Annotated in this window: 103 protein-coding genes and 6 pseudogenes (1 of these 109 running past the window's edge); 53 read left to right on the forward strand and 56 right to left on the reverse strand. The window is 70.9% G+C overall.

Going from position 1 to position 113,003, the window contains the following annotated elements; genetic code table 11:
- A pseudogene (locus tag IEY96_RS32580) lies at positions 1-622 on the reverse strand (hypothetical protein); the annotation flags it as partial.
- A gap of 149 nt (positions 623-771) precedes the next feature.
- Here IEY96_RS32580 and IEY96_RS10630 point away from each other — a divergent pair.
- The 5 genes from IEY96_RS10630 to IEY96_RS10650 all read left to right on the forward strand — a co-directional run bounded on the left by IEY96_RS10630 (position 772) and on the right by IEY96_RS10650 (position 4,486).
- Positions 772-1,188: a DUF4253 domain-containing protein gene (locus IEY96_RS10630; RefSeq protein WP_189194630.1), complete on the forward strand. Its 417-nt coding sequence runs from the start codon at positions 772-774 to the stop codon at positions 1,186-1,188.
- A gap of 153 nt (positions 1,189-1,341) precedes the next feature.
- On the forward strand, positions 1,342-2,622 hold the full coding sequence (locus IEY96_RS10635) for a low temperature requirement protein A (protein WP_189194631.1): 1,281 nt from the start codon (positions 1,342-1,344) through the stop codon (positions 2,620-2,622).
- A 359-nt stretch (positions 2,623-2,981) separates the two neighbouring features.
- Positions 2,982-3,197, forward strand: a complete 216-nt coding sequence (locus IEY96_RS10640; protein WP_189194632.1) for a hypothetical protein — start codon at positions 2,982-2,984, stop codon at positions 3,195-3,197.
- A gap of 28 nt (positions 3,198-3,225) precedes the next feature.
- Positions 3,226-3,600 (forward strand): hypothetical protein, encoded by a 375-nt coding sequence (locus IEY96_RS10645; RefSeq protein ID WP_091308430.1) that lies wholly within the window; start codon positions 3,226-3,228, stop codon positions 3,598-3,600.
- 82 nt (positions 3,601-3,682) lie between these two features.
- Positions 3,683-4,486, forward strand: a complete 804-nt coding sequence (locus IEY96_RS10650) for an AfsR/SARP family transcriptional regulator (RefSeq protein ID WP_189194633.1) — start codon at positions 3,683-3,685, stop codon at positions 4,484-4,486.
- On the opposite strand, the gene IEY96_RS10655 is transcribed toward IEY96_RS10650, so the two are convergent.
- A complete protein-coding gene (locus IEY96_RS10655) occupies positions 4,417-5,166 on the reverse strand; it encodes an AfsR/SARP family transcriptional regulator (RefSeq protein ID WP_189194634.1) in 750 nt (249 codons plus the stop codon). The genes IEY96_RS10650 and IEY96_RS10655 overlap by 70 nt on opposite strands.
- A 495-nt stretch (positions 5,167-5,661) precedes the next feature.
- Here IEY96_RS10655 and IEY96_RS10660 point away from each other — a divergent pair, with 495 nt between their 5' ends.
- Positions 5,662-5,970 carry a TraR/DksA family transcriptional regulator gene (locus IEY96_RS10660; protein WP_189194635.1) on the forward strand — a complete coding sequence of 103 codons (309 nt, stop codon included), beginning with the start codon at positions 5,662-5,664 and terminating at the stop codon, positions 5,968-5,970.
- Positions 5,971-5,989: 19 nt separating this feature from the next.
- Here the strand turns inward: IEY96_RS10660 and IEY96_RS10665 are convergent, their stop codons facing one another.
- Complete coding sequence (locus tag IEY96_RS10665; protein ID WP_189194636.1) at positions 5,990-6,877, reverse strand: alpha/beta hydrolase family protein; 888 nt, start codon at positions 6,875-6,877, stop codon at positions 5,990-5,992.
- A 136-nt stretch (positions 6,878-7,013) separates the two neighbouring features.
- Here IEY96_RS10665 and IEY96_RS10670 point away from each other — a divergent pair, with 136 nt between their 5' ends.
- Positions 7,014-7,544 (forward strand): GNAT family N-acetyltransferase, encoded by a 531-nt coding sequence (locus tag IEY96_RS10670; RefSeq protein WP_189194637.1) that lies wholly within the window; start codon positions 7,014-7,016, stop codon positions 7,542-7,544.
- A 34-nt stretch (positions 7,545-7,578) separates the two neighbouring features.
- On the opposite strand, the gene IEY96_RS10675 is transcribed toward IEY96_RS10670, so the two are convergent.
- Genes IEY96_RS10675 through IEY96_RS10685 form a run of 3 tightly spaced genes read right to left on the reverse strand, consistent with a single transcriptional unit; the run spans position 7,579 to position 9,239 of the window.
- A complete protein-coding gene (locus IEY96_RS10675; RefSeq protein WP_189194638.1) occupies positions 7,579-7,827 on the reverse strand; it encodes a hypothetical protein in 249 nt (82 codons plus the stop codon).
- Positions 7,824-8,153 (reverse strand): DUF4326 domain-containing protein, encoded by a 330-nt coding sequence (locus IEY96_RS10680; protein WP_189194639.1) that lies wholly within the window; start codon positions 8,151-8,153, stop codon positions 7,824-7,826. Before IEY96_RS10680 ends, IEY96_RS10675 begins: the two co-directional genes overlap by 4 nt.
- Before the next feature lie 45 nt (positions 8,154-8,198).
- On the reverse strand, positions 8,199-9,239 hold the full coding sequence (locus IEY96_RS10685; RefSeq protein WP_189194640.1) for a LacI family DNA-binding transcriptional regulator: 1,041 nt from the start codon (positions 9,237-9,239) through the stop codon (positions 8,199-8,201).
- Positions 9,240-9,518: 279 nt separating this feature from the next.
- Between IEY96_RS10685 and IEY96_RS10690 the strand changes: the two genes are divergently transcribed.
- The 4 genes from IEY96_RS10690 (at position 9,519) to IEY96_RS10705 (ending at position 15,328) form a co-directional block, all read left to right on the forward strand.
- Positions 9,519-10,469, forward strand: a complete 951-nt coding sequence (locus tag IEY96_RS10690; RefSeq protein WP_189194641.1) for a LamG-like jellyroll fold domain-containing protein — start codon at positions 9,519-9,521, stop codon at positions 10,467-10,469.
- A 38-nt stretch (positions 10,470-10,507) separates the two neighbouring features.
- The gene (locus tag IEY96_RS10695) at positions 10,508-12,613 is read left to right on the forward strand and encodes a PQQ-dependent sugar dehydrogenase (protein ID WP_189194642.1); all 2,106 of its coding nucleotides are present in this window, start codon (positions 10,508-10,510) and stop codon (positions 12,611-12,613) included.
- A gap of 362 nt (positions 12,614-12,975) precedes the next feature.
- Complete coding sequence (locus tag IEY96_RS10700) at positions 12,976-14,997, forward strand: ThuA domain-containing protein (protein ID WP_189194643.1); 2,022 nt, start codon at positions 12,976-12,978, stop codon at positions 14,995-14,997.
- Positions 14,998-15,100: 103 nt separating this feature from the next.
- Complete coding sequence (locus IEY96_RS10705) at positions 15,101-15,328, forward strand: hypothetical protein (protein ID WP_189194644.1); 228 nt, start codon at positions 15,101-15,103, stop codon at positions 15,326-15,328.
- A gap of 69 nt (positions 15,329-15,397) precedes the next feature.
- Here IEY96_RS10705 and IEY96_RS10710 read toward each other — a convergent pair whose 3' ends face one another.
- The 3 genes from IEY96_RS10710 to IEY96_RS10720 are packed head-to-tail and all read right to left on the reverse strand — an operon-like array spanning position 15,398 to position 18,377.
- On the reverse strand, positions 15,398-17,794 hold the full coding sequence (locus IEY96_RS10710; protein WP_189194645.1) for a DUF4132 domain-containing protein: 2,397 nt from the start codon (positions 17,792-17,794) through the stop codon (positions 15,398-15,400).
- Positions 17,794-18,180, reverse strand: a complete 387-nt coding sequence (locus tag IEY96_RS10715) for a hypothetical protein (RefSeq protein WP_189194785.1) — start codon at positions 18,178-18,180, stop codon at positions 17,794-17,796. The genes IEY96_RS10710 and IEY96_RS10715 overlap by 1 nt, the downstream gene beginning before the upstream one ends.
- A gap of 11 nt (positions 18,181-18,191) precedes the next feature.
- The gene (locus IEY96_RS10720; protein ID WP_189194646.1) at positions 18,192-18,377 is read right to left on the reverse strand and encodes a hypothetical protein; all 186 of its coding nucleotides are present in this window, start codon (positions 18,375-18,377) and stop codon (positions 18,192-18,194) included.
- A gap of 308 nt (positions 18,378-18,685) precedes the next feature.
- On the opposite strand from IEY96_RS10720, the gene IEY96_RS10725 reads away from it, so the two are divergent.
- Positions 18,686-19,237, forward strand: a complete 552-nt coding sequence (locus IEY96_RS10725) for a YciI family protein (RefSeq protein WP_189194647.1) — start codon at positions 18,686-18,688, stop codon at positions 19,235-19,237.
- Positions 19,238-19,507: 270 nt separating this feature from the next.
- On the opposite strand, the pseudogene IEY96_RS10730 reads toward IEY96_RS10725, so the two are convergent.
- The 3 genes and pseudogenes from IEY96_RS10730 to IEY96_RS10740 all read right to left on the reverse strand — a co-directional run.
- Positions 19,508-20,061: pseudogene (locus tag IEY96_RS10730) on the reverse strand (glycerate kinase); the annotation flags it as partial.
- Between the two features lie 771 nt (positions 20,062-20,832).
- Positions 20,833-21,036 carry a cold-shock protein gene (locus IEY96_RS10735; protein ID WP_189194648.1) on the reverse strand — a complete coding sequence of 68 codons (204 nt, stop codon included), beginning with the start codon at positions 21,034-21,036 and terminating at the stop codon, positions 20,833-20,835.
- 212 nt (positions 21,037-21,248) lie between these two features.
- Positions 21,249-21,473: a hypothetical protein gene (locus IEY96_RS10740; RefSeq protein WP_189194649.1), complete on the reverse strand. Its 225-nt coding sequence runs from the start codon at positions 21,471-21,473 to the stop codon at positions 21,249-21,251.
- Positions 21,474-21,790: 317 nt separating this feature from the next.
- On the opposite strand from IEY96_RS10740, the gene IEY96_RS10745 reads away from it, so the two are divergent.
- The gene (locus IEY96_RS10745) at positions 21,791-22,150 is read left to right on the forward strand and encodes a hypothetical protein (RefSeq protein WP_189194650.1); all 360 of its coding nucleotides are present in this window, start codon (positions 21,791-21,793) and stop codon (positions 22,148-22,150) included.
- Between the two features lie 63 nt (positions 22,151-22,213).
- On the opposite strand, the gene IEY96_RS10750 is transcribed toward IEY96_RS10745, so the two are convergent.
- From IEY96_RS10750 to IEY96_RS10780, 7 genes are read right to left on the reverse strand one after another with little or no spacing between them, the layout of a single operon-like run.
- Positions 22,214-23,308 carry a glycerate kinase gene (locus IEY96_RS10750; RefSeq protein WP_189194651.1) on the reverse strand — a complete coding sequence of 365 codons (1,095 nt, stop codon included), beginning with the start codon at positions 23,306-23,308 and terminating at the stop codon, positions 22,214-22,216.
- Entirely contained in the window at positions 23,308-24,147 is an 840-nt protein-coding gene (locus tag IEY96_RS10755; protein WP_189194652.1) for a sugar phosphate isomerase/epimerase family protein, read from the reverse strand. Before IEY96_RS10755 ends, IEY96_RS10750 begins: the two co-directional genes overlap by 1 nt.
- Entirely contained in the window at positions 24,144-25,307 is a 1,164-nt protein-coding gene (locus tag IEY96_RS10760) for a dihydrodipicolinate synthase family protein (protein ID WP_189194653.1), read from the reverse strand. The genes IEY96_RS10755 and IEY96_RS10760 overlap by 4 nt, the downstream gene beginning before the upstream one ends.
- Positions 25,304-26,455 carry a Gfo/Idh/MocA family protein gene (locus IEY96_RS10765; protein ID WP_189194654.1) on the reverse strand — a complete coding sequence of 384 codons (1,152 nt, stop codon included), beginning with the start codon at positions 26,453-26,455 and terminating at the stop codon, positions 25,304-25,306. The genes IEY96_RS10760 and IEY96_RS10765 overlap by 4 nt, the downstream gene beginning before the upstream one ends.
- Before the next feature lie 19 nt (positions 26,456-26,474).
- The gene (locus IEY96_RS10770; protein WP_189194655.1) at positions 26,475-27,296 is read right to left on the reverse strand and encodes an ABC transporter ATP-binding protein; all 822 of its coding nucleotides are present in this window, start codon (positions 27,294-27,296) and stop codon (positions 26,475-26,477) included.
- A 5-nt stretch (positions 27,297-27,301) separates the two neighbouring features.
- Complete coding sequence (locus IEY96_RS10775) at positions 27,302-28,318, reverse strand: ABC transporter substrate-binding protein (protein ID WP_189194656.1); 1,017 nt, start codon at positions 28,316-28,318, stop codon at positions 27,302-27,304.
- Between the two features lie 16 nt (positions 28,319-28,334).
- On the reverse strand, positions 28,335-29,213 hold the full coding sequence (locus IEY96_RS10780) for an ABC transporter permease (RefSeq protein WP_189194657.1): 879 nt from the start codon (positions 29,211-29,213) through the stop codon (positions 28,335-28,337).
- Between the two features lie 229 nt (positions 29,214-29,442).
- On the opposite strand from IEY96_RS10780, the gene IEY96_RS10785 reads away from it, so the two are divergent.
- Both IEY96_RS10785 and IEY96_RS10790 read left to right on the forward strand, forming a co-directional pair.
- Positions 29,443-30,441: a LacI family DNA-binding transcriptional regulator gene (locus IEY96_RS10785; RefSeq protein ID WP_229791504.1), complete on the forward strand. Its 999-nt coding sequence runs from the start codon at positions 29,443-29,445 to the stop codon at positions 30,439-30,441.
- Positions 30,438-31,604, forward strand: a complete 1,167-nt coding sequence (locus tag IEY96_RS10790) for a mandelate racemase/muconate lactonizing enzyme family protein (RefSeq protein ID WP_189194659.1) — start codon at positions 30,438-30,440, stop codon at positions 31,602-31,604. Before IEY96_RS10785 ends, IEY96_RS10790 begins: the two co-directional genes overlap by 4 nt.
- A 16-nt stretch (positions 31,605-31,620) precedes the next feature.
- Here IEY96_RS10790 and IEY96_RS10795 read toward each other — a convergent pair whose 3' ends face one another.
- From IEY96_RS10795 to IEY96_RS10805, 3 genes are read right to left on the reverse strand one after another with little or no spacing between them, the layout of a single operon-like run.
- Positions 31,621-32,193, reverse strand: a complete 573-nt coding sequence (locus IEY96_RS10795; RefSeq protein WP_189194660.1) for a TIGR03086 family metal-binding protein — start codon at positions 32,191-32,193, stop codon at positions 31,621-31,623.
- On the reverse strand, positions 32,180-32,605 hold the full coding sequence (locus IEY96_RS10800; RefSeq protein ID WP_229791505.1) for an SRPBCC domain-containing protein: 426 nt from the start codon (positions 32,603-32,605) through the stop codon (positions 32,180-32,182). The genes IEY96_RS10795 and IEY96_RS10800 overlap by 14 nt, the downstream gene beginning before the upstream one ends.
- Positions 32,595-32,990, reverse strand: a complete 396-nt coding sequence (locus IEY96_RS10805; RefSeq protein WP_189194662.1) for an ArsR/SmtB family transcription factor — start codon at positions 32,988-32,990, stop codon at positions 32,595-32,597. The genes IEY96_RS10800 and IEY96_RS10805 overlap by 11 nt, the downstream gene beginning before the upstream one ends.
- Positions 32,991-33,251: 261 nt before the next feature.
- Here IEY96_RS10805 and ggt point away from each other — a divergent pair, with 261 nt between their 5' ends.
- From ggt to IEY96_RS10820, 3 genes are all read left to right on the forward strand, one after another.
- Positions 33,252-35,054 (forward strand): gamma-glutamyltransferase, encoded by a 1,803-nt coding sequence (gene ggt, locus IEY96_RS10810; RefSeq protein WP_189194663.1) that lies wholly within the window; start codon positions 33,252-33,254, stop codon positions 35,052-35,054.
- A 189-nt stretch (positions 35,055-35,243) separates the two neighbouring features.
- Positions 35,244-35,828 (forward strand): dihydrofolate reductase family protein, encoded by a 585-nt coding sequence (locus IEY96_RS10815; RefSeq protein WP_189194664.1) that lies wholly within the window; start codon positions 35,244-35,246, stop codon positions 35,826-35,828.
- 102 nt (positions 35,829-35,930) lie between these two features.
- Entirely contained in the window at positions 35,931-36,746 is an 816-nt protein-coding gene (locus IEY96_RS10820) for an SDR family NAD(P)-dependent oxidoreductase (RefSeq protein WP_189194665.1), read from the forward strand.
- A 40-nt stretch (positions 36,747-36,786) separates the two neighbouring features.
- Here the strand turns inward: IEY96_RS10820 and IEY96_RS10825 are convergent, their stop codons facing one another.
- The 7 genes from IEY96_RS10825 to IEY96_RS10855 form a co-directional block, all read right to left on the reverse strand.
- On the reverse strand, positions 36,787-37,977 hold the full coding sequence (locus IEY96_RS10825) for a sugar phosphate isomerase/epimerase family protein (protein ID WP_189194666.1): 1,191 nt from the start codon (positions 37,975-37,977) through the stop codon (positions 36,787-36,789).
- A gap of 137 nt (positions 37,978-38,114) precedes the next feature.
- Positions 38,115-41,567, reverse strand: coding sequence for a ThuA domain-containing protein (locus tag IEY96_RS10830; protein ID WP_189194667.1), 3,453 nt, complete (start codon positions 41,565-41,567; stop codon positions 38,115-38,117).
- A gap of 280 nt (positions 41,568-41,847) precedes the next feature.
- On the reverse strand, positions 41,848-42,792 hold the full coding sequence (locus IEY96_RS10835; RefSeq protein WP_189194668.1) for a sugar phosphate isomerase/epimerase family protein: 945 nt from the start codon (positions 42,790-42,792) through the stop codon (positions 41,848-41,850).
- Positions 42,793-42,811: 19 nt separating this feature from the next.
- The gene (locus IEY96_RS10840) at positions 42,812-44,923 is read right to left on the reverse strand and encodes a PQQ-dependent sugar dehydrogenase (protein WP_189194669.1); all 2,112 of its coding nucleotides are present in this window, start codon (positions 44,921-44,923) and stop codon (positions 42,812-42,814) included.
- 442 nt (positions 44,924-45,365) lie between these two features.
- A complete protein-coding gene (locus IEY96_RS10845) occupies positions 45,366-45,662 on the reverse strand; it encodes a YciI family protein (RefSeq protein ID WP_189194670.1) in 297 nt (98 codons plus the stop codon).
- Between the two features lie 69 nt (positions 45,663-45,731).
- Positions 45,732-46,250, reverse strand: coding sequence for a DinB family protein (locus IEY96_RS10850; RefSeq protein WP_189194671.1), 519 nt, complete (start codon positions 46,248-46,250; stop codon positions 45,732-45,734).
- A gap of 40 nt (positions 46,251-46,290) precedes the next feature.
- Positions 46,291-48,126: an AMP-dependent synthetase/ligase gene (locus IEY96_RS10855; RefSeq protein WP_189194672.1), complete on the reverse strand. Its 1,836-nt coding sequence runs from the start codon at positions 48,124-48,126 to the stop codon at positions 46,291-46,293.
- A 449-nt stretch (positions 48,127-48,575) separates the two neighbouring features.
- On the opposite strand from IEY96_RS10855, the gene IEY96_RS10860 reads away from it, so the two are divergent.
- Complete coding sequence (locus IEY96_RS10860) at positions 48,576-49,073, forward strand: YcxB family protein (RefSeq protein ID WP_189194673.1); 498 nt, start codon at positions 48,576-48,578, stop codon at positions 49,071-49,073.
- 162 nt (positions 49,074-49,235) lie between these two features.
- Positions 49,236-50,471, forward strand: coding sequence for a hypothetical protein (locus IEY96_RS10865; protein ID WP_189194674.1), 1,236 nt, complete (start codon positions 49,236-49,238; stop codon positions 50,469-50,471).
- 97 nt (positions 50,472-50,568) lie between these two features.
- Here the strand turns inward: IEY96_RS10865 and IEY96_RS10870 are convergent, their stop codons facing one another.
- Positions 50,569-50,997 carry a ribosomal maturation YjgA family protein gene (locus IEY96_RS10870; protein ID WP_189194675.1) on the reverse strand — a complete coding sequence of 143 codons (429 nt, stop codon included), beginning with the start codon at positions 50,995-50,997 and terminating at the stop codon, positions 50,569-50,571.
- A gap of 59 nt (positions 50,998-51,056) precedes the next feature.
- Positions 51,057-53,888 carry an MXAN_6230/SCO0854 family RING domain-containing protein gene (locus IEY96_RS10875; protein ID WP_189194676.1) on the reverse strand — a complete coding sequence of 944 codons (2,832 nt, stop codon included), beginning with the start codon at positions 53,886-53,888 and terminating at the stop codon, positions 51,057-51,059.
- Positions 53,889-54,659: 771 nt separating this feature from the next.
- Here IEY96_RS10875 and IEY96_RS10880 point away from each other — a divergent pair.
- The 8 genes from IEY96_RS10880 (at position 54,660) to IEY96_RS10915 (ending at position 66,929) form a co-directional block, all read left to right on the forward strand.
- Entirely contained in the window at positions 54,660-56,390 is a 1,731-nt protein-coding gene (locus IEY96_RS10880; RefSeq protein WP_189194786.1) for a GMC oxidoreductase, read from the forward strand.
- Positions 56,391-56,562: 172 nt separating this feature from the next.
- Positions 56,563-58,362, forward strand: a complete 1,800-nt coding sequence (locus IEY96_RS10885) for an alkyl/aryl-sulfatase (RefSeq protein WP_189194677.1) — start codon at positions 56,563-56,565, stop codon at positions 58,360-58,362.
- Between the two features lie 212 nt (positions 58,363-58,574).
- The gene (locus IEY96_RS10890; protein ID WP_189194678.1) at positions 58,575-59,177 is read left to right on the forward strand and encodes a TetR/AcrR family transcriptional regulator; all 603 of its coding nucleotides are present in this window, start codon (positions 58,575-58,577) and stop codon (positions 59,175-59,177) included.
- Between the two features lie 169 nt (positions 59,178-59,346).
- Entirely contained in the window at positions 59,347-60,663 is a 1,317-nt protein-coding gene (locus tag IEY96_RS10895; protein ID WP_229791506.1) for an MFS transporter, read from the forward strand.
- A 170-nt stretch (positions 60,664-60,833) separates the two neighbouring features.
- Positions 60,834-62,318: a long-chain-fatty-acid--CoA ligase gene (locus tag IEY96_RS10900; protein ID WP_189194679.1), complete on the forward strand. Its 1,485-nt coding sequence runs from the start codon at positions 60,834-60,836 to the stop codon at positions 62,316-62,318.
- A gap of 203 nt (positions 62,319-62,521) precedes the next feature.
- A complete protein-coding gene (locus tag IEY96_RS10905) occupies positions 62,522-64,237 on the forward strand; it encodes an aldehyde dehydrogenase family protein (protein ID WP_189194680.1) in 1,716 nt (571 codons plus the stop codon).
- 354 nt (positions 64,238-64,591) lie between these two features.
- Entirely contained in the window at positions 64,592-65,068 is a 477-nt protein-coding gene (locus tag IEY96_RS10910; protein ID WP_189194681.1) for a hypothetical protein, read from the forward strand.
- 34 nt (positions 65,069-65,102) lie between these two features.
- Positions 65,103-66,929 (forward strand): glycoside hydrolase family 15 protein, encoded by a 1,827-nt coding sequence (locus IEY96_RS10915; protein ID WP_189194682.1) that lies wholly within the window; start codon positions 65,103-65,105, stop codon positions 66,927-66,929.
- An 86-nt stretch (positions 66,930-67,015) separates the two neighbouring features.
- On the opposite strand, the gene IEY96_RS10920 is transcribed toward IEY96_RS10915, so the two are convergent.
- Both IEY96_RS10920 and IEY96_RS10925 read right to left on the reverse strand, forming a co-directional pair.
- Positions 67,016-68,389 (reverse strand): MFS transporter, encoded by a 1,374-nt coding sequence (locus IEY96_RS10920; RefSeq protein WP_189194683.1) that lies wholly within the window; start codon positions 68,387-68,389, stop codon positions 67,016-67,018.
- On the reverse strand, positions 68,386-68,733 hold the full coding sequence (locus IEY96_RS10925) for a nuclear transport factor 2 family protein (protein ID WP_189194684.1): 348 nt from the start codon (positions 68,731-68,733) through the stop codon (positions 68,386-68,388). The genes IEY96_RS10920 and IEY96_RS10925 overlap by 4 nt, the downstream gene beginning before the upstream one ends.
- A gap of 78 nt (positions 68,734-68,811) precedes the next feature.
- On the opposite strand from IEY96_RS10925, the gene IEY96_RS10930 reads away from it, so the two are divergent.
- Together IEY96_RS10930 and IEY96_RS10935 are read left to right on the forward strand one after the other, a co-directional pair.
- Positions 68,812-71,427, forward strand: a complete 2,616-nt coding sequence (locus IEY96_RS10930) for a helix-turn-helix transcriptional regulator (RefSeq protein ID WP_189194685.1) — start codon at positions 68,812-68,814, stop codon at positions 71,425-71,427.
- Positions 71,428-71,625: 198 nt separating this feature from the next.
- Positions 71,626-71,871: a hypothetical protein gene (locus tag IEY96_RS10935; RefSeq protein ID WP_189194686.1), complete on the forward strand. Its 246-nt coding sequence runs from the start codon at positions 71,626-71,628 to the stop codon at positions 71,869-71,871.
- A gap of 16 nt (positions 71,872-71,887) precedes the next feature.
- On the opposite strand, the gene IEY96_RS10940 is transcribed toward IEY96_RS10935, so the two are convergent.
- Positions 71,888-72,031 carry a hypothetical protein gene (locus IEY96_RS10940; RefSeq protein ID WP_189194687.1) on the reverse strand — a complete coding sequence of 48 codons (144 nt, stop codon included), beginning with the start codon at positions 72,029-72,031 and terminating at the stop codon, positions 71,888-71,890.
- Between the two features lie 32 nt (positions 72,032-72,063).
- On the opposite strand from IEY96_RS10940, the gene IEY96_RS33125 reads away from it, so the two are divergent.
- Positions 72,064-72,648, forward strand: a complete 585-nt coding sequence (locus IEY96_RS33125; protein ID WP_268247143.1) for a DUF885 family protein — start codon at positions 72,064-72,066, stop codon at positions 72,646-72,648.
- Entirely contained in the window at positions 72,597-73,727 is a 1,131-nt protein-coding gene (locus IEY96_RS10945) for a DUF885 domain-containing protein (protein WP_268247144.1), read from the forward strand. The genes IEY96_RS33125 and IEY96_RS10945 overlap by 52 nt, the downstream gene beginning before the upstream one ends.
- A 365-nt stretch (positions 73,728-74,092) precedes the next feature.
- Here IEY96_RS10945 and IEY96_RS10950 read toward each other — a convergent pair whose 3' ends face one another.
- Both IEY96_RS10950 and IEY96_RS10955 read right to left on the reverse strand, forming a co-directional pair.
- Positions 74,093-75,028, reverse strand: a complete 936-nt coding sequence (locus IEY96_RS10950) for an NAD-dependent epimerase/dehydratase family protein (protein WP_189194688.1) — start codon at positions 75,026-75,028, stop codon at positions 74,093-74,095.
- A gap of 84 nt (positions 75,029-75,112) precedes the next feature.
- Entirely contained in the window at positions 75,113-76,054 is a 942-nt protein-coding gene (locus IEY96_RS10955; RefSeq protein ID WP_189194689.1) for an RNA polymerase sigma-70 factor, read from the reverse strand.
- A gap of 254 nt (positions 76,055-76,308) precedes the next feature.
- On the opposite strand from IEY96_RS10955, the gene IEY96_RS10960 reads away from it, so the two are divergent.
- Positions 76,309-76,794 carry an NUDIX hydrolase gene (locus tag IEY96_RS10960; RefSeq protein WP_268247146.1) on the forward strand — a complete coding sequence of 162 codons (486 nt, stop codon included), beginning with the start codon at positions 76,309-76,311 and terminating at the stop codon, positions 76,792-76,794.
- A gap of 169 nt (positions 76,795-76,963) precedes the next feature.
- Here IEY96_RS10960 and IEY96_RS10965 read toward each other — a convergent pair whose 3' ends face one another.
- Positions 76,964-77,167 carry a hypothetical protein gene (locus IEY96_RS10965; protein WP_130322325.1) on the reverse strand — a complete coding sequence of 68 codons (204 nt, stop codon included), beginning with the start codon at positions 77,165-77,167 and terminating at the stop codon, positions 76,964-76,966.
- Positions 77,168-77,602: 435 nt separating this feature from the next.
- Here IEY96_RS10965 and IEY96_RS10970 point away from each other — a divergent pair, with 435 nt between their 5' ends.
- Positions 77,603-78,493: a tetratricopeptide repeat protein gene (locus IEY96_RS10970; RefSeq protein WP_189194691.1), complete on the forward strand. Its 891-nt coding sequence runs from the start codon at positions 77,603-77,605 to the stop codon at positions 78,491-78,493.
- Between the two features lie 192 nt (positions 78,494-78,685).
- The gene (locus IEY96_RS10975) at positions 78,686-79,486 is read left to right on the forward strand and encodes a hypothetical protein (RefSeq protein WP_189194692.1); all 801 of its coding nucleotides are present in this window, start codon (positions 78,686-78,688) and stop codon (positions 79,484-79,486) included.
- A 116-nt stretch (positions 79,487-79,602) separates the two neighbouring features.
- On the opposite strand, the gene IEY96_RS10980 is transcribed toward IEY96_RS10975, so the two are convergent.
- Positions 79,603-80,610 carry a hypothetical protein gene (locus IEY96_RS10980; RefSeq protein ID WP_189194693.1) on the reverse strand — a complete coding sequence of 336 codons (1,008 nt, stop codon included), beginning with the start codon at positions 80,608-80,610 and terminating at the stop codon, positions 79,603-79,605.
- A gap of 199 nt (positions 80,611-80,809) precedes the next feature.
- Here IEY96_RS10980 and IEY96_RS10985 point away from each other — a divergent pair, with 199 nt between their 5' ends.
- The 3 genes from IEY96_RS10985 (at position 80,810) to IEY96_RS10995 (ending at position 83,024) form a co-directional block, all read left to right on the forward strand.
- A complete protein-coding gene (locus IEY96_RS10985) occupies positions 80,810-81,856 on the forward strand; it encodes an outer membrane protein assembly factor BamB family protein (protein ID WP_189194694.1) in 1,047 nt (348 codons plus the stop codon).
- A gap of 84 nt (positions 81,857-81,940) precedes the next feature.
- Positions 81,941-82,483 carry a 2'-5' RNA ligase family protein gene (locus IEY96_RS10990; RefSeq protein WP_189194695.1) on the forward strand — a complete coding sequence of 181 codons (543 nt, stop codon included), beginning with the start codon at positions 81,941-81,943 and terminating at the stop codon, positions 82,481-82,483.
- Between the two features lie 130 nt (positions 82,484-82,613).
- Positions 82,614-83,024 carry a hypothetical protein gene (locus IEY96_RS10995; RefSeq protein WP_189194696.1) on the forward strand — a complete coding sequence of 137 codons (411 nt, stop codon included), beginning with the start codon at positions 82,614-82,616 and terminating at the stop codon, positions 83,022-83,024.
- Between the two features lie 221 nt (positions 83,025-83,245).
- On the opposite strand, the gene IEY96_RS11000 is transcribed toward IEY96_RS10995, so the two are convergent.
- Positions 83,246-84,232, reverse strand: coding sequence for a serine hydrolase domain-containing protein (locus tag IEY96_RS11000; protein ID WP_189194697.1), 987 nt, complete (start codon positions 84,230-84,232; stop codon positions 83,246-83,248).
- 470 nt (positions 84,233-84,702) lie between these two features.
- Between IEY96_RS11000 and IEY96_RS11005 the strand changes: the two genes are divergently transcribed.
- Complete coding sequence (locus IEY96_RS11005) at positions 84,703-85,122, forward strand: hypothetical protein (RefSeq protein ID WP_189194698.1); 420 nt, start codon at positions 84,703-84,705, stop codon at positions 85,120-85,122.
- A gap of 155 nt (positions 85,123-85,277) precedes the next feature.
- Positions 85,278-86,333: a hypothetical protein gene (locus IEY96_RS11010; RefSeq protein WP_189194699.1), complete on the forward strand. Its 1,056-nt coding sequence runs from the start codon at positions 85,278-85,280 to the stop codon at positions 86,331-86,333.
- 195 nt (positions 86,334-86,528) lie between these two features.
- On the opposite strand, the gene IEY96_RS11015 is transcribed toward IEY96_RS11010, so the two are convergent.
- Positions 86,529-87,329: a helix-turn-helix transcriptional regulator gene (locus IEY96_RS11015; RefSeq protein ID WP_229791508.1), complete on the reverse strand. Its 801-nt coding sequence runs from the start codon at positions 87,327-87,329 to the stop codon at positions 86,529-86,531.
- A 98-nt stretch (positions 87,330-87,427) separates the two neighbouring features.
- On the opposite strand from IEY96_RS11015, the gene IEY96_RS11020 reads away from it, so the two are divergent.
- Positions 87,428-87,850, forward strand: a complete 423-nt coding sequence (locus IEY96_RS11020; RefSeq protein ID WP_189194701.1) for a DUF2000 domain-containing protein — start codon at positions 87,428-87,430, stop codon at positions 87,848-87,850.
- Between the two features lie 98 nt (positions 87,851-87,948).
- Here the strand turns inward: IEY96_RS11020 and IEY96_RS11025 are convergent.
- A pseudogene (locus IEY96_RS11025) lies at positions 87,949-88,739 on the reverse strand (HARBI1 family protein).
- 100 nt (positions 88,740-88,839) lie between these two features.
- Here IEY96_RS11025 and IEY96_RS11030 point away from each other — a divergent pair.
- Together IEY96_RS11030 and IEY96_RS33130 are read left to right on the forward strand one after the other, a co-directional pair.
- Positions 88,840-89,235, forward strand: coding sequence for a VOC family protein (locus IEY96_RS11030; protein WP_189194702.1), 396 nt, complete (start codon positions 88,840-88,842; stop codon positions 89,233-89,235).
- Positions 89,141-89,563 carry a tyrosine-type recombinase/integrase gene (locus tag IEY96_RS33130; RefSeq protein ID WP_268247145.1) on the forward strand — a complete coding sequence of 141 codons (423 nt, stop codon included), beginning with the start codon at positions 89,141-89,143 and terminating at the stop codon, positions 89,561-89,563. Before IEY96_RS11030 ends, IEY96_RS33130 begins: the two co-directional genes overlap by 95 nt.
- A gap of 54 nt (positions 89,564-89,617) precedes the next feature.
- Here IEY96_RS33130 and IEY96_RS11040 read toward each other — a convergent pair whose 3' ends face one another.
- The 3 genes from IEY96_RS11040 to IEY96_RS11050 all read right to left on the reverse strand — a co-directional run bounded on the left by IEY96_RS11040 (position 89,618) and on the right by IEY96_RS11050 (position 93,406).
- Positions 89,618-90,901: an MFS transporter gene (locus IEY96_RS11040; RefSeq protein ID WP_189194703.1), complete on the reverse strand. Its 1,284-nt coding sequence runs from the start codon at positions 90,899-90,901 to the stop codon at positions 89,618-89,620.
- Between the two features lie 449 nt (positions 90,902-91,350).
- Entirely contained in the window at positions 91,351-91,791 is a 441-nt protein-coding gene (locus tag IEY96_RS11045; protein WP_229791536.1) for an SAM-dependent methyltransferase, read from the reverse strand.
- Positions 91,792-91,993: 202 nt separating this feature from the next.
- The gene (locus IEY96_RS11050; protein ID WP_189194705.1) at positions 91,994-93,406 is read right to left on the reverse strand and encodes an MFS transporter; all 1,413 of its coding nucleotides are present in this window, start codon (positions 93,404-93,406) and stop codon (positions 91,994-91,996) included.
- A gap of 118 nt (positions 93,407-93,524) precedes the next feature.
- On the opposite strand from IEY96_RS11050, the gene IEY96_RS11055 reads away from it, so the two are divergent.
- Positions 93,525-94,616, forward strand: coding sequence for a DUF5937 family protein (locus IEY96_RS11055; RefSeq protein ID WP_229791511.1), 1,092 nt, complete (start codon positions 93,525-93,527; stop codon positions 94,614-94,616).
- Between the two features lie 254 nt (positions 94,617-94,870).
- Here the strand turns inward: IEY96_RS11055 and IEY96_RS11060 are convergent, their stop codons facing one another.
- A complete protein-coding gene (locus IEY96_RS11060; protein ID WP_189194706.1) occupies positions 94,871-95,545 on the reverse strand; it encodes a cytidylate kinase family protein in 675 nt (224 codons plus the stop codon).
- Positions 95,546-95,859: 314 nt separating this feature from the next.
- Here IEY96_RS11060 and IEY96_RS11065 point away from each other — a divergent pair, with 314 nt between their 5' ends.
- The gene (locus IEY96_RS11065; RefSeq protein WP_229791512.1) at positions 95,860-96,837 is read left to right on the forward strand and encodes a tetratricopeptide repeat protein; all 978 of its coding nucleotides are present in this window, start codon (positions 95,860-95,862) and stop codon (positions 96,835-96,837) included.
- A gap of 124 nt (positions 96,838-96,961) precedes the next feature.
- Positions 96,962-97,333 carry a glyoxalase superfamily protein gene (locus tag IEY96_RS11070; RefSeq protein ID WP_189194707.1) on the forward strand — a complete coding sequence of 124 codons (372 nt, stop codon included), beginning with the start codon at positions 96,962-96,964 and terminating at the stop codon, positions 97,331-97,333.
- Between the two features lie 307 nt (positions 97,334-97,640).
- On the opposite strand, the pseudogene tnpA reads toward IEY96_RS11070, so the two are convergent.
- Positions 97,641-98,073 (reverse strand): annotated as a pseudogene (gene tnpA, locus IEY96_RS11075) (IS200/IS605 family transposase).
- Positions 98,074-98,096: 23 nt separating this feature from the next.
- Here tnpA and IEY96_RS11080 point away from each other — a divergent pair.
- Positions 98,097-99,248, forward strand: a complete 1,152-nt coding sequence (locus IEY96_RS11080; RefSeq protein WP_189194708.1) for an RNA-guided endonuclease InsQ/TnpB family protein — start codon at positions 98,097-98,099, stop codon at positions 99,246-99,248.
- 299 nt (positions 99,249-99,547) lie between these two features.
- Entirely contained in the window at positions 99,548-100,924 is a 1,377-nt protein-coding gene (locus IEY96_RS11085; RefSeq protein WP_229791513.1) for a serine hydrolase domain-containing protein, read from the forward strand.
- A 150-nt stretch (positions 100,925-101,074) separates the two neighbouring features.
- On the opposite strand, the gene IEY96_RS11090 is transcribed toward IEY96_RS11085, so the two are convergent.
- The 4 genes from IEY96_RS11090 to IEY96_RS11105 all read right to left on the reverse strand — a co-directional run bounded on the left by IEY96_RS11090 (position 101,075) and on the right by IEY96_RS11105 (position 104,480).
- Complete coding sequence (locus IEY96_RS11090; protein WP_189194709.1) at positions 101,075-101,791, reverse strand: hypothetical protein; 717 nt, start codon at positions 101,789-101,791, stop codon at positions 101,075-101,077.
- Between the two features lie 335 nt (positions 101,792-102,126).
- The gene (locus IEY96_RS11095; RefSeq protein ID WP_229791514.1) at positions 102,127-102,606 is read right to left on the reverse strand and encodes a heme-degrading domain-containing protein; all 480 of its coding nucleotides are present in this window, start codon (positions 102,604-102,606) and stop codon (positions 102,127-102,129) included.
- 236 nt (positions 102,607-102,842) lie between these two features.
- Positions 102,843-103,358, reverse strand: coding sequence for a DivIVA domain-containing protein (locus IEY96_RS33260; RefSeq protein WP_308429897.1), 516 nt, complete (start codon positions 103,356-103,358; stop codon positions 102,843-102,845).
- A gap of 177 nt (positions 103,359-103,535) precedes the next feature.
- On the reverse strand, positions 103,536-104,480 hold the full coding sequence (locus IEY96_RS11105; RefSeq protein WP_229791515.1) for a DMT family transporter: 945 nt from the start codon (positions 104,478-104,480) through the stop codon (positions 103,536-103,538).
- A gap of 91 nt (positions 104,481-104,571) precedes the next feature.
- On the opposite strand from IEY96_RS11105, the gene IEY96_RS11110 reads away from it, so the two are divergent.
- Positions 104,572-105,465: a LysR family transcriptional regulator gene (locus IEY96_RS11110; protein ID WP_189194712.1), complete on the forward strand. Its 894-nt coding sequence runs from the start codon at positions 104,572-104,574 to the stop codon at positions 105,463-105,465.
- An 11-nt stretch (positions 105,466-105,476) separates the two neighbouring features.
- Here the strand turns inward: IEY96_RS11110 and IEY96_RS33265 are convergent.
- A pseudogene (locus IEY96_RS33265) lies at positions 105,477-105,551 on the reverse strand (dihydrofolate reductase family protein); the annotation flags it as partial.
- A gap of 353 nt (positions 105,552-105,904) precedes the next feature.
- Between IEY96_RS33265 and IEY96_RS11115 the strand changes: the two are divergent.
- From IEY96_RS11115 to IEY96_RS11125, 3 genes are read left to right on the forward strand one after another with little or no spacing between them, the layout of a single operon-like run.
- Positions 105,905-106,633: a GntR family transcriptional regulator gene (locus IEY96_RS11115; protein WP_189194713.1), complete on the forward strand. Its 729-nt coding sequence runs from the start codon at positions 105,905-105,907 to the stop codon at positions 106,631-106,633.
- Complete coding sequence (deoC, locus tag IEY96_RS11120; protein WP_189194714.1) at positions 106,630-107,334, forward strand: deoxyribose-phosphate aldolase; 705 nt, start codon at positions 106,630-106,632, stop codon at positions 107,332-107,334. The genes IEY96_RS11115 and deoC overlap by 4 nt, the downstream gene beginning before the upstream one ends.
- A 30-nt stretch (positions 107,335-107,364) precedes the next feature.
- Positions 107,365-108,198 (forward strand): hypothetical protein, encoded by an 834-nt coding sequence (locus IEY96_RS11125; protein WP_189194715.1) that lies wholly within the window; start codon positions 107,365-107,367, stop codon positions 108,196-108,198.
- Between the two features lie 240 nt (positions 108,199-108,438).
- Here the strand turns inward: IEY96_RS11125 and IEY96_RS11130 are convergent, their stop codons facing one another.
- The 5 genes and pseudogenes from IEY96_RS11130 to IEY96_RS11150 form a co-directional block, all read right to left on the reverse strand.
- Complete coding sequence (locus IEY96_RS11130) at positions 108,439-109,203, reverse strand: SDR family oxidoreductase (RefSeq protein WP_189194716.1); 765 nt, start codon at positions 109,201-109,203, stop codon at positions 108,439-108,441.
- A 340-nt stretch (positions 109,204-109,543) separates the two neighbouring features.
- Positions 109,544-110,065 carry a DUF5317 family protein gene (locus IEY96_RS11135; RefSeq protein WP_189194717.1) on the reverse strand — a complete coding sequence of 174 codons (522 nt, stop codon included), beginning with the start codon at positions 110,063-110,065 and terminating at the stop codon, positions 109,544-109,546.
- Between the two features lie 461 nt (positions 110,066-110,526).
- Entirely contained in the window at positions 110,527-111,366 is an 840-nt protein-coding gene (locus tag IEY96_RS11140) for an alpha/beta fold hydrolase (RefSeq protein WP_189194718.1), read from the reverse strand.
- A gap of 331 nt (positions 111,367-111,697) precedes the next feature.
- Positions 111,698-112,308, reverse strand: a pseudogene (locus IEY96_RS11145) (dihydrofolate reductase family protein).
- 223 nt (positions 112,309-112,531) lie between these two features.
- Positions 112,532-112,768, reverse strand: a complete 237-nt coding sequence (locus IEY96_RS11150; RefSeq protein WP_189194719.1) for a hypothetical protein — start codon at positions 112,766-112,768, stop codon at positions 112,532-112,534.
- Between the two features lie 174 nt (positions 112,769-112,942).
- Here IEY96_RS11150 and IEY96_RS11155 point away from each other — a divergent pair, with 174 nt between their 5' ends.
- Positions 112,943-113,003, forward strand: partial view of a hypothetical protein gene (locus IEY96_RS11155; RefSeq protein WP_189194720.1) — the beginning only. It continues 647 nt past the right edge of the window; only the first 61 of its 708 coding nucleotides appear in the window; the start codon lies at positions 112,943-112,945; its stop codon lies beyond the right edge, outside the window.

Consider the following 113,003-nt stretch of genomic DNA (forward strand, 5'->3'; position numbering starts at 1 on the left):
GGTCGGCGGTGTCCACGTCGTAGCCGCCCGCGTCGGGGCGGCCGGTGCCGGGCAGTGCCGGCGCCGCGCCCACCCGGACCAGCCGGGACGCGGCCAGCACCGTGTCCACCCGGCGCGGCCCGTCCACCAGGGTCACGTTCGGGTACGTCTCGACCAGCACCGGGTCCTCCGCCGGGCCCTCCCGCACGGTCAGGTGGAACAGCTCGTCGGCGTCCACCCCCTGCTGGTCGGCGACCGTCGCGGCCTCCTCGCCGGACGCGTGCGTCACCTCGGCGTGCAGCCCGTTCCCCCAGCCGCCCGGCCCCACCGCTTCGAGGGTCAGCGCCCCGTTCAGGTCGAGCTGCGCGCTGGTGGCGTCCCGGGCCAGCCGGACGATGACGGCCTGGTTGCCGCCGTTGAGGTAGAAGTCGCGCACCGCGTAGCCGAGGCCGCTGTCCCGCCACAGGCCGCCGAAGGTGCGCTCGAACTCCGCGTACGAGGAGATGGCCACCGGCACGTCGACCGGCCCGCGCAGCGCCCGCCCGACGAACGCGGCCACGGCCGTGGCGACGCCGGTGATGGTGCGACTGCCGCCGGGTATCTCCTGGATGTACACCCCGGGATGGCTGAGCGTTGCCGCCATGACGACTCCTCGACTCCACGGGCGGCGGGTACGCCGCTGGCGCGACTGTGCCGCCCGCCCGTCACCGCGCCGTCACCCGGCCGTGTCGACCCGGGTGTCGGTGGCTGCCGGTACGGTCCGCGTCGTGACAGCGCCAGTGCGGGACCTCCGTGCGATCGAGGCCGCCTTTCCCGACCCTCGCCGACCTCGCCCGTCGCTGGTACGAGCCGCTGGTCGGCACCCGCACCTGGCATCCGATGCGGGCGGTGCAACTGGTGCTGCTGCCCACGACGTCCCCGTGGCTCGCACCGGCATGGATCGGCTACTTCGGCGCGGCCCGCCCCGGTGGACCGGAGGCGTGGGCCGCGGCGATGCGACTGTGGCACCGGCGCTGGGGAGCCGAACTGGTGGCCGCGTTCAGCACCACGCTGCAGTTCGTCGTGTCCCGCCAACCGCAGCCGGGCCCGTCGGCCTGGGAGCTGGCGGGGCAGCTCCTCGCCGTCGGCGGCAGCCTCCAGCACGAACAGTGGCAACTCGCCATGGCCGTCGCGCACAGCGACGCCTGGTTCCTGCACGACCGTCCCTAGTACGGCAGCCGCCGTCTGAGATGACGTTGGCCGGCGCGGGGTAGACGAGGCGCGGCCACCGCGTGATCGTCTGTAGGCCGTCCCTGGGCCCGTGCGTAGTTGCTCCAGGTGGCGGGGTGGCGCCGGGGTTTCTCGAAGTCGACGGTGCGTGGAGTGCAGATCCGCTGGGATAGGCGGGTGATGGCCGATCGGCGATGGCGACGTGGACACGCGGTAGGGCTGCTGCGCGGCAAGGAGAGCGTGCAGCAGGCGACCTACGTGGAGTTGTTCTTCGACCTGGTGATGGTTTTCGCGCTCAATCGGTTGGTGGCGTTCGCGGCGCCATCGGTGGGCGGCGGCGACCTGGCGGCGCAGTGGACGGCGATCGGACGCATCTTGTTGCTGTTCGTGCCGCTGATGTGGTTGTGGATCATCACGGCGTACATCACCGCCCGGTTCGACCCGCGGACCGCCCACACCCAGTGGATGATCGTGGTGACGGCGTTCGCGCTGCTGGTCATGGGAGCGACGGTGCCACACGCGTTCGGCGGCGCGGGAATGACCTTCGCGGTGGCGTACGTCCTCGCTCAGGTCAGCCGCGCGATGATCTTCGGTTACGCGCTGGGCCGGCACGCGCTAGCCCGACTGTACTTTCGGGCCTTGATCTGGTTCCTGGTCGCCGGGGTGTTCTGGATCGGCGGGGCGTTGACCTCGGGCGGGACGCAGGCCGCCTGGTGGCTTGCGGCGGTCGTAGTTGATCTCGGCTCCGCGTGGCGGGGATGGCCGGTACCAGGTCTGGGCAAGGGGCGAGCGACGGCATGGGCCATCGCGCCGCACAATCTGGCGGAACGGTACCAGCAACTGCTGCTGATCGCCCTGGGCGAAACGATCCTCGCTGTCGGCGTCACCTACGCCACCGGGCTCGGCCGTGTCGGCGGCTACCAAAGCATCGGCCTGCTGCTGGCGTTCCTCACGACCGTCCTGCTATGGCGCATCTACTTCCACAAGGCCGGCCAAATTCTCGGCGACGCCGTCGCCGACGCCGAGGACCCGGCCGGACTGGGTCGCTTCGCCGCGTCCGCCCACGTCGTGATGATCCTCGGCATCGTGGCAACCGCCATCGGCCACGAAATCGTCCAAACCCACCCCGTCGACCACAGCTACCCGACCTGGCTGATCATGATCCTCGGCGGGCCGGCCTGCTACCTCACCGGCCGGGGCGCTCTGGAACGGGCCGTCTTCTCCCGAGCGTCCCCACACCGCTGGATTGGGGCCTTGGCCCTCCTACTGGCAGCCGTACCACTGACCGCCGCGCCGCCACTAGCAGCCGCGATCACCGCCACCGTGATCCTGGCCGGCATCGCAGCCATCGACACCCGCCGCTCGGCCCACCGCCCACCGGAACGACCCCGACCCGGCGACCGAACGACCGGGTGGCTGCCACGACGCCTCTAGTACGACAGGCTGCCGGTCGTGATCAGTGCTGAAATTCGAGGTTGAGGTGGCGTGTGCAGTGGGATCGTCGGGCCTGGGCCTGATGACGTCGCCGGAACCGTGACCAGCGCAAACGGTGGATGACGTCGCTGATCGAGCGAATGATGCAGGTGTTGATCAATCCACACCCCGCCAGAGCAGCAAGATCTCAAACGGCGGCTGCCGTACTAGCGGAGGCCGGCCCGGAGACCGAGCAGCGAGACGGCGGCGGGCCCGGCGCGGTCGCCAGGTGGCCCGGTGACGCGGTGGGCACGGGCCGGTGACGGACGGGCGGCAGGCTGGGCCGGCCCGCGCACGACTCCTGCCCCGGAGGCGCTCCCGTGACAACGCCTGACCCCGACCGCGGTGGGGTGGTGGTCGTCCGGGTGTGGTTCGAGGACCGGCCGGACGAGCTCGGCTTCCGCGCCCTGGTGACGAGCTGTGTCGACCTGGCCGGCGGCCGGGCGGAGAGCCGGGCGGTGACCTCGCCGGAGGCGGTCGTCGAGGTGGTGCGCAGCCGACTGGTGGACATCCTCGCCGGTCACCAACCGCGGTGACGCCCACCGCCCGACCCAGGGAAGGCACATGACCGAGAAGATCAACTGGAGCCTCCAGGTCCGCGTTGCCCACGGGCCGCAGATCGCGGCCACCGGCGTCGTCGACGTCGAGGCGTACGACAAGGTCTCGGTCGAGATCGCGGCCGGGGAGAGCCAGCAGGTGGACCTGGTGCCCGCCGGCACCGAGCGGGTGGGGATGGTGCTGATCGTGCCGGCCACGCCCAGCGCCGACCTGTCGTACGAGATCGACGGCACGGCGATCGCGCTCGACGGCGCGCACGCCTTCCTCGGCGCCGGGGCGGCGCGGCTGCTCGGCGCGGACCCGGCGAGCCTGACCTTCACCAACGACACCGCCGAACCGGCCCGGCTGGACATCCTGGTCGGTCGGGACGTCACCCCGTGAGGGCCACCGCGATGTGACGCCGGGGTGACGGGGCGTGTTCTACCCTGCCGGGGCAGGCCCGCGCCGCAGGGGGAGGTCCCGGATGACCGCCGACTTCGTCGACGCCCTCGTCGCCGACCAGCCGGTCGGAGCCGGTCCGGTGCTGCGGCTGCTCGGTGACGTCCGGGTCAGCCACGGCGCCCGCTGGTACGACGTGCCCGAGGGCAGCAAGCGGCTGCTGGTCTACGTCGCCCTGCACCGCCGCCGCCTGGACCGGGGCCACGCCGCCGCCACCCTCTGGCCGGACGCCCCGGACTCCCGCGCGGCCGGCAACCTGCGCTCGGCGCTGTGGCGGCTCAACCAGGCGCACGTCGGGCTGATCGGGGTGGACCGGCACCATCTGGCCTTCCGGCCCGGCGTGCTTGTCGACATCGACCTGGTCACCGCCTGGGCCGGCCGGCTGATCGCGGGCCGCCCGGCCGGCGCCGACCTGATCGCGCTGCCCACCGGCGGCATCCTGTTCGACCTGCTCCCCGGCTGGTACGACGACTGGGTGCTCACCGAACGGGAGCGGGTCCGCCAGCGGGTGCTGCACGGGATGGAGGCGATGAGCCGGCACCTCGTCCGCACGGGCCGCTGCGCGGAGGCCGTCGAGGTGGCGCTGACCGCCGCCGGGGCGGAGCCGCTGCGGGAGAGCGCCCAGCGGGTGCTGCTGGAGGCGCACCTGGCCGAGGGGAACTGGGTGGAGGGCCGGCGCGGCCTGGACACCTACCGCCGGCTGCTGGCCCGGGAGTTGGGCATGGCGCCCGACCCGCGGCTGGCCGAGCTGCTCGACGCCTACCCGCGGGCCCGTCCGGCGGCCACCGCCGACCGGGAGCGTGCCTCCTCGATCAGCGCCATGAGCTGAGCCGAGGGCCGTACCCCCAACTGCTCGGCGAGCAGCCGGACCACCAGGTCGGCGTGGCGCAGGGCGTCGCTGACGTTCCCGTTCGCCAGCATTGCGGTGAGCACGAGCCGGTGGCCGCTCTCCCGCAGCGCGTCCGCGGCGACGGCCTCCAGCGCCCAGCCCAGTCCGGCGGCCGGGTCACCGGCCCGGATCGCCGTCCCGGCGGCCTCCTCCAGGGCCCGCAGGGCCCGGTGCCGCAGCAGCTCCCGGTGCATGAGCACCCAGTCGTCGTACCAGCCGGGCAGCAGGTCGGGGCAGCCGGCGGCGGCGTGCCGGCGCAGGAACGCCGGGTCGACCGGCTCCCGGCCGGCGAGGGAGCGGGTGTCCACCGCCACCCCGGCGGCCAGCGCGAGCGCGCCGGTGGAGTCGGCGAGCAGGCCCGGCGCGGCCTTGCGCAGCCGCCACAGCGCCGTCCGCAGGTCCGCCGACGCCCGCTCCTCCGGCTTGCCGGCCCACATCGACCAGGCGGTGCGCGCCCGATCCGAGGCGCCGCGCACCGCCAGGAAGGCCACCAGCCGCTGCGCCGTCGCGGGCAGGGCGACCGGATCGCCGTCCCGGTCGAGCGCGAAACCGCCGAGCAGCCGCAGCCGCCAGCCGACCCGTTGCGGGGGTACGGCTGCCGCTGCTGCTTCCGTTGTCATCCACACGTCGGCGCTCCGCTCTGCTCGGGGTGTGGGCGGAGGGTCACCTTTCGAATACCGCAGTCGGCGGGTCCTCGGAACGGGCCTGTCGGTGGCCGGACATCCCGTTCGTCCGCGCGGCCCGGCGACCGGTCCCGATCGACGGCGGAGACCGGCCGAACGGCTGCCCCGGCAGGCGTGCCGGCCGGCACGGAGGCGGATGGGCAAAGTCGTTGGCGAACCCCGTGGGGTCGCCTATGGTTGGCCGCATGTATCGGGCCCGGCTGCTGTCCGCGACCGCCGTCACCACGGCGGTGCCCGCTGCTGCCCGGCGCCGGCGTCCCGCGGCCGTGCCCGCCCGTCCGGCGGGCACCCGCTCCGTCGCGCCCATCCACGGCCTCCCGAGCCCGATCCCCACCGACCGTGGCCCACCCGGATCCCCGTTCATCCGCGTACGGCCACCCAGGGCGAAGCCACCGGCTTCGGCCTTTTTTCTTTTTCCTGGAGGGGATCCACATGGGCACCGACCTGCACGACGACCGGCTCACCCGGCTGCGCGCCACGCTGACCGAGGACTTCGCGGCGCAGACGGCCCGGCTGACCGAACTCACCGCGGACACCGGCGACCCCGGCGAGGCGCACACCCGCTCCGCCCTGATCGCGGCCACCCGGCAGAGTCTGGGGCAGATCGGCGACGCGCTGCGCCGGATGGCCGACGGCGGCTACGGCCGCTGCGAGCGGTGCGCCGGGCCGATCCCGGTGGAGCGGCTGGAGGCGGTGCCGCACGCCACCTTCTGCGTGCCCTGCCAGCAGAAGCACGGCTGACCCGGCGTGCGCCGGGCCGTCATCGCGCGGCCCGGCGCTCCGGCAGCCGGCGCCCGAGCCAGTCCAGCAGGACCCGCTCGTACTCCGGGCTGACGCCGGCCAGGTCGTCGCGCCCGTCCAGGGTGGGCTCGTGATCGCAGCCCGCCAGGCGGGCCAGGGTCAGCTCCGCGTCGCGTGCGGCGCGCCGCCACACCACCACGCTCTGGTCGATCGGCGTCCAGCGGTCGGTCTCGCCGTAGCAGACCAGCACCGGGCCGGACAGCTTCGCGAAGACCGGCTCCGGGTCGAAGTCCATGTCGACCCAGCTGCCCGGGGTGTCGGGCACCTCGCGGGGCAGGTGCGCCAGCGGGAACCAGGGCCGCCGCACGGCGCCGTCCAGCTCCGCCTGGGCGGTGGCCCGGGGCACGTCGCCGCGCAGGAATCCCTCCGCGACACCGCGCAGCCGGTCCAGCTCGGCGAGGTCGGCCTCGCCGTATCCGTGCCGGCGCAACTGCTCGGCGGTGCCGTAGCGCATCTGCGCGGCCGGGCTGACCCCGCTGCACCCGACCAGCACGAGGAGGTCGACCGGGTGCCGGGTGGCGGTGAGGGTCGCCGCCCACGCGCCCTGGCTGAATCCCCACAACCCGACCGGAACGTCCCCGACCTGCCCGCGCAGCAGATCCAGGGCCGCCGCCGCGTCGTCGGCCTGCGCGGTCAGCGGCACGTCGTGGCCGTCCACCCGGGGACGCCGGTCGTACCGCAGTACCGCGATCCCGGCCGGCGGCAGCAGTCGGGCCAGGTGCTCGTACAGGAAGTAGGACCGCTCGCCGGCGTGCGAGCCGTGCAGCACCACCAGGCCGCCGCGGGCCGGCCCGGCCGGCAGGTCCAGGGTGGCGGGCAGGTCCAGCTCACCGACGCGCAGGTCCATCCCGGCAGTCAACCACGCCGCGGGCGGTCCCGGCCGCCCCGCCGCCGTCGCCCGGCCCGCCGCCGGGCCGGCGTTCCCCGGGGCGCCGGGCTGCGTACGCTGGCCCGGTGGACCGTCGCGACCGTGGAGACCGCCGATGACCAGCCCGCGCACCATCCGGACCGCCCGTCCCGCCGACGTGGCCGCGCTCGTCGACCTGGTCGAGTCCGCGTACCGGGGGGAGCGGAGCCGGGCCGGCTGGACCACCGAGGCCGACCTGCTCGCCGGGCAGCGCACCGACCCGGACATGGTGGCCGAGGCGGTGACGAGCGCGGGCGGGACGGTGCTGGTCGTCGAGGACGGCACGGACCTCATCGCCTGCTGCCAGCTGGAGCGCCGCGACGACCACGTCTACTTCGGGATGTTCGCGGTCGCCCCGGGCCGGCAGAGCGGCGGGCTGGGCCGGGAACTGCTGGCCGAGGCCGAACGCTACGCGCGGGACGAGTGGCACACCGGCGAGATGCGGATGACCGTGATCACGCAGCGGGAGGACCTGATCGCCTGGTACGAGCGGCGCGGCTACGTCCGCACCGGTGAGCTGAGCCCGTTCCCGTACGGCGATGAGCGGTTCGGCCTGCCGCTGCGGCCGGATCTGGCGTTCGAGACCCTGCGGAAGAAGCTCGGTTGACCGAACGGGTGGCCGACCACCGCCGGCGGCCCGTTCACCGACCGCGGGCCGGGCCGTCCGTCGTCGGGCGCAGCCGCCGGACGATGCGGAGAACGCCCTGGTGAATCGCCACGCCGACGCCGGTGTTCAGCAGCGCCAGCCCGGACGCGGCGACCAGCCTCGGCCCGACGTCCATCGCCCCGGTGGCGACCAGCAGGGCGGGCCAACCGACGGCGGCGACCGGCAGCGGAAGCAACCACCAGCGCCCGAGCAGGAGGCCGAGGAGGATGAGGCTCGGGATCACGTCCCGGGCCTCGATCCCGGCGGCGCGTCGGCGAGTTCGGCGATCACCTCGGCGTGGCAGCGTTCCGGCACGCACCAGCACCCGAGCCGCCGCCCGCGCAGGCCCGGCAGCAGCGCGAGCAGGTCGGGCCGGCCGAGCAGGTACGCCCGGTACTTCTCGATCACCTCGTCCCGGGTGCCGTCCGGGCCGGGCCGGTACGGGCTGGACAGCGGGGACTGCGGCAGCCGCCAGCCGCCGCGCGACATGGCCCGCCCGACGTAGACCACGTCGGCGTACGCCGGGTCGTCCCGGTGGCCCTTGAGGTTGACGACGGTGGTCGCGCCCATGGCTCTCAGCTCCTCGCGTTCGTGCCCAGGGAGTCAGTCTGAAGGTCAGCCGCCGGGCGCGGGCGCGGGGCCGGTGGAGTCGCGGACGATGAGCGTGTGGCCGGTGGAGCGGCGTCGTGGCCGGGTCGATTTCGGCTTCAGCGCGAGGGTCAGCGCCATCCGCCCCATCTCGGTCATCGGCAACCGCACGGTGGTCAGGCTCGGCGCCAGGTCGGCGGCGACGGACACGTCGTCGAAGCCGACCACCGACACGCGCTCCGGCACCGGGATGCGCCGGGACCGCAGGACGGACAGCACGCCGATCGCCATCGCGTCGTTGAGCGCGATGATCGCCGTGGTCTGCGGGTGGTGGTGCAGGATCCGCTCGGTGGCCACCCGGCCGCCGTCGCGGGTGAAGTCGGAGTGGACGACGGCCAGGTCGTCGGGGGAGTGCCCGTGCGCGGCGAGCGCGGCGGTCACCCCGGCGAGCCGGTCGGCCACGGTGGTCAGGCCCGGTGTGCCGGCGGCGACGGCGATCCGCCGGTGGCCGAGGGTGAGCAGGTGGGCGCCGATGGCCCGGCCGCCGGCCTCGTTGTCCGGCACCACCGCGTCGACGCCCAGGGCATGCCGTCCGATGACGGCGACCCGCCCGCCGGCCCGCTGGAAGCCGGCGAGCTCCGCGCGCGCCTCGGCCTCCACCCGGGGGTCGTCGTAGCCGGACCCGGCGATGAGGATGATCCCGACCTGCTGGGCGATGAGGTGTTGAAGCTGGCGCAGCTCGTTCTGCGGGTCGCGTCCAGAGTGGGCGATCTGGACCAGCAGTCCCTCCTCGGCGGCGACCTGGAGCACGCCGCTGGCGATCTCGGAGAAGTACGGGTCGTCGATCTGGTGGACGATCAGGCCGACCGTGGAGCTGGCGCCGCCGGCGAGGGTGCGGGCGTACGGGTTGGCGACGTACCCGAGTTCCCGCGAGACCTGCCGGACGTGCCGGGCCACCTCCTCGCTGACGCCCTCCCGGCCGGCGAGGGCGCGGGAGGCGGTCGCCAGCGAGACGCCGGCGCGTTCCGCCACGTCGACGAGACGCAACCGTGGTCCGGGTCGGGGCATGCGTAACTCCTGGGAGGCATTGATCCGCGCCGCGCTCTTGCCTGTGGCGTAGGGCACAGCTTAGGGTACGAAAGCGCTTACGTAAGCGCTTTCGTACGAACGGCAACACCGCCGTCCGACCCGCCGCCCGGCGAGCCTCACCTCGGCCGTGCGGCGCTCGGACGGACCTCCGTCCTGTCCCGACGTGCCTCCGAACCCGCCTCCGGGCACCGCACCACGCCCGGTACGTAAGCGCTTTCGTCACCGCCACCCCCGCACCGACGAAGGGAGCACCTCCCCATGAGAAGACCTCGACGCGTCGCCGTCGCCGCCACCGCCCTGCTGGCGCTGGCGCTGACCGCGGCGGCGAGCCCGGCCCGGGCCGACCGGCCCGGACCGCACGACGTCCACCCCGCCCTCTGGTCGCACCTGGTCGCCTTCTACGACTTCGACCACCCCGTGGTCGGCGACCCCGCGCTCGAACGGGACCTGGGCCGCTCCGGCACCGAGATCGAGCTGGTCAACGGCGCCGAGGCCATGCGGGTGCCGGACCAGGCGTACAAGGGCAGCGGCGACGCGCTGCAGACCCGGCAGGTCAACCCGGAGGCCGCGGGCAACGACGACTGGAAGGCCGGCACCTGGTCGGCCAGCGGCGTACGGACGCTGCGCGCGTTCAGCGGCGCCGAGGGCACCACGGTGATGGGCTGGTTCAAGCGGGACATGGACGGCCCCGCGCTGAACTCCACCACCGCCAACCCGACCGACCGCTTCAACGCCATCGGACTGGCCGGCGTGCTGACCGGCGACTCCGACGGGCACGGCGTGCGCGCTCTGCTGGAGCTCATCGACGTCAAGGGCGAGCTGCGCCTGGTCGCCCTCGGCCGCCGCGTCGACGGCGGGGCCTCACAGACCTTCGCGGCGAACGAGGACTGGCGGACCCTGCTGCCGAAGGGGGAGTGGGTGCACCTGGCCGCCACCTACGACTTCACCAGCGGCACCATGGCGCTCTACCGCAACGGCGAGCCGGTCGACGGCTTCTACACCACCGCCGGCGACCCGTGGCAGCTCAACGGGCCTGGCCCGCACGTCACCAGCGCCACCGACCCCCGCGGCATCAAGATCGGCGGGAGCTTCCCGCAGAACACCCTGGAACGCAACCCGTGCGACTGCCGCATGGACGGCCTCATGTTCCTCGACAGCGTGATCCCGGCCGGCGACATCGCCAAGCAGTACCGCTACATGGCCCGCTGACCGTTCCTCGGACCGTCCCACCGAGAAGGAGAACCCGCGTGTCCACTCGCGCTGGCAGCACCGGCAGGCTCCGCAGAGCCGTGCTCACCGCCGGGATCACTGCCGCCACCCTCGTCCTGTCCACCCTGGTCGCCGCGCCCGCCCGGGCCGCCGGCGCCGTCTACGACCCGATCCCCGAGTCGCCGATCCAGTCGCAACTCGGGCTGGTGCTGGAGGAGTACGCCAGCTTCCCGCAGTCCACGCCGAACCCGGCCCCGGTCGACCAGCGGCTGGTCCGCAAGGCCCGGATCAACACCATCAGCGAGCTGCCCGACGGCTCCGGCCGCCGGGCCGTGCCGGACCTCAACGGCAACCTCTACCTCGTGGAGAACGGCACGCCGCACGTCTACCTGGACGTGGCGGCCACCTTCGCGCCGCAGTTCTTCTCCGGCCGCGGCCTCGGCCAGGGCTTCGGATACGTCGCCTTCCACCCGGACTTCGGGCGCAACGGCCGCTTCTACACCATCCACACCGAGCAGGCGTCGCTCGCCACCCGGACGCCGGACTACGCCCAGCCGAACACGATCTACCAGGCCGTGATCACCGAGTGGACGGCCACCGACCCGGCCGCGGACACCTTCGCCGGCAGCCACCGGGAGGTGCTGCGGATCGGCTTCGGCGGCCAGATCCACGGCGTCCAGGAGATCAACTTCAACCCCACCGCGAAGCCGAGTCAACCGGACTACGGGATGCTCTACCTCGCCGTCGGCGACGGCGGCCAGGGCTACCGCAACGGCGACCCGCAGAACATGGGCATGCCGCACGGCAAGCTGCTGCGCATCGACCCGCGCGGCACCAACGCGCCCAACGGCCGGTACGGGATCCCGGCCGACAACCCGTTCGTCGGGCGGGCCGGCGCGCTCGGTGAGATCTACGCGGTCGGCTTCCGCGACCCGCACCGGTTCAGCTGGGACCGGGCCACCGGCCGGATGTACCTGGGCCACATCGGCGAGCACGCCGTCGAGTCGATCTACGAGGTCCGGGCCGGGGACAACTTCGGCTGGAGCGAGCGCGAGGGCAACTGGGTCTTCGACAAGACCGCCACCAACCCGTGCGACAAGCTCTACCCGCTGCCGGCCGACGACGCGAAGTACGGCTACACCTACCCGGTGGCCGCGTACGACCACGACCCGGCGGCCGGCTGGAACTGCACCTCCGACGTCGGCGTCGCGGTGGCCGGCGGGTTCGTCTACCGCGGACACACCGTGCCCGCGCTGATCGGCAAGTACGTCTTCGGTGACCTGGTCGACGGCCGGGTCCTCTACACCGAGGCGAACGAGATGCGCCGCGGCGAGGGACTCGCCCCGATCCACCGGTTCGCCCTGTACACGACCGCCGGTGACCTGGTACGCATGCAGAACCTGTCCAGCCCGGGCGCGCCCGGCGACCCGAACCGCGTCGACCTGCGCTTCGGCACCGACGCCGCCGGTGAGCTCTACATCCTCGCCAAGGCCAACGGGAAGATCTGGAAGGTGGTCGGCACGAGGACGGTGGCGGAGGGCGACGTGGGCAACACCAAGGTCGTCCACACCGGGGGCGCGGAGAACTGGACGCCGGTCACCCCGTCGAAGTGGCAGTTCGACGGCGACGAGGTCATCCTCGCCGAGGCCGGCGTCAGCCGCCCCGGCCCGCGCCGGCCGTTCGAGTACGCCATCCTGAACAAGGGTCCGGCCTTCTCGTCGGTCCAGATCGACGCCCGGGTGCGCCTCGACACTCCGGTGGAGGTCACCAACCGGGACATCATCATCGTGTTCGGCTGGCAGTCGGACACGCAGTACTACTACGCGCACCTGTCCACCGACAACACGATCTACCCGCACAACGGCATCTTCAAGGTCAACAACGCCGACCGGGAACGGATCGACCACCAGTGGAACGGGCGCTCGCGCGGCGCCAACCCGGCGATCACCGACGCCGACTGGCACAAGGTGCGCGTCGTGCACCTGCCCGCCACCGGCGAGATCGCCGTCTACGTCGACGGGCACAAGGACCCGCTGCTGACCGCGAAGGACACCACCTTCACCTCCGGTCGGGTCGGCTTCGGCTCGTTCGACAACATCGGCCGTACCCGACTGTTCACAGTGACCGGTACGCCGGCGGCCTGACGTAGGGACAACGTGGAGGGCGGCGGCGAGCATGCCGCCGCCCTCGGCGCGTCCGGGCTGCTGTCCGAAGTGAACCATTTCCTCGTAAACTTTAGATCGTGCGGCTGTCACTTTTGACGAATTGGAGCGAAGTTTCGACACCAGTCGTCTAGCTTCCTGTGGTTCTCGGCGATAGCCTCTCGCCGGAAGGACCACACTCGCCTGGCTCGTCGAGATCCGCCTCCACTTCCGCGCTGGAACTGGAAAGGAACCACATGTCCAGCCAACCTCCGGTCGCACGAACCCTCAGATCACGCCCCCGCGCGGGCCAAGACATCCGACGGCGTCTGCTGCGCTGCCTCGTCGCAGCCGTCCTACCGGCGGTGTCCCTGTCCGCCGGCTCCCTCGCCGTCGGCACCCCGGCCTGGGCCGCGCCCACCAGCGCGCCGGCCGTCCTCAGCCCGACCGCCCCCACCGGCACCAACGGCTGGTACCGCGGCCCGGTCACCCTGAACCTCTCCGCCACCGACGCGGCCAACGGTGTCCAGCGCCTGGAGTACCGGCTCGGCAACTCGGCACCGTTTCAGACCGCAGCGTCCGCGGCCGCCCCGTACCCCGCCAGCCTGACCGGGTCGGTCCAGATCACCCAGCAGGGCACCACCGCCGTCGGATACCGGGCCATCGGCGGCGACGGCTCGGCCGAGGCTGTCCGCACCATTACGATCCGGATCGACACCGTCGCGCCCGTGGTCAGCTGGCCGGGCATCGTCAACGGGCGCGTCGGCCACACCGCGACGCTGATCCCGACCCGGACCGATCCCGCGCCCGGCTCGGGCGGCGTCTTCGTCCACCGCATGTGGATCGACGGGACCGAAGTCACCCCACTGCCCGTCGCCACCTCCACCCTGGCCACCGGCGGGCACACGATCAGCGTGGTGGCCAGCGACGCGGCAGGCAACGCGGCCCGCTTCGACCAGGCTTTCATGGTGACCACGTCCTTCGCCGATCTCGACGCCCTCATCGCCGGCTTCGTCGCCAGCGGCGCGATCAGCGCCGCCGCCGGGGACAGCCTGCGCGCCACGTTGGCGGAGGCGGCGAGCCTGGCCGATGCGGACGACGCCACCGGTGCGGTGCGCGCCCTCAACCAGTTCGTCGCCGCCGCACAGCGCGCGACGGAACCCGGCGCCAGCCGGGACACGCTGGTCGGTGACGCCCGCTACCTGAAGCTGCAGGTCACCGACGCGCTGCCGGAGGAACCGACCACCGGCATGACCGTCACGCCGACCGCCGGACCGAACCCGATCCCCGCGGCCACCCCGCTCGCGGCGTCGACGAACTTCCCCGGCGCCAGCTTCCGGGTGCTCTACTTCTCGGCCACCAAGGGCTTCCGCCACGACCACATCCCCGACACCGCCCTGCTCATCGAGCGGCTGGGCGAGCAGTACGGCTTCGACGTCGACATCTGGGACCCGAGGCTCGCCCCGGCGTCGCTGCCGAGCACGCCGTTCACCTCCGCCGCCGACCTGGCGAAATACAAGACCATCATCTTCTCCTCACCGGTGGACGGGACGAACCCCAACAGCGTGCCGGACGCGGACGCGCTCAACGCCAGCGAGCTGGCCGCCTTCCAGGGATACATCCGGGCCGGCGGCGGGTACCTCGGGCTGCACGGCGCGTCCGACGCGATCCACAACGTGCCCTGGTACCGCGACCTCGTCGGTGCGTGGTTCACCAACCACCCCGGCGGCCAGAACGGCGAAGGAACCTGCGGTAGCTGCATCAACGTGCGGGTCAACACCGAGGACCGCACGAACCCCGCCGTCGCGCACCTGCCGAAGACCTGGCTCACCATCGACGAGCTGTACAACTTCGACCACAACCCGCGCGCCGAGGTGCACACTCTGCTGAGCCTCGACGAGTCGTCGTACCAGCGGAGTCTCAACAGCGGCAACGCCGCGACCAACCCGCTGCGCCTGATGGACGGGGACCACCCGATTGCCTGGTGCCAGGAGTACGACGGTGGACGCGAGTTCTCACTCATCCTCGGCCACGATCGCGCGCAGTACTACCGCGACCCGTTCACCCGGATCCTGCTGGGCGGTATCCACTGGACGGCCGGGCAGACCGAGGCGAACTGCTCGACCTTCCGGCAGACCCGCACGCTGATCAGCGGTGACGCTGCCGCCGGCGCCCTGGACGCGAAGTCGGCAGCGGCGGCCGCCGCGCTGCTCGACAACGCCCAGGCCGCCTACCTCGCGCTGAACCACAACGCCGCGACCACGTCGCTCAACCAGGTCATCGCGATCGCCGGTAACCCCGCTGCCGGCAGCGAGGCGGCGCGTGCCGAACTCGACCGCCAGGCCCGCCAGCTGCGGGACTGGATGTTGTCGTTGAAATCGTCCTGACCCCTGCTTGCCGCCGGCCCCCTCCGGGCCGGCGGCAAGCAGGCGGGGACGTCCAAGCGTCCTGCAGCCGCTCGGCCGGCTCGTCGCGAGTAGCAGCGTGCCGGTGAAGGTCGTGGCCTGGACCATCGTCCGGTATCCGGGGCTGAGTTTCGCCGTTGATGCGGGCGATGTGGTGTCGGTGACGAGTTCCGGGCACGGTGCCGCCGCTGGGACCCTGGTCCGCTCCTCAGGCACCGGCGCGTCCTGGCAGGAGGCGGTCACCGTCGGCATCAGCGGAACCGTACGCGCCGTCGACGGGAAGCCGGTCCTGTCCCTCGCGCGTCGCGGGTGAGGAGCAGCCGAGTACCCGGCCGAGGTGCCACGCACGGGGACGGAGATCCGCGGGTCGAGCGGGCCGCTGTCAACGCCCTGCGCGTAGCTGGCCCACGATCGACGGGTCGGTGATCCGGTTGTCGTCGGCGAGCAGGAACGCCTTGCTGAGAATCAGCGCGAGCCGGTCGTCCTCGAAGGGCAGGAAGACCGGCTCGTGTGGCCCGCGCCGGGCCGGCACGATGCAGAGGTACCTGTTTCCCGGCTCCATCAGGACGTTCGCGCTGCCCAGGTGGATCTTGTAGGTGGACAGCTGTCCCCGCACGACGAGATAGCGCTCGGTCAGCTCGCATCGATCGGCGAGCTTCGTCCGCGGGATGATCCGCTGCAGCGCGCTCCGCCGGGTCTGTGCCGTCGCCGTCAGCTCGGCGAGGCTCGCCTCCCGCCAGTAGTCCACGTAGAGGTCGTCCCCGCGATCGATCCAATGGGGATCAGCGGCGATCGAGGTCACGGACACGAACAGGTCCACGTCGCGCATGGCCTCGCTGAGGACGATGGTCGGAACCTCGGACAGCTGCGCCGTCCGCCAGGCGCCGCCGACCCGGCGATCGAACCACACCCGGTCGGTGCTGGCGCACTCGACGCCGTCGGGTTGCTGGTCGCGGTAGTCGTGCCGGAGCCCGACCCGCCAGGCCCCGCCGGGCAGGACCCGATACGCGTCGTCGGTGTCCCCGCCGTCCCACGGACCGAGCCTCGAACACGCCCAGCCCCGACCCTTCATCAGCGCGTACAGCTGCCGGTAGTGCACGATGTGCGCGGCGAACCGGTTGGAGTAGGTCTCGGTCTCCAGCTCGGCCGGCGTCAGCAGGTAGACCTCCCGGAACGCCTGCTTGAACGGCTGCCGCAGCTCGCGACCGGTGAGCTCATCCCGCCAGGCCCGGATCTCCTCGGCCGACGTGTTCAGCGGATGCCACAGCCGGATCTCGGCGTCCGGCTCGGGCTCGGGCACCGGGGTCCCACTCAGGTCCGCGAAACCGTCGTCCGTGGGGAGCACCGCCCGCCATCGGCCGGCCGCGTCCGGCACCTCCCAGATCAGGCGCCGCGCCACGCTCCACCCGAGACCGTTCGCCCGCAACTCGTCATGCCAGCGTCGGACGGGCAGCGTGGTGCCGGCGGTGAAGCCGAGTTCCAGCGACCGCGCCACCGTCACGAGCTGACCCCGGGCCTGTTTCACCAGGTCGCGCAGCTCCTTGACGGTGTCGGCGTGGTCGCGCCGCACGGCTGTCGGGACGGTCGCCAGCGCCCTGCCGTCCGCTCGCCGCCACGTCAGGTCGACATCGGGGGACAGGGTGATCACCGCGTCGTACCCGCCGACGGTCACGATGCGGACACCATCGGGCCCGAATCCGAGGTCGGGCAGCCGGAACGCCACGTCGGGCCGATCCCCGAGGGCCCGTTCGATTCGCTGCAGCTCGCGGTCGAGCTGCTTCTGTACGCCCTTGTGACGGGCTGCGGCGCGCGCGGCACGCAGCGCGGCCAACGCCTCCGGCGTGGGGAAATCCTCGACGGCACGGGCCGCCTCGTGCAGCAGTGCCTGCGAGGGGGCTGTCCTGGCGGCGGTCGGCGCCACGGCGACGCCCAGCAGGAGCGGTTGCAGCAGGCCCATCAGCCACGGCTCGTCCCGCAGCAGGGCGACCCGCACCGCCCGGCCGAGCGTCCCCACCTCGTCCCTCTCGAACGCCGCGTCCGCCTTGTACGCGATCCGGCCGGACTGGATATCGGCGACCCGCCGGTGTGCCGCCTCGAGCGCCCGCTGCGCGAACGACGCGTACTCCGGCATGTCGGCCAGTCGTTGCCACATGTCCGGCAGCCGGGGCGGCGAGAGGTACGAGCGCTCACCACTCGCCTCGGCGAGCAGCGCCTGCGCGAGAGGGCCGAGGGTGGACACCACCGAGGCCTCGTCCCGGGCGATCGAGTGCAGCGACCGCGTGAACAGCTTGCTCTCGATAAGCGCCGTCAACCCGCCGCCGAGCCCGGCCAGGGCCATCATCGAGTACGGATGATCAAGCCGGTACCGGTCGCCGAGCGCCGTGACCAGTTTCTTGGCCGATCGCGCTGCCGCCTCCGGCAACGGCCCCTCGCAGCGGAGCAGCGCGTTGACGGCCAGCACCGGGTTCCCGTAGCCCCACGGCTGCGCCAGCTCGTCCACGAGCGCGGACAGCAGGGCGGCACACGACTGCGGGGTGAACACCGGTTGCCGTTGCTGGCACGCCGCCGTTATGCCCAGCTTCACCCAGTGGGCGGGATCGACGGGCAGCAGGCGGTGAGCGGCGGCCAGCAGCACGCCGAGTTCACGGTCGCTGAGCCGGGCCGCGTCCACCACCCGACCGGGATTCGAATCGTCCGCCGCCATTTCGGGGACGGTCACCACCCGCAGCAGGCCGGCGGCGTACGGCGACAAGGTCGCGTCGGGGAGCACCGTGGTCATCAACCACCGACCAGGGAAACGAGCCGGAGAAACGTGATCTCGGTGCCGGTCCGAAGTTCGACCTGCACGTCGAGATCCTCGACCTGCCGGTCGTCGACGAGCACGATGAAACCGTTTCGTCCGAACGCCTGCACCGCGCGATCGTACTGGCGGTGCGGGTCGACCTGGCGGTGCTCGGACCTGCGGGGCCCATTGAGCGCGTGCTCGGTCTCCGACGGCTGCACCAGCCCTCGGAACTCTCCCGAGCGCCGGGCGTTGTGCTCCGCGACCTCCTGGAACACGCGCCGGCGAATGACTTCGCGCAGCGGCAGCCGCTCCTCGAAGATCTCCAGATGCCACGCGTCGGGCGCACGACCCGCGGTCGTCTCATCGACGATGCTTACCATCACCACGGCCGTCAGCCTGCCAGACGGGGCCGACAGATCCCCGTCGCGCCCGGAGCCGGACGCGCGGCGAGGCGACGGTACGGCGTGGCGCTGCGGCGGATCAGGAGCCCGTCCTTGCCGGTCTTCATCGGCGGCAGTTGCTGCCCGCACGCCTCGTCCGCCGTGGTGCAGCCCGGATCGTCGTTGTGGGCCAGCACCTGGTCAGCAGGTCGAAGTTCCCTGCTCGTCGGGATCGGGGAAGTCCGGCAGCCCACGCTCGCGCATGCACCTGGCCAGCTTGAGCGCGGCGCCCGACCGGGGCTGGGGCGCTCGTCCCCGCTCAAACTCTGTCAGGCGGTTTCGGGGTCTCGTTGGCCGCGCGCGCGATCGCCGGCCTCTATCCGGCGTTGCGTGCCGCCGTTGTCCCGCCGACCGACGCGCTTCCAACGGTCTGATGCCGCGCCTCGGCCGGTCCCCGGGCAGCCCGGGACAGGGCGCGGACCTGAAGGCGGGCGAGGATGTGGGCATGGAGTTCTTCTGCTACCACCGCGACCGGCACGGCTCACTGGCGCTGCGCAAGGAACTGCTGGAGGCGCACTGGTCCTACATGGACCGGTACGCGGCCGAGATGATCGCCCGGGGCCCAACCTTCGCCGCCGGCGGTGACACGCCCACCGGCAGCGTGCACATCCTCGACCTGCCCGATCCCGCCGCTGCCCGGGCGTTCGCCTTCGACGAGCCCAACTACCAGGCCGGCGCGTACCGGGACGTGCTCCTGCGCCGGTGGCGCAACACGCTGGGGCGCACCATGTGGGACTTCCCCGGGGGCCGGACCGGCGGCAACCGCTACCTGGTGATCGGCCTCGGCGCGGGGCACTCCGCCGACCTCGACGTGCCGCCCGATCGGCCCGACCTGATCGCGTACGGGCCGCTGCTCTCCGACGACGGCACCACGTGGCTGGGCACGGCGGCGCTGGTCAGTGCCTCGGACCCGGATAGGGCGCGCGCCGTCCTGACTCCGGACCGGTACGCCGAGATCGAGGTGCACGACTGGGCGTTCGGCGGGCGGCCGTCCTGAGCCTTGGACGGCCACTGTCGGTGTGTCGAGACGGGGATGCGACCGGTCGGCCGCCGTCTGGGCAGAGGACGGCCGCCGACTACAGGCGGCGGGCCAGCACGGCGCCGGCCTCGGCCAGCCACCGCCCGGGGTCGCGGAGCGCCGCCTCCACCGACCCCGCGAGGTCCACCAGGGACACCGCCGCCGACACCGACCGGGGAACCGGTCCGGCGACCTGCCGGCGGCCACTCCGACGGGTACGCCGGCGAGGGTGGCCGAATCCAGCAGCGAACCGACCACCTTGCCGCTCAACGAGGTCTTGTCGAACCGCCCCTCGCCCGTGAGCACCACGTCCGCGCCGGCGAGCGCGTCCGCCAGCCCGACCAGTTCCGCGATCGTCGTCGCGCCCGGCACGATCCGGGCCCCCACACCGCGGCCAGACCGTATGCGGTGCCGCCGGCCGCGCCGGCGCCCGACTCGTCGGGGTCGCCGCCGGCCAGCTCGGCGAGCCGGCGTAGCGCCGCGTCCAGCAGCGTCACGTCCGCCGGATCCGCACCCTTCTGCGGGCCGTAGACGGCGGCGGCGCCGGCCGGTCCGGTCAGCGGCGCGGTCACGTCGACCAGCAACTGCACGCCGCCGGGCGGCGCGGGCAGCAGGTAGGTGGAGTCGAGGTGGGCCAGGTCGGCCAGCGCCGCCCCGCCGAGCGGCAGGTCTCGGCCGAGGTTGTCCTGCAGCCGCAGCCCGAGGGCGCGCAGCGCGCCGGCGCCGCCGTCGGTGGAGGCCGAGCCGCCGAGGCCGATCACGAGACGGGTGACCCCGGCGGCCAGGGCGGCGCGCGCCACCACGCCGAGCCCGTACGTGTGCGCGCCGAGCGGGTAAGGACACCACCTTCACCTCCGGTCGGGTCGGCTTCGGCTCGTTCGACAACATCGGCCGTACCCGTCTCTTCACCGTGACGGGCTCCCCGGCCTGATTCGAGGAGCGGAGGGGACGGCGGCCGGTTGCCGCCGTCCCCTCCGGCGCTTCGGTGGCGCGGCGGCGAGACGGCCGGCGTGATCGCGGTGTGACGACGAGGTGACCAGGTGCCATGCGATGTGAGGTGGAAGTCCCACTGGCCGAGCTCGGCAGAGGTCGTCGCACACACCTCCGGGTCGGTCAGAAGTGCTCACACCACCTGGGCGGCCATCTTTACTGTCGATCGTTGTGACGTCGTGCCGGCTGAGACGGTGAACGGGTGGCGCAATCGATGCATCGCCACCTCACCGCAGTCGGATGCACGAGGCGCGGGCTTCTCTTCTTCCGCGCTGGGCGGTGAAAGAAACTGTGCCATGGAACCGCAGGCCGGAGCAGGGGCCAGGCCGCGGGAACGCGGAGCGCCGGCAACGGGGTGCCGGTCGCGGCTGAACCCGCCGGGGGCCGTCGCCGGGTGGGCGTCCGGTGTGCGGGGTGACGTGGTGACCACGGTCATGCTTTGCCTTCCTCGAACGGCACGTCGCAGAGAAGGCACGGGCCGCAGGCCACGGGACATCGCAAAACGAACCTGAACAATGATGATGGATGAAATGCCGAACGGCGGCCCGCTGAACCAGTCGGGCCGCCGTTCGGCAGTGCGTGGATCAGAGCGGGCGGATATCCGCCGCCTGCGGGCCCTTCGGGCCCTGGGTGATGTCGAACTCCACCCGCTGGTTCTCCTCGAGGCTGCGGAAGCCGCTCGCGGAGATCGCCGAGAAATGGGCGAAGACGTCGGCGCCGCCGCCGTCCTGGCTGATGAAGCCGAAGCCCTTGTCGCCGTTGAACCACTTCACGGTACCTGTAGCCATGTCTGCTCCTTCGCAGGCTGTTGAAGACCGCATTGTGCGGACTCGCGCTGCCGCGTTGATCAGCCGCGCCGGAAACGACACGAAACGAAAAAAGCGCCTGGATGGGTTTTGGTTAACCCATCAGGCGCCGAAACGTCTACGGAAATCAAAACTGCAACCGGGCAACCATAACACAGAATTCGTCGATCGACGCCATCCATGCGCGCGGCCCGTCACAGCACGGCACCGCGAGGCGCAACTTCGATCGCCGCGACGCCTCGGCCGTAGAGCACGACGAGCCGATCACCGTGTTTGGTGCGCAGCACTCCCGAATCCTGCGCGAGTGTCAAGATCACGTGTTCCACGAGCTCGTCCTCGTCGGAGAAGCCCGGTTCGTCGTACGTGAGGTCCATGCGGTCGCCGCCGATGAGCCGGACGCGTAGCACCGTAGTCGCCATGTCGTAGAAGCTAGTCGCAACCGCCGCTCCTGAGCTGGCAGCGGCACCGCTGCGAGTGGTGCGCGTAGAGTGGGAAGTGGATCAGTTCGTCACCATGCGACGACCAGCGACGCCGCGAGGCAGATGATCAGGACCGGAGGCATGGCTGGCGTCCAGTGTGGGTCATCCCCTTCAGGCGGCTCTTCGGGAGACGTCTGCCCCAGTCACAACGGCGCGTTGGCATGCCGTCAGCGATCATGCCCGGGTCATCGGCCGCTACCCTGCGGCAACAATCAGCCCATGCCGCCCGGCGTGGTACGACGAGGCCGGTGCGGCAGGTGAGCGCCAATCTGGTCGGCCTGACCAACACGCCGACACCCCAGGAGAAGGACATGACTTTCGTGTTACCCCCGCCCACGGTCTCTCCCTCACCATTGCGCGAGCCCACCAAGACCCTCCGCGAGAAAGGGGCAGACAGTTTTCACGCCGCGCTCGCCGCGGTTCTGACCAGCGGGCTGGAGAAGGCTCTTGAAGCGGGTGACCACCCGAGAGCGATCAGCTTCATCAACCGCGGCTTCGCAGAAGGAAGTCCGCAGCTGGGCTGCGACCTCCTCTGCCGGGCGATTGCGGTCGTCGGGACAGCCCGGACCTGGACCGTGCAGCTCGCGCCCCTGCGTCACCCTAGCCCCCTGGATTGACGCAGCCCGCAGCGCTGCGAATCGCCGCTGCACGAGTACCACCCTCCCACCGGAACCGTCGTCCTAGCCGCAGGTCAGCCGCCGGGACAGCAGTTCGCCGGCCTCGGTGAGCCACCTCGCCGGGTCGCTCAGGGCCGCCTCGACCGCCCCGGCGAGCTCCACCAGGGACACCGCCGCGGACACCGAGCCCGGGACGGGCCCGCCGATCTGGCCGGCGACCACGCCGACCGATGTGCCGGCGGAGTCGGCCGCGTCGAGGAGCGAGCCGACCACCTTGCCGGTCAGCGAGGTCTCGTCGAACCGCCCCTCGCCGGTGAGCACCACGTCCGCGCCGGCCAGCGCGCCCGCCAGCCCGACCAGTGCAGAGATGGTCGACGCGCCCGGCGTGATCGTGGCGCCCCAGAGGGCAGCCAGACCGTACGCGGTGCCGCCGGCCGCACCGGCTCCCGGCTGGTCCGGGTCACCGCCGGCCAGGTCCGCGAACCGGCGCAGCGCCCCGTCCAGCAGCGCCATGTCGGCCGGTCCGGCGCCCTTCTGTGGACCGTAGACGGCGGCGGCCCCGGCCGGGCCGGTCAGCGGCGCAGTCACGTCGACCAATAGCTGCACGCCACCGGGCGGTGCCGGCGCCAGGTCGGTGGTGTCGAGGCGGGCCAGCGCGGCCAGCGCCGCACCGCCGAGCGGCAGCTCCCGGCCCTGGTCGTCGTGCAGCCGCAGCCCGAGGGCGCGCAGCGCGCCGGTGCCGCCGTCGGTGGAGGCCGAACCGCCGAGCCCGATCACGAGGCGCGTGGCCCCGGCATCGAGGGCGGCCCGCGCCGCGGCACCGAGCCCGCACGTGTGCGCACCGAGCGGGTCCGGAGCAGCCAGCAGCGGCAGCCCGCTGGACTGGGCCAGCTCCAGCACGGCGGTCCGGTCCGGCAGCAGCAGCCAGGCGGCGCCGACCGGCCGGCCGTCCGGCCCCGGCACGACCGTCGTCCGGCGTTCCGCGTCCGGCAGTGCGGCGGCGAAGGCGTCGACCGTGCCTTCGCCGCCGTCCGCGAGGGGAAGCAGCCGTACGTCGTCGCCGGGCCGGTGGGCCAGCCAGCCGCGGGCCAGGGCCCGGGCCGCGTCGTCGGCGGTGACCGAGCCCTTGAACGAGTCGGGCGCGACGACGACCCGCATCAGTCGGCGAGCACGAGCTGGAGGTAGCGGTCCTTCATGGTGGCGAGGACCTCGTCGGGGTCGGTCGCCCACACCTCGGCGTTGAAGATCTCCACCTCGGTGTCGCCGGTGTAGCCGGCCGCCTCGACCGCCCGCCGGAACGGCGGGAAGTCGATGTGCCCGTCGCCCATCATGCCCCGGCCGAGCAGCACGTCGGCCGGCAGCGGGGTGAGGAAGTCGCAGACCTGGAAGCTCGCGATGCGGTCACCGGCCCGGGCGATCTGCCGCCACACGTCCGGGTCCCACCAGATGTGGAAGGTGTCGACGACGACCCCCACCTGCGCGACCGGGAACGGTTCGGCCAGGTCGAGCGCCTGCCCCAGGGTGGACAGCACCGCCCGGTCCGCGCAGTACATCGGGTGCAGCGGCTCCAGGGCCAGCCGGACGCCCCGCTCACCCGCGTACGGGGCCAGCTCGGCGAGGGCGTCGGCCACCCGCTGCCGGGCGCCGAACAGGTCGCGGGAACCGGGCGGTAGGCCGCCCACGACCATGACGAGGCAGTCCGTGCCCAGGCCGGCGGCCTCGTCGATGGCGCGCCGGTTGTCCTCCAGCGCGGCCCGGCCGGCCTCACCGCCGGCGGTGAGGAACCCGCCCCGGCACAGCGACGACACCCGCAGCCCCGCGTCGGCGACGAGCTTCGCGGCGGCGGCCACCCCGATCTCGGCGACCGGCTCCCGCCACAGCCCGATCGCCGGGATGCCGGCGCGGACGCAGCCGTCGACGGCCTCCCGCACGGACCAGGACTCGGTGGTGCGCTGGTTCAACGACAACTTCGCCAGGCGGGGATCGGCGGCGCTCACGCCGTCACCCCGGCGACGGACAGGTAGCGCCGCATCCGGGCGACCGCCAGGTCCGGGTCGAGCAGCAGCCCGGCGGCGTCGGCGAGCCGGAACACCTGAACGAGGTGCGGCACGCTACGCCCGCTGTGCAGCCCGCCCACCATGGTGAAGCCGGGCTGGAAGCCGTTGAGCCAGGACAGGAACGCGATACCGGTCTTGTAGTACTGCGTCGGCGGGGCGAAGACGTGCCGGGACAGCGGCACGGTGGGATCCAGGATCTCCCGGAAGCCCGCCACGTCGCCGGCGTCGAGGCGTTGCAGCGCCGCCGACGCGGCCGGGGCGACGGCCGCGAACGCTCCGAGCAGCGCGTGGCTGAACCGCCGGCCGTCGCCGGCGATCAGCTCCGGGTAGTGGTAGTCGTCGCCGGTGTAGACCTTGACGGTGGGTGGCAGCAGCTCGCGCAGCCGCACCTCCCGCTCGGCGTCGAGCAGCGACACCTTCACTCCGTCGACCACGTCGGCGTGGGTCTGGATCAGCGAGACGAACGTCTTGGTGGCCTCGTCGAGGTCCGTCGACCCCCAGTAGCCCGCGAGGGCCGGGTCGAACATGTCGCCGAGCCAGTGCAGCACGACCGGCGTGGACGTCTCCCGCAGCACCTGCTCGTAGACGCGCAGGTAGTCGTCCGGGCCGGTGGCCAGCGCGGCGAGCTGCCGGCTGGCCATCACCACGGCGACCGCTCCGCACTCCTGCACGAACGCGACCTGCTCGACGTACGCGCCGACGACCTCGTCCAGGGTGTCCGGCACGCCGGTGAGCTGGTCGGTGGCCGCCCCGGCCACGATGCGCCCCCCGCAGGCGGCGGCCTCGGCGGCGCTGCGCCGGATCAGCTCCCGGGTGGCCGCCCAGTCCAGCCCCATCCCGCGCTGTGCGGTGTCCATCGCCTCGGCCACGCCGAGCCCCCAGGACCAGAGGTTGCGCCGCACGCTGAGGGTGGCGTCCCAGTCCAGCCGGGCGGGCCGGCCGGGCGCGTTGTCGGCGTGCGGATCGGCGACCACGTGCGCCGCCGCGTACGCGATCCGGCTGGCCGGCGGGGTGGCCGGCCGCTGCCAGCCGGCCGGCTCGCGCAGGGTGAGCTCCTCGGCGCCGCCGTCCGGTCGGGGCAGCGTGATCCGGGCGGTCACAGCCGGATCTCCTCGATCTCGATCCGCCGTCCCTCCCTGGCCGAGCGGAGCCCGGCCTCGGCGAGCTGGACGCCGCGGACGCCGGCCAGGAAGTCCCACGGGAACGGCTCGCCGTCGACGACGTGTCGCAGGAACGCCTCCCACTGCACCTTGAACCCGTTGTCGAAGTCCTCGTTGTCGGGGACGGTCTGCCACTGGGCGCGGAAGTTCTCGGTGACCGGCAGGTCCGGGTTCCACACCGGCATGGGGGTGGCGCCCCGGTGCTGGATGCGGCACTCGCGCAGCCCGGCCACGGCGCTGCCGTGCGTGCCGTCGACCTGGAACTCGACCAGCTCGTCGCGGTAGACGCGGACCGCCCAGGAGGAGTTGATCTGCGCGGTGATGCCGCCGGCCAGCTCGAAGATGCCGTACGCGGCGTCGTCCGCGGTGGCCCGGTAGGTCTGGCCGGTCTCGTCCACCCGCTCGGGGATGTGCGTGGCGATGTGCGCGGTCACCGCAGTCACCGGGGCGAAGATCTGCTCCAGCACGTAGTGCCAGTGCGGGAACATGTCCACGGTGATGCCGCCGCCGTCCTCGGCGCGGTAGTTCCAGCTCGGCCGCTGGGCGTCCTGCCAGTCACCCTCGAACACCCAGTAGCCGAACTCGCCGCGCACCGACAGGATCCGGCCGAAGAAGCCGCTGTCGACCAGCCGCTTGAGCTTGCGCAGGCCGGGCAGGAAGAGCTTGTCCTGCACCACGCCGTTCTTCACGCCCTTCGCGGCGGCGAGCCGGGCCAGCTCCAGCGAGCCGGTCAGGCCCTCGGCGAGCGGCTTCTCGGTGTAGATGTGCTTGCCGGCCTCGATCGCCGCCCGGATGGCCTTCTCCCGCTGCGCGGTCACCTGCGCGTCGAAGTAGATCTGGTGGGAGTCGTCGGCGAGCGCGGCGTCCAGGTCGGTCGTGTACGACGTCAGCCCGTGCCGGGCGGCGATCTCGGCGAGCTTGGCCTCGTTGCGGCCGACCAGGGTCAGCTCGGGCCAGATCCGGCTGCCGTCGCGGGCGGGCAGCCCGCCCTGCTCGCGGATGGCGAGCAGGGACCGGACCAGGTGCTGCCGGTACCCCATCCGTCCGGTCACCCCGTTGAGGATGATCCCGATAGACGTGCGCTCCACGTGTGTGTCCTTCCAGTGGTTATTCGGCGGTCGTCGTCGCACCCAGCAGGTCCCGGATGCGTCCCGTGGCACGGGCGAACTCCGGCGCCGACATGGTCTGGCCGTAGTCCCGCTCGACGGGAAGGTCGACATCGATGACCTCGGCGACGGTGCCGGGTCGAGGGGTCATGACGATCACCCGGTTGGCCAGGTAGACCGCCTCCGCGATGGAGTGGGTGACCAGCAGGACGGTGGTGCCGGTCTCCCGCCAGATCCGCCGCAGCTCGACGTTCATCTGCTCGCGGGTGAGGGCGTCGAGCGCCCCGAAAGGCTCGTCCATGAGCAGCACCGGAGGGCGGTGCAGCAGCGCGCGGCACAGGGCCACGCGCTGCTGCATGCCACCGGAGAGCTCGTTCGGGTACGCGTCCTCGAAGCCGGTCAGCCCGGTCATCGCGATCAGCTCGTCGACGCGCTGGCGTGCCTGCGCCCGGGGCATGCCCCGCATCTCGGCCTGGAGCAGGATGTTGCGCCGGGCCGTGCGCCAGTCCAGCAGGGCGGCGCGCTGGAAGACGTACCCGATGTCGCGCCGCGGCCCCCGCACGTCCTCGCCGTGCAGGCGGACCTGGCCCGACGACGGCCGCAGCAGGCCGGACACCAGCTTGAGCAGCGTGGACTTGCCGCAGCCGGAGGCGCCCACGATGGCGACGAACTCGCCCGGCTCGATCCGCACCGAGACGTCGCGCAGCGCGGTGACGTCCTTCTTCTTGGTGCGGAACCGGACCGCGACCTGGTCGATCTCGACCGCGGCACCGGTCGCCGTGGCGTCCGCGGAACGCTGCGTGGTGGTGTTGCCGACCGTCATCGGTCTCATCCCTTCGGCGCGAAGCTCGCGTCCCAGTACTTCGAGGGCGACTCCGCCTTGGTGATCACGCCGGCGTCGGCGAAGACGGTGATGGTCTTCTGCCAGTCGGCCTCGTCGTTGACGCCGGGGGCCTGACCCTTGGTGGCGTCGGTGTGCAGCAGCTGCAGCGTGGCCTTGAACTGGTCGGTCAGCACCTTCTCCGACGGCAGCTGCTGGGAGGCGCCGGACATGGCCGCGACCGCGCCGGCCGCGTCCTTCTCGGCGGCGGTCCAGGCCTCGCTGCTGGCCGCGACCATCCGCTTGACCAGGTCCTGCTTGTTCTTGATGGTGTCGCTGGAGGCGATCAGGCCGTTGCTGTAGAAGCTCAGGCCGTGCTCGGCGAACTTCAGGTAGGAGACCTGCTTGCCGGCCTTCTCCTGCATGGTCGGGCCCTGGTCGGTGGCGAAGCCGAGCAGCGCGTCGGTCTTGCCCGACATGACGGCGGCCATCTTGCCGGCCGGGTCGGTGTTCTGGAGGGTCACGTCGGTGGCGGCGAGACCGTTGGCCTTGAGGAACGCCGGGAAGGTCTTGCTCAGGGCGTCGCCGGCCGTGGAGGCGATGGTCTTGCCCTTGAGGTCGGCGGGGGAGGCGATGTTCTTGTCGCTGAAGAACTGCACCGAGGACGGGGTGGTCTGCAGGAAGACGCCCACGCTCTTGACGTCCATGCCCTGGCCCACGGCCGAGAGCAGCGCCGGGGTGTCGGCCCAGCCGAAGTCGGTCTGCCCGGCGGCGGTGGCCTGCACGGTCTTCTGCGAGCCCTGCCCGGCCTGGATGGTCAGGTCGATGCCGTGCTTGGCGAAGATGCCCTGCTTCTTGCCCAGGTAGAACGGCGCGTGCTCGCCGTACGGGTACCAGTTGAGGGTGAGGGTGACCTTGTCCAGGCCCTGGGCGTTCTTCTCCTGCTTGTCCGAGGACGAGCCGCAGGCGGTGGTGGCCAGAAGGAGTGCCGGCACGAGCGCGGCGGCGAGAGTACGCAACTTCATCCGAGGGTTCTCCTGTTCACAGCGTTGTGGTGGTGGCGTCGGTGCGGCGGCTGGCCTGCCAGGGCAGGACCAGGTACTCCAGCAGTTCGACGACGACGAAGAGGAGCACGCCGAGCAGCGACATGATGATCAGCCCGGCGAACAGGGTCGGGGTGTCGAGGTTGCCGTTGGCCTGCAGGATCACGTAGCCGAGGCCCTCGTTGGCGCCGACGAACTCACCGACGACGGCGCCGGTGACGGCCATGGTGGCGGCCACCTTGAGGCCGGCGAACAGGTGCGGCAGGGCGGCGGGGAACCGGATCTTGCGGAAGGTCTGGGCCGGGCCCGCGCCCATGGTCGCCGACAGTTGCAGCATCTCCGGGTCGATCGACTTCATGCCGGTGACCGTGGAGATGACGATCGGGAAGAAGGCCATGAGGACCGCGACGACGACCTTGGGCGAGAGCCCGAAGCCGAGCCACACGATGAACAGCGGTGCGATCGCAATCTTCGGGATGACCTGGGCGAACAGCAGCAGCGGGTAGAGGCTCTTCTCGACGGTGGGGGAGTAGACCATCACCACGGCGGAGAGCACGCCGACCACGATGGCGATGGCGAAGCCCAGCACCGTCTCGTACGTGGTGATCCAGGTGTGGTGGGCGAAGTAGCCCGGCTGGGCGAGGACGACGTCCAGCGTCGTGCCGGGTGAGGGGACGAGATAGGGCTTGACCAGGTCGGCGGCGGTGACCAGCCACCAGACGACGAGGATGGCCGCCAGGACCGCGGCGGGACGCCAGGTGTTCCGGGCGAACCGGAGCAGGCCGGCGCCCGCCCCGCCCGGGCGGCGGGTTGCCGACGCGGTGGCGCCGGCGGGAGCGGTGCGCTCCGGTTGCTCGATGGTGCTCTGCGCGGCCATGACCCTCCGTTCTCCCTGGCTGGCCGGTGGTTTCCGGGTACTCAGCCGCTGGGTAGGCGCGTGCCGTCGGCAGGGCCGGACGACCCCGGTGAGGACGGGGAACCGGCCCTGAATGCGCTTTCAGTAAGCGCTTTCAGGGTGCTACGGTAACCACGCCGAAATAATCCGGTCAAGAACTTCCGCAGGGGGAAAGTCGATGCAGCCACGGGCGCACGTGACCTTGGAAGACGTGGCCAGAGCCGCCGACGTCTCGCTGGCCACGGCCTCCCGGGCGCTCAACGGCATGCGCGTCACCCCGCAACTACGGGACCGGGTCCTCGCCGCCGCCGAGAAGCTGGCCTACACCCCCAACGCGCACGCCCGGGCCCTGGCCGGCGCCTCGCACCGCACCGTCGGCGTCATCTGCCACGACGTCACCGACCCCTACTTCGCCGCCATCGCCGGTGGCGTCATGCGGGTGGCGGGGGACAACGACCTGCTGGTCATGCTGGCCAGCACCTTCCGCGACCCCGAACGGGAGATCGCGTACGTGTCGATGCTGCGCGCCGAGCGGGCCCCGGCCATCCTGCTGATCGGCTCCGGCTTCGAGGACGCCCGCTGGGAGCGGGCCCTGGAGGCCGAGCTGAAGCCCTACCTGGACGGTGGCGGCCGGGTCGCGGTGGTCAGCCGGCACCGCAGCCTGAAGGTCGACAGCGTGCTGCCGGAGAACCGGGCCGGCGCCGCGGCCATGGCCCGCGCCCTGCTCGACCTCGGCCACCGCCGGTTTGCCGTGCTCTCCGGGCCGCGGGCGCTCACCACCGTCGCCGACCGGCTCGGCGGCTTCCGCGAGGAGCTGGCCAAGGCCGGTGTGGCGCTCGACCCGGCCGACATCGTGGAGGGTCCGTTCACCCGCGACGGCGGCTACGGCGCGATGTCCGAGCTGCTGGACCGGGGATCGACCGCCACCTGCGTGTTCGCCCTGACCGACGTGATGGCGATCGGCGCCTGCGCGGCGCTGCGCGACCGGGGCCTGTCCGTCCCGAACGACATCTCCGTCGCCGGCTTCGACGACATCCCCATCGTCCGCGACCTCACCCCGGCGCTGACCACGGTGGCGCTGCCCCTGCAACGACTAGGCGAGAAGGCGATGGAGCTGGCGCTGACCGAGAACAACGGTCGACGGCGCCGGCTCCTGCGGATGGGCGGCGAAGTGGTCCTGCGCGGCAGCACCGCCAAGGTGGGCTCGTGACCCCGCTCGCCGCCGACCTCGGCGGCCTGACCATCGACGCGGTCGAGACGTACGCCGTCGCGCTGCCGACCATCCGCTCGTTCGGCGTCTCCGGCGGCTCGGTCGCCGTCGCCGGCACGCCCAGCATCCGGGTGCTCGTCAAGGTCACCGCGGGCGGTGTCACCGGCTGGGGCGAGGCCACCCCGATCCCGGCCTGGACGTACGAGACCGCCGAATCCATCGTCACTACGATCGACCGCTACCTCGCCCCGGGGATCCTCGGCCGCCCGGCCTGGGACCTCGACGGGGTGACCACCGCGTTCGACCGCGCGATCAACCGGGGCTTCACCATCGGGGCGCCCCTCGCGAAGTGCGCCGTCGACGTCGCCCTGCACGACCTGCTCGGCCGCGCGCTCGGCGTGTCCGTGGGTGTCCTCTGGGGGCAGCGCCGCCGGGAGACCATCCAGCTCGGCTGGATCGTCTCCGGGCAGACGGCCGCGGAGGTGGCCGACGCGGTGGCCGAGGGCAGTGGTCTGGGCTACGAGGCGTTCAAGGTGAAGGTCGGCCTGCACAGCGAGGCCGAGGACGCCGCCGTGGTGCGGGCGGTCCGCGAGGCCGCGCCCGACGCCGCGCTGTGGGTGGACGCCAACCAGGCGTACACCGTCGACGGCGCGCTGCGGATGGCCCGCCGGCTCGCCGACCTCGACGTCACCGCGTTCGAACAGCCGCTGCCCGCCAACGACGTCGCCGGGCAGCGCCGGCTGCGGGAGACCTCACCGATTCCGGTGGCGCTCGACGAGAGCCTGCGCCACCCGAGCGACCTGGCGACGTTCGTGAAGCTGAACGCGGTGGACGTGGCGATCGCCAAGGTGCAGCGCAGCGGCGGCCTGACCCTGTCGCGGCGGCTCTGCGCCCTGGCCGAGGACGCCGGCGTGCGGCTCATGGGGTCCGGGCTCACCGACTCGGACCTGGGGCTGGCCGCCTCGCTGCACCTGTTCGCGGCGTACGGCATCGACACGCCGGTCGACCTCAACGGGCGGCAGTTCCTCACCTCCTCCTACGCCACCGGGGCGACGGTCGAGATCAAGGAAGGTGTCGCGCGGGTGCCGACCGGGCCGGGGCTCGGCGTCGAGGTGGACGAGTCGGTGGTGCGGGAACTCGCCGTGGACGTGCTCACCCGGTAGTCCGGCCGGGTTCGGCTCACGGCTTCGACCAGAACGGATCCCGGCCGATGAAGCCCAGCAGTCTGGTCTGGGCATCCGCGTCCTCGGGCACCGCCACTCGCGGGCCGTACTGGCCGGAGGAGCGGATGACCTCCTCCATCTGCTCCATCCCCTCGACGAGTTCGGCGCACAGCTCCGGGTCCAGCGCGTCGTCCTGGCCGGTGGCCCTGGAGAGATCCCAGGTGTGCATGAACACGTCGGTCGTGTAGAACCGGTCGATCGCGGCCGCCAGCGGCAGGCTGCCGAGGTGAGGGTTGGTGAGGTGGCGGTGCGCCGTCTCCGGGTCGTCGAACACCGCCTGCACGGCGTCGCAGTGGATCTGCCAGGCGGCGACCGGGTCTTCGTCCACGGACGGTCCCTGGGGCAGTTCGATGCCGGCGCCGGAGGCGAGGAACCCGGGGAACCATTCGGTCAGGTGACGCACCACGTCGCGGGCGGTCCAGCCGGCGACCGGGGCCGGCGCGTCCCACGATCGGGTGCCGCGGACCCGGTCGGTGAACAGCCCGGCGACCTGCCGGTGCCGCTCGGCCGGGCGATCAGACAGCGCCATCGATGATCATCCTCTCCAGCTTCGCGTAACCCTCGTTGACGCCGACCTCCATGCCGCTGCGCAGCCACGAGTCGCGGCCTTCGAAGCTGTCGACCAGGGACTGTGTCCGCAGCCGGGCACGGCCGTCGCCCAGGTCCTCGAACCACAAGGTCTCCAGCGCGACTCCGTCGGGCTCGCCCTCGAACGTGAAGGTCTGCACGATGCGGCCCGGCCGTACCTCGTGGAAGCAGCCGCGGAACCGGTACTCCGTGCCGTCGTGCGCCGAGGCGTACCGCCAGCTGCCGCCGGTGGACGCGTCCCAGTGCTCGATGCGGGTGGTCATGGCGTCGGGACCCACCCACCGGGCGAACACCTCGGGATCGGTGTGGGCGCGGAACAGCTGCTCGGGTGTCGCCGCGAAGTCACGACTCATCCGGATGACCGGCAGCCTCGGATCGGCCTCGATCGCCGTCTCCGTGATCCTCTCCATGCTCGTCTCCTCTCATCTCCGCCAGAACGGCGTCGAGGCGGCGATAGCGCTGCTCGACGCGGCTCCGGTGGCGCTCAATCCAGGTGTCCATCAGGTCGAAGGCCTGAGCCTCGAGGCGCACCGGCCGGGGCTGCGGCCCTTTCGGCCGGCTGACCAGCCCGGCGTCCTCGAGCACCCGCAGGTGCTTGTAGACCGCCTGCAGTGTCATCCGGTACGGCTCGGCCAACTGGCTCACGGTCGCGTCGCCCTCCGAGAGCCGGGCCACCATGTCCCGCCGGGTCGGATCCGCGAGGGCGGCGAAGGCCCGGGACAGCGCATCCGTGGTCATCCGACCCGCCCTTTCAACTCGATGGTTTAAAAGAACTGTAGGCGGCAGGCGAACACCGGTCAACCCCGTGGTTGAAAGCGCTGCTTGTGCCAGCAGGAATGATCCGTTGGCGCCCCGTCCGGCGGGACCTGGTCCGCCGGGCGAGCGACTCGGCGCGCGCCACCCGTGCCCCGGGGCCGGCACCCGCCCTGGTCCCCGGGTTGCCCGCCCTCGACCGGTGGAGTAGGCAGGAGGTTCACTCATGTCGATCTGGGAGGCCGGATGAGACCTCGAGCCCTCGTCACCGCGACCATCGCCCTGGCCACGCTCCTGGCCGCGAACACCGTTCCCGCCCAGGCGAAGCCGGCCGCTCCGCCGAAGGAGCCGGTGGCCGTCGGGTACGGGGGAGCGGTCTCCACCGTGGACGCCACCGCCACGGCCGTCGGCCTGGACGTGCTGCGGCGCGGCGGCAACGCGGTCGACGCGGCGGTCGCCGCCGCGGCGACGCTCGGCGTCACCGAACCCTTCTCGGCCGGCATCGGCGGCGGGGGCTTCTTCGTCTACTACGACGCGAAGAGCCGGCGGGTGCACACCATCGACGGCCGCGAGGCCGGACCAGCCTCGATGAGCGAGACCACCTTCATCGACCCGGCCACCGGAGCGCCGTACCGGTTCGACGAGGCCCGGATCAGCGGGCTGTCGGTCGGCGTCCCGGGCACCCTGCTCACCTGGCAGGACGCGCTGGACCGCTGGGGCACCCGGTCGCTCGCGCAGCTGCTCACGCCCGCCGCGCGGGTCGCCGAGGACGGCTTCCCCGTCGACGAGACCTTCGCCGGTCAGGTCGCCGGGAACCAGGCGGCGTTCGGCCAGTTCAGCTCGACCAGCGCGCTGTACCTGCCCGGCGGGCAGCCGCCCGCGGTCGGCAGCACCTTCCGAAACCCGGACCTCGCCGAGACCTACCGGCTGATCGCCAAGCGGGGCACCGACGTCCTCTACCGCGGCGAGGTCGGTCGCGACCTGGTCGCGACCGTGCAGCACCCGCCGGTGGCGGCGCAGCCGGTCGGCTCGTGGCCGTACCCGATCCGCCCGGCCGGCATGACCACCGCCGACCTCGCCGTGTACCGCACCCGCTTCCCCGAGCCGACCCGGTCGGACTACCGCGGCCTCGAGGTGTACGGCATGCCCACCCCGTCCAGCGGCGGCACCGCCGTGGGGGAGGCGCTCAACATCCTCGAGCAGTTCGACCTGCGCTCCATGACCGCCACCCAGGCGATGCACCACTACCTGGAGGCCAGCGCGCTGTCGTTCGCCGACCGCAACCGGTACGTCGGCGACCACACCCAGCGCGGCGTGCTGCGCGAGCTGCTCAGCGACGCGTACGCCAAGGAGCGGGCCTGCCTGATCGACCCGTCGGCGGCGCTGCCCAAGCCGGTCGCGCCCGGCGTCCCCGACGGCGCCTACGGCGGCTGCTCGGCGGCGTCGGTCGCCGACGTCCGCGACGACCGCACCGGCACCACCAACCTGACCGTGGCCGATCGGTGGGGCAACGTCGTGGAGTACACGCTGACCATCGAGGCGACCGGCGGCAACGGCATGGTCGTGCCCGGCCGGGGATTCCTGCTCAACAACGAGCTGACCGACTTCAACTTCGCACCGACCCAGGGCACCGCGACCGACCCGAACCTCCCGGGGCCGGGCAAGCGCCCGCGCAGCTCCATGTCACCCACCATCGTGCTGGCCGACGGCCGGCCGTTCCTGGCCGTCGGCTCGCCCGGCGGCGCGACGATCATCACCACCGTCCTGCAGATGCTGGTGAACCGGATCGACCGGGGCATGACGCTGCCGCAGGCCCTCGCCGCGCCGCGGGCATCGCAGCGCAACGGCGCCAGCACCCAGGCGGAGCCGGCCTTCATCACCGGGTACGCCACCGGCCTCCCGCCGGGCCACGCCTTCTCGCCGACCGCGGAGATCGGCGCGGCGACCGGTATCGAGTTCCTCGCGGACGGCCGGCTGCTCGCTGCGGCCGAGCCCGTACGCCGGGGCGGCGGCGCGGCGGCCGTCGTGGGCCGCTGGGCGCGCGACTGACGACGGAGGACCACGGTGACGGCTCGGGCGCAGCCTGAGCCGTCGCCGTGCTCCTCGCCCCGGAAGGGCCCCGGCTGCGAAACGAACGCCGCGCTCAGTTCTAGAGCCCATGTCGGGACTGCCGGGTCGGCTCCGACCATCTCCTGACGGCGCCGGACGGCGGTGCCGGGAGTGTGGCGGAGGTCAGCGATGGGCAAGGTCGTGCTGGACGTGTCGATGTCCCTGGACGGGTTCACGGCTGGGCCGAACGTCCGCGAGGCGGAGCCGATGGGGGATGGCGGCGAACGCCTGCACGCATGGATGGCGGAGAACGGGCCCGAGGGCGAGATCGACGCCGCGGTGCGCCGAGAAGTGGACGCGGCCGTCGGAGCAACGGTCATCGGGCGGCGCACCTTCGATCTCGGCCTCGGCCCGTGGGGCGGTACCCCGTGGCCCGGCGTCCCCAGCTTCGTGGTGACCCACCGGGTGAGGCAGGACCTGCTCGGCGACAACGGTGGAACGTTCGCCTTCGACGGGATGCGGGCCGCGGTGCGGCGCGCCAAGCAGGCCGCTGGACACAAGGACGTCCTGGTGCTCGGTGCCGATGCCGCCCGCCAACTGCTCAGGGCGAGCCTGCTCGACGAGGTCCGCATCCACCTGATACCGCTCCTGCTGGGTGCGGGAACTCCACTGTTCGCCGGCGAGCAGGCCGAGCTGATCGCCGAAGGAAAGCCGGTCACCGGTACCGTGAGCCACCTCCGCTTCCGGGTCGCACCAGGCCCCGGTGGTGCGTGAACTGGCCGTGGACGTGCTCGCTGTTATTCGCCTGGCAGCCAGCGCCTGGCGACACCACGTCGCCTTGACTTCGAGCCTGCTCCAACGCCTAACGTCCCCGCCATGAGTGCTTCCCTCGCTGCGCAGACCGGGGCCGGCGACGGTCCGCTCACCGGCCCGGGCGGCCCGGTGCGGGTGCTGGTGACCGGCGGGACGAGCGGACTGGGACGTGCCATGGCCACCGCGCTGGCCGGGGCGGGAGCCGCGGTGGCGCTGACCGGTCGGTCCGGCCCCCGCGCACAGGCCGTCGCGGCCGACCTGCCAGGGGCCATCGGCGTCGAGTTGGACGTACGGGATGAGTCGTCGGTGACCAGGGCGGTCGACGAGGCGTGGTCACGGCTGGGCGGCATCGACATGCTGGTGAACAACGCCGGGATCGGCATGCGCACCGTCAACCCCCGCTTCATGACCGACCCGCGGGGCTTCTGGGAGGTGCCGGTCGATGGTTTCCGCGCCGTGGTGGAGACCAACCTGACGGGCTACTTCCTGGTGGCACGGGAGGTCACGCCGCGGATGCTGGCCGCCGGCGGCGGACGCATCGTCAACATCGCCGTGAGCTCGTCGACCATGCACCGAGCCGGGTTCGTGCCCTACGGGCCGTCGCGCGCCGCCAGCGAGGCGCTGTCCCGGATCATGGCCGCCGACCTGCGCGACACGGGCGTCACCGTCAACCTCCTGCTGCCCGGGGGCGCGACCGTCACCGGGATGCTGCCGCTGGACGCCGTGCCCGAGGGCCATGCGTTCCTGGATCCCGCCGTGATGGGCCCGCCCGTGGTCTGGCTGGCGTCCGACGACGCGTCCGGCGTGCATGACGAGCGCATCGTCGCCGCCGACTTCGCGCACTGGTTGCGGGACCGGACGACGGTGCGGCGGTCCTGACGACCGCCGGCCCGCGGGTGTCGCGGGCCGGCGGGACGCGTCAGTAGCGCAGGGCGCTGAGGTTGGCGTAGCTGTCGCAGGCCGACGAGACGCCGTTCGGGCGCGGGTTGTCGTTCTCGGTCAGGTAGTAGCCCACGCCGGCCATCTCGCTGTAGGCGAAGATGCGGGCGAAGTCGATGGTGCCCTCGCCCACGTCGGCGAAGGAGCCGTCGGCGGCCATGTCCTTGACGTGGAACAGCGAGAACCGGCCCGGGTACTGCTTGATCAGCTCCACCGGATCGGCGCCCACGCTGGCCGCCCAGTAGAGGTCGAGCTCCATCGCCACCAGGTTCGGGTCGGTCTCGCGGACCAGCACGTCGTAGCCGCGTACGCCGTTCTGGGCGGTGAACTCGAAGCCGTGGTTGTGGTAGGCGACGGTGATGCCGGCCTGCTTGAGCGTGGCGCCGACGGTGTTGAGGGTCGCGGCCACTCTGGAGTAGTCGGCGAGGGTCCAGGAGCCCGATCCGGAGATGCGGACGTACTTCGCGCCGAACGCCCTGGCGTTGGCGATGACGCCGTCGAGGTTGTTCTGGAGGTCACCGAGGCCGATCCCGATGGAGGGAACGGTCAGTCCGGCGTCGGCCACCAGGGGCGCGAGCGCGGTGGCCGTCCTGCCGTAGAAGTTGTTGACCGCGCCCGAGGGTTCGGCGTTGCGGTAGCCGCAGGCGGCGAGCGCGCCGAGGGTGGCTTCGGGTGCGCTCGGCATGGTGGCCCGGACCGTGTAGAGGACGAGGCCGATGCGGTCGTCGGGTAGCGCGCGGGTCCCCGATGCCGGCTGCGGTGTGCCGATCTCGGAGTCGGCCGCCGCTCGTACGATGCTCGCGCTCTCCTCCGGTGTGATGACGTCGTCTCGCCGGAGGGTGTTGGTCAGGCCGCTGACGGTGCTCACGAAGCTGCCGTGGTCGGCGAACGGGGCCTGTGCCCAGACGGTGTCCAGGATGGTGCACCCGTCGCCGAGGTCGCGGTTGGGTACGCCCGAGTCGGCGCCGGCGCGGCCGAAGAAGACCGTGGACGAGGTGGTGTAGCCCCACGGGCAGAGGTCGGCGGCGACCTGTTCCGCGGCGGGCGTCTCGGGTTCGGCGGCCGACGCCGGAGCCGCGGTGAGCGGCAGGAGTGTCGCGGCGAGCGACACGGCGAGCAGGTGACGGGCTCGCGGTCGATGGTGGGACGGGCTGGCGAAGCTGGAGTTCATCGTTGTCTCCCGGGAGTCGGAGGGGCAGGTGGTCAGGCCGCGGAGGGCAGCGCCGCGGATGGCGGCTGTTGGAGGCTCTGAGGACCGCGCCGGGTCGGTGGTGGCGGGGCGGCGTTGCGCCCCGCCACCGGTGACGCTCAGCTCACGGTCACGACCACGGTCGAGGACAGGGTCGCCCCGAGGCTGTCGGTGACGGTCAGTCGTGCCGTGTACGTGCCCTTGCGGGCGTACGTGTGACTCACCGACGCCCCGTGCGCGACGGCCGAGTTGTCGCCGAAGTCCCATGCGTGATCGGTGATGGTGCGCCCGGCCGCCGGCGTTGCGGTCCCGGCGAAGGCGACCGCCAGCGGCGCGGTGCCGGTGCTGGGCGTGGCCGAGGCCGAAACGGTGGCCCCGGTCTGTTCGCGTACCCCCGCGCCGTTGAAGCGCAGCCAGTCCAGCGCCATCAGGTCGGGGGTCCCACCCGCCTGGTTCGGGTTGACGAAGACCAGGTGGAGGGTGGTCGTGCGGCCCGGATCGGTCAGTTCGACGGTGGGCGAGACGAGGTTGTCCCAGCCGCCGGTGCCGCCGATGGTGGCCCGGCCGAGGAGCTGGCCGGTGGGGGAATCGGCCCTGATCTCGATGTCGCCGCCGCTGCTGCCCGAGGCGACGCCGAAGGTGACCGAGTCGATGTTGCGGAGGTTCACCGGGCCGAAGTTGATCCACTCGCCGTTGTCGATGTCGCCGATGCGCTTGCCGGCGCTCGCGGTCGCGCGGTCGAGGACCTGGATGCCGCTCTGGCCGTCGAAGTGCTCGGCCTCCTTGCTCTTGGTCTGCAGCTCGGCCCGGGTAGAGCCGACCAGTTCCGGTGCGCCGTTCGCCCCGCCGTCGGTGTACTGCGCCGACAGCAGCGTGTAGAGGTTCTGTCCCGGGCCGTGCCCGTCGCCGCCGTTGCTCTCGGTCACCGCCACCCCGGTGCACCCGACGTAGTTGTCGAGCGGGTGGGCGTGTGAATCGTGGCCGAGCTGGGTCTGCACGACCACCTTGGAGCAGTCGATGGTGCTCTCCTCCGGGTCGGTGACCGTCACCGTGTACGGGATGCGGTCACCGAAGTCGAAGAAGGCCCCGTCGGGGACGCTGAGGGTCACCGTCGGGCGCGTGTTGCCGGCCGTGATCTCCTGTACGGCGACGGCGGTCTGCCCGTTGGTGGCGGTGACGGTGAGCCGGGCGGTGAAGCGTCCCGGCGTGCCGTAGGTGTGGCTGGGGTTGGCGGCGGTGGAGTCGACGCTGCCGTTGCCGTCGAAGTCCCAGGCGTACTGGATCGCGGTGCCGTCCGGGCCGCTGGACCCGGCGCTGGAGAAGGCGACGGTCAGTGGCGCCGGACCGCTGTCCTTGTCGACCGCCAGCTTGGCCACGGGCGGCCGGCTGTTGGCGACGTAGTCGATGCGGTAGATGCCGGCGCCCTCGTTGCTGCCGCCCCGACCGCTGCCGCTGCCCTCGCCGAAGTCGATGACGTAGAGGGAGCCGTCCGGCCCGAACTCCGCCTCGAACGGCTGGATCCAGGACATGTTGCCGAGGATCCCGTTGATGGACTGCAGGTCACCGGCGTTGGTGGGGCCGAAGCGGGGATCGCTGAACGTCTGGGCGCTGTCGTGGATCGACAGCGTCTTGAACCACCTGCGGGTCAGCTCGTAGACGATCCACTTGCCCTCGTAGTACTGGGGGAACTTGGTCAGCCGCTTGTTGGCCGGGTCGTAGTCGTAGACGGGCCCGCTCATGGGGCCGCCGCCGCCCGTGCCCAGCTCGGGGAACTGCGGGGAGGCCGAGTAGGCGTACCAGACCAGGGCCGGCTTCGTCGCCGGGAGGTTGGTCAGTCCGGTGTTGTTGGGGGAGTCGTTGACCGGCGCGGCGCAGTCGAACTTCGGTCCGGAGGTGGCGGTGGCGAAGTCGTAGTCGTTGAACGGGATGTTGTTGCCGATGCAGTAGGGCCAGCCGTAGTTGCCGGCGCTGGTGATCCGGTTGAACTCGACGGTGCCCTCCGGGCCGCGGGCCGGATTGGCGGACCGGGCGTCGGGGCCGTAGTCGGCGACGAGCAGCGCGTTCGTCTTGGAGTCGACGGTGATGCGGAACGGGTTCCGCATACCCATCGCATAGATCTCGGGCTTGGTGCGGGCCGTGCCCGGGGCGAACAGGTTGCCGTCGGGAATGGCGTACTTGCCGTTGGGCAGGGGCTTGATCCGCAGGATCTTGCCGCGCAGGTCGTTGGTGTTGCCGGCGGTGCCCTGAGCGTCGTACGCGCGACGGCCGGCCCGCTCGTCGATCGGGGTGAAGCCGCTGGACTCGAACGGGTCGGTGTTGTCGCCGATCGCGGCGTACAGGTTGCCCTGCTGGTCCATCGTCACCGAGCCGCCCATGTGCGAGTTGGCGCGAGCCTCACCGCGCCAGGTCGGGATGGTGAGCAGCCGCTTCTCCGAGGCGAGGCTGACGCTGTCGCCGTCGACGGTGAAGCGGGACAGGTTCAGCTGCTTCTCCACCCGGTCGGACCAGAGCAGGTAGAGCCAGTTGTTGTCGGCGAAGTGCCGGTCCAGCGTCATGCCCAGCAGGCCGTCGGACTGGCTGGTCTGCGCCGGCGTGTAAGCGAAGTCCAGCAGCGTGGTGACCGCGAGGGTGTCCTGGTTGACGACCTTCAGCGCCCCGGTGCGCTCGATGTAGAAGACCCGGCGGTCCGGGGCCACCGCCAGTTCGAACGGGTCGGAGAGGTCCTGGTTGACCAGGGGGATCCGCTCGAAGTTGGTGGTCCGGGTGGCGCCGCAGTCACCGGGGGCGGCGCCGGCGGCCCACTTGATGCCGCCCAGCAGGTGCGCGAGGAAGGCCGGCTCCTGGAACGACGAGGAGCTGTGCCCGCCGGCGGTGAACCAGGAGCGCCCGCCGTCGTAGTTCTGGCACCACGAGTAGGCGTGGTCGGTGCCCTCGTCGAGCCCGGGAATGCCGTCGCGCACCTTGATCTGGGCGAGCGTGTGGACCTTGCCGGTGGGGTTGGTCCGCCAGTTGTACCACTCCTCGCTGCGCTCCCAGAGCTCCGGCAGGTCCTTCGTGGACGGGTGGGCGTGGTCGAGGACCTTGATCCGGCCCGGGAAGGTGCCGCCCGTGGCGGAGAAGTCCGGGTGCTGGTCGAAGATGGTCCCGACCAGTCCCTCGTACCAGGTCCAGTTCCGCTCGCTCGCCGACGCGGCATGCAGGCCGACCCAGCCACCGCCGTTGCGGATGAACCTCTGCAGCGCGGCCCGCTGATCGGCGTCGAGGAGATCGCCGGACGCCGGGGTGGAGTTGGTGTTGTTGAACACGAGGGCGTCGAAGCGGGCGAGGTTGGCGTCGGTGAACGCGCCCGCGTCGGTGGTCGCCTCGACGGCGAATCCCTGTTGGTCGCCGAGTTGCCGGATGGCGGCGACGCCGGCCGGAATGGAGTCGTGGTAGAAGTTCGTGACCTTGGAGAAGACCAGCACCCGGAAATTGGCGGCGGTCGTGGATTCGGCGGCGGTCGCCGCGGTGCTGGGCAGTAGGAGTGTGACGGCCGCGAGCAGGGCGAACAGTAGCGTGCGTTGGCGTCTCATACACGCGCTCCTTGACGGGGGACGGTGGTAAGAAAGCGCTTTCCACGTGACCTGAACCCTACGAGATCAATTTTGGTGGGTCAATATTGCGACAGCACCCTCATTCGACGCCTCAGCATTTATTGCCCCCGTTTCATGGCGTGCCGATAACCACTCTCCTCGCCAGGAGGGAGTGGTTATCGCGGTCGGTTGATGTCGACGACAAATGGCGGTCGGGCACCAGGGCCGGCATTTCGGCCGCCCGGCCCTGGTGCCCGTCAGCACTCCTTCCGGCGGTTGCTCAGAACCGCAGCTTGCGCAGGTAGCGGTAGCCGATCTCGGCCGTCTGCTGCGGCGTCACGTCGGGGGTGTCGTTCTCGACGATGTACTCCAGGACCGAGTGCTCGCGGAAGATCCGGGCGAAGTCGATCGTCCCGGTGCCCAGGTCGGCCATGTCGCCGGTGGTCTCGTCCCGGTCCTTGACGTGGTACTGCAGGACGCGCTGCGGCGCGGAGCGGATGACGTCCAGGGTGAAGCCCTCGGGATCCGCGACGCCGTCACCGGAGTTGATGCCGCCGGTGACCGCCCAGTAGAGGTCGACCTCCAGGTGCACGAGTTCCGGGTCGAGTTCGGCGGTGAGCACGTCCCAGGGCCGCCTGCCGCCACCGAGGTCGATGGTGAACTCGTGGGCGTGGTTGTGGTAGCCGTAGCGCAGGCCGGCTGCCCGTGCCGCGGCGGCTTCAACGTTCATCTGCTCCGCCCAGCGCTTCCAGTCGTCCGCGCTCTCGGAGTACAGGTACGGCACCACCATGAACTGCTGGCCCAGGGTGACCGCGTTCTGGATCTTCTGCTCCAGTTCCGCGGGGGTGCCGCTGATCCCGTCGTGGCTGGAGCTGGCCCGGATGCCGATGCCGTCCAGGAACTGGCGCAGCTGGGCGGCGGTCCGACCGAAGTAGCCGAGCGCCAGCTCCACGCGCGGATATCCGATCCGGGCCAGGTGGGTGAGGGTGGCGTCGTAGCCGGGCGCACCCCACAGGGCGTCGCGTACGGTCCACAGCTGGATGCTGATCAGGCCCGGGGGTACGTGGTGGCGTCCGGTCCGGTGGGCGGTGGCCGTCGCGGCCGTCGCGCCGAGGCCGGACGACGCGAGCCCGATGCCGGCGGCGGCGGCCAGTGTGCCGCGAAGCAGGCTGCGTCGGTCAACGGAGCGCCGCAGCGCGGCCATCCCGTCGTGTCCGTAACACATGGTCTCTCCTTCTCGAACGTTATGCGCTGGGGACGAGGACGACCTCGTCGGTGCCGGTCAGGGACGGCAGGCCGTCACCGCCGGGGTCGGTGTAGGACGCGACGAACACCCCGGTCAGGTGGTCGGTCGCCGGGTCGTGACCGGACGGCACCGTCGTCTGGATCGAGCCGGTGCAGCCGTTCGCGGTGGTCTGCGGGTGCCCGTGGGTGTCGTGGCCGAGGATGTACGTGACGCTGACCCGGGAGCAGTCCACCGCCTGGTCGTCGGTCACCCGTACCTCGAACTGCACGGTGTCGCCGAAGGCGAAGGGCTGGCCCGCGACCGGCTTGACCAGCTCCACCACCGGCGGGGCGTTGCCGACCACCACCCGCACCGACGCCGCGGCCGAGAGCCCACCGGGGTCGCTCACCCGCAGGGTGGCGTTGTAGAGCCCGTTGTCCCGGTACGTGAACGTCGGGTTGGCCGCGCGCGAGTCGACCTGGCCGTCGTTGTCGAAGTCCCACGCGTACTTCAGCCGGTCGCCGTCGTAGTCCGTGGTGCCGTCGCTGGAGAACGTGACGGTCAGCGGTGCGAGCCCGGCGGTGGGCGTGGCCGAGACCTGGGGCGCGGGGGTGTGGTTGCCCGTCCAGCCGGTGTAGTCGATCCGGGCCAGCTGCGCGTCCGGGTTCTCACTGAAGTAGCCGTCGCCGTACTCCAGCACGTAGAGCGCCCCGTCCGGACCGAACTCCAGGTCCATCGGGTTGTCGAACGTGATCGACGGCAGCACCGGCTCGATTCCGGTCAGATCACCGTCGGCGTCCAGCCGCAAGCCCTTCACATAGTCGCGGGTCCACTCGGCGAGAAGCGGGACACCGTCGTAGTAGGCCGGCCACGCCACCGGCGCGCGCCCCTGCGTCGCCGGCGGGCTGAACTGGTACGCCGGCCCGGCCATCGGGCCGATGCCGCCGGTGCCCAGCTCGGGGAACTGCGCCGACTGGCCGTAGGTGTACCACACCTGCGGCTGCGCCACCGGCGGCAGTTCCCGCAGGCCCGTGTTGTGCGGCGACTCGTTGACCGGCGCGGAGCAGTTGAACGGCGCCCCGGAAACGCCCGTCGCGAAGTCGTAGTCGGTGTACGGCAGCTGCGCGGTGGCGCAGTAGGGCCACCCGTAGTTGCCGGCCTCGCGGGCGGCGAGCCACTTGCCGTGCCCGGCCGGCCCGCGCAGCGGATCCGCCTGGCGCGCGTCCGGCGAGTAGTCGGCGACATACAGGTCGCCGGTCTCGCGGTTCAGCTCGATCCGGAACGGGTTGCGCAGGCCCATCAGGTAGATCTCCGGACGGGTGCCGGCCGTGCCCTGCGGGAACAGGTTCCCGTCCGGGATGCTGTAGCCGCCGTTGGCGCCGACCTTGATGCGCAGGATCTTGCCGCGCAGGTCGTTGGTGTTGGCCGAGGTGCGCTGCGCGTCGTACGCCGGGTTTCGGCCCGGCCGCTCGTCCAGCGGCGCGTAGCCGCCGGACTCGAAGGGGTTGGTGTCGTCGCCGGTGGACAGGTACAGGTTGCCCTGGGCGTCGAAGCCGATGTCGCCGCCGACATGGCAGCAGATGCCCCGGTCGACCGGTACCTCGAGGATCTGCTGCTCGGTGGTGAGGTCCAGCTTGTCCTTGACCAGCCGGAAGCGGGACAGCCGGAGGGCGCCCTTGAACTTCGCGAAGTCCGCGGCGGTGCCCCAGGCCGGTGCGTCGCCCTCGTTGACGTTCGGCGTCGACGGGTCGTCGACCGGGGTGTTCATGGGTGGGGAGTAGTACAGGTAGACCCAGTTGTTGCCGGCCTTGCCGAAGTTCGGGTCGATCGCGACGTTCTGCAGGCCCTCCTCGTCGTGCCGGTAGACGTCCAGGGTCGCGGCGATCGTGTTGCGGCCGGTGTCCGGGTCGTGCAGCCGGACCTCACCCGCGCGGGTCACGTGCAGCACCCGGCGGTCGGGCAGCACCGCGAGGTCCATCGGCTCGCCCGGGTTGTCGTTGAGAGTCACCTTCTGGAAGTCGCTGTCCGGCGGCGCGGCGGTCGGGCCGGGTGCGGCCATCGCGACGGTGGGGGTGGCGACGAGTGCCGTGGTCGTCAGACCTGCTACGGCGAGCGCGAGTCGTCTCTTCATCTGCCTCTCCTTGTGCTGGGGACTGGTCGGGGCAGGTCGAGGGGAGCGGGCAACGGCTCCTTCGTGGACGGGACGGATATGTGGACATGGCGGAGTCGCCCGTCGCGCGCACACCGCTACCGCGGCGCCGGGCGGGTTGCCGATGGCGTCGCAGTCGAAGTCAGGTACGGAACGGGCGAGGACTGGGTAGGGGACGGACGGCGTTCGGGTGCTAGCCGGCTGCCAACAGCCGCTTCGTGTCAGCGCCGAGGCGCGGCCGACGTGGCGGTTAACCAGGGCGTAACACCATCATGTTGGCCGACGCTACAAAAGACATGTCCACATGTCTATAGCTTTCGAATGCACCGACCAAACTTTCCTCCGACTCGGACGAAAGTGGCCCCTCGGGTTGCGGGATTCCCTCCGCGTTGTCCCGGCTGGCCGCGGTGAAGCAGGAACCGTGCTACCCACGCCGTCCATCGAGCCGGATCGTCCACGGCTCCACACTGTCGACCCGTAGATGCGTCTCGCTCCACGGATCGCGGGCGAGGGCAGCGCGGACAAGATCTTCAGACTCGGCGTCGACGACGAGCACCACCCTGTGCTCGTCTGCCAGCGGCCCGCCGAGGACGACGAAGCCCGCATTCACCAGCTCGTCCATGAACGCCGCGTGCGCGGGCCAGTCGGACTGCTCTTGCATGGGCCGTGACGGGTCCCACCGAGGGCCGGATCGGCGAAGCAGGACGAGGAACGTGGCCACGCCACGGACACTACTGCCACGGGCAACTTCGCCAGGGCCCGCGACATCAGCCGCCACCGCCCGGGGCTCTCAGACGCCCTTCGCTCCGTCGATGGCTTGCCGCAGCAGGTCGGCGTGCCCGTTGTGGCGGGCGTACTCAGCGATCACCTGCAGGTACACGTAGCGCAGCGACGCCACGTCCTCGTCGGGAAAGGCGAAGGTGTCGTCCATCGAAGCAGTTGCCACGGCCTTGCGGGCGAGTTCTGTCTCGTCGATCAGAAGGGCATAGTCGGACTGCGCACTCGCCGGGTCGATGCCCTCGAAGTCGGCATCGCGCCACTCCGCCGTGGAGTAGAGCGTCTCCAACGGTTCGCCGCGGAAGAGCGTCCGAAACCACGTCCGCTCCACTTTGGCCATGTGCCGGAGCAGACCGAGGAGCGAAAGGTTCGTGAAGGCCAATGGCGTCCGCGCCAGCTGTTCGGCGTCAAGGCCAGCGCACTTGTGAAGCAGCGTCGCGCGATGCCAGTCGAGAAGATTCCGAAGGTGAACGGCCTCCGGTGCGAGGAGGATGTCACTGGGACGGCTCACATCAGGGGCAGTCCACGTCATCCGACGATGGTGCCATGTGCCAGCAGGATGTGGTGCGCCCCTAGTGGCCGGCGTAGAGGGCTTCGATATCGGCGGCGCGGTGCCGCTCCACCACCTCTCGCTTGATCTTCAAGGTGGGGGTGAGCTCCCCGTTGGCCTCGGTGAAGTCGTCCGGCAGGATGCGGAAGGTCTTGATCGCCTCCGCCTTGGAGACCGAGCTGTTCACCCGGTCGACCACGGCCTGGATGTCGCCGCGCAGGGCGGGGTCGTCGCGCAGCTCCGCCACCGAGGCGCCCGGGTGACCGTGAGCGGTCCGCCACCGCTGCCATGCCTGCGGCTCGATGGTGATCAGCGCGGCGGCGTACGGCTTGGCGTCGCCGACGAGCATGCAGTTGCTGACCAGCGGGTCCGCGCGTACCCGATCCTCCATCGGTGCGGGCACGACGTGCTTGCCGGCCGCGGTCACGAGGATCTCCTTGGTGCGTCCCGTGATGCGCAGATAACCGTCCTCGTCGAGGCTGCCGAGGTCGCCGGTGCGGAACCAGCCGTCGGCGGTGAACGCCGCGCGGGTGGCGGACGGGTTGTTCCAGTAACCCTGGAACACGACGTCGCCGCGGGCGAGGATCTCGCCGTCATCGGCGATCGCCAACTCCACGCCGGGCAGCGGCCGGCCGACGGTGCCGATCCGCATCGCCGACGGCCGGTTCGCCGCCAGTGCCGGGGAGGTCTCGGTCAGCCCGTACCCCTCCAGCGGCGTCAGGCCGGCCCCACGGAAGAAATGTCCGAGCCGCTCACCGAGCGGGGCGCCGCCGACGATCGCGACGCGGCATCGCCCGCCGAGCGCCGCCCGCAGCTTCCGGTAGACCAGCAGGTCGAAGATTTGCCGCGCCAGCCGGAGCATCCGGCCGGGGCCGGACGGGCGGTCGAGTGCCCGGCTGTACCGCACGGCCACCCGGTCGGCCAGGGCGAAGAGGCGACCCTGGTGCTTCTCGATGGCCTTCTGCTGCGCCCGGTTGTACATCCTCTCGAACACTCGCGGCACCGCGAGGACGAACGTGGGCCGGTAGCGGCGTAGCTGATCCATGACGCCGCTCATGCTGGCGCTGTGCACCATCGTCGCCCGGGTCTGCACCATCCCCACCTGGATCATCCGGGCGAACGCGTGCGCCAACGGCAGGAAGAGCACCGTCGACGCCCTCTCGTGGAACAGTTCCGGCAGGGCCGCGACCGCGTTGCCGACGTCGAGGCCGATGTTGCGGTGCGTCAGGACGCAGCCCTTCGGCCGGCCCGTGGTCCCGCTGGTGTAGACGATCGTCGCCACGTCCGCGCCCGACACCGCGCCTCGGCGGGCCTCCACCTGCTCGTCGTCGACGGCCCGGCCCCGGCCCGCCACCTGTACCAGGTCGCCGGCGTCGATCTGCCACACCTGCCCCAGCTCGGGCAGTCCGTCGCGCACGCCGGTCAGCATCGCGGCGTGCTCGGGTGTCTCCACCACGCACGCCACCGCGCCGGAGTCGGCCAGGATCCAGGCCAGCTGTTCGGCGCTCGAGGTGTCGTACACCGGAACGGTCACCGCGCCGATCGTCCACACCGCATAGTCGACCAGGGTCCACTCGTAGCGGGTGCGGCTCATCAACGCCACCCGGGCGCCTGGCGCGACCCCTGCCGCGATGAGCCCTCGCGCCAACGCGACCACGTCGTCGCGGAACTGTCGGCAGGTCACCGCCCCCGCGTCGCCGACGGAGGACTGCTGGGCGGGCCACGAACGGATGTCCGGGTCCGGGCGCAGAAACTGCACGGTATCCGGTTTCCGCCGCGCGTTCTCCCAGACCACGTCGGCCAGCCCCGCCGACTCGCCGCCGGTCACCTTCGGCTCCACCGCGACGCTGCCCCGCATGCCCCGTACGCCCCTTGTTGTAGACCGATGCGTCCCCGCCGCCCTGACGGCTGCTCTTCAGGTTCCTGCCGACCTGGTCGGGCTCAGTCGGGAAATCCATCCCTGATCAGTGGCCGTCGTTCTTCCCGTCCCGTTTGCCCATCAGGCGCTCGATGTCGGTGCCGTCGTCGTCCTTCCGGATCGCCTGACCGGCCGGGCTGTGGAGCGTCACGACCCGCTTCCCGCTGACCGCCGTGCTCCGCAGCGCGAATGCCCGAGGCGTACCCAGGCAAACGCTCCGCCCCGTCCCGGGGCCCCCGCTCACGGCCGCAACGACGGCGGGGGCTGATCCACGCCCGACCTGCGTTCGGGCAGGCCGCACTGCGTGCGTGCAGATCGCGGCGCCGGCGGTCAGGGACGTTGGCTGCTGTGCAGTTCGTCGCGGAACATCCCAGCACTATCGTTGTGGCGTGCACATCCGCTTCGACGTCCCCGCCGATCCCACCTACCCGGGCCGCGTGGCCGCTGCGCTCAGCAGTGTTCGGCTGCGCAGGTACGGATACATCGGCGCGGTGCTGGCGGCGGTCGGGGCGATCGGTTTCGCCCTCTCGCGGGGGTTCGGATGGGGCGACAAGCTCTCGCCGCTGTACCTCGCGATGGTCGTGGGTGGCCTGCTGTCGATGCTGTACTCGCCGTGGGTGCGGATGCGCGCCCGGCGCCGCTCCAGTCGTTACGCTGTCGAGGGCGCCTACGACATCACCGACGACAACATCATGATGCGCAGCGGGTCGGAGTCCGGCGGCATCGCCTGGGACGGGGTCGCCCAGGTGAGGGACACCGCGGGGTTCTGGATCGTGTACGTCGGCCGGATGCCGGCGACCGTGATCCCACGCAGCTTGATGTCCGCCGAGGACGCCGAGACGTTGCGAGTCTTCATGGCCGAACGTGGCCTGCTCCGACCTCGGTGAAGTCATGTGCCGCGAACCGCTGGTCGCGGACGGTGACTGGGATGCGCGTACCCGCACCCGGACGTGCGGTTCGCACCTGAAGCCTTCGCCATGATCCAGGTCCGTATGGCGCGTTGATCAACGGGACCGCTGGCATGGCGGCGCTCTGCGATCATCGGCGCCATGCGCAAGATTGCCGTGACGTTGGCCGCTGTCCTGCTGGCGTCGGGGTGCACCGGCGAACGCGCCGGCACGAGCACCTCGGCGCCACCCTCGGGACCCTCCGCGACCGTCGCCAGCGGGTCGCCGGAAGCCGTCGTCACCAACGCGCCGGCACCGGCCTGGCGCCCGGCCACCCTGCCGGAGCTGGCCGGGCCGACCAGCGTGCTCTGGGACGTCGTGTCGGTGGACGCCACCCACGCGTGGGCCGTCGGCAGCGAGGCCTACTCGCCCGAACGGCCGAACGACACCGGCACCCCGTTGATCCTCGAGTGGGACGGCACGCGCTGGGCGCGCGCGGCGCTGCCGGCGATCACATGGCACGGTCGGTTCGACCTCGTCGCGGCCGACTCGCCCTCGAACGTCTGGGCGGTCGGCAGCACGGCCGCCGCCGGCCCGGAGGACCAGGTGACGCACGTCCTGCACTACGACGGGACCGCCTGGCGCGAGGTGCCCTTCGCGCGGCGCAACAGCAAGAGCTACGCGCTGATCACCGGACTCACCGTCGTGGATGGACAGGCCTGGGTGGTGGGCAATCAGCTGAGCGAGGTGATCATCGAGCAGTGGGACGGCCGGTCCTGGCGGTCGCACCGGTCGCCCGCCGAATGCCGCGCCGGTGGCACGTCCTTCGGTGGCATGCCGAACTTCTGCACCTTCACCGCGATCAAGGCCTTTCGCTCGGATGACGTCTGGGCCGCCGGCAACGGCGCGTGGCAGGGATTCAAGGGCCCGCTGCTCTTCCACTGGAACGGCTCAGGCTGGCGTACCGTCCAGGTGGGCATCAACGAACAGGAGTCCTCGTTCAAAGCGCTCGCGGGTCGCTCATCCGACGAGCTGTGGGCGGTCGGCGACGGTGGGTTGGCCGTGCGCGGCGGCGGTGGAGCCTTCGAAATTCTCCGGGACGCGCCGGGAGGCGCGCTGCCCGACGTGGCGACTGACCCGGCCGGTCTGCCGTGGCTGATCGAGAACTCGCTGGCGCCGAGCGCGGCGCTCGCCGCGTACAGCACGGGCGCCTGGGTCCGTACGCCCGCGCCGCATCCGACGGACGCGGTCGGCATGAGCCTGCACGGGATCACCGGGACCCCGGGCAGCCCGCTGATGTTCGCGGTGGGAGCGGCCGATCTGCCCACCAGCCCGCGCTACCTGAGGGCCGTCGTGCTCGAGTACGTGCCGGGCCCGCCGACCGAACCGCGCGCCTGACCCGAGCCAGTGCGGCCGGCCAGCCGCCACCCACTCGGGAAGATGGCGCTGTCCGTGCCGGCGCGCCTGCGCCGGGGGTGGAGCTCGCCGAGGCGCTCTACACCGACGCGACGGGACTGAGACTTCTCTGGCTCGACGCCCGAGGGGCCCGAGCGCGCACCAGGTGGTGCAGCACCACCAGGGGAGCCACGCCGGCCGGGTACCAGGCCAGGTCGACCGGGTCGAACTGCACACCCAGCGCCAGCCTCGCCACCAGGCTCCGCGCCGACAGTTCGGCCGGCACCCCGGTCAGCTGGGCGCACTCCACCAACCAGCAGAACACGGTGGCGAGCGTCCCGGCCGGCACCGGCGCCATCCGGGGCCGCAGGAACAGCACCCCGGCCCAGACCATCGACGCGTACAGCGCGGTGCCGGAGTACTGCCGCAGCGCCCCGTCGTCGACGACGCGGATCAGCAGTGCGAGGCCAAGGAACAGCAGCGCGGCCACCGGCATGAGCAGCCGCACCGTACGGGCCGTGACCGGCATTCTCGCGAAGGTAGCCACGGCACCCAAGGTACGGGTCCCGACCGACGCCGGTGCCGCGGCTACCGCGGCTCGAGTCCGGCGGCCAGGTCCGCGGCGGACACCGGCGTCCACGGCGCCCCGGCCGGCCCGTCGAGCAGAAGGGCGGCCGACCCGTCGGCCACCTCGCCGTCGAGGAGCACCGTGAGCCGGTCCTGGTCCACCGTCGCGACGAACGCCTTTGCGGCCTGTCGCCGCGGCGACGTGCCGTCCCCGGTGTCGCGGGTCGCTGCCGCACGGACCGCGGCCACGGTCTCGGCGCCGCGGCCGACCGGCACCGGCGTGGTGGTGCCGTCCGCGTGCGCGACGACGATCCGGTCGGCCCGCGCCGAGGCGTGCCAGGCGGCGAGGTCCAGCAGGGTCGGGCGGGTGCCGGCGCAGAAGTGTTCCCACAGGTCGGCAGCGAGCCGGCCGAGCCGCGCGCGGTACCCGCCGACGTTGTGACCGTACCCGGCGGTCGACAGGCCCGCGTCGATCCACATCACCTCGCCGGTGCGCACGTTGAGCACCAGCGGCGCGAGCGACCGGGAGTCGCCGCGCAGGTTGAATCGCTGCACGACCCGGGCCGGGTCGAACTGCCGGCGACCCCGCTCCGGCAGGGAGAAGCCGGCGAACGCGGCGTCCAGCGCCTCGAACGGCACGTCGTTGTAGCTGAACACCACGGGCACGGCCCACTCCACCCCAGCCGACAGCAGCGCGGCCCGGTCGAGATCGAGGAACTCGGTGGCGCCCAGCGGCGGCGGTGCGGACGTCAGGTCACCGGAGTGGACCGCGGCGCGTCCCTTGAACCGCAGCCGGGTGTAGTCACAGTGGCCGCGCGGCGTCCACTCCCGGTCGTAGAAAGCGCAGGACAGGTCCAGGTCGACCCGGAACTTCTCGCCGTCGGTCCAGTGCAGGAAGAGCCGAAGCACGTCCAGGTCGGGCAGGTGGCGGATGCTGCCCCGCGGCCAACCGGTCAGCTGCGCGGAGCCCGCGCGTTCGCGTCGCGGAGCGGGCACCCGGCCCAGCACGGCGTCCAACACGGCCACGTCGAACCGGTCCAACCCGCCGGCCCGGTCGACCAGTTCGGCGTCGACGCCCGCCCGGATTTCGGCGATCGGGTCGGCGGGCAGCGGGCGGCGCCGCTCCGGCGCGCTCCACGCCCGCACCACGTCACCCTTGGGGAAGAACGTGCGCCGCGGCGTGCCCGGCTCCGCGCCCCGAACCGGCGCGGGCCTGGCCGGCCGCCGTGTCCGCAGCCCCAGCGCGCGCCCCAGCGCGGCACCGACCGTGCCGACGTGCCGGGCGCCGACCGCCTGCGCGGCCTCGGCCATCGACGCGTCGGCGGCCACCTCCACCGCCTCCACGACCGCGACCGTGGCGTCGCGGCCGGTCAGCGCGGCGGCCGCGTCGGCCAGGACGGTCGGCGACACCCGGGGCGCGACCTGCCGCGCGGCGTCCAGCACGACGCGCTGCGCGTCCGGGTCGTCGCCGGCCAGGCGCAGCAGGTGGTCGAGCCGCCGCCACAGGTCGCCGGGCCGCTGGACCAGCAGGGCGGCGGCGTCGGCCGCGTCCCCGTCGGCCATCGCCCGCTCTACCAGTGCGGCGAAGGTGCGAACCCGTACCGACACCGTGCCGTCGGTGTGCCAGGACAGGATCAGCCGCTCGGGCGCGCGCTCACCGGCGGCGACCATCGCGGTGCCCAGCGCGCCGCCGGCCGGGGCACGGGTGCCGCGCAGCGCGGCGAACGCGACGGCCGCGTCCGGGTACGCGGTGACCCGCTCGTAGGGGTGCAGCCGCTCGGCGAGCCGCTTCCAGACGGTGGGATGACGTGCCATGTCCTCGGCCGCCGTGACCGGGTCGAGGGACCCGACGAAGGCGAGCACCGTGCGGCGCAGCGGCCGGGGCAGCGCCCGTACCCGCGGCGCGCCGACGGTCACGGCCGGCTCGTCGACCGGCCGGTACGCTTCCGACGGCGGGTTGTCGCGGCGCCGCCGCGGCAGGACGAGGCCGGGATCCCCGCCCGAGTACACCCACAGGGCGCGGGCGACGTCGGTGGCCGTGCCCCAGCGGGCGGCGGCCTCGGCGAGGACCCGCTCATGGGCGGCGGTGAGTGCCGTGTGGTGCAGCGCCTGCGCGATCACCACGGCCAGGGTCTCCCGGGCGGGCACCACCGCCGGCAGCCAGTCGAGGCGGTCCGGTGCGGTCGCGGCGACGAGCGCCCGCAGGTCGGCCAGGTCGGCCTCGCCGAGCGCTGCGGGCCGCCCCACCAGGTCGTCCCGCAGGCGGACGGCGGTGCTGGTGGGAGAGTGGTCCAGGGTGAGCCGGCGCAGCCGCACCGGCGCTGCCGTGGACGACGCCGGCGGCGCCGCCCCGGCCACGAGCGGCAGGTAGGAGTTCCCGGCGGTCAGCCGTCGCCCGCAGATCGGGCAGGCGGTGTACGCGTCGGCGTCGAAGCAGTCCGCGCAGACCAGGTGCCCACAGGGGTCCAGCGGGTGGACCCGGCCCTCGGCCCCGCAGAGGATGCACGGTGCCGCCTCGGTCTGCAGCAGATGCACGATGAGCCGCTCGACGTAGAGCCGGTCCGGGTCGGCCGGGGTGTCCGGGAAGCGGCGGAACAGCGGCACGTGTTCCCGGTCGGCGCCGACCAGTTCGGCGGTGACCGCGCAGACGAAGTCGGCCCAGCGCATCCGGGTCACCGGGTCCAGCAGGGCGAACCGCCGCCGGATCGCCGCGTCGAGCAGCCAGCCCGTGGCGGCCAGGTCGGCCTCGAGGCTGGCCACCCAGACGTCGCCGTCGGCGGGCGGCGCGGCGGCCGGCGCCGGCAGCGCCACCGCGCCGGCCCGGCGCAGCAGGATCGTCGCGAGCGCGTCCATCAGCGGCGTCCTCCTCGGGCCTGGTGCGCCGGCGGTCGGCGCCGCTGCGGCAGACAGATGCCGGGGCGGAGAGTCGGCACGCTGCATTCAGTCGAAGAAAGGAGAAGGAAGCGCACCTGGGAGCCGCCCCGGCCCGCCGATGTTACGGCCGACGTCCGTGTTCTCGCGACCCGTTTGCGGCCGGGCCAGCGGCTCGACCGGTTGGCGTTGGAGGACTCGGGTCAACCCGCCCGGGTGGCTCATCGCCCGGGTCCGGCAGTCCCCACCGCGCCTGCCGCAGGGGATGACGATCGCGCTGGCTGGATCTGTGCCGCGGTACCGGCCGCTCCACCGTGCAGGCCGCAGACGCACTCGCCCGTGACGAACTCGATGATCTCGTCACGGTCGTGGGCGTGGATCTCGTCGTGGCCCAGGGCCGGTACGGCAGTTCCAGCTATGCCCACCGGGCCGCACAGTGAGTCGCGTGCTCGCGCCGCAGGCGGAAGGATCCGCCGCGCAAGATCGCGTACGGGTGATCCCGGCAGGATCCCGGTGACCGCTCCGCCAGAACCTGGGCGGTACGCCCCCTGGGCTGTGGCTGGTGGGCGGCCCGGGCCGGTCCTGGCGCACCACAGCAAATTCTCCTGCCGTCAGCCTCTTGCTTTGCGCACCTGCAATAACAATACTGCGAGTAACGTATTGGCTCGTCTCGGAGATGGACTCACCGGCGTCACCGAACCGGGCCTGGGCGCTGACCACGGTTCTGACCCTCCTGCGGAAGGCACGCCTCTCATGACCACCCACGACTACGACGTGCTCGTCATCGGCTCCGGCTTCGGCGGATCCGTCTGCGCCCTGCGTTTGACCGAGAAGAACTACCGGGTCGGGGTGCTCGAAGCCGGCCGGCGCTACACCAGCGAGGAGCTGCCCAAGACCTCCTGGGACGCGCGAAAGTTCGTGTGGGCCCCGGCCCTGGGCCTGTACGGCATCCAGCGGATCCACCTGCTGCGCGACGTCGTGATCCTCGGTGGTGCGGGCGTCGGCGGTGGATCGCTCAACTACGCCAACACTCTGTACGAGCCGCTCGCGCCGTTCTTCACCGACCCGCAGTGGGCTCACATCACCGACTGGCGCGACGAGCTCGGGCCGCACTACGACCAGGCCCGGCGCATGCTCGGGGTCACCATGAACCCGACCGTCACCGAAGCCGACAGGGTCATCAAGTCGGTGGCCGACGACCTGGGGGTCGGGGGCACGTTCACACCGACGCCGGTGGGAGTGATCTTCCGCGAGGACGGCCAGCGGCCCGGCGCCGAGGTCGACGACCCGTTCTTCGGTGGGGCCGGGCCGAAGCGCAACACCTGCATCGAGTGCGGCTCCTGCATGACCGGTTGCCGCTACAACGCTAAGAACACCCTGGACAAGAACTACCTGTACCTGGCGGAGCAGAACGGCTGCGACATTCACCCGATGACCACGGTGTTCGACGTCGAGCCGCTCGCGGACGGCGGGTATGCCGTGCACACGGTGTCGACGGGCAAGTCCGTCCGCCGTAAGCGGCACAGGCGCACCTTCACCGCCGCGCACGTGGTCTTCTCGGCCGGCACCTACAACACCCAGAAGCTGCTGCACCGCCTGCGCGACACCGGGTCGCTGCCGCACATCTCCGCCAGACTGGGTCAGCTGAGCCGGACCAACTCCGAGTCCATCCTGAGCGCCAAGGCTCGTGCGAAGAACCCCGCCTACACCCGCGGCGTCGCGATCACCTCGTCGATCCACCTCGACGAGCACACGCACATCGAGCCGGTGCGCTACGGCAAGGGCAGCAACGCGATGGCCCTGTTGCAGGCCGCGCTCACCGACGGCGACCAGGGCCGGCCCCGCTGGGTAACGTGGCTGCAGACGCTGCTCACCCAGCCCCGGCAGTGGACCTGGTTCTCGCCGAGGAGCTGGTCCGAGAAGACGATCATCCTGCTGGTGATGCAGGCGCTGGACAACTCCATCACCGTCCGCGGGCGCAAGAGCCTGCTGGGTCGCTACAAGCTCACCTCCGGCCCGGGCCACGGCGAGCCGAACCCGAGCTGGATCCCCGCCGCCAACGACGTCGCTCACCGGGTCGCCGCCAAGATTGACGGCATTGCGGGAGGCACGATCGGGGAGATCGCGAACATCCCGATGACGGCCCACTTCATCGGCGGCTGCCCGATCGGCGACTCTCCCGAGACCGGCGTCGTCGACGCGTACCATCGGCTGTACGGGCACCCGGGGATCCACGTCGCCGACGGCTCGACCGTGTCGGCGAACCTCGGCGTGAACCCGTCGTTGACCATCACCGCTCAGGCCGAGCGTGCCATGTCGTTGTGGCCCAACCGCGGCGAGCCTGACCTCCGGCCCGCGTTGGGCTCGGCGTATCAGCGCTTGGCCCCGGTCGCGCCGGTCAGGCCCGCTGTCTCGGCGGGTGCCCCGGCGGCGCTGCGCACGGCCGGCTGCGCGCCGTCATCAGCCGACCACCCGGCTCCGTGATCGTCAGGCGGGGCGCGGCCGCGACGGATACCCGGACGGGTTGCGGGCACGGCGTGCCCGCCCGCTTCAGGGCATTCGAGAAGGCCGGCAGCCGATTCCGGGCAGACGTGCCCCTCCCGACCCGACCCGGGTCTGAAAGACATACCCAGACATATCCGTGCGGAGGTAGGCGATGAACAACGGACTCGACTTCGGTGATCGGACCGATTTCGACAACGCCGACCGGGGCTTCGTCTCGGCGCTCACGCCTGGTGTCGTCACGGCTTCGGACGGGCGGGTCGTGTGGGACGCCGACTCATGGTCCTTCCTCGCAGCCGACTGTCCGGACACGGTGAATCCGAGCTTGTGGCGGCAGAGCCGGCTGTGCGCCCGTCAGGGCCTGTACGAGGTCGCCGAGGGCATCTACCAGGTACGTGGCCTGGACATCTCAAACATGACGATCATCGAAGGCGACAGCGGGGTGATCATCATCGATCCGCTGTTGAGCGTGGAGACCGCTGCGGCGGCGTTCGGCCTGTACCGAGCCCAGCGCGGCGACCGTCCCGTCACCGCGGTGATCTACAGCCACTCCCACGCCGATCACTTCGGTGGTGTTGCCGGCGTCACCGACGGCAACGTCCCGATCCTCGCGCCGGTGGGTTTCATGGAGCACGCCGTGGCGGAGAACGTGTACGCCGGCACGGCGATGACCCGCCGGGCGGGGTTCATGTACGGAGCGACGCTGCCGACCGGGCCGGCCGGGCAGGTCGGGTTCGGACTGGGGCTGGCCTCCTCCACGGGAACCGTGTCGCTGTTTCCGCCCACTGTCCACATCACACGCACCGGGCAGGAGGAGACCATCGACGGCGTGCGCATGGTGTTCCAGCTGACGCCGGGTACCGAGGCGCCGGCGGAGATGAACTTCCTGTTCCCCGACCGCCGCGCCCTGTGCATGGCCGAGAACGCCACGCACACCATGCACAACGTGCTGACCCTGCGCGGTGCGCTGGTACGCGACGCCCGGATCTGGTCGCGGTACCTGACCGAGGCGATCACCATGTTCGACGGCCAGGCGGACGTGCTGTTCGCCTCGCACCACTGGCCCACCTGGGGCCACGACAACATGATGCGGTTCCTGTCCGAACAGCGTGACCTGTACGCCTATCTGCACGACCAGACGCTGCGGCTGGCCAACCAGGGCCACACCGGGAGCGAGATCGCCGAGATGATCCAGCTGCCGCCGGCCCTGGGCACGGCGTGGCACGCGCGCGGCTACTACGGGTCGGTGTCGCACAACGTCAAGGCCATCTACCAGCGGTATCTCGGCTGGTTCGACGGCAACCCGGCCAACCTGTGGCAGCACCCGCCGGTCGAGACCGCCAAGCGGTACGTCGACTGCCTCGGCGGTGTCGAGGCGGTCCTGACGAAGGCGGGCGACTACCTGGCTGGCGGGGACCCGCGGTTCGCCGCGCAACTGCTGCAGCACGCCGTCTTCGCCGACCCTCATCACGGCGACGCGAAGGAACTGTTGGCGCAGGTGTACGAGAGGCTCGCGTACACGTCGGAGAACGGCGTCTGGCGCAACTTCTACCTCACCGGCGCGCAGGAGCTGCGGTACGGGCCCAAGATCACGCCGGTCGACCTCGGCGCCGGAATGGCCGCGGTGCTGTCGGTCGAGCAGATCTTCGACACTCTGGCGATCCGGGTCGATGCGCCGAAGGCCTGGCACGACACGATCGTCATCGACTGGACGTTCACCGACCTGGGTGAGTCGTATCGGACGACGTTGCGCAACGGGGTGCTCCTCCAGCAGCAGAACGTGCCGGCTGGGCAACCCGACCTGAGCCTCTCCCTGACCAAGCGGGACCTGCTGGGCATGCTGGCCGGCCATGGCCTCGGCGGCATCGCGTACGACGGCGAGATCGACGCCCTCAAGCGCCTGCTCGGCCACCTCGACGCGCCTGACCCGAATTTCGGGATCGTGACGCCGTGATGGCCGGGGCCGGCTCGGCTGCTGCGGCGACCCCGAGTCAGAAGGCGGCGAACAGCTGATCAGCCTCCCGCCCGCGCTGAGCAGATCGACGCGCGATGGCTCATCGGCGCGGGTTGACGCGGGCGCCACGTGACGAGGTGTCCTGAGCCACTTCAGCCAGGATGGGTCGGCTCCCCGCGAGCATGGGACGGCCTCGCCCGTAGGCTTTTGGGATGGCCGGTGTGCGGGTGAGTCGGGTGGAGCGAGGGCCGGGGCGTCCCCGGGAGGAGCGCGTCACCGGCGCGGTCCTGTCGGCGGTGCTGGACCTGGTGGCTGAGAAGGGCCTGGACGCCGTAACCATGGACGCAGTGGCCGCTCGCGCCGGAGTGAGCAAGCCCGCCATCTACCGGCGCTGGCCGGGCAAGCACGATCTGCTCATCGCGGCGGCCGAGACTCGCATCGGGACGCTCGCCGTGCCGGATCTGGGAGACTTCCGCGCCGAACTGCGGGCGGTGCTGGACGCGCGTCTGGAGGCCTACCGGATCCCGGGGACGGCCCGGTTGCTGGCGGGCCTGATCGCCGCGTCGGAGGAGGGTGGCGAGGTGCGCGGCGCGTACCAGCGGTATGTCACTCGAATCATGGGTGAGACGCGGAAGATCCTGGAGCGCGGGATCGCCCGCGGTGATGTGCGTGCCGGGGTCGACGTCCGGACCGCGGCCACGCTGGTGGCGGCACCGATGATCTTCCGCCTGGTGATCGAGCAGCAGCTGCCCGACGAGCGCTTCGCTGCGGACGTGGCCGACCTGGTCGCCCGCGCGGTGGGCTCGCCGGCCTGACCCGCTCCCGCGACCTGGGCTTTCGGGTTTTCTGGCGCAGGCCCTTGCCCCGGCGTTCGCCAATAACGATACTGCCCGTAACGAATGTCGCGTGCCGGAGGTCACACGGGCGTCCCGCTCTCCTGAACCGTCCGGCTCGCCCCACCCCTGCAGCCTCCGCGGAGCCACCGTGACCGACACCGAAGTCGCACCCGCAACGCCCGCATGCCCATCCGGGAGGACGCGTGACAGCCGGCGCCGCGCCTGGACCGTCACCGCCCTGCTCGTCGTCTTCATGATGATCAACTTCGCCGACAAGTCCATCCTGGGTCTGGCGGCCGAGCCGATCCGGGACGACCTGGGCCTGTCCGCGACCCAGTTCGGTATCGCCAACAGCGCCTTCTTCCTGCTCTTCTCCATCTTCGGTGCCGTCGGCGGGCTGCTCGCCGACCGGATTCCGCCCCGGTGGCTGCTGCTGGGGATGGTCGCTCTCTGGTCGGTGTCCCAGGCGCCCATGGCGCTCGGCGCGGGCGTCGCCATGCTGTTCGCTTCCCGGATCGTGCTCGGCGCCGCGGAAGGGCCCGCCTTCCCCGTCGCCCAGCAGACCGCCCTGTCCTGGTTCCCCGACCAGCGGCGCAACCTGCCCAGCGCCCTTATCACCGCCGGCACCACGCTCGGCGTAGTGATCGCCGCTCCCGGGCTGACCTGGGTGGTCGCCGAGCACGGCTGGCGAGCAGCGTTCGCCGTGGTCGCCGTCGCCGGCGCGCTGTGGGCGCTGGTGTGGGCCTTCGCCGGCGGGGAGGGCACACACGCGGTCGGCACCGAGACCGACGCACCCGTGGCGGCCGCGACCGGCTCCGAGCCCGCCCGGGGCAACGTCAGCTACCGTCGCATCCTCGGAACCCGCTCCTGGATCGGCGTCACCGCCGCCTACTTCAGCACCTACTGGATGGTTGCCCTCGTGGTGGCGTGGCTGCCCTCGTACCTGCACGACGGGCTGGCCTACTCCACCACCACCTCGGCGAACCTGGTGGCGCTGCTCTGGGCCGTCAACGCGGTGGCGCTGCTGGCCCAGGCCGGGCTGACCGGATGGCTGCTGCGGCGCGGGATCACCAGCCGCTGGGCCCGCGCCCGGGTCGGCGGCATCACCCTCATCGTCAGCGCGGCCGGCTGCCTGGCCCTGACCGCCAGCCACGGCGGCCCGCTCACCGTGCTGCTCCTGATCGCCGGGTTCGGTATCTGCGGGGTGATGGCGAGCATCGCGGTCACGACCGTGGCCGAACTCGCCCCGGCCGAGCGCCGTGGTGGCGCCCTCGGCCTCATGAACGGGGTCGTGACCACCGCGGGCCTGATCGCCCCCATCCTGGTCGGCCGCCTCGTCGACACCCAGGGCACCGCCGGGTACGGCACCGCCGTCCTGGTCTCCGGGGTCGTGCTCCTGCTGGGCGGGCTGGCCGCCGTCACCCTCGTCGACGCCGACCGGGACAAGCACCGCCTGGCACGCTGACGGGCCCCGGCGGCGGGGCTGGTCGCCCGGGCCGCCACAGCGACACCCCATGCGGTGCCGTCGTTTCGATCGCGGCCCGGCCAATGAGCGCCGTTACGGCCAGCATCCGCTGGGCGCCGCAGCCGCCGACCCACCGTCCATCCATCCGCACGAAACAGGGAGACCTGGTCATGACCAACCTTGCCCAGAACCTGGCCGCCTCGGCGGCCCGCGACGGCGCCGCTCCCGCCATCCGGCTCGGCGACGCGGTGCTGTCGTTCGCCCAGCTCGACGAGGCGAGCGCCCGGGTGGCCGGGCTGCTGCGCGACCGCGGCGTGCAGCCCGGCGACCGGGTCGGCATCATGTTGCCCAACGTGCCGCAGTTCGCCGCCGCGTACTACGGCATCCTGCGCGCCGGCGCGGTGGTGGTGCCGATGAACGTGCTGCTCAAGTCGCGTGAGGTGGCGTTCTACCTGGGCGATTCGCAGGCCAAGGTGGTGCTGGCCTGGCACGGGTTCGCCGAGGACGCCACGGCTGGCGCGGCCACGGCCGGGACCGAGTGTGTGCTGGTGACGCCGGGCCCGTTCGAGACCCTGCTGGCGGAGATCACGCCGCAGGTCGGGGTAGTCGAGCGCGACGGAAGCGACACCGCCGTCATCCTGTACACCTCCGGCACCACAGGCACGCCCAAGGGCGCCGAGCTGACCCACGCCAACCTCACCCGCAACGCCGAGGTCGCGATCGATTTGCTCACGCTGACGGCCGGCGACGTCGTGCTGGGGGCTCTCCCGCTGTTCCACTCGTTCGGGCAGACCTGTGGGCTCAATGCCGCGGTCGCCGGCGGGGCCTGCCTGGCGCTGGTGCCGCGCTTCGACCCGCAGGCGGTGCTCGACACGATCCACCACCACCGGGTGACGATCTTTGAGGGCGTGCCGACCATGTACGTCGCGCTGCTGACCTACCCGGAGCGGGCCAGGTCCGACGTGGACAGCCTGCGGCTGTGCGTGTCGGGCGGGGCGGCTCTGCCGGTGGAGGTGCTGCGGGCGTTCGAGGCCGAGTTCGGCTGCATCGTGCTGGAGGGCTACGGGCTGTCGGAGACCTCGCCGATCGTGTCGTTCAACCACGCCGACCGCGAGCGCAAGGCCGGGTCGATCGGCACGCCCGTTGCCGGGGTGGAGATGGCGCTGCGCGATGTCGAGAACGGCGTCGGTGAGATCGTGATCCGCGGCCACAACATCATGAAGGGGTACTGGGGCCGGTCGGACGCGACCGCGGAGGCGATCGACGCGGACGGCTGGTTCCGTTCCGGTGACCTGGGTCGCATGGACGACGAGGGCTACTTCTTCATCGTCGACCGTAAGAAGGGCATGATCATCCGTGGTGGGTACAACGTGTACCCACGTGAGGTCGAGGAGTTGCTGTACGAGCACCCGGCGGTGCGTGAGGCGGCCGTCATCGGCATCCCGCACGCGGAGCTGGGCGAGGAGATCTGTGCGGCGGTCGCGCTGAAGGACGGCGCCACGGCAACCGCCGAGGAGCTGCGCGAGCACGTGAAGGCGCAGGCGGCGGCGTACAAGTACCCGCGGCACGTGTGGATCGTTGACGAGCTGCCGAAGTCGCCCACCGGCAAGATCCTCAAGCGGGGGATCGAGGCCCCGGCCGACCTGGTCGCGTAGCCCGACCCGACCCGACCCGACCCGACCCGCTCCGGCTTCCGGATACCGTCGCCTGCCGTCGGCAGGACGGCAGGCGACGGTCTGATCGCTGCGCACTGCAGAAGACCCGGACCCGACCGCCGCACCGTCCGCCGGATGCGGGGCCGACCGGACCGACCGAGCACGCCGCACCGCCGACCTTCGCCGACAAGGACGTCGCCCTGATGAGCATCAGCCCCACCGTCACCGCCCGACTCGACCAGATGATCGCCGAGCTCTCCGACGGCGAGCGCGGCTGGGCCCGCGAGTCGCTCGCCTCCCGCCGCGCCCTGCTGCTGCAGGTGCACGCCAACGTCGCCGCCCACGCCGACGAATGGGTACGCGTCGCCGCTGCCATCAAGCAGTTGCCCGCCGGCTCCCCGATACTCGGCGAGGAATGGATCAGCGGCCCGTGGGCGGTCCTGGGGTACATGCCTGCGCTGGCCGAGACGCTGACCCGCCTCGAGCAAGGCCGTGACCTGCTGGCCGGGTGCCCGATCGGAGCCGCGCCCGGTGGCCGAGTCACCGTCGGCGTGCTGCCGTACAACGTCTTCGACCGGCTGCTGCTCAGCGGCTTCCGGGCCGAGGTGTGGATGCAGCCCGGCGTCACCGAGGAGGAGACCCGCGAGCACGCCGGTCTGGGCCTGCGCGCCCCCGCGCAGACGGCCGGCGTTGCCGTGGTCATGGGCGCCGGCAACATCTTCTCGATCGCCCCGCTGGACGTGCTCTACCAGCTGTACGCGTACAACCGCGTGGTCCTGCTCAAGCTCAACCCGGTCACTGACCCGCTGCTGCCGGTGTTCGAGGCGGTGTTCGCCCCGTTCATCGACCGCGGCTACCTGCGCATCGTCACCGGCGACGCGCAGGTCGGCGACCACCTGGTGACCCACGAGGGTGTCGACGCCGTACACATCACCGGCAGCGAAGCCACCCACGACGCGATCGTCTGGGGCGCGGGGGAGGCGGGCGCCGCGGCGAAGGCCGTGGGAACCCCACGGCTGGACAAGCCGATCACCAGCGAACTCGGCGGGGTGTCCCCGGCCATCGTGGTGCCCGGCCGCTGGTCCAAGGCGGACATCCGCTTCCAGGCCGAGCACATCGCCACCCAGCGCCTGCACAACAGCGGCTTCAACTGCATCGCTGCCCAGATCGTCATTGTCAGCAGCGACTGGCCGCAGAAGCAGGAGTTCCTCACCGCGCTTCGCGCCGCCTTCAGCAACGCGCCCGCCCGCCCCGCCTGGTATCCCGGCTGCGACCTGCGGGTGGCCGACGCGCGGCGGGCGCACCCGCACTTCGAGGCCGTCGGCGGCACCGCCGAGCGCACCGTGCTGTGGGGCTTGGACCTCGGCGACGATGCGGAGTCCGCGTTCGGCGCCGAGTACTTCGGCCCGGTCCTCGGCGTCGCCGAGCTGCCCGGCACGGGCCTGGAGTTCCTCAACGCCGCGGTCGACGCCGCCAACGAGCGCATGCACGGCACGCTGGGCGCCAACCTGGTGATCGACTCCCGCACGCAGCGACAGCTGGCCGCGCGCCTGCGCGAGAGCATTGCCCGGCTGCGCTACGGCACCATCGGCGTCAACGCCTGGACCGGCGTGGGCTACCTGACGGCCCGCGCCACCTGGGGAGCCCTTCCCGGGCATACGCTCGACGACATCCAAAGCGGCCGCGGTATCGTGCACAACTCGCTGCTGCTGCACCGTCCCGAGCGGACCGTCGTGTACGGGCCGTTTCGGCCGCTGCCGCGCTCGGTCATGACCGGCGAGTTCAGCATCACCCCGAAACCGCCGTGGTTCCTCACCAACCGCACCGCCGCTTCGACCGGGCGGCGGCTGACCGCGTTCGCCGCCCGGCCCCGTTGGGCGGCCCTACCCGGCATCTTCGCCTCCGCGCTGCGAGGGTGATGTCGGTGACCCACAATGCGTCCGGCCGGTCGACGACGAACCGCCGGTTGACCAGAACCGCCGACGGCGAGATCGGCGACGACTGGGTAGATCATGTTGGAGGCCGTTCCCCCACGCGAAACCGGGGGAAGCCCATACCTCCACAAGCAGGCCGATGTGCCCGGGTGGGTGGCTTATGGTGAAGCCGGGGGCGGCCGCGGTGGTCCGTGCCGGTGCGAGGCGCACGCCCTGATCAGAGCCGTAGTGCCCTTCACGTTGTGCAGCTGAGGGATGGACCCATGCCAGGAAGAACATCCACCCGTGCCGGAACGCTCGCCGTGACCGGGAACAAGCGCGACGTCGGCCATTGCTGAGATGGACTGGGCCGGATGGGGTCTGTTCGGGTTGGTCGCCACCGCGGCGCTCACCGCGGCGTTGATCACCGCGCAACTGGCCGGCCTCACCCGCCTGGATTTTCCCCTGGTGCTCGGGACCCTGGTCACCGAGGATCCCGATCGGGCCCGGATCGTCGGGTTCGTCATCCACCTCTGCGCCGGTCAGGGCTTCGCCCTCGGCTACGCGGCCACGTTCGCCGTGCTGCACCGGGCCACCTGGTGGATCGGGGCGCTGCTCGGGCTGCTGCACGTCGGCATCGCGCTGACGGTGCTCCTGCCGCTGCTTCCGGGCGTCCATCCCCGCATGGCCTCGCAGCGGGCCGGCCTGACCAGCACGGCCGTGTTGGAGCCGCCCGGCCTGTTCGCCGTCAACTACGGCGTGCAGACTCCCGCGGTCGCGGTCGTCGTCCACGTCATCTACGGGATCGTCCTCGGACTGCTCCTCCGGGCCGACTGACCCGTGGTCGCCGACGGGTGAGGGAGCGATCTTCATGACTGGCGGATTCGACCGGGCTTCCCGACGGCCGGCACCGATCAGCGAGTACGGGCTGCTGGGTGACACCCGCACCGCCGCCCTCGTGGCCGGCGACGGCGGGATCGACTGGCTCTGTGTGCCGCGCTTCGACGGCGAGCCGCTGTTCGGCCGGCTGGTCGGTGGCCCGGAGGCCGGAACGTTTCGGGTCGGCCCGGCCCGGCCCGGGACGGTCGTCGACCGACGCTACCGCCAGCACACCGCCACCCTGGAGACGACCTGGGCGGTGGGCGGCGGCCGCCTCACCCTCACCGAGGGCATGGTGGCCGAGGTCAGCGGTCGCCTGCTGCCGACGACTCTGCTGGTGCGGCGGCTGTCGGCCGAGCACGCGGCGGTCGAGGCCGTCGTGGAGTTCGACCCCCGCCTCGGCGCCCTGCACCGCCGGCCCCGGATCCATCACCGTCGCCAGGCCCTGGTCTGTGCGTGGGGGTCGGTTGCGATCTCCCTGGCGAGTGCGCCCGAGCTCGCCATCGAGACCGGCCGGTCCACCTCGATCACGGTCCGGCCCGGCAGCCCGATCACCCTCGTGCTGGCCTTCGCCCACCGCGAACCGCTGATCCACGTCGACCCGGCAGCAGCCTGGGACCTACTCGTCGAGGACGAGAACCGGTGGCGGGACTGGAGCACCGAGATCGACGAGTCGCTGCCTTTCCGCGAGGCCGTCGTCCGGAGCCTGCTGACCATGCGGCTGCTCACCTACTCGCCGTCGCAGGCTCCGGTGGCGGCGCCCACGACGTCGTTGCCCGAGGATCCCGGCGGGATACGCAACTGGGACTACCGCTACGTCTGGCCCCGGGACGCCAGCATCGGCGTCAGCGCCTTCCTCGGCGTCGGCAAGGCCAGGGAGGCCCACGGCTTCCTCGCCTGGCTGCTGCACGCCAGCCGGCTGCAGCGGCCCCGCCTGCCCGCACTACTCACCCTGCACGGTCGCAACGTACCGGCCGAACGCGACCTGCCCGGCTGGCCCGGCTACCTCGCCAGCGTCCCGGTACGGATCGGCAACGGCGCCGCCGGCCAGCACCAGCTCGACGGCTACGGCTGGGTGGTCGACGCCGCCTGGGCGTTCGCGCAGGCCGGACAGCGCCTCTACAGCGAGACGTGGCGGGCGGTGCGCGGCTTCGCCGACGTGGTCGCCGGCCGCTGGCAGGAGCCCGACGCCGGCATCTGGGAGGTCCGCGAACCGACCCAGCACGTCCATTCCAAGCTCATGGGCTGGCTCGCGCTGGACCGCGCCCTCCGCATCGCCGACACCCATCCGCTGCCCGACCGCCAACGCCGGCGCTGGCAGGAGGCACGGGACGCGATCGCCGCCGAGGTCCGGACGCGCGGCTTCGACCCCGAGGCGGGCTGCTACGTCCGCGGCTACGGCACCCAGGACCTGGATGCAGCCCTGCTCGTCCTGCCGCTGCTCGACCTGGACGACATCGAGTCGCCCCGGGTGCGGGGCACCATCGACGCCGTCCGGGACCGGCTCTCCGCCGGCGGTCCGCTGCTCTACCGCTACCCGCCGGGCCGTGACGGGTTCCCCGGCGGCGAAGGCGCGTTCCTGCCCTGCTCGTTCTGGCTCGTGCAGGCCCTGGCCCGCACCGGGCGCCACCGCGAGGCCGTCGAGCTGTTCCAGACCCTGCTCGACCACGCCAGCCCGCTCGGCCTCTACGCCGAGGAGATGGACCCCGCGACCGGCGCCCACCTCGGCAACTACCCCCAGACGCTCACCCACGCCGCGCTCGTCCAGGCCGCACTCGCCATCCGGGACGCCCCCACCAGCGGCCCGGTGTCCGCCTGACCGAGGAAACGCCCCGCCGGTAGACCGCCGTGGGGGAGCGGCCCACCGGCCGCCGGCCCGAGGGGCGGCGGCCGGTGCGTACGGCGTCATCGCCTCGGCAGCAGTTGGATGATCGCGGCCAGCGCCAGTTCCAGCACGATGAGCAAGACCAGCCCGGCCCGGAACCCGCCGGTCAGATCCGCGGCCCGGTAGAAGACGATGCCGATGAGCGCCACCCCGACCGCGTTGCCGGTCTGGTTCACCGTGGCGAGCACTCCGGCGGCGGCCCCGGTGTGCTGCGGGGTGATCCGGGAGAGCACGGTGGTGGTGAGCGGGGCGAGCGCGATGCCCATGCCGATGCCGTCCACGGCCAGCCCCGGCACGAGCCAGCCGGTCCCGTGCCCGGCCGCCTGCCACATGCCGTACAGGCCCGCGACCATCACCAGCGCGCCCACGCTGACCACCTGCCGACCGAGCCGGGCGGCGATCCGGTGCGCGTACGTCGAGGTGGCCAGGTAGCCGGCGCCGATGGCGATGAAGACGACGCCCGACTCCAGCGCCGACAGGCCCCGCTCGACCTGCAGGTAGAGCGCCAGGATGAGGAAGAACGACGCCTGCCCCATCCAGAACACCTGGGTGGCCACGAGCCCCACCGAGAACGCCCGCTCCCGGAACAGCGTGGGATGCACCAGGGGTTGCGCGCTGCGCCGCTGGGTCGCCCCGAACTGCGCGAACAGCAGCACCGAGGCGGCCAGACTCAGCCAGGTCCACACCGGCCAGCCCTGCTCCCGCCCCTCCACCAGCGGCAGGACCAGCGCCACCAGCGCCGCGCTGACCAGGACCACGCCGGCCAGGTCGAGCCGGGTCGACGGGTGGCGGGACTCCGGCACCCGGCGCAGCAGCGCCAGCGCGGCCACCCCGATCGGCAGGTTGATGAGGAAGCACAGCCGCCAGTCCAGGCCGAACAGGTCCGCCCGGATCAGCAGGCCGCCGATCAACTGGCCGAAGACGGCGCCCAGACCCAGCGTCAGGCCGTACCGGGCGATCGCCTTCGGCTGCTCGGCCGGCGCGACGCTGGTGCGCACGATGGCCAGCACCTGCGGCATGAGCAGCGCCGCCGCGAGTCCCTGGAGCACCCGGGCGCCCACCAGGACACCCGCGGTGGGCGCCAGCCCGCAGAGCACCGAGGCCGCGGTGAACAGCGCCACTCCGAGGCCGAAAACCCGGCGGCGGCCATACCGGTCGCCCAGCCGGCCGCCGGTGATCAGGCCGGCGGCCACCGCGAGGACGTAGCCGGCGACCACCCACTGCAGCGCGGCCGGGCCGGCGTGCAGGTCGCGTTGCATCGCCGGCAGGGCCACGTTGACGATGAACGCGTCGATCGCGGTCATGAACGTCGAGATCAGCAGGACCGGCAGGAAGGCGCCGGGCCGCGCGGCCGGTGCGGTGACCCGCACCGGCCGCGCGTTCAGGAGCGTCATGCCGGCACCCGGTCCAGGAAGCCGTGCACGGTGGCGATGCGGCCGTCGGTGATGACCGCGACGTCGAAGCCGACAACGATCGGCTCGGCGCCGCGCGGGCCGAGGTTCCAGGTGAACCGGGCCAGGTCGTGGTGGGCGTCGACCGGGCCAGCGAGGCTGAACTCCAGGCCGGGGAACTGCTGCTGCACGCCGGCGATCAGCGCGTCGATCTGGTCGCGGCCGGCGACGGAGGCCAGCGGGTCGGTGTACGTCCCGTCGGCCGTCCACACCTCGTCGATGAGGGCCCGGCGGGCGGCGGCGTCGGTGGTGTTCCAGGCGGTGAGGTACTTCTCGATCAGTTCCATGGCCACGACGCTATGGATGATCCGGCGCCCGGGAATCGGTAGCGCTTAGGTACCGCGTACCTGTGTAGGGTGCGGAGAATGTTGCACGGCCGCGCCGCAGAGCAGGACCGGATCGCGGCCCTGGTGGCGCGGGCCCGGGCGGGGGAGAGCGCCGCGTTGGTGCTGCGGGGCGGTCCGGGCATCGGCAAGACCGCGCTGCTGGACTGGGCCGCCGAGCTGACGTCGCCGGCGGGCCGGCCGCTGCGCGTGCTGCGCGCCAGCGCCGCCGAGTTCGAGGCCGAGCTTCCGTTCGCCGGGCTGAGCCAGCTCGTACGGCCGGCGCTCGACCGCCTCGACCGGCTGCCCGCACCGCAGCGGCAGGTGCTCGCCGCGGTGTTCGGGCTCGGCGGCGGCGCCCAGGCCGACCGGCTGCTGGTAGGGCTCGCCGTGCTGTCGCTCCTGGCGGACCTGGCCGAGGACGGTCCGCTGCTCTGCCTCGTCGACGACGCGCACTGGCTGGACAGCGTCTCCGCCGAGGCGCTGCTGTTCGCCGCGCGCCGGCTGCACGCCGAGGGCGTCGTGATGATCTTCGCGGCCCGGGACGGGGTCTTTCCCGCCCCCGGCCTGCCCGAACTGACCGTCGGCGCGCTCACGCCGGCCGACGCCGTCCGGCTGCTCGACCCGCAGCTCCCTCCCGAGGTACGGATGCGGGTGCTCGGCGAGGCGCAGGGCAACCCGCTCGCGCTGATCGAGCTGCCCCGCGTCGTACGGGCCGACGACCCCGGCGGCCCGCTGCCGCTCACCGACCGGTTGCAGGCGGCGTTCCACGGCCAGGTCGACCGGCTGCCCGCCGGCGCCCGGGCGCTGCTGCTCGCCGCCGCCGTCGAGGACACCGGCGACCTGGACGTGCTGCTGCGCGCCGCCGCCCCCCTCGGCGGCGGCCCGGCGGACCTGCGGCCGGCGGAGGAGGCCCGGCTCGTCGAGGTCACCGGCCGGCGGCTGCGGTTCCGCCACCCGCTGGTCCGCGCCGCCGTGCACGCCGCCGCCACGTACCCGGAGCGGCTCGCCGTGCACCGGGCGCTCGCGGAGGTGCTCACCACGCCCGACACCGCCGACCGGCGGGCCTGGCACCTCGCCGCGGCCACCACCGGACCGGACGAGCAGGTGGCCGCCACCCTGGAACGCACCGCCGAGCAGGCCCGCGCGCGCAGCGGCTACGGCGCGGCGCTGGCCGCGTTCGAGCGCGCCGCCGAACTGAGCGGGGACGAGGCCGCCCAGGCACGCCGGCTGCTGCTGGCCGCCGAGAGCGGCCTGCAGTCCGGGCACCTCGACAACGCGGTCCGGCTCGCCGAGCGGGCTGCCGGCGTGGTGAACGAGCCGGCCTTCCACGCCCGCGTCGCCTGGATCGAAGGACACGCCTGGTTCTGGCAGGGCGGCCACCAGACCGCGTACGACCTGATGAGCCAGGGCGCGCAGCTCGACCCGGGACAGCGGGACGCGTTGCTGGTGGCGGCGTTCCACCCGGCCTGGTACCTCGGCGAGCCGTACCTCGGCGCCTGCCTCGACCAGCTCGCGACCCTCGACCATCCGGTGGCCCGCTACCAGGTCGCCGCCGTCCGGGGCCGACCGCTGCCGCTGGCCGCGGTCGCCGCCGAGGCAGGCGCCGAACCCCGCGACCGCGTGCAGCTCTGCGGGCTCGGCTTCGTCGCCGGCCAGGACGCCGAGACGTACGAGCTGGCCTCCGGCCTGGTCGCCCGCTGCCGAACGGAGGGCGTCCTCGGGCTGCTGCCCACGCTGCTGTTCTTCCTCGCCGAGGCGGAGTTCTTCCACGGCCGGCATCGGGACGCCGCGGTCAGCCTCGACGAGGCGGTCCGGGTCGCCCGCGACGGCGGCCAGCCGCTGTGGGTCAGCCAGCTGCTCGCCGTGCAGGCGGTGCTGGCCGCCGTGGCCGGCGACGAGGCGCGCTGCCTGGAGCTGGTGGCCTCGGCGCTGGACGGCGCCGCGGCGGGCGCCGAGGCGGCCGGCCGGGCGTGGACGCTGTGGGCGCTGGGTCTGCTCGACCTCGGCCAGGGCCGGGCCGAGTCCGCCGTGACCCGGCTCGCCACCCTGCAGGAGAACCCGTACGCCCACCAGGTGTGCGCGTACCGGAGCGTGCCCGACCTGGTCGAGGCGGCCGTCCGGGCCGGCGTGCCCGAGCAGGCCGAGGAGGCGGTCACCCGCTTCTCGACGTGGGCGCAGCGGGTGGACCAGCCGTGGGCGACGTCCCTGGCGTACCGGTGCCGGGCGCTGCTCTCCGGCGACGAGCAGGACTACCTGCTGGCCCTCAAGGCCGGCGGCCGCCCCTTCGAACAGGCCCGCACCGAACTGCTGTACGGCGAGTGGCTGCGCCGCGCCCGGCGCAAGGCCGACGCCCGCGGCCGGCTGCACCATGCCCTGCACACGTTCGACCAGTTGGGTGCGGCCCCGTGGGCGGCGCGGGCGCGCGGCGAGCTGGAGGCCACGGGGCTTCGCGCCCCGCAACCAGCCGCGTCGGCCGCCGCCGACCTCACTCCGCAGGAGCTGCAGATCGCCCGGCTCGCCGGCACGGGTCTGTCCAACCGGGACATCGCCGCGCAGCTGTTCCTCAGCCCCAAGACGGTCGCGTACCACCTGTACAAGGCGTACCCGAAGCTCGGCGTCACCAGCCGCACGGAGCTGGCCGCCCTGGCGCTGTGACCAGCCCGGGCGTGCCATCAGGCAGTGACACGCCAAGGCGCTCCTCAACGATGCCAATCCCTGAAGATGAGTCAGGTGGGTGTCGCGGCCGACGGCGTTGCCGTGCTCCGATATCACGCACCGCGGGGAATGTGAGGGCAGCTTATGCCGATCATCACGGTTCGTCGTGCCATGGACGTTGGCGGGATTCTGAGCCGCATGAAGATCGAAGTCGATGGCGAGGTCGTGGCACGCCTCAAGCGTGGGGCCAGGCAGAGCTTCGATGTACAGCCCGGCCAACATCGGGTGCGGGTGCGTGTGAGTTGGCAGAGCAGCTTGCCAGTCGAGGTGACCCTGGACGGCGCCGAGACGGTCACCTTGGAAGCGGCATACAGCGAGCGATCGTGGAGGTTCACGGAGACGTTCCTGCGGCCCGAGGGCGCCCTCGACTTGCGGGTGGTGTGACCTAGGCATGACGAGATCAAGTTCCCCGCTCTGTCTCACCTTGAGCCGAGGCACGCAGCGCTCTACTCGTCCGCCGCGGCATCGCCTGCGTCGTCAGCAGGCCGTGCTCGTCGACGTCGAGCACGTTGGAGAAGATCGCCATGACTTGTTCGAGCGTCACGGCAGCTAGGGCAAGGCCCTAGCATTGCGCCCATGATCGAGGACTTCCCGGATCGGCTCCTGTGCGACATGGCCAGGCTCGATCCCTGCACGGCGGTCGTCGAGGCTGGCGAGCAGGATGTCGACGGGCTTACCGACTACAGCCCGGAGGGCCACCAGGCCCGCGCCGACCTCGCAGTCCGTGCCCTGCGCGAGCTCGAGATCTTGGGTGACGCACTGCCGGCCGCGACCCCGCTGCACGCCCACCTCGCCGAACGGCTGCATACGCGTATCGCCTTCCACGACGCCGGGGACGACCTGCGCGAACTGCACGCGGCGGCCACCGGTCCACTTCAGCTAATCCGCCAGGCCGTCGAGGCCGCGGTTCCCGGCCGCGGCGCCGAGGGCGCGGTGTTCGAGGAGGGCTGGGCTCGTGTCGGCGCACGCCTGGCCGCGATCCCCGCGGCCCTGGATGGGTATGCCCGCAGCCTCTTACTCGCCGCGGAGCGCGGCAATCTGCCGGCGCGCCGTCAAGTGGAGCTCGTCACGCAGCCTGCAGCAAATGGATCGACGACGATGTCGCCCTGGTGGATCGCTACGGCGAGGGGCGTCAGCGGGCGTCGTTGCAGGCCGCAGTGACGGGCTCGCGAGAGGCGTACCAGAAACTGGCCGAGATGCTGACCGCGGACCTGGCACCGCGGGCCGTTGAGGAGGAAGCGTTCGGCCAGCAGCGGTACGCACTCTGGGTGCGCACCTTCCTCGCGGCCCAGCCTGACCTGCGCGAGCTGTACGACTGGGGCTGGGACGAGTTCCGAGCGATAGAGGCAGAGCTGATCGCGGAAGCGAAGGCCCAGGGCGGGAGCGTGCCAGAGGTGCTCGCCTTGCTCGCCAGCCCCGACGCGCCCGGCACGCTGCACAGCAGGGAGGCGTTCGCCGCGTGGCTGCAGGAGCTGTTGGAGGCCGCCACCGAGCGACTGGACGGCGTGTACTTCGACATCCCCGCCCCGCTGCGGCGCATCGAGTCGCGGTTGACCACGTCGTCCGGCATTGCCTACACCGGGCCGTCACGGGACCTGACGCGGCCGGGCCGGGTCTGGTGGTCCCTCCCCGAGGACGCAGCGAGTTTCCCCACCTGGTACGCCTACAGCACCGCCTATCACGAGGGCGTTCCCGGCCACCACCTCCACCTCGGCTCCGAGGTCTGCCGGGGAGGCCTCGGGCAGCGGCTGAACCTGCTCGGCGGCCTCTCCGGCAGCCAGGAGGGCTGGGCACTGTACGCCGAGCGGTTCATGGACGAGCTCGGGCTCTATGAACAGCCGGGTGCTCGACTGGGTTATCTGTATATGCAGCTCCTGCGGGCGGCACGGGTGGTGCTCGACATCGGCCTGCACCTGCGACTGCCGATGCCGTCTGGTGACAGATCCTTGTGGACGCCGGATGCTGCGCTGAAGCTGCTGCGGGACCGCTGTCACCAGGGGCCGTACGCGTCCGCCGAACTCGCGCGTTACCTGGGCCGGCCAGGGCAGGCGCTGGCCTACAAGGTGGGTGAGCGCGTGTGGCTGGCAGGCCGCTCGTCCTTCCCCGGCGACCGGCGCAGATTCCACCGTCAGGCGCTGGAGCTGGGTTCGCTGGGCTTGGATCAGTTGACGGCCGCCCTCCAGGGTGACCGCGCAACACTCGTGCACCGCCGTAAAACAAGCCGAGCACCGCACTTGTAGCTGTGCCTGACGTCCTTCGACATCCGACCAGTCTGAACCAGGGCCGGACCTATTAGCGTGGAAGACCGTGACATCAACCCGCTCGTGGTCGAATCCTAGGTCCGGATATGCCGCAGTCCGTGCATGCTGATCGATGAAGAGCGGTCACGGTCGGTGGCTGGCCACTGGGTCGAGCGGGCACCCTGAACTGCCGATGTGCGTGCACTGGTGCCGCCAGATCATGCTCACAGTGGAAGCCGATAGCCAAGGGGCAGCGATACGTCGGGCACGGTCGAAGGGCAGCCATCCTTGCCGGATGGATGCCCTTCGACACGCATTCGGCTCCCCGAATACCTACCGAGGCGGGAAGAACGACGCTCAGCAAGTCACGGCACAACCTGGAAGCCTTGGCGCCAGGTGGGGTGTGTCGGGCGCCAGCCCAGTTCGCGCTTGGCCTTGGCGTTGGAGGCGCCCCGCAGTTCGGTCATGAGCACGACGCCGGCCTGTCCGGCGGCCAGCCGTCCGATGAACCGCGGTACGCGCATCGGTTTCTTGGCGCCCAGCATCGCTGCCAGTTCCGGCAGCCATTCGGCGACCGGGGCGGGATCGTCATCGACGATGTTGTAGACACCGCGGCCGCCGTTCTCCACCGCTGCGACCGTGGCCTCGGCGGCGTCGGCGATGTGGATGAACGACCACACCCCGCCGCCGTCGCCGACGACCGGGAACTTGCGTTTGCGGATCATCTCGAGCTGCTCTGAGCCTGGCGCCATGGAGGTGCCGGGTCCGTAGAACGCGCCGTAGCGCAGCACGATCCCGTCGGTCCAGGCGGCGCCCAGCACGGCCTTCTCCAAGTGCTCGATGGCGGCGATCATCGGTGCCATCTGGTCGACCGGTGCGCGATCCAGGGGGTCTTGTTCGTTCTTGACCGGCCCGCCGGTCCGCGTGTAGGTGAACGCGCCGTTGCTCTGGGCGACGAACCGTCGTACTCCTGTGGCGCGTGCGGCCGCGAGCAGGTTGTCGGTGCCCTCGATCCGCAGCCGGTTGGTGGCGGCGAAGCTGCGTTCGAAATGGCGGGTGTCGACGTGCCCGATGGCGGTCAGCTGGTGAACGATCACCTCCGGGGCCGCCTGGCGCACGGCCGCCTCGACCTGGGCGCGATCCAACGCATCGGCGATGACCGGTACCGCGCCCAGCTGTGCTGCCCTGGCCTTGTTGGATTCGCTGCGGATCATGGCGAACACCTCGTGTCCGGCATCGACCAGACGCGGCACCAGTTCCTTGCCCATCGCTCCGGTCGCTCCTGCCACCAGCACTCTCATCGTCGGCTCCTTGCTGTCCGGTTCGGGTTGTCACTTGAACCGGATGGCCCGCCGATTCCTGACAGGAGCCAGAGGTGATGGCCGTCACATCACGAGCAGGGGTTCCCCATGGTTGGCCGCCGCCCATTGCGCGGTCGCGCGTTCGAGCTTGTCGGGGTTTGCCTGGGTACGGCAGGCAGTGATGCCCTCGGCGGTGACCTCCAGGCACATGATGGCGACGACCCGGCCTTCCACGACCGCCACAACGGCGGGTTCCCCATTGGCGGCCCAGGCGTAAAGCTCGGGCGAGCCGCCGACGACGGCGCGCTTGGCCTCGGCGGGCTTGAACAGGCCCCACAGGAACCTCGCGACCGCGACGGCTCCCTCGAACGCCTTGGTGCGTGCCGGAACCTTCCCTCCGCCGTCGCCGATGGAGATGGCGTCCTTGGTGAGCAGGCGTACGAGCTCATCGGTTCGGCCACTGGTGGCGGCCGCGAGGAACTCCTCGACGATCCGCTTGGCGGCGGCCTGGTCGATTTCGGTGCGGGCTTTGCCGTACGCGACATGCTTCTTGGCGCGGTGAAAGATCTGCTGGCTGGCGGCCTCGGTGATGTCGAGGATCTCGGCGATCTCCCGGTGCGGGTAGTCGAAGGCCTCCCGCAGCACGTACACGGCCCGTTCGTTGGGGGACAGGCGCTCCATGAGGGTGAGGACCGCGTACGAGACCGATTCGCGCTGCTCGGCGGTGTCGGCCGGGCCGAGCATCGGGTCCCCCGCGAGCAGCGGCTCGGGAAGCCATCGACCCACGTATGTCTCGCGGCGTGCCCGCGCGGAGGTGAGCTGGTTGAGGCACAGGTTGGTGAGTACCTTCGTCAGCCAAGCCTCGGGGACCTCGACGCGGTCGACGTCGGCGGCCTGCCAGCGCAAGAACGTCTCCTGCACGATGTCCTCTGCCTCGTCCGCGGAGCCGAGGAGACGGTAGGCGATGGCCTCCAGACGGGGCCTCGACAGCTCGAATCGGTCGACGTCATCCACTGTCAAAGGCATGACCTGATCATATTTCCCGCAATGCCCCCAGCTGATCACGGCCCCACTCGTGGATCGAGGCCATCCGGACAGCGAACACGCTGCTCCTCCTCACGAGGATTGGCGCCTCCTGCCAACTGAGGTGGTGAGTCACTCTGGTGTACGTAACGGTGACGAAAATCAGGTGCGCGCATCTGCCGCAGATAGTGAAAGCTGTGACGTGCCCGCGCCCGTGCGCGGTGCTGAGGTGAGGTTGAATGGCCCCCGTGCCAAGCATGAGTCGGTCCCGGTACGCCGGCGTTCTCGCACATCACGACGACAAAGTCGTTCTCGTGTACGAGGAGTACCCACGGTGGGGCGGCCCCTACTGGAACATCCCGAGCGGGCGGATCGAGGACCACGAGACGCCGTTTGAGGGCGCCTGCCGAGAGTTGGCCGAGGAGACAGGTCTGGTCGTCGCAACCGCGGACCTCGTTCTTCATGGCACGGCGGCGGTGACCGGAGCAGTCACCGTCAGCCGGGTGTGGAACTTCACCGTCGACGTGGTGGATCCGACCCTGCACGTCCGCGACCCAGATGGTCTGATTCAGGAGGCCCGCTGGTTCCCCGTCGAAGAAGCAAGCCGCTTGCTTCATGAGTTGCCCTACCGGCCGCTGTCGGAGCCGTCAGTTGCGGTCCTCACCCGTCAGGCTCAGCCGGGCGCCCATTGGGCGTATTCGGATCCGGAAGCGGAGCCGGTTGTCACCTACCCCAACGGGTGAAGGACATTTGCCACGTCCCTGTCCTGCTGATGACCAAGATGCCCCGAGACCTTGCTTGGACCGCGGCGACGAGCCCCGCGGACGGACTACAGCGTGTTCGCCTCCCGAACCGTTCTCGATCTCTGTCGTTTACCGGATCTGCCGCTGAGCACGCGCGACCCCCTACCAACTAAAGATGGTCGCAGTACGGAGAGCAACGACGACCAAGGGCGTGGCCCAGGTCCCGCAGAAGAGTGCCCAGCCGCTCGGCCTCCTCGGCCGTGGGCGGAGTGATGGCCGCGCCAGCCGCGATGTGCTCTCCGGCCTCGTATAGCGCGACGTACAGATCTTCCGCGGTTGCGCGGTCGAGCCGCAGAACGATGTCATCCCGCATGCGCAGACCCTAATCGCACGTCTCGCGGCACCGGTTGGCCACGGTCGGGTGCGCGGATCTGCCGCGATCCGCGCGGTCATGCCGCGTAGCGCTCGTCACGCAAGGTAACCAGTTCACGGTGCACGCATCCGGACGTGCCGAGAACAGTGCGCCCAATGGCCGGGTGCCCCCGCCCGATCGGGGTACCAGGTTTCGGGTGCTCGAACAGGTTGGCTCCATTACCGATTGCCGAAGGCCCTGGCTTGCTGCCGCTGCTGCGGGAAGTCAGTCGACGGTGGTCCTCGAACGCTATCTACGCGGCGGACATGAGCAAGTTCGGGTGGACCTGCGGGGGCTAGTCCCAGACGTCCGTAGCCTGGCGCACTCTGCCGATGCGGAACATGGCGGTGCGAAATCGGGTGCAGCCGTAGCACAAGCGGGTCGTATCCTGCCGGCATGATCGATGAGCCGATTGACCCGGACGATCGCCTCGAGTGGCTGGTCGAGCAGGGGCGGGTGGACGAGGCGATCACCATTCTCGAAGCCCGGGTCGGCGGCGGGGACTGGCTGGATGTGGACCGCCTGACCGACCTGTTGATGGAGAACGGCCGCGTCGAGGAGGCGGAGGCGCATTGGCGGGCTGCCATCGAGGCCGGTCTGCCTCGGGCGCACGGCGGCCTCGCGGACATGCTGGCGAATGCGGGCCGAACCGACGAGGCTATTGCCGGGTGGCGGGCGGCGGTGGAGGCGGGTGAGCCACGAGCCCGTGCCCGTCTCGCCGCGTTGCTCCGCAAGACCGGCCGGGTGGACGAGGCGATCGCCGAGTACTGGGCGGCGATCGCGGCCGGTGACGCGGCGGCGGGCGTCCGGCTGGCCAAGGTGTACGCCCGGGCGGGCCAGCTGGACGAGGCGGTCCGCGCCTATCGGTCGGCGATCGGCGCCGAGGGTGTGTGTCGATGGCCGCTGGGTGCGCTGTTGGAGAAGCTCGGCCGCGCCGACGAGGCGGTAGCCGCCTACCGGGCTGCCGTTGACGCCGGCGAGGAGCGCGCTTGCCTGCGGCTGCTGGCGGCACAGGGCCGCCTGGAGGAGGCGACTCAGCTCGTCCGGGACATGCTCGCCGGGCCGGGCCACAACCCTTCCTACCGGCAGCTTGGCTGGCTGTTGACCGAGCAGCGGCGCGTCGAGGAACTCGAGGCCGAGGCACTGCTGCTCAAGGACGGCAACCTGGTAGGGCTGTCATATCTCCTCGCCGGCGCGCAGCAGTCCGCGAACTACCACGAGGACTGCCCAGCCGACTGCAAGGGCAGCACCCGGGTGGTGCGATACCTCCCAGGGGCGCTGAGATGACCTGCGGCGAGGCCTGCTGAACGGCGCAGTTGCCGCGGTCGGGGCAGTTGGGGCGTGACCTGCCCGGCCTTACTGCTCGACCTTGACATCCTCAATTGCCGCGACCTGCGCGTTCGGGGTTTGCTGTGGGATGTCGCCTGTTCGGCCGTCTCCGAGCCAGGGACTGGTGAGTTGGGGCCGTAGGCTGGGATTGTGGAGACACTGCCGGCGTTCGGCGTGCAGTTGATGCGGTTGGCCGAGCTGCGTGGCGTTGACGTCAGCTCCCTGGCCAGCAGGGCGGCCGTTCCGGAACCTGTGATCACGGCGGTGCTCGACGGCGGCGAGCCTGACCCGTCACTGCTGTGCCGGCTCGCCCCCGCACTCGGCCTGCATGCCAGCGACCTGTTCGTAATCGCGGGTCAGCGGGTGTCTGACGACCTCGCTCCACTGGACCCGGCCGCAGCCAGCAACCTCGGTTCGCTGTCATGGTCACTGACGTACCTGCCACGGGCCGTACCGGAGCTGCACCAGCTCGTCCGGTCGTTGCCCCAGCAGCCCCGCCCACAGCAGCCGCCGGCCCGAACGCCGCAGTATCAGCAGTACCCGAACAGCGCCGGCGGCCCGATACTGCGCCTGCTGCACAACCGCAACCTCAACTGGCTAGGTTCTTCCAAGTACCTATTCGGCATCGGCCGCCGCGACGTGCTGTCGGCGTCGACGATCGGCATGATCGGACGCGGCACGAAAACCCTGACACCCGACCTGCTTGTTGGGTTCGCCGCCTTCCTCGACATCTCATCCGGCCACCTCAGCACGCTGACCGGCATCGACCTGGCCGGCGACCATTCGCCAGCCCACCCAGACGCCGCCGAGGCCGCCCAGCTGATTTGGAACGCCCGCCGCTTGACCGCCGGCCAACTGCAACGGGTCCGCGATCGGGCCCACGCCATCCGCCACGAACGCGCCGACGAACTCAGCCCTCAACTGCGATGCGCCTGCCCCGGACGTCCTTGAGATCCAGCCAGCGGTGGACCGGTGCACTGTATGCCGTCGACCGAGCGCCCACCAGCCGCTCCCGCCCGACTCTGCCGGAAGTGGTGCGCCGTTTCGGGTGCCGACGTTCGGAGAGATCACTGCATGGCGGTGGCTGGTGGGTGATCGAACGAGACCGGGCAGCGGAAGACGTACAGGGCATAACCCCGGCCGATCGAGACATCGGTGGGGTTGCGCGGAACATCCGCCGGATCTTCCATCGGCCGCCAGCTGCCGCCCGACCCGTGCCACTCGCCGGAGTCGGCAGTGAACAGCAGCGTCATCGCGGTGCCACACTCCGTGCAGTCCACCGGATGCGGGTCGGTCAGCGACCAGTTCGCGAAGCCGCCCACCTTCCAGCCCGGCGCCAGTGACAGGTCGAACTGATAGTCGATTCCCTCCTCGTCGTCGGATTCCTCCTCGGTTTCCTCCTCCCAGGCGATGATCCGGGCGTCGAGTTCCTCGGGCAGCAGTCCGCCGTACTGGTACTCGCGAATCTGTTCCGGGTACACGACGCAGGGAGTCGGCAGATAGGAGTCGTTGACGACGGGGGGTTCCGGGGCCGCGGCCAAGGGCCGGCTGACGTCGGCGCTGCGCCGCCAGTACAGCCGTACCCGCGGGTTGTAACCCTCCTCGGGGTGGTCCAGCGGGCACCACAGCACCTGCAACAGATCGGCGCCGTCCGGGCCGGCGAAGTCGGGAACGTCCCGGCGGTACAGCTGCGCCACCGGGACCAGGGAGATCGGCTGGTTTACCAGGCTGTGCGGCTCGGAGAAGTCGAGGCCCGGCAACTGCGCTCGCTCCTGGTCGCTCAGGGCGTAATGAGTGCCCGTCGCGTTGGCACGGGCCTGCGCCGCTGCGTAGATCTCCCGGCTGCGGCGGACCGTCGACGGCGTGCGGAGCCGGAAGATGTAATGAGCATCGCCATCTGTGCACACTGGCCAGGCCTCATCCGCCGGCCACAGCAGCGGGCCACCGACCGAACTGGCGGCGGCCGTCGGCGTACCGGGCCGGGGATGCAGCCGCGTGGCCGTCGCCGAGTGCTCCCTCAACTCGGGAAAGAGCTCCGTGATGTCCAGCGGCCGCGGCGGCGTGGTGCGAGTCATGGCCGATGATCCTACGATCGGGTACGACAAATCGTGCGGTCCGCTAAGCCTCGACGCGGCATCCGCATCTGCCGCCGATCGTGCGCGCCGCCCGGCGGCGCGGCCGTAACTGCCTGTAGCCGGCCCATGTGGGTAGGCATCCTGTCGTGCCGAGATGAGGGTGTGTCACCCTCGTGCCGATGCGTGCAATCATGCCGGCGTGGTGGTTCAGTCGGTCAGCGTGTTGTGGTCGCGGCCTTTACACCTGAGATCGGGTTCGCAGGCGATGGCTGTGGCGTCCGGTTGCCTCGTCGTGGCGGAGCGGTACTCGCGTCTGGTCCGGCTGGATCCGCGCAGCGGGGCGCAGTTGTGGGAACAACGTGTCGAGGATTGCTGGGGCACGACGGTTATCGCGGGCGAGCGCTGCCTTTACCTGAGCCAAGCAGGAGTTCTGCACTGCTTCGACCTGGACAACGGGCAACGGTTGTGGTCGACGCCCGGCATGAGCCTGCGGCATTACGTCAGCGTCAGCGGCTCTGTTGTTTGGCTGGGAGGGTGGCGCGGTTACCACCCTTTGATGCGGGTGGCCCTTGCCGACGGCAGGTGCCTGCCGTCCGACGGCGCTGCGTTTGCCGAAGCCGGTCCACTTGCCTGGCCGCAGCCGGTTCGCTGGAGGCCCGAGGGTGATTCTGCCGCCGATGCGGTGCTCATCGCGGGCACCGGTCTGCCGAAACTACTGGTGATGGCCGCCTCCGGGGCCGTTCTGAGGGAGTGGTCGCTGCCGGCGCCGGTGGTCTTCTCTGATGGCGACGGCGGCTACGGAGTCAGCAACGATGGCCGTGTCACCTTCCTCAGCGGTCGACGCACGGTCATGACTTTTCATCCGGTGAGCGGTGTGCAGGTGCTGTGGCACCACGAGCGTGATCTCCGCCCGCAAACGCCGATCCTCCACCGCGACACGCTGTGGCTCGTCGAAGACGCCGGCATAGCGGTCATCGACCTGAGTCACGGTGTTGTCACCGAGGTACGGCCCCTACCGCACGGCGCTGTCTGCGCCGCGGCCCTGGTGTCCGGCGGTGTGCTGTTCGCCTTCACGGACGGTTCGCTGGTCACCATCGACCGCGCCGGCAACGTCGGCGCCCGCATGCGGCTATCGGCGCGGATTGCCCGGCTGGTTCCCGGAGGCAACGGTCTGATGCACGCAATCGGTGAAGGCCACCTCGTCACGCTCGAAATGCCGGCCACGGCAACCGTCACGCTTCTTTAGCGAGCATCCGCTTTCTGCCGCAGACCGAGCGTGCATCCCGAGTCCAGTGCGTCGCAGGTCGACGCCGAGATCTAGGCTCGGGCCATGGGTGCGGTACTCCGTCAAAGTGGCCTGATACTCGAGGTTCCCGAGGCGGAAGCGGCAGTGGGACGCCACCGTGACGTGCTCGACGCCAGCGCCCGGCTAGGGGTCCCGGCCCACGTCACCGTGCTGTTCCCGTTCGTGCCTCCAGCTCAGATCGACCTGGTGGTCGTAGCTGAGCTTCGGCGGATCTTCGCCAACACCGCGGCGTTCGACTTTCGACTGACCCGCACCGCATGGTTTGGCGACGAGGTTCTGTGGCTCGCGCCAGAGGATCCCCAGCCCTTCCGGATCCTCACAGAGCTCGTGCACACAGCCTTCCCGAATTTCCCGCCGTTCGAGGGGCAGTTTGACGACGTCGTGCCGCACCTGACAGTGGCTCATGGCTGCGACTTGGAGGACATGCAAGCTGCAGAACGGGACCTCGAACAGCATCTGCCCATCGTGGGACGTGCTCGGAAGATGACGCTCATCGCTCAGGCCGATGACAGCGGCACTTGGATCAGGCAGACCACGTTTCCGTTGGCTGAGCCGGACAGGAGTTGAGCGTCCTCTCTTGCCGCTGGTCGGTGCCGGCGGATCGCGCAAGGTTGGGCGAGGACGGCGGGATCAAGACGCGGCGATTACCGCCGGCATTCGATGTTCGGCGATACGGCTCCTGCGGAGACCATGGCGGATGACCGAGACTGTAGTGATGTCTCAAGATGTCGGGGGTGCGCCGCGCACGCAGGTAGCGATCACCGCTCTGCTCATCGTCGCCGGCGTGCTCATCCTCTTCGTCCCCGCCGGTGAGGAGGGTCGAGTCCTCGTGCCGGTCAGCGAAGGTCACGGACTTTCCGCCGTAGACGGGGTCGGCGCAGCGCTGCTGGCGTTGGGCGGCACCTGGCTGGAAGTGCTCGTGGTGCGGCGCCTGCCGTACCTCGCCCTGCCCCCACGGGCCTTGTTCGGACTCGGCCTGCTGGCCGGCCTCGGCATGGGGCTCCTGATCGCCTCGGTCTTTTCGGGATTCTTCTGGTGGTGGGCTATCGGCGCCACGACACTTGGCGTTGCCGTCCTCGTCCTCGTGCCCCTCACGGCACGCCGTTGAGGTCGCTGACCGAACGTCCGCTTCTGCCGCCGACCGAGGGCGCGTGACAGACCCTCGCGGAGGTGCTGCGTCCGATCATGCCGATGCCCGGATGTCGATCGGCTGCCGTGCCGCGGATGCCTTTCCGGCGAAGGAAGAAACTGTCCCAACCGCATGCGCGAGGTGACGTCCGGCCCAGATGTGTGCCCCTGTCGATGGGCTGACCGGTGGGCGTGGTGCCGTCAAGCCATTGCGGGAAGGATGACCCGTTCCAGCACCGTGAGCGGGGTTCGCCACTGGTCGGGGTCGTCATAGTTGCCGGCGGTGACGGCCACGGTGAGGTCCAGGTCGGGCAGGACGAACAGGCGCTGGCCGCCGTTGCCCATGCCGGCCCGCAGCCGATGGCCCTCGATGGATTCGATGTACCACTGGTAGCCGTACCGCGCACCCCAGGTGGTCTGCAGGCGTGGTTGGAGCATCGTACGGATCCAGTCGGTGGGGACGATCCGATGACCGTCCCAGGTTCCCTCGGCCAGCACCAGCTCGCCGAGCCTGGCCAGGTCGCGGGGTGCGAGTCGCAGCCCGGACGCGGCGGAGGCCACTCCGTCCGCGCCGGTCATCCACTCGAAGCGGTCGATGCCCAGCGGTGCGAACAGCACGGCCTCCGCGTACTGGGGCAGCGACTGCCCGGTGCCATCGGCGATCAGTCGGCCGAGCAGAGCCGTGGCACCGCCGCAGTAGGTCCATCGGGTGCCGGGCGGCTCGAGGATCGGCCGCTCCAGGATGTACCGGTAGCGGTCCGGCGCCAGCTCCATCGCGATCTCGGCGTTGGCCGGGCTGTTGTACGGAAGATCCTCGCGCCATTCCACGCCCAACGACATTGTCAGCGCGTGCTCGACGGTGAGCCGGGCACGCTGGGGGTCGGCCGCCAGGTCGGGGTACTGCGGAAACCGCCGCAGGAGCGGCTCCGCCGGCGGCGGGACCAGTCCTTCGCCGAGCGCAATGCCGTACAACAGCACGGTCACGCTCTTGGTGACGGACCGGATGTCGTGCAGCGTCTCGGGCCCGAACTCGACGACGCCCAGCGAGTCGCCCCAGGCGAAGTCCTCGCCGGCTCTGTAGTACTCCAGCAAGGTTTGACCACCGCGAACCGCCGCGACGGCGTGCAGACCGTCGACCTGGCCAGCTTGGAGTATTTCGTCGAGACGGTCACGCAACTGCGTCGTCATTGGCACTCCGAGGGGCGATGTCGGCCGGCGGAACAGCATGCTCGTTATACCGGAATTTTCGCTTTGGGAGCGGCCCGGGTGGGAGGGTCTCGCCCGCCGCAGCTGCCCGCCGCAGCCAGAATTCGGTCGTGAGAGACGGCCACCTCCTGGCGCAGAGACGTCGACGTCCAGAACCGTGCCGGCCCATTTTGCGTACCAGACCTTCGATGAGGTCGCTGTCGACGGGTGCGCGGGGTGGTGCCGAGCACGAGCAGCACAATCCGCCACGTCCAGCGCGAGCTGCCGCCGCGCATCCGCATCTACCGCCGAGCGAACATGTCAAGCAGATGCAGCTCCGTCACACTCCGTAGGGTTGCCCTCTGGCCGCCACCTCGTGCCGAGGGGCTGTCATGCCGAAGAGCGGACACCGCGTCGCCGACCCTGGATGACCCAAGGAAGCTCCCTACGCAGGCTCGCTGTATAACCGGACCGTGGTTGAACTGGCCGCCGCCACAGCTATGGCCCAGCGGGATAGCCTGGCGGGACGCGTACGTGATGAACTGGCCTTAGCCGGCCTGCCGATCGTGGCCGCCGACATGAGTCCGCATCTACGACAGTCCGGCGCGGAGGTGAGGGTCGACAAACTTGCGAACTGCCATGCCCCGGTGCGCGTCGAGTGGCGCACCGACCGCACGCTACAAGAGATGTTCCAGCGAGTAGCCATGGCGGAACAGGTCGATGCACCCGTCTTCCGCCACTACCAGATGGTTGTCGAGACCATGCTCCAGACCATGACGGAGATCCTGAGCGCGGCCGGCTTCACCGTCCGTGGCAGCACCAATGACTTCGCACCATTGACCCTCGAAATCCTCGACGGCCCGCGCAGCGCGTCTCCATGGTCTTCGCGCTAGCGGATCACGCTCGGCGCCAGCGTGGGGCGCGGCCCAATCCCAAGGTCAGGTGTACTGATTTGCCGCGATCCGCTCGCTACGCGATCACGGCAAGGCAGCGCCCTCGGCGCCCGGACATGCCGATGAGCGGATATGTAATCACGCGGTGCCGTCTGATGCGCCCCCGCCTGCAGACCAGTGACGAGGGCGACGATCATCTGCGGCGGCGGCGTTATGCTGCGGCGGTGCGCCCTGTCATGATCGCCGGCGTCGTTCTCCCACCGGTGGGATGGATCAGCCAAGTCGCTGGAGTCGGGTGGATGGTCACTCACCCGACTGAGTCGTCGGCGACGGTTCTGGACGCTGACCTTCGCGTCGTCACGCGATTCGATGTGCCAGTGCAAGCGCAGAGGTTCATGGCTAGTGTGAACCAGCGGCACCTGGCGGCGGTGACCCTCGACGAACTTGTCGTCTGTGACCGGCTCGGCCAGGTGCTGTGGCGCCGCGAACATTCGATCCCGTGCGCCGGTCTGCCTTGCGCGCCGAACTGCCATCTCGACGCCCAAGGGGTTCTGTGGGTATACCTGCCAGCCGGGGACGAGTTGGTCGCTTACGACGCGGCGACCGGTGCGGAGCTTGACCGCGCCCGGCTGGACTCCTCGGTGGGCGCGGCCTACTTCTTCCCTCACCCGGACGGAAAACGGCTCGGGCTGCACGTCGCCATGGGACAGGACACTCCGCTGAGTCACCTGGCCCGGCTCGCCGACGGGCGGATCCAGGGCTGCAATCTTCCCGGTGAATTCCTCAACGGCTTCACCTCCACCGGCGATCGGTACCTCGCACTACCTCACAGCGACGTACCAGAGATCGCCATCCGTGACGTGTCCACCGGCGCGATCGTCGTCGCCCGCGGCTCCACGGAAATCCCGGGCTACAACGGCGACAGCGATTACAGCCTCATGGAAGCAGCCGCACTGGTCAGCGACGACTTCGTCCTGGTGGCCGTCAACACCGACGACGACGGGGACTTCGAGAACCATCTACTGCTCTCTACCCGCAGTTTGCGTTGGCAGGCTGACGTCGACTACGGCCTCGACATGACCCAGAACGCCATTGCGGCTACCGATGGCCAAGGCCGTTGGCTCACCAAAGGGCCGGACGCCACCGTGTGCCTGTGGCAACTCCCGGACCGCATCACCGACGAGCTCCCCGGACAACTCGACCTCTGGTGAAACCCATGCCGTCAGCCCGAGCAGTCGGGCATCCGGATCTGCCGCGGATCGAGCGCGTGGGTAGCCGGTGCGCCCGTCACCGTTCGTAGTCGAGCCTCGGTGGCGCGGACGTTCTGCTTTGCCGAGGTGAGTGCGTTGGCGTGCGTGCCGGGGTTATCGGGTCCATGACGGGACCGGCTCTAGCGACGGCGTGTTCTATGCATGTGGCCAGCGCCGATCGCCGATGGCCGCACGTCGAGGCGCTGGAAACCCCGAGTATCGGGCAGGGCTGACACCGAGGTGGCGCTTGAAGTGCCGGGTCAGGTGGGACTGGTCATAGAACCCGGCCGCCGTGGCGACCTCGGCGGGGCGCTGGCCGGCAAGTAGCAGCCGGCGCGCCAGCTCGATACGGCGGCCGGTCAGGTACAAGTGCGGCGGCAGCCCGTGCGCGTGGGTGAACGCCCGGACCAGGTGGGTCGGGTGAGCGTGCAGCAGCTCGGCGGCCTCGCGCAGGGTGATGCCCTCGGCGGTCCGGGCGTCCAGCAGCTCGCGCAATCGTACGGCGAGACCGCGGGCGGCCGGCGGGGCGATGGCCGGGGCGTGCCGGCGTAGGTGCAGGCTGAGCCGTTCCAGGATGAACGCGAGACGGCTGTCCGCCTCGAACGCCTCCCCAGGCTGGGCGAGCACCTGGTGGAGCTGGTGGATCCGGTGGCGCAGCTGCTGGTCGGGCAGATTCGGCTCGTCAACGGCCGCACCGGCCAGCTCCGCGCCGAGGACCGACGTGTCGAGGTACAGGACTCGCTTGCGGAAGCCCTGATGCGTGGCCGAGCGGCCGTCGTGTGGCACCTGCGGCGGTAGGAGGGTGACGGACGGCCGCAGGGCGCCGTGCTGATGCCGGTAGAGGTCGAAGCGGATCGCACCGTCGTCAACGATCAATAGCGTCCATACATCGTGCGTATGTGACGGGTATGCGTGGTCCACGAAGTGTGCGTGGAACACTTCGGCGATCCCGGGCACCCCGGGTCGCCACGCGCTGACATGCGGACCCGCCGGCCGTGTGGCCACACTAAAAACGTACAAGACGGGTCCGCCCGCCACGGGGCAGGCTCGAAGCCATGAGCGAGCCGATCCGCTTCGATACCAAGATTGCTGTTCTACTCCGGGACGATCTGGCGACCTGGCAGCGGCTGAACGTCACCGCGTTCCTGGTCAGCGGCGTTGCGGGCGCCGAGCCGGAACTGCTCGGCGAGGAGTACTCAGACGCGGACGGTACCCGGTACCTCCCGATGTTCCGCCAACCGGTCCTGGTCTTCGCCGGCGATCGGGGCACCTTGACCAGCGCCCACGCGCGCGCACTTGCTCGCGGCCTGCGCATCTCGATCTTCACCCAGGAGCTGTTCGGCACGGGCAACGACCGGGACAACCGCGCGGCCGTGCGGGCGGTCCTCCGCGAGAAGCTCGACCTGGTGGGGCTGGCGCTGCACGGCCCACGCAATGTGGTGGACAAGGTGCTCAAGGGGACCAGCCTGCACCGCTGAACGCGCCGGTAGAGGTCAGACCGGATGCGAGCCAGAACTACGGACCGCCGCCAATGAACCCTTCTCGGCAACGTCTCGTGACGGTTCGTGATCTTCGGTCAGGCGGTGCGGCCGTGTTTCAGCTGGAGCAGGACGAGGGCGGCTCGGGCGAGTCGGGTGATGCCGCTGGGGTCGAGGCTGACCCGGCGCAGGGCCTTGAATGTGACCTTGAGCAGGGCGTTGGCTCGCTCGGCGACCGCATGGACGGCTCGGATGATCGAGTTGAACGCCTGCTGCTCGTCGTCGAGTTCACTGCCCTTGGGCTTCTTGACCGGGTGACGGAAGCCGTCGCCGGCGTACTCGTAGCCGAGGTCGGTCAGGGTGGGGATGTCCAGGGTGGAGGCGAGCCGGTTGAGTGCGTCGACCAGGCCGTGGGTACGGGCGCAGGTGGTGTCATGCTCGCGGCCGGGGCGGACCGGGGAGACCCAGATCGGCCAGCCGTCGGGGGCGGAGATGTCCTGGACGTTGCCGCCGTGGTGCTTGTGCTTCCCGGACCACCAGAGGTCGGCGCCGTTGGGGCCGGGGGCGGCGACGCGGTCAGTACGGATGACGGTGCCGTCCAGGTTGATATGGGTGTAGCCGGCGGCCGCCGCTCGTTCCAGCGCGGTAGACAGATCCGGGGCGTGGTCGGCGAGCACGGTCAGCCCTTCGTGCAAGTAGCGGTACGCGGTGGGCACCGAAACCCCGTTGTCCCAGGCGAGTTGGGCCAGCCAGGTCCCGTCGACGAATCACCGCAGCACCAGGACACCTGCTTGAAGACGCCCAGAGCGCGGGTCCCCTGCGGGTGCCGAGCCGTTCGCGGTGCTCGCGCACCGACGGCGAGTGTTGCGGTGTAGGTGATATTGGTCAACGCGTGAAGCCTCTGGGTTCCGGAACGTGATCTTCGCAGACCTGTCGGACGGGCGGCCTGGCCAATACTCTGAGCCCCGTCCGCACGATCTGGGAGAGTCATGACAAGTAGGTTCACCGAGTTGACCGTTGACTGCCACGATCCGGAGAGACTCGCGGCCTTCTGGTGCGAGGTCCTGGACTTCAAGGTGATCGACCGGAGCGAGGGCAAGGTCGAGATTGGCTCGTGGGTGCCAACCGTCGAGGATGTTCGGGCCCGTCAGATGCCGCCCACCCTGCTGTTCGTCCAGGTACCTGAGGGCAAGACGGTGAAGAACCGGCTTCATCTCGACGTCAGCCCAATCGACGGCAGCACCGAGGACGAGGTGACCAGATTACTCGGCCTCGGCGCCACCAAGACTGATGTGGGCCAGGGCTCAGACCGAAACTGGGTTGTCATGGCAGACCCCGAGGGCAACGAGTTCGACGTCCTACGCACCCTGGCACCGCAGACCTAGGCCACGAGCGGCACCCGCACCCCAAGGCCGCACCAGCGGGCCGATCCTGCGCAATACCCTCGCCGTGCGGATGGACCGGCACGCAGCCACTCGCCGACTCAAGCACCTGGCCCACGCCGCAGGGATCCGGATGCCGAGGATGCACCCGCACATGCTGCGCCACACGTTCGTGACGACCATGCTCGACGCCGGCGTCAGCCTGCGCGACGTGCAGATCGCCGCCCGCCACGCCGACTCGCGAACCACCATGCGCTACGACCGAGCCCGCAAGAACCTCGACCGCCACCCCAACTACATCCTTGCCGCCTACATGGCCTCCGGAACATAGTCAGCCGTTCCCGCCTCTGCCGAGAAGCGGGCGCGTGGACTGCGCACGAGGGCGTCATGGCGGGTTCGACTCCGGAGCACTACGAGCACTACGTGCGAATGTCGCGCGGTTGAGGGAGGTTTCACTGCGGTCCGTTACAGCGCCGTCGGTCACGGCGAAGCGGATCACGAGTGGACCGCGACGTCCCAGCGCCCACACGGTGAGCGCGAAGCAGCAGAGCGCCGTTCCCGTGATCGTGACCGCTGTCCAGCCGCCCGCAGACCAGAGCGTGGTCGCGGCGGCGGAGCCGATAGCAGCGCCGATGAAGTTGCCGGTGCCCAGCGCGGTGTTGAGCCGGCTGCGGGCCTCGTGGGAGAGGGCGAACAGCCGCGCCCGGTTGAGGAGGGCCTGCGTCTGGAGGGCGACATCGATCATGATGATCACGATGATGATAAGTACGACGGACCGGCCGGCGAACGCCGCGATGACGAAGGCGCCGAGGGCCAGTAACCAGGCCGCGCCGGTGGCCGGAAGCGACCAACCGCGGTCGTGCAGACGACCGCCGTGCAGGCCGGAAAGGACACCAGCGAGGCCAGCCAACCCGAACAACCCGATCACCGGGACCGGGTACCGGAACGGCGGGCCGCTGAGCAGGAACGTCAGCGCCGTCCAGAACAGCGAGAACGCGGCGAACCCTGTGGCGGCGAGGACCAGCGTCCATCGGGCCGCCCGTTCGCGCATGACCACCGCGCCGACCGAGGCGATGAGCCGCGGGTATGGCATGCGCGTCCGTGGTGCCAGCGGTGGGATCGCGCGGTGGAGCAGGACCGCGAGCAGGACGGCGACGACCGCGGCGAGGGCGAAGATCGTACGCCACCCGGCGGCGCCGGTGACGAACCCGCTGATCGTGCGGGAGGCCAGGATACCGGTGAGGGTCCCGGACCCGACGGCGCCGACGATCCGACCGCGGTGGGCGTCGCTGGCCAGGTCCCCGGCGAGCGGTGTGAGGACCTGCCCGGAAATCGTCGTCAGGCCGAGCACGCCCAGTGCGAGCAGGAGTACGCCGATCGACGGCGCCAGCGCGCACAGCAGCAGTGCGGCGGCCGAGGTCAGCAGCATCACCGGGACGAACCGGCGGCGGTCCAGGACGTCACCGAGCGGCACGAGCAGCAGCACGCCGACGGCGTACCCGACCTGCGTCGCGGTGACGAGCCAGCCGGCCGTCGCGGTCGCGGCGCCCAGATCGCCTGCAATGAAGCCGAGCAGCGGCTGCGCCCAGTACAGGTTGCCGATGGCCACTCCCGCCGCCAACGCGAACAGGAACGTCAGCCGACGGCTCATCTCCGACGCCGGTGCCATGCGGGCTGCTACCACCCTGCCACGCTAAGGCGCGGGATCAAGGCGCGTGGCCCAGCGAGGGCCTGAGCGTGGCAGGGCCGCACCCGCCGGGATGTCCACATCTCTCCCGGCACCCTTCAGGTGTGCCCGGACAGGTCGACACGGCCGGGCAACGACAGGCCCACCGGTGGGGCCGCAGTAGGGCACAAGACGGTGTCATGGCGATCGCGTGGGTATGGCTCGTCGCGTTCGTGGCCGGCGGGCGACGCCGTTGCCTTGGCATGATCGGGTGCGCACCTCAGCCGCGGACCGTGCGCCCATCAGCGTCCGCTCGTAGCCGATGACAGTGTGTGTCGGGGTTGCCGTGGACGCATACCCGTCCGCTGCGTCGATGTAGCGCTGGTCGGCTGGACAGCGAGGCACGACCGGTGCGCGTCCGCTACATCGACCGCCGAGCCCCTTTGTTCGGCTCAGGGCCGCGGGATGGGTAGTTCACGGAGTGGATCGCCGCCGTCGATGAAAAGCCGGGCGTCTGCCGTGGTCGCCCGGGCGATACGTTGCAGCACCCGCTGACCAGTCTCGGGGTGGCGCCCGTCGAGGGCGCCAACGCGGACGGCGAACACGATCTCGTACGGCTCTTCCTGGGCCTGCAGGACGAAGTCTTCGGCCGCAACGTGGCGGACGCTCATGCGGCCGGACCTGATCTCGCCCACTGCGGCGGTCTCTGCCTGGGCGATAGCAGTGGCAGACCGGTCGATGGCCAGGATGTGGCCGGTAGTGAGTCGGGCTGCGACCGCTCGTGCGGCCGCCCCGGGTCCGCATCCGATTTCGAGGACGCGGGAGTGCGGCTGAAGGGGGAGCGCGTTCACGATCGCGGCGAGACGGGGCGACAGAGATCCCGGCACAGCCATGAGGATAAGCGACGATTCGCCCACGAGTGCGCGGCAGCAAACACAGTGGTCGCACGTCTACTCCGTCGAGCCTTCCCTGCTGCCTCGGGCGGTGTTCGAGGGGCCTCATCCACCGCGAAGCGCTCGCCGTCCAAGGTGACCAGCTCGCGCGTGCGTGAAAGCATCCGGACGTGCCGTATCGAGGGTGTCGACAGGGCCTTCATCAGACTCCGCGAGCGGACGACACATTGCGCGAACTCGCTCTTGAGAGCACCAAAGCTTGGTCCCGGCTCACTCTGAAAGTCCTTCGCCACCGTGCCGAGGTCACCGTCCGCTCGGCACCGTGAACGCTCTTGGTCAGGTGGCCATCGACGGCCGGGCTCCCGCCATCTGCCACGGCATGACTCTTGGACTGCCCACGGGAACGGTGCAGACGATGCCGTCGAGTGCCCAGGCGTACCGTCGCTGCGCCCAGCAGGGTCGCGGCGGCCAGCGGCAGCCACAGCGCCGCCGCGCCCAGGCTGAGCAGACCGGTGATGATGATGGGATCGACGGCCCGGGCCAGGCCGTAGCTCAGCTGCCAGCGGGCGAGCGCGCGCCCAATCAGGTGCGGCGGTGCTGACTCGATCACCAGCGGAACGCTGCTGCCGGTGTAGAGAATTTCACCCAGCGTGTAAGGCACGATGACCAGCGCGACGAGCACCGTGCCGGGGCCGCCGCCGGTCGCCCCGCCGAGCCAGAACCCGAGGTAGGAGGCGGCGAGCAACAGGCCGGACCAGAAGAGCACGGTGCGGTGCGGCCACTTCGCGAGGCGCACTACCACGACCAGCTGCAGCGCAATCACCATGACGGTGTTGGCGACGAAGATGCCCGAGGGCCACGCCAGTGACGCGTGCAGGCCCTTCACCAGCAGCAGCGGCAGGGCGATCTCGAGGATGTCGGCGTAAAACGCGTACGGAATGCCGGCCAGGGCCAGGATGGTGACGGTGCGCAGGCCGGCACCGCGCGCTTCCTTCGCTGCCGCAGCCGGGGCGGGGGCCGGAACATCTTGGTGGGGCAGCGGCACCCGGGCGATCACCGCCGCGCCGAACGCGCACCCGAGCGCCGTCGCCAGCGCGAGCCAGTGGAGCACCTCCGGCCCGCTCGCGACCAGAACCGTGCCGAGCAGGGCGCCGGCGCCCAGGCCGGCGTTGCGCAGCGAGCGGCCCGCGGCCAGCGCCGCCGCACGCCGGGCCGGGCCGGCGAGAGCGGCGACCAATGCGGAATTGGTGGGTGGAGCGATCTGCGTGCCGACGCCGATGAGCACCGCACCGATCGCGAATCCGGCGATGCCGGGCACCAGGGCAAGCAGCAGCGACCCCACCGCTCGCACCAGTAGCGCGGCGACGGCGGGGGCCCGCCGCGCCCCGCGGTCGATCCACCATCCGGCGAGCGGGACGGCGCCGAGGCCGGCCAGCATGCCGACGGTCAGCGTCATGCCGGCCTGCGGCGCGCTGAGCCCGATCAGCACGGCGTAGATCACGATGAACGGGCGCAGCATCCCGGAGGTCGCTGCCTCGACTGTGGCGCTGAGCGCGTAGCGGCCGCCGCCCGGGATGCGGGCCAGCTCACGAAGCGTCGTACGGGTGGTCGTCACGGCTCCGATCGTCTGGCCATACGGCTGCGAAGGGACCCAGGTTGGCCAGCGTCGTCAATCCATGCCTCGTCGATTGACAAACGATGTCAATCGGTCTGCCCGGGCGCGGACCCCTGCCATGATCGGTACTGTGGTTACCTCGGTCGACATCGGCGGCGTACCAGCCGATCGGATCCGGATAACACCGTCGCCGCTCGCGGAGCTCGGCGCGGTGCTGCACGTGCTCGCGGAGCCGCAGCATCATCCGGACACCGCCGCGGCGGTTGCGATGATGGCGGCTGCCCTTCCCGCAGAGCTGGCTCCAGACCTCGAGGAATTTGGTCTGCTCTGGCACTCCGGCCGGGCCGACTTTCTGTTCCCGCCCGATCCACGGCCGAGCCTGCGCGAGGAACTGGACGACGTCGACCGCCTGGACGACGAGCGCTGGGTCGCTGCGGCGCTCGCCGCCCATCGAGCCGTCTCACCGGCGCCGCGAATGTGGTCGCCGCTGCGTGACCCGATCGTGCGGCAGCGGGCGCTGGCCGCGGCCCGCGCCCGAGGGCCGCGGCAGGCGGCGTGGGCCGAACGGGTGCTCGCCGATCCCGCCGCCGAGCGCGAGCGGGTACGACGCTTTCTGCTCGCCTGCGAGTCCGCCTTCTTCGACACGGTCTGGAAACGCGTCCGCCCAGCGCTCGCCGAGGAAGCCGACCGTCGACGCTTCGACCTGGCCCGCGAGGGTATCGGCGCCCTCGGCCGGATCTCGCACGCAATCGGGGTCGACACCGAGCGCGGCGTTCTGACGATCGACAAGCTGCAGGACCAGACCGCAGACGGTCGCGGCGGCGGGATGACGCTCATCCCGAGCGCGTACGGCGCCCCGCATATGACCGTCGTGTACGCGCCAGGCTGGCTGCCCGTGCTGCAGTACCCGGCACCGGGCTGGGACCCACGCCCGGTGTTGCGGGTGGACGAGCTGGATGCTCGGCTGACCGCGCTTGCGCACCCGCTGCGGCTACGTTTCTGCCGCACGCTCGCCCGAGGTCCGCACACGACCGGCGAGCTGGCCGACTTCTGGCAGGTGACGGCGCCGGAGGTGTCCAGGCACCTCGCGGTGCTGAAGGCGGCCGGGCTGCTGATCTCGGCGCGCCGCGGCCGCTACGTGACGTACCGCCTGGACATGGAGGCCTGCACCGGCCTGGGGCAGCAACTGGTGGACGTCCTCGGGCGCTGAACAGCCAGGACGCGGCGGCATCCTGAACTGGACACCGCATCATGCGTGGCTGTACGCCGATGCGGAGCCGACATCCAGCCTGCGATCGGCGCCACCGCCCGACGCGGTCGTCGTCTACATCGACAACCTCTGACACGGCCGCGACCCTTGCGGTGCTCGCCAGCGGCGCACTACTCACCGCGTCCGCTCGTACCCGCGATCAGGGCACCGGCTCACCGGTCGCTGAACGACCGGATCTGCCGACGCGAGCGCGGTCAGTGTGTTTGGGTCTCCCAGACCGGCTGCTGAGGCTCGTCGTTGTGCACGATGATGTCGACGTGATCGGTCGGGCGGACCGTAGCGAAGTAGAGCTCTTGGGAGGGGATGTAACGCTCGCGCCAGCGCCGTTCGACTTCGGCCCGGGATGACACCCGGCGCTCTCGGATCACGGCACGATCCACGGTCTTCTCGAGCGCGGTCGACACGAAGATGCGCAGATCCCACCGATCAATCAGTTCCGGGCGCATGAGGAAGACGCCGTCGAAGACCAGCACGGCGTCGGCGGGGGCAGTCATGACCGGCGAGGACAGGGCGGTATCCGCGGTGCGGTCGTACACGGCGTATTGGAAGCGCCGGTCTCCGCCTGGGCCGAGCGGATCGAGCAGAACCCGGTTCAGCGCGTCGTAGTCATGGGTGTGGTAGTAGCAGCCTTCGGCCGAGTACTCGCCGCGCGGATAGCGCTGCGCCCGGGGGAAGAGGAAATCGTCGATCGTCGCGCGGATGACGTCGCGGCCCCGTGTGCGCAAGGCGTCGGCCAATTCGTCGGCGAGCGTCGTCTTGCCTGCGGCTGGCGGTCCGTCGATGGCAACCCGCGTCGGATGTGCGGCTGTGACGGACCCGACTGCCTCAGCCAGGCGGCCGAGCAACTCGTCGCGGGTGCCTTGGTCCATGTCCTACCCGTCCCGTCCTAGTCACGCGAAGGTCGCCATGTCGAGGCGACCTTATGCGCGCCAGGTTCTTCGCGCGCCGCTGTCCGAGTGAGTGAGATTGCCACATGTGGAAGTGGCTGCGGTCGCGGCGCACACGGACCGTCATGCCGGCGCTGGTGGCTCGGCATGGCGTGACCTGTCATGCCGCAGGTCGCGCGTGGCAGATAGACCGGTCGGCCATGTGCTTGCACTCCTGCCCCTGCCGCGATGCGTGCCTCCGATAGGAGCGCGTCCCGCCACGATGACCCGCTTCCACTCCCGGTAGCGTGGCGGGCGTGTCGAAGTCCGCCTCACTCGCAATCGCGCAGGTCATGGCCCATTGCGGTGGCGCACCCGGTGAGGCGGTGGCGTACCTCTCCCAGGCGATCGCGCAGGGCCCGGACGATCCCCAGCCGTACGAACTGCTCGCCGAACTGCGTCAGGAATCACCCGAGGCGGTGGCGCGCACCGTCGCGGCGCCGAGCAGCCTCTGGCAGTTCGTCGTCGGCGCGTACCTGTGCTTCCTCGACGGCGACATGGATCAGGCCGCGCAGAGGCTGGGCTCGGTGATCGGCTACCGCCCGGACGTGGCCTGGGCGTCCGCGCCCTGGTTCGGCGACCAACGATTCCTCGGCGCGGTGACGGCCGCTGGGCTCGCCGACGCAACCTTGAACATCACCGACTACGGTCCCGAGCTGGACGACGACGCGGCGCGGGACCGCCTAGGGCCGTGGTTTCGAGCCATCGACGTGGTTTGCGACCGGGAGCCGGTGGCAGAGGCGATGGCCCGTATGGCGATCCTGCTGCGGATCTGCGGGCGTACGGATGCGTCGCTGGCGCTGTGCGACCGTGCGGACACCGTGGACCGGGTGATGTTCACCGAGGTCGTCCGTGCCGGGACCTGGCGCCGTCTCGGTGACCGGCGGCAGACAGCCGCGGCGTTCCGGCGGGCGCTGGAGCTGGACCCCACGAACTGGTCGCTCTATCTCGATCTCGCCGACCTGGCGGCGGAGGACGGCGACTTCGCCCAAGCCGCCGACCTCGTACGCCAGGGCCTTGAGCATGAGCCGGAGGACGTCACACTAAGGGCGGCAGGCGCCGCGTACCGGGCGCGCGCCGAGAACTCGATCACGGACCTGGACCTGCTGCTGGAGCTGGCGCCGGAGGTACCTCATGCGGGATACCGGAACGGGCTGATCGATTACGCCCTGGGCGCCTCGGATCTCCCGGCTGACCGGATAGCGGCAGCCCGCCGGTTCCAGGTCGGCGACTGACCTGAGTGCCCACATGCCCGGCGGCACGCCGGCCGGTGCCAGAGTGGCCGTACTCATGTGTGCCCTTCCGCCGCGGCTGGTGCCGATGAGCTTAAAGGTCGTAACCCCGTCCTACGGTGGGACCATGGACTGGAAGATTGAACTCATCCCCGTTCCGGTGACCGATGTCGACCGCGCCAAGGCCTTCTACCAGAAGGTGGGCTTCAACGCCGACCACGATCACAGGGTGCACGAGAGCCTGCGGTTCGTTCAGCTGACACCACCCGGCTCGGCCTGCTCCATCGTGATCGGCGAGGGCATCACCGACAAGACTCCCGGCACACAGGAAATCCAGGTCGTGGTCGCCGACGCCGAGGCAGCCCGCCGGCAACTGCTCGACGCCGGCGTGGATGCCAGCGAGGTCGACGTGCAGCCATGGGGCAACTTCGTCTACTTCGGCGATCCTGACGGCAACAGGTGGTCGCTGCAGGAGATCGAGTCGCGCCCCAACGGCTGACCGACGGCCCACAACAGCCCTTGGAGATGCACTGATTCGGCTCCCCTCGGTGTCAAGACGCCGTCGGGAGCGGGGCTCCAAGCTGAGTGTCGGCAGGTCCGGGATGTGACTTGTTCGAAGAGCCGGCTTGGGGATGCGAGTTGGTCGCGCTGGAGTCTGTAGTCGTTCCCCGGTGTCCTCCCGGGCTTGTCGCTGCGGTGGCCGCGGTGGCGTCGTTGATCATGTGCCGGTAGACGATGTCGGACAGCGTCGCTTCAGCGGTTGATAAAGCGGGAACCCTGGCCGTTTACGGCCGGGAGGACCGCCGTCACGGACCGGGACGTTTCTGGTTCTCGATGTACTCCTTGACCACTGTGAGGGGCGCGCCGCCGCATGACCCGGCGAAGGACGAGGGCGACCACAGATGCTCGCCCCACAGGTACTTGCGCAGGTGTCCGGCGAACTCGCGGCGCAGGTATCGAGATGAGACGCCCTTGAGACTGTTGACCAGCCGCGACGGGGCGACGCTCGGCGGGTAGTGGACGAGCAGATGCACGTGGTCGTCCTCGCCGTTGAACTTCCGCAGTTCGGCGCCGAAGTCCCGGCACACCTCGGCCATGACCTGCTGGCAGCGGGCGAGGATCGGATCGGTGAGCGCCCCGCGCCGGTACTTCGTGGTGAAGACCAAGTGCGGCGTGAAGGTTGTAGACAACCGAGCGTCCCCGGCGAACGTCCGGGTCTGGGGTCCATCGTGGTGGCATAGACCAGATGACACGATGATGGTGTGAAGTTGGTGGTGCAGGTGAAGCTCCTGCCGGCGCCCGACGAGGCTGCGGCGCTGGAGGCGACCCTGCGCGCCTGCAACGCCGCAGCATCCGACGTCGCAGTGATGGCACGGGAGATCGACTGCTACCGCAACTACGACCTGCGCCGGCACGCCTACCACGGCATCAAGGACGACTACGGGCTCGGCGCGCAGGCCGCCCAGCCCGTCATTAAGAAGGTCGCCGACGTCTACAAGACGCTCGCAGGCAACCTCAAGGCCGGCAACTATGGGAAGCCCGGATCGAAGCGCCGCCGCAAGGTCGAGACCAACCCGATCATGTTCCGCTGGGACGCCGCCCAGCCCTACGACGCAAGGATGCTGTCGTGGCAGCACGACGCCCGTGTCGTCTCCATTTGGACCGTGCAAGGGCGGCTCAAACAGGTCGCGTTCACCGGCTCCCCCGACCAGATCAAGGCCGTCGAAACTCATCCGGTCGGCGAGTCCGACCTGGTGCACCGGGACGGCATGTGGTTCCTGTACGCCACGGTTGAGGTGGACGAGCCGCAGGTCTATGAGCCGGACGGATTCCTCGGTGTCGACATGGGGATCGCGAACATCGCCTACGACTCCGACGACACCCGTTACTCCGGAACCAAGCTCAACGGCTACCGGCGCCGCCAGCAGCGGCTCAGGAAGCGGTTGCAGGAGAAAGGCACCAAGTCGGCGAAACGGCTCCTAGCCCGCCGCCGCCGGAAGGAAACGCGGCACACCGCGAACATCAACCACACCATTGCCAAGAGCATCGTGACCGAGGCTGCACGCACCGGCCGCGGAATTGCCGTCGAGAAACTGACGGGGATCCGCGACCGGGTCCGGCTGAGGAAGCCCCAACGGGTCACGCTGCACTCTTGGGCGTTCCAGCAACTCGGCGCGTTCCTGGTCTACAAGGCGCGCCGGGCGGGTGTACCGCTGGTCGAGATCGACCCCCGGTACACCTCCCAGACCTGCGCGGCTTGCGGGTATCGGAACAAACGGAACCGACCCAACCAGGAAACCTTCAACTGTCGGTCGTGTGGGGTCGTTGCCCACGCCGACCACAATGCGGCTCGCAACATCGCTTCGCGTGGTGTCGTGAGCTGGGGCGCAGTCAATCGCCCGCACGCGGCCTAGCCTCGCAACCAGCGAGGACAGCGATCCGCAAGCCCGCCCATTCATGGGCGGGTAGTTGACTAACGTCACTACCGGCCCAGGGGGGCGGGCGGATGGCGGCCAGAGGCTATCCGAAAGGTGACCCAGCCCCGCGTCCGGCCAGCATCGCCCCTGCTCTGGTTGGCACTGCCACTGCGCGGCGACCAAGGTCCCGTGCACGGATTTGCCGCAGATCGCGCGCCCGGTCAGCATTGGCTCGTGCCGAGATCCGGTAACGCCCGGTCTGCGCCACGCCAGACCGCGGGTTCTATGGTGAGGCCGTGATCACGATTCCCGACCGCTCGCCCACCACTTCTTCGACCGCCCGCCACCTCGACCACGTGCTGTTGGCGGAGCAGCGGGCGGGTCGCCTCCCGTCGGTGGCGGCTGGTGTGGTGCGCGACGGGCGGCTCGCCTGGTCCGGTGCGGTGGGGACGCTCGACGGCCGTGCCGGGGGAGACCCGGCTGACACCGACACCCAGTACCGGATGGGCTCGATCACCAAGACGTTCGTCGCGGTCGCCGTCATGCGGCTGCGCGACGCTGGGCGGCTCCGGCTGTCCGATCGGTTCGACGACCACGTGCCGGGGACGTCCTTCGGCGACGTCACCGTCGAACAGCTGCTCGTCCACGCGGCAGGCCTGCAGGCCGAGACTAACGGCCCGTGGTGGGAACGGACGCCGGGCGGCACGTGGGACGAGCTCGTCGCGTCGGGCGTCGGGCAGCGTTTCCGCTCCGGGCGTCGCTTCCACTACACGAACGTCGGCTACGGCGCGTTGGGTCAGCTCGTCGCCCGGGCCCACGGCATCGACTGGTTCGAGGTCTTGCGCCGCGAACTGCTCGAGCCGCTCGGCATGGGCCGCACGACGACGCGGCCCACCGGGCGCGCGGCGCGCGGTCTGGCCGTGCACCCTTTTGCCGACGTCCTCCTGCCCGAGCCAGAGCACGACGCCGGCGCGATGGGCCCCGCGGGCCAGCTGTGGACCACGATCGAGGACCTCGCGCGGTGGGCCGCGTTCCTCGCCGGCGACACCGGCGAGCTGCTCGCCGCCGACACGCTCGAGGAAATGTGCGAGCCGCACTTCGTCGTCGACGAACCCGGTGTCCCTTGGACGGTTGCGCACGGGCTCGGCTGGCAGGTGTTCAACGTCGACGGACGCCGGTACGCCGGCCACGGCGGCTCGATGCCGGGCTTCGTCGCCGGGCTGCGCGTCGCCCGCGACACCGGCGACGGCGTCGTCGTGCTGACGAACACGACGAGCAGCCCGGCGCCCGGGCGCCTGGTCACCGCGCTGCTCGCCGGGCTCGAGCAGCACGAGCCCGCACCCGTCGAGCCGTGGTCCGCCTCGGGTGACGCGTCCCTCCTGGAACTCGTGGGCACGTGGCACTGGGGATCGTCCGTCACGGTGGCCCGGATCGAGGGCGGCCACCTCGTCCTCGGCGAGCCGGGGGTCGCCCGCGGCTCCCGCTTCCGTCCGGACGGCGCCGACGCGTGGGTCGGCCTCGACGGCTACTACGCAGGCGAGCCGCTGCGGGTCGTCCGCCGGACCGACGGGGCGGTGTCGCACCTCGACCTCGCCTCGTTCCGCTTCACCCGGACGCCCTACGACCCCGACGCCGACGTGCCGGGCGGGGGCTACCCCGTCGGCTGGCTGTAGTGCCCCCCCCCGTTCTCTTCAGCAGGAAGGTCACGGTTCACGTGGTGGACCGCTCAACCTGGGTGCACCAAGGCGTCTGAGCACGGGAAGAACGCACTCATCTGCGCGAGGCGCTTGCTGACATGCCGAGAAGAGTGCACTGACGTCGGGCTACAGACGCTCGACTCCTGGCGGCCTGAATGCGTCCGTGATGAGACGTAGGTCGTTTGGTGCCAGTTCGCCTCCGAGGCTGCGGTACGCGTGCGATCCGAGACAGACGAGGATGTCGTCAACGGTGGCCCACTGACATGGGGTCCAGTACCGACGGCTGTTGAGCAACTCAGCGCTCACTTGACGCACGCTGGACCGGACGCCGAGGGCAGTCAGAGCCTGCGCCACCATGTCGACCGCCCCTCCGGGACGGTCGCTGTCCGCGCAGGCCGGCAGTAGCAGGAGCAGCCGCTCCGCTGGGGTGTGCTTCTGATCTGGCTGCTGGGCAGCGACAACGAGTTCCGGCCACGCGAGCGCAGGGCCTCGAAAATGCCCTTCCATGACGGCGAGCCGAATCGACTTGCCGCCGGTACCGGGATCGAGAACGTAGTCGACGCCGCTGTCATCCTCGAAGTTACGCATGATGATGTGCAGGCGGCTGCGCCCGGCCAGCGGTACGGAGAAGACCGGCCAACCGTGCGGGCTGAGGAGGGTGTCGATGAACTCGCTCAGGTCGGCGGGATCGGTGTCGAAGGCGTTCGGTGTCGACGCAGACCCGCCCACGGTGTAGAGGAACGCCGGCCAGAACAGGTCGCTCGACATCATCTCTGAACCGTCGACCAGCGGTGACCGCAGGATCGGCGGCTCGTACCCATCCAGATAGCCGGAGATGATCACATCGTCATCATGCCAGTGTCGCCCCGTCCGGACCGCCTGCCTCAATGCCCCGCTGCCGGCGAGCCGATGGAGCCAAGAGCACGCTTCTGCCGCAGACCGCGCGTCACGTACGACAAGCAGCGGGCGTCCGCTGTCTCGGGCGGTGGTCGCTGGTTGCTCAAGTGTCAGCAGCGGTGGCGTGGAGGCGATCGGAGGGGTCAACGCCAGGACCAGTTGGGGAGGCGTCAGATGTCCGAGCGTGTCGGCTTCCCACTCCTATGACACTGGATCTTGCTCGGCTGACGTCTCCTCCTCACCGCCGAGAGTGAGACAGCCGGAAGTTGAGAGAGAGCCGTTCAGGAGGCGGCCCCCTTCTCGGAGCCCTTGGAATCCAGGAAGAGTTCGAGGGCCTCGACGACGAGGCGGTGGTCGTCGAGTTGGGGCAGTCCGGAGACGGTGACGGTGCCGACCGGTCCGGTGCCCCTGAGGATGATCGGGAAGCAGCCGCCGTGCGCGGCGTACAGGGCCGCTTCGAGGTGGGATTGTTCCTCGAAGGTGGTGCCGCGGTCGCGGTAGGTCTGGCCCACGAGGTAGGAGCTGTGTCCGAACCGGCGGACGACGCGGATCTTGCGTTCGATCCAGTCGTCGTTGTCCGCAGAGGTGCCGTGCAGGGCGTAGTGGAAGAGTTGGTGGTCGCCGAGGCGGATGTCCACGGTGACAGCGTGGCCGCGTTCTCTGGCCAGCCCGACCAGGCGACTTCCCAGGGCCCAGGCGTCGTCATGGTCAAAGCGGTCGAACTGGAGGCGTTCTTCCTGCTCCCGAAGCTCCGGCGTCACGGCGTATCGTTCCCTTCCTCGATCGTCAGAACGATCTAAGCAGAGGAAGAACCGGCGAGCGCAACGTTCCTCGTGCCGTACGTCCATCAGCAGATCGGGGTCATGCCGGCCTCCGCTTCTGCCACCGATCGGGCGTCATGCTGAGTAACCGTCCGCAGCGCCGAGACGGTCCCGGTCATAGCCGACTTTCGGCGGTCGGCCTGACGATCGGGATCCGCCCGGCGGCTCCGCTTCTGTCAGGCGCGAGGGCTCGGATCTTCGTCCGGTGATGGCGCCCGGGTGGGCGGTGCCAGAGACAGATCTCGGCGGGTTCCGGTGATCCCGGCTGCGTGTTCGTGCGCCCGGTTCAGGATCGCCTCGGCCTCCCGCCGGGCGGCGGTCACGATGCCCTCGGCCTGGAGCCGCGCCTCGGCGCGGTGGTCGTCGGCCTGCTCCTCGGCGAGTTTGAGGATCTGTTCTACCCGGGTGCCCAGGCCGCTGAGGGTTGGCCGCTGCCGGTTCCGCCGTCGTCGTTCCGCGACGATCGCAGTTCCTGGGGTCGTCCCGTCGCCTGCCGGCCCGGCGTCCTCGTCGCGGTCGACCAGGCCGTCGCCAACGAGTTCGGGTTCCGTCGTACCGACCAGCGAGAGCGCGATGCCGAGCGCGGCGATCGCGACGCCAGACCAGGCGGCGGCCGGCCCAAGGGACGGACCGACCGTGGCGCCGACACCGAGCCCGACCAGGACGGCGGCAGTCTTGGCCGGCTTGCGCATCGGTCCTCCTCGCGTGGTGCGGGCATGGGGCTTCCGATTCCAGCATGAAGAACGAGTCAACCCGGTCGATCTGCGACGGAAGGTCCCGACGCAAAGCGGCGCTGGAACGCCAAGCTCGTCACGCCGACCCACGAACCGCCAGTCGCTCGCGGCTTGCCGATGAGTGCACAGATCGAATCACACTCGGCCTGAAGCCCGGAGCGCTGCCGGGATCTCCGCCGACGCCCGTGCCGACAGCGACCGCTTGTGTCGGCGGGTCAGGCCGACTCCGACGAGCACGATCACCATCCCCGCGGCGATGCGGAGACTGAAATCCTCGTCGAGCACGATGGCCCCCAGTGCCACCGACACCACCGGCAGCAGATAGCCGACGGTCGCGGCGTTGGTGGCGCCCTCGGCGGCGATGATCCGGTACGTGAGGTGGAAGGTGATCCCGGTGGCGACAACGCCCAGGATCACGACGGCGACCGCGGTCTTCGGGTCGATCTCGATTGGTGTCAGACCGCCGGACGGCAGGGTCAGCGAGGTCAGGCCGGTTGCCGCGATGAGCTGTGCCGCGGACAGCGAGATGGTGGGGATGCCCTTGCCGACCAGGTTGCGGCCCATGTACGCGAAGCCGACGGCATAGCTCGCCGCCGCCGCGACGATGGCGAGCGCGCCCCAGCCGACCGGCCCGGTCGTCTGCCACGGCGCGAAGATCAGCACGACCCCCACGAACCCGAGCAGCAGTCCGCCCAGCCGGACCGGCCGGAGTCCGCGCTCGGAGCCGATGACGAGACCGATCAGCAGGGACCACAGCGGGGTCGTCGCGTTCAGCACGCCGGCCACCCCGGAGTCGACGGTTTGCTGGCCGATGCTGAACATGGCGAACGGCAGGGCGTTGCAGAAGAACGCGGCCACGACGAGGTGACGCCAGACCGCCCTACCCCGGGGCAGCCGTCGACCCGAGCCGAGACAGGCGACCAGCAGGGTGGCCGCTCCGAGTACGCACCGGCTGAGGGTGACCTGGACCGGAGTCAGGGCGTCCAGGGCCAGCTCGATCCAGAGGAAGGTCGATCCCCACAGCAGGGCGAGCACGCCCACCCGCGCCCACGCCCACGTCCTGCCCGCCACACCGTTCACGTTGATCTCCTTCATCCCTCCCCGTGAACGGTGCCGAACCCAACCCGGAAGGACAAGCAAAAGGTTCTGCACGTCCGTTAAGCTCTGCTACATGCTTGATGTGCGGCGGATGCAGGTGCTGCGGGCGGTGGTCACCAGCGGATCGGTGACCGCAGCGGCGGCGCACCTGGGCTATACCCCCTCCGCCGTCAGCCAGCAGGTGGCGGCACTGGAGAAGGAGGCCGGGATCGCGCTGCTCGAACGCGTCGGCCGAGGCGTGCAACCCACCGCGGCGGGACGACTGCTCACCGAGCACGCGGCCATCATCAGCCAGCACGTCGCCGAGGCCGAGACCGCCCTTGCCGACCTGCGCGCCGGACGCACCGGCCGGCTGGCCATCCGCTACTTCGCCTCGGTCGGCCCGACCCTGCTGGCGCCCGCCCTCGCCCGACTCCGGCGCGAGCACCCCGACGTGACGATCGACCCCAAGCTGACGGATCCGAAGGATTCACTGCCGGACGTGGAGCAAGGCAACGCCGACCTGGCCATCGTGGTCCGCCGAAGGGGCGACGAGAGCCGCCCGGGTATCCGCGCGATGCACCTGCACGACGACGCGTACCAGGCCGTGCTGCCCGCCGGACACCCGCTCGCCGGACGACGGATGATCGACCTGGCCGACCTCGCCGGCGAACCCTGGGTCGGCAGCGAGCCGCCGGGCCCCTGCCTGGAACCCATCACCGACGCCTGCGCCTCGGTCGGCTTCAGCCCGGACTTCGTGGCCACGTCGGAGGACTACGCCACGGCGCAGGGGTTCGTCGCGGCCGGCCTCGGCATCAGCCTGATCCCTCAACTCGGACTCAGCACCCGCCACCCGGGCGTCACCATCCGCCCGGTCCGCCGCCCCGAGCCGGTGAGGGCGATCTACGCCGCCGTCCGGGAGATCTCACTCGATCAGCCCGCGCTGCGGGCGCTGATCGACGCCCTCATGGACGCCGCGAAGGCGTAGGAATTCGGTGCCCGGCGGCCCTTGTGCGCCGCCACCGGATGCACGAGCAGGCGTAGATCATCGACCAGCCCGGCGGCGAGCACCCGGAGCGCCCGTCCGGTCAGGCTGAGTCTTCAGCCGGCGACGGTGAGGGAGTCGCGGACCTTCAAGTTCGACGCCGTGGCCTCGCTGCCGGAGTGCGAGGGCTGCGGTCAGGCCGATGCTGCCGCCGGCGACGAAGACGCGGCGAACCGACGGGTGTCCATGCGGGCCAAAAGGGCACTCCGGGATCTGGCCCGCATGCCGACGGCCGGTAAGGGCGGAGGGTATGTGCGGCGCTGATTCGGGCTTGAAAGCTGCTCCCCGCCGCGACGGTTCGTCGGTGCCGTACCGCACAGCGGCTTGACGGGAACCGTGGACTCTGCAAACTTCTAGGTTGTCTAGACGACCTGGAGGAGTTATGGCCAAGGCGCCGCTGTACGTGCGGATCGAACGGGAACTGCGGACGCGCCTCGCCCAGGCGCAGCCCGGTGACCTGGTCCCGGCCGAGTCGGTGCTCGCCGAGGAGTTCGGGGTAGCCCGGATGACCATCCGGGCGGCGCTCAACGCTCTCGAATCCGACGGGCTCATCGAGCGGATCCAGGGCCGGGGCACGTTCGTGCGGCAGCGGCCCGAACCGCGGGCCGCCGGGACCCTGATGAGCTTCCAGGACCAGGTGCGCAGTTGGGGGCGTGTTCCGGTATCGCGGCTGGTGGAGGCTGAGGTTCGGGCAGCGTCCCCAGCGGAGGCGGCGGCGTTACAGCTGACCGCGGCAGCGCCGCGGGTGACCTCGATCGTGCGGGTGCGGCTCGCCGATGACGTGCCCCTGGCCATCGAGTACGCCTGCTTCCCGCCACACCTGGCCACCCTGCTCGACCTCGACTTGGAAACCGGCTCGCTGCACCGCGCCCTGCGCGAGAGGGGACTGCGCCCCACGCTCGGCTCCTCGACGCTGACCGCTCAGCGGGCCGGATCCGACGGCGAGTTGCTGCACGTTCCGGCGGACGAGCCGTTGCTGGTCGAGACCCGGCTCATCGTCGACCAGCATTCGGCACCGCTGGAGTTCACCGTCAGTCGCTACGTCGGCGACCGCTACGACCTGCGCGTCACCTTCGACGTGCAGGCACCCCAGACCGGAGATCCCCGATGAACATCGCCAAGATGATCGACCATTCGCTGTTGCGCCCCGAGCTCACCGCCGACGACATCCGGCGCGGCTGCGAGATCGCCGCACGCCGCCAGGTCGCCTCGGTCTGCGTCCGCCCCTCCGACGTCGGACTCGCCAAGGCCGCACTCTCCGGCACCGGCGTTCTCGTCGGCACCGTGGCCGGTTTTCCGCACGGCGACACCCGCACCACGATCAAGGCCACCGAGACCCGGGAACTGGTCGACGCGGGCGCCGACGAGGTCGACATGGTGCTGCACATCGGCCGCCTGCGCAGCGGCGAGACCTCTTACGTGTACGACGACATCGCCGCTGTGGTCGCCGCCGCGCAGGGCCGGGTGGTCAAGGTGATCCTGGAGAACGCGTACCTGACCGACGAGCAGAAGGTCACCGGCTGCCGTATCGCCGAACAGGCTGGGGCGCACTTCGTGAAGACCAGCACCGGCTTCGCCCTCGGCGGCGCCACCCTGGCCGACATCCAGCTGATGCGCGCCGCGGTCTCCCCGCACATCGAGGTCAAAGCCGCTGGCGGTGTCCGCAGCCTCGACACCCTGCTCATCCTGCACGGAGCCGGAGCGACCCGGTTCGGCGCGACGGCTACCGAGACCATCCTCGACGACTTCGCCGCCCGCGAACGTGGTGAACAGCCCACCACCGCTGCGGCCCCGTCGGGCAGCGACTACTGAACCGACTCGATCAAGATCGGCGGCAAGCGCATGCACTGGATCTGCTCGGCGGCCACCCTGCGCGGTGACCGCCCAACCAACCAGGACCAATACGTCGTGATCGACGGCGCTGCCGCAATCCTCGACGGCGCGACCTCCTGGCTGCACACCTACCACGGGCCCGAACCGCGCGACGGCGGCTGGTATGCCCGAACCCTCGGCGCGGCGCTGACCGCCCGGCTGCCCGGACACGGCACCGCCCTCAACGTGATCCTCGACGCCGCGATCGCCGACGTCCGCGACACCTACGGCCTCAAACCCGGAGACAGCCCCTACAGCACCGCCACACTCGCCCGATGGAACACCGACCACGTTGACCTGCTCGTGCTCGGCGACAGCCCCGCGCTCATCCATCGCAGCGCCGGGACCAACACACTGATCGCTGACGAACGGCTTGCCGCGACCGCACCCGCCGAGCGTGACGCCTACCGCGACCACCTGCGCCAGGGCCGCGGCTTCGACGCCCATTTCGCCGACCTGATCGCTGCCGTCCAGCGCACCGAACGACACAGCTTCAACCAGCCCGACGGATTCTGGGTCGCCGAGGCCGAACCCACCGCGGCCAGCCACGCCATCTGCCGAACCCTGCCCGTCAACGAGGTTGCGGGCCTCACCCTGATGACCGACGGCGCCGCCGCCGGCGTAATCGACTATCAGCTCACCGACTGGGTCGGCCTGGCCGACGAGCTGCCCCGCCACGGAGCAGCCACCTGGCTGCATCGCGTCCACCTCGCCGAGGAGTCAGACCCTGACGGCCGCAGCTGGCCCCGCACCAAGAAACACGACGACAAGACCATGATCACCCTCACCAAACTGACCAACTGACGCGGAACAGCAATGGCTTCAATCCCGGCTCGGGTTCACTGCCCACAACCTCATCGACGACCCCTACGTAGCCGTACCGCCCGCCCCAGGTCTTGAGCGTGACGATCCTCGTTCGCCGCCAGCGCGGGTTCTCGCATGGGCGCGGATGACTTGCCTCAGGGCGGATCAGCCCGTTGGGACGGTCTCCGTCCTCGCCAGTTGGAAACCGTAGGGATCGTCGCGCGCCGAGCAGGACAGTCGCTACCGCGGCCGCGCCCGGTCCGCTTCCTGGTCCGCGAGCCACTCGTCGAAGGTCGTGGGCGCTATGCGGGCGTCCGGTCCCGGAAGCAAAACATTGCCCATCATGTCCGGGCCGAGGATCGCCTCCCAGGTGGGGACGAGCCTCATCTCGCGCCCGAGCGCCTGGTGGGTCCGGCGGGCCATGTCCACGAGATCGTGACGGTCGGGCCCGGCCACGTCGCGGTGGCGTCCCTGCGGTGGCCCGGCGGCCACCTCCACGAGGACCTCCGCGACGTCAGCTGGGGCGATCGGCTGGATGAGCAGCGGCGCGAGATAGGCCGTGCCGTCACTCTCGGTCCATGTGGCCACCGTCGCGCCGAAGTCGAAGAACTGGGTGACGGGGACAATGGTCCACGGCACGTCTCCGGCCGAGACCAGGCGCTCCTGCTCCCGCTTGCCCGAGTAGTGCGCGGTTCCGGCGATCCGATGCACCTCGACGATGGAGAGCAGGACGTGGTGCCGAACCCCCGCATCCTGCTCGGCCCTCAGGAGGTTCCGGGTGGCGGCGCCGAAGTACGCCACAGTCGCCTCGCGGTCGGCTGCCGGCGCGCTGATCGCGTCGATGACGACGTCGACCCCGGTCAACGCCGCGCCCAGCCCGGTGCCGGCCACCAGGTCGACACCCTGCGAACGGCTCATCGGGACGGGATCGTGGCCGTGGCGGCGCAGCGCGGCCACGGTGAGGGACCCGATGTTGCCGGATGCGCCGGCGACGGCCACACGCATGTCTGGCTCCTGCCTCAGAACCGCGCGGGAATCACCCGCCACGCCTTTGACTAGCGCTGCCTGGAGGATGACCGGGCTGGACGGCGAGCGCCTCGACGGATGACTTCACCTGTCTGCGAATCGGCACACCGTACCGACGCCTCGCCAGAGCTTCAGATTAGGCGAGGGCGACGTGCCGTGGGACCGGAATCGACCTGTGCGGGGCGTTTCACGCTCACCGACGGCCTGACCTCGTGCGGCGGCCCGGACAGGATGCAGCCGCGTGTCGTCCGCTTCCTGCGGGCGGCCTCACGTGTAGCAGTTCGGCCCGCCCGGGTGTCGGCCCCGCCGCTACGGCTTGCTAGCTGGTGGACACGGGTCGATTGTGGTTCCGGCGTCGCTTCAGCGCGCGCCGATGACCCGGTATTCGGCCTGGCGGATGTTCGTGCATGAGGGCGGCGATGAGCAGGGCCACACCCACCATGACGACGATGTCGCCGATGCTGATCACCAGGTTCAGCCACGGCACGGGCAGGACGTCGCCGAGCGCCGCCATCCGGGTCGTCTCGGTGCTGACGGTGTGGTGCGGATCCAGGGTGGTGTCAGTCGGAGCGGCCGCGATCTCGCCCAGCGCGGCTGGCGCCACCGGCATGTGCCCGTTGGGCACGATGGTGGTCGCGTTCAATGCCGCCCCGGCGAGGATCGCGGCGACGCCGGCGCGGGCCGGCCGGGACAGGCGGGCCAGATTGAGCAGCAGCGCGACGCCGACCATGCCGAATACCAGTGCGGTCAGCCATCGCTGTGCGGCCGAGGAGAGCAGGCGGGAGCCGGGCGGCACGTGGCCCAGCAGCTGTCCGGCGGCGGCAGCGTACAGCAGCCACACGCCCCGCAGCGGCTGGCGGGCGAGCTGCCGCAGCCGGCCGCCGGTGAGGTACCCGGCGGCCAGACCAACGAGGACGGGAGCGAGGAGAAAAACGGACACTTAGCCGCCGTGGTCGTACGGTGCGCCGACGGCGTAGAGCAGGGTGGCAAGCGCGAGGAGCAACAGGGCGATGCGGGCTCTCATGCTCGTCCGACCTCAGCCGCCGTGCTCGTGCGGTGCGCCGACGGCGTAGAGCAGAGTGGCGAGTGCGGCCAACGTAAGGACGATTCTCAGCTTCATGAGTCAACGCTACGGGTTGATTGACATCAACTGATTCGGCGACGCCGACAGCGATCGGGACCCGTTCGGCCGCAGCTGGTGCCGTATCAGCCCACGTTCGGTGGGCGTTACGCGCTGTCGCACCAGGCAACCTCGAGGATGAGGAACAGGAAGCACAGGAACAGACGTATGGCCGGGTACACCTAGAGCGCGAGCATCGCCGCCGCGACCTCATCCGCGGCCGCAGCGGGGATCGCCGTCGCGGCCCGTTCGAGCACGAGCAGCCGCGCACCAGGGATCTCGCGCGCGAGCGCTTCGCCGTTGCCGAGGGGGAAGAACGGGTCGCGGCGACCGTGCACCACCAGCGTCGGGATCGCGAGCTCGAACAGGCGCTCGCGCCAGCGCGGCGTGCAGTCGAGCTTGGCGAACACCGTGCCCAGATGGTTGGCCATCTGCACCGCGGGCTCCGTGCCCGGCGTGCGGTCCCATCTGTGCGCGGCGGTCGCGCGAGCGGCGTCGGGGTCGTCACCGAGGATCTTCGCGCCTCCGGCGGCGAACTCGGCGACCGCGGCGCGGTCGGACCAGTCGGGCATCGAACGCGAGAACAGCCGGCCCATCGTCGCCGCGTCATGGTCAGGCAGGTCGTCGTCGACCGGGCCCGGAGCGACCGGCCGCGTTCCGACGAGGGTGAGCGCCGAGAACGCGTCCGGGTGGTCGAGCGCGGCGACCTGGGCGACCATCCCGCCCACGCCGATGCCGGCCAGGTGCGCCGGCCGGTCGTCGAGCTCGCGGGCGAGCGCCGCGGCGTCGGCCGCAAGATCGCGCAACGTGTACGCCGGAACCTCGGGATCGACGGTGGTCGACGCACCGGAATCGCGCAGGTCGTACCGCACCACGTGGCGCCCGCGGCGCGCGAGCGCCTGGCAGAGTGCGTCGGGCCAGGAGAGCATGGTCGTGCCTCCCGCGAGCAGCACCAGCGGAGCCGCCGCGTCGCCGAAGTGCTCGACCCCGAGCGTCACGCCGTTCGTCTCGACCGTCGTCATGACGCCTCCGCCGTCGCGTTGACGCCGCCGGACGTGCGAAACGTGTGGACCGTCGGATACATCAGGAACCTCCAGGGCGGCGTCGTGGGCCGGTGGCGCGGGGACGCCGGCACAAGCTACGCGTCCCCGCCGGTGGTCTGTGTCGCGTCGAACGCGGGCGACTGCTCAGAGATGGACGACTGGCGGTGCGAAAACTCATCGGGACCCTGTCCGCAAGGCAACGATCACCGAGCAGCCGCCCTTCGTCCATGGCTCGAGTAGTACAAACACCCATCGCGTCACGCCGTACTCGGAGGGCTTCCACCGACCAGCCGCCGGTCACCAACGGCGGCTAGCTGCCTGCAGGCACCTGGTCCGTGACGTCGGCGTAGCCGACCTTCCCGGCGCGGTCGGCGCGTAGATCACGCGGATCACGCCCGTCGGGAAGGCCTCCGTCGCCGTCACCCGGAAGTGGTACGGCGTGTCGCCGTCGTCGAACAGCCTGCGGCCCTTGCGCGCCGCCACCGGATGCACCAGCGGGCGCAGCTCGTCGACCAGTCCGGCAGCGAGCAGTTGCTGCACCACGGAGATCGACCCCGGGATGAGGATGCCTCTGCTGCCGGCGTCGGCCTTCAGCGCGGTGACCGCGTCGACAAGCTCGCCCTTGATCAGCTCCGAGTTGCGCCAGGAGAACTCCAGCTTCTGCCGCGAGACGACCACCTTGCGCATGTCCCCGAGTTGCTTCGCGAAGACCGCGTCCTCGCCGCCAGCGGCCTCGCGGTCGGGCCAGGCCCCGGCGAAGCTGTCATAGGTCTCCCGGCCGATGAGCATCACGTCAGCGGTGTCGTAGTCCTCGCCGACGGCGCGGCCCATGTTCTCGTCGAAGTACGGGAAGTGCCAGTCCGGGTCGATCTCGGCCACGCCGTCGGCCGAGATGAACAGCGTGGAGATGACCTTTGCCATCGCAGGGTCCCTTCGAGTCGGTGGTGTCGACAGGTGGACCGCCGCAGCATCTCAGAATCATCGGCCGGCCAGGGACCAACCCGCCGACCGGTGGGGGCGGTCGTCCGCACGACCGGCGAAAGAAGGGAACTGGCGGCCTGATCCGGATACCGCTACAGAGCTCGACGGAACTTCGATCGGTGCGACCACCGTGTCGGTTTCACCCCGTCGTGCGACCGGGCACCTAGAAGCCGCCGCCGAGCTGGTCAACGGCGCTTCGCGCATCCCGGTTGATCTCGTCGAGAGGGGCGTCGTCCGTCGACGGCCTGCGCCTGCCTTGACGCTCCGCGGCTCGTCCCAGCTGCCGAATCGCGCGCCGTCCCGCATCGACGGTCCGGCGTCGCCGGACGCGAACAGTCGCGGTGATGGCGATGGCAGCACCGGTGGACGCCGCCAGCAGCGCGACCAACAGCGTCCCCATGCCGCCACGCTAATCGTGAATGGCAAGCGAACAGGCCGCTGGAGGGGACCCGTCGGCAGCCCGTCATCCACACCGGGACGCCGGCGCGCCGGTGAGCGAGTAGACCGTCCGCGACATCACCTGGCTGGCTCGACGGGGTCGCCCGCCGAGCCAGCGCCGATAGATCATGACTCCATGCTCGTCGCGTCCGTCGTCACGATGGTGGCGTTTCTCGCGTGGTTGACCGTCGCCCGGC

The sequence above is a fragment of the Micromonospora fulviviridis genome, from assembly GCF_014648395.1.
Taxonomy (GTDB): domain Bacteria; phylum Actinomycetota; class Actinomycetes; order Mycobacteriales; family Micromonosporaceae; genus Micromonospora; species Micromonospora fulviviridis.

What these genes read in the sequence shown, in the direction of transcription:
- IEY96_RS10645 (WP_091308430.1), top strand. Translation starts at nt 3,226, where the DNA reads ATGACCGAGAAGATCAACTGGAGCCTCCAGGTCCGCGTTGCCCACGGG.
- IEY96_RS10650 (WP_189194633.1), top strand. Translation starts at nt 3,683, where the DNA reads ATGACCGCCGACTTCGTCGACGCCCTCGTCGCCGACCAGCCGGTCGGA.
- IEY96_RS10655 (WP_189194634.1), bottom strand. Translation starts at nt 5,166, where the DNA reads ATGACAACGGAAGCAGCAGCGGCAGCCGTACCCCCGCAACGGGTCGGC.
- IEY96_RS10660 (WP_189194635.1), top strand. Translation starts at nt 5,662, where the DNA reads ATGGGCACCGACCTGCACGACGACCGGCTCACCCGGCTGCGCGCCACG.
- IEY96_RS10665 (WP_189194636.1), bottom strand. Translation starts at nt 6,877, where the DNA reads ATGGACCTGCGCGTCGGTGAGCTGGACCTGCCCGCCACCCTGGACCTG.
- IEY96_RS10670 (WP_189194637.1), top strand. Translation starts at nt 7,014, where the DNA reads ATGACCAGCCCGCGCACCATCCGGACCGCCCGTCCCGCCGACGTGGCC.
- IEY96_RS10680 (WP_189194639.1), bottom strand. Translation starts at nt 8,153, where the DNA reads ATGGGCGCGACCACCGTCGTCAACCTCAAGGGCCACCGGGACGACCCG.
- IEY96_RS10685 (WP_189194640.1), bottom strand. Translation starts at nt 9,239, where the DNA reads ATGCCCCGACCCGGACCACGGTTGCGTCTCGTCGACGTGGCGGAACGC.
- IEY96_RS10690 (WP_189194641.1), top strand. Translation starts at nt 9,519, where the DNA reads ATGAGAAGACCTCGACGCGTCGCCGTCGCCGCCACCGCCCTGCTGGCG.
- IEY96_RS10710 (WP_189194645.1), bottom strand. Translation starts at nt 17,794, where the DNA reads ATGACCACGGTGCTCCCCGACGCGACCTTGTCGCCGTACGCCGCCGGC.
- IEY96_RS10715 (WP_189194785.1), bottom strand. Translation starts at nt 18,180, where the DNA reads ATGGTAAGCATCGTCGATGAGACGACCGCGGGTCGTGCGCCCGACGCG.
- IEY96_RS10725 (WP_189194647.1), top strand. Translation starts at nt 18,686, where the DNA reads ATGGAGTTCTTCTGCTACCACCGCGACCGGCACGGCTCACTGGCGCTG.
- IEY96_RS10735 (WP_189194648.1), bottom strand. Translation starts at nt 21,036, where the DNA reads ATGGCTACAGGTACCGTGAAGTGGTTCAACGGCGACAAGGGCTTCGGC.
- IEY96_RS10740 (WP_189194649.1), bottom strand. Translation starts at nt 21,473, where the DNA reads ATGGCGACTACGGTGCTACGCGTCCGGCTCATCGGCGGCGACCGCATG.
- IEY96_RS10750 (WP_189194651.1), bottom strand. Translation starts at nt 23,308, where the DNA reads ATGCGGGTCGTCGTCGCGCCCGACTCGTTCAAGGGCTCGGTCACCGCC.
- IEY96_RS10770 (WP_189194655.1), bottom strand. Translation starts at nt 27,296, where the DNA reads ATGACGGTCGGCAACACCACCACGCAGCGTTCCGCGGACGCCACGGCG.
- IEY96_RS10775 (WP_189194656.1), bottom strand. Translation starts at nt 28,318, where the DNA reads ATGAAGTTGCGTACTCTCGCCGCCGCGCTCGTGCCGGCACTCCTTCTG.
- IEY96_RS10780 (WP_189194657.1), bottom strand. Translation starts at nt 29,213, where the DNA reads ATGGCCGCGCAGAGCACCATCGAGCAACCGGAGCGCACCGCTCCCGCC.
- IEY96_RS10795 (WP_189194660.1), bottom strand. Translation starts at nt 32,193, where the DNA reads ATGGCGCTGTCTGATCGCCCGGCCGAGCGGCACCGGCAGGTCGCCGGG.
- IEY96_RS10800 (WP_229791505.1), bottom strand. Translation starts at nt 32,605, where the DNA reads ATGAGTCGTGACTTCGCGGCGACACCCGAGCAGCTGTTCCGCGCCCAC.
- IEY96_RS10805 (WP_189194662.1), bottom strand. Translation starts at nt 32,990, where the DNA reads ATGACCACGGATGCGCTGTCCCGGGCCTTCGCCGCCCTCGCGGATCCG.
- ggt (WP_189194663.1), top strand. Translation starts at nt 33,252, where the DNA reads ATGAGACCTCGAGCCCTCGTCACCGCGACCATCGCCCTGGCCACGCTC.
- IEY96_RS10815 (WP_189194664.1), top strand. Translation starts at nt 35,244, where the DNA reads ATGGGCAAGGTCGTGCTGGACGTGTCGATGTCCCTGGACGGGTTCACG.
- IEY96_RS10820 (WP_189194665.1), top strand. Translation starts at nt 35,931, where the DNA reads ATGAGTGCTTCCCTCGCTGCGCAGACCGGGGCCGGCGACGGTCCGCTC.
- IEY96_RS10825 (WP_189194666.1), bottom strand. Translation starts at nt 37,977, where the DNA reads ATGAACTCCAGCTTCGCCAGCCCGTCCCACCATCGACCGCGAGCCCGT.
- IEY96_RS10830 (WP_189194667.1), bottom strand. Translation starts at nt 41,567, where the DNA reads ATGAGACGCCAACGCACGCTACTGTTCGCCCTGCTCGCGGCCGTCACA.
- IEY96_RS10835 (WP_189194668.1), bottom strand. Translation starts at nt 42,792, where the DNA reads ATGTGTTACGGACACGACGGGATGGCCGCGCTGCGGCGCTCCGTTGAC.
- IEY96_RS10840 (WP_189194669.1), bottom strand. Translation starts at nt 44,923, where the DNA reads ATGAAGAGACGACTCGCGCTCGCCGTAGCAGGTCTGACGACCACGGCA.
- IEY96_RS10850 (WP_189194671.1), bottom strand. Translation starts at nt 46,250, where the DNA reads ATGACGTGGACTGCCCCTGATGTGAGCCGTCCCAGTGACATCCTCCTC.
- IEY96_RS10855 (WP_189194672.1), bottom strand. Translation starts at nt 48,126, where the DNA reads ATGCGGGGCAGCGTCGCGGTGGAGCCGAAGGTGACCGGCGGCGAGTCG.
- IEY96_RS10865 (WP_189194674.1), top strand. Translation starts at nt 49,236, where the DNA reads ATGCGCAAGATTGCCGTGACGTTGGCCGCTGTCCTGCTGGCGTCGGGG.
- IEY96_RS10870 (WP_189194675.1), bottom strand. Translation starts at nt 50,997, where the DNA reads ATGCCGGTCACGGCCCGTACGGTGCGGCTGCTCATGCCGGTGGCCGCG.
- IEY96_RS10875 (WP_189194676.1), bottom strand. Translation starts at nt 53,888, where the DNA reads ATGGACGCGCTCGCGACGATCCTGCTGCGCCGGGCCGGCGCGGTGGCG.
- IEY96_RS10880 (WP_189194786.1), top strand. Translation starts at nt 54,660, where the DNA reads ATGACCACCCACGACTACGACGTGCTCGTCATCGGCTCCGGCTTCGGC.
- IEY96_RS10885 (WP_189194677.1), top strand. Translation starts at nt 56,563, where the DNA reads ATGAACAACGGACTCGACTTCGGTGATCGGACCGATTTCGACAACGCC.
- IEY96_RS10890 (WP_189194678.1), top strand. Translation starts at nt 58,575, where the DNA reads ATGGCCGGTGTGCGGGTGAGTCGGGTGGAGCGAGGGCCGGGGCGTCCC.
- IEY96_RS10900 (WP_189194679.1), top strand. Translation starts at nt 60,834, where the DNA reads ATGACCAACCTTGCCCAGAACCTGGCCGCCTCGGCGGCCCGCGACGGC.
- IEY96_RS10905 (WP_189194680.1), top strand. Translation starts at nt 62,522, where the DNA reads ATGAGCATCAGCCCCACCGTCACCGCCCGACTCGACCAGATGATCGCC.
- IEY96_RS10910 (WP_189194681.1), top strand. Translation starts at nt 64,592, where the DNA reads ATGGACTGGGCCGGATGGGGTCTGTTCGGGTTGGTCGCCACCGCGGCG.
- IEY96_RS10915 (WP_189194682.1), top strand. Translation starts at nt 65,103, where the DNA reads ATGACTGGCGGATTCGACCGGGCTTCCCGACGGCCGGCACCGATCAGC.
- IEY96_RS10920 (WP_189194683.1), bottom strand. Translation starts at nt 68,389, where the DNA reads ATGACGCTCCTGAACGCGCGGCCGGTGCGGGTCACCGCACCGGCCGCG.
- IEY96_RS10925 (WP_189194684.1), bottom strand. Translation starts at nt 68,733, where the DNA reads ATGGAACTGATCGAGAAGTACCTCACCGCCTGGAACACCACCGACGCC.
- IEY96_RS10930 (WP_189194685.1), top strand. Translation starts at nt 68,812, where the DNA reads ATGTTGCACGGCCGCGCCGCAGAGCAGGACCGGATCGCGGCCCTGGTG.
- IEY96_RS10935 (WP_189194686.1), top strand. Translation starts at nt 71,626, where the DNA reads ATGAAGATCGAAGTCGATGGCGAGGTCGTGGCACGCCTCAAGCGTGGG.
- IEY96_RS33125 (WP_268247143.1), top strand. Translation starts at nt 72,064, where the DNA reads ATGATCGAGGACTTCCCGGATCGGCTCCTGTGCGACATGGCCAGGCTC.
- IEY96_RS10950 (WP_189194688.1), bottom strand. Translation starts at nt 75,028, where the DNA reads ATGAGAGTGCTGGTGGCAGGAGCGACCGGAGCGATGGGCAAGGAACTG.
- IEY96_RS10955 (WP_189194689.1), bottom strand. Translation starts at nt 76,054, where the DNA reads ATGCCTTTGACAGTGGATGACGTCGACCGATTCGAGCTGTCGAGGCCC.
- IEY96_RS10960 (WP_268247146.1), top strand. Translation starts at nt 76,309, where the DNA reads ATGAGTCGGTCCCGGTACGCCGGCGTTCTCGCACATCACGACGACAAA.
- IEY96_RS10965 (WP_130322325.1), bottom strand. Translation starts at nt 77,167, where the DNA reads ATGCGGGATGACATCGTTCTGCGGCTCGACCGCGCAACCGCGGAAGAT.
- IEY96_RS10970 (WP_189194691.1), top strand. Translation starts at nt 77,603, where the DNA reads ATGATCGATGAGCCGATTGACCCGGACGATCGCCTCGAGTGGCTGGTC.
- IEY96_RS10980 (WP_189194693.1), bottom strand. Translation starts at nt 80,610, where the DNA reads ATGACTCGCACCACGCCGCCGCGGCCGCTGGACATCACGGAGCTCTTT.
- IEY96_RS10990 (WP_189194695.1), top strand. Translation starts at nt 81,941, where the DNA reads ATGGGTGCGGTACTCCGTCAAAGTGGCCTGATACTCGAGGTTCCCGAG.
- IEY96_RS10995 (WP_189194696.1), top strand. Translation starts at nt 82,614, where the DNA reads ATGACCGAGACTGTAGTGATGTCTCAAGATGTCGGGGGTGCGCCGCGC.
- IEY96_RS11000 (WP_189194697.1), bottom strand. Translation starts at nt 84,232, where the DNA reads ATGACGACGCAGTTGCGTGACCGTCTCGACGAAATACTCCAAGCTGGC.
- IEY96_RS11010 (WP_189194699.1), top strand. Translation starts at nt 85,278, where the DNA reads ATGCGCCCCCGCCTGCAGACCAGTGACGAGGGCGACGATCATCTGCGG.
- IEY96_RS11020 (WP_189194701.1), top strand. Translation starts at nt 87,428, where the DNA reads ATGAGCGAGCCGATCCGCTTCGATACCAAGATTGCTGTTCTACTCCGG.
- IEY96_RS11030 (WP_189194702.1), top strand. Translation starts at nt 88,840, where the DNA reads ATGACAAGTAGGTTCACCGAGTTGACCGTTGACTGCCACGATCCGGAG.
- IEY96_RS33130 (WP_268247145.1), top strand. Translation starts at nt 89,141, where the DNA reads ATGTGGGCCAGGGCTCAGACCGAAACTGGGTTGTCATGGCAGACCCCG.
- IEY96_RS11040 (WP_189194703.1), bottom strand. Translation starts at nt 90,901, where the DNA reads ATGGCACCGGCGTCGGAGATGAGCCGTCGGCTGACGTTCCTGTTCGCG.
- IEY96_RS11045 (WP_229791536.1), bottom strand. Translation starts at nt 91,791, where the DNA reads ATGGCTGTGCCGGGATCTCTGTCGCCCCGTCTCGCCGCGATCGTGAAC.
- IEY96_RS11055 (WP_229791511.1), top strand. Translation starts at nt 93,525, where the DNA reads ATGATCGGTACTGTGGTTACCTCGGTCGACATCGGCGGCGTACCAGCC.
- IEY96_RS11060 (WP_189194706.1), bottom strand. Translation starts at nt 95,545, where the DNA reads ATGGACCAAGGCACCCGCGACGAGTTGCTCGGCCGCCTGGCTGAGGCA.
- IEY96_RS11070 (WP_189194707.1), top strand. Translation starts at nt 96,962, where the DNA reads ATGGACTGGAAGATTGAACTCATCCCCGTTCCGGTGACCGATGTCGAC.
- IEY96_RS33260 (WP_308429897.1), bottom strand. Translation starts at nt 103,358, where the DNA reads ATGCGCAAGCCGGCCAAGACTGCCGCCGTCCTGGTCGGGCTCGGTGTC.
- IEY96_RS11110 (WP_189194712.1), top strand. Translation starts at nt 104,572, where the DNA reads ATGCTTGATGTGCGGCGGATGCAGGTGCTGCGGGCGGTGGTCACCAGC.
- IEY96_RS11115 (WP_189194713.1), top strand. Translation starts at nt 105,905, where the DNA reads ATGGCCAAGGCGCCGCTGTACGTGCGGATCGAACGGGAACTGCGGACG.
- deoC (WP_189194714.1), top strand. Translation starts at nt 106,630, where the DNA reads ATGAACATCGCCAAGATGATCGACCATTCGCTGTTGCGCCCCGAGCTC.
- IEY96_RS11125 (WP_189194715.1), top strand. Translation starts at nt 107,365, where the DNA reads ATGCACTGGATCTGCTCGGCGGCCACCCTGCGCGGTGACCGCCCAACC.
- IEY96_RS11130 (WP_189194716.1), bottom strand. Translation starts at nt 109,203, where the DNA reads ATGCGTGTGGCCGTCGCCGGCGCATCCGGCAACATCGGGTCCCTCACC.
- IEY96_RS11140 (WP_189194718.1), bottom strand. Translation starts at nt 111,366, where the DNA reads ATGACGACGGTCGAGACGAACGGCGTGACGCTCGGGGTCGAGCACTTC.
- IEY96_RS11150 (WP_189194719.1), bottom strand. Translation starts at nt 112,768, where the DNA reads ATGGGGACGCTGTTGGTCGCGCTGCTGGCGGCGTCCACCGGTGCTGCC.